Source organism: Microbacterium sp. KHB019, assembly GCF_037285405.1.
Taxonomy (GTDB): domain Bacteria; phylum Actinomycetota; class Actinomycetes; order Actinomycetales; family Microbacteriaceae; genus Microbacterium.
Genome location: NZ_JBBDHF010000002.1, coordinates 513,857 through 626,101, shown reverse-complemented (window position 1 = coordinate 626,101; position 112,245 = coordinate 513,857). Strand labels below are relative to the sequence as shown.

Annotated in this window: 107 protein-coding genes (2 of these 107 only partly in view); 47 read left to right on the top strand and 60 right to left on the bottom strand. The window is 66.9% G+C overall.

What is annotated here, in order from left to right:
* The 6 genes from KHB019_RS09370 to KHB019_RS09345 all read right to left on the bottom strand — a co-directional run.
* Window positions 1-595 carry the 5' portion of a VWA domain-containing protein gene (locus KHB019_RS09370; RefSeq protein WP_337458773.1) on the bottom strand. It extends 392 nt beyond the left edge of the window, so 595 of the gene's 987 nt are visible here — the first part of the coding sequence; it begins with the start codon at window positions 593-595; its stop codon lies off the left edge, out of view.
* A gap of 11 nt (window positions 596-606) precedes the next feature.
* Complete coding sequence (locus tag KHB019_RS09365; protein ID WP_337458772.1) at window positions 607-1,095, bottom strand: hypothetical protein; 489 nt, start codon at window positions 1,093-1,095, stop codon at window positions 607-609.
* Window positions 1,082-1,969 (bottom strand): DUF58 domain-containing protein, encoded by an 888-nt coding sequence (locus tag KHB019_RS09360; RefSeq protein ID WP_230103968.1) that lies wholly within the window; start codon window positions 1,967-1,969, stop codon window positions 1,082-1,084. Before KHB019_RS09360 ends, KHB019_RS09365 begins: the two co-directional genes overlap by 14 nt.
* Window positions 1,970-1,971: 2 nt before the next feature.
* On the bottom strand, window positions 1,972-3,069 hold the full coding sequence (locus KHB019_RS09355; RefSeq protein WP_414684052.1) for an AAA family ATPase: 1,098 nt from the start codon (window positions 3,067-3,069) through the stop codon (window positions 1,972-1,974).
* Window positions 3,070-3,130: 61 nt separating this feature from the next.
* Window positions 3,131-3,817 (bottom strand): Pr6Pr family membrane protein, encoded by a 687-nt coding sequence (locus tag KHB019_RS09350; protein ID WP_337458771.1) that lies wholly within the window; start codon window positions 3,815-3,817, stop codon window positions 3,131-3,133.
* Between the two features lie 16 nt (window positions 3,818-3,833).
* Window positions 3,834-4,565 (bottom strand): GntR family transcriptional regulator, encoded by a 732-nt coding sequence (locus KHB019_RS09345; protein ID WP_230104256.1) that lies wholly within the window; start codon window positions 4,563-4,565, stop codon window positions 3,834-3,836.
* 158 nt (window positions 4,566-4,723) lie between these two features.
* On the opposite strand from KHB019_RS09345, the gene KHB019_RS09340 reads away from it, so the two are divergent.
* Genes KHB019_RS09340 through KHB019_RS09310 form a run of 7 tightly spaced genes read left to right on the top strand, consistent with a single transcriptional unit; the run spans window position 4,724 to window position 13,411 of the window.
* Complete coding sequence (locus tag KHB019_RS09340; protein WP_230104255.1) at window positions 4,724-6,073, top strand: ABC transporter substrate-binding protein; 1,350 nt, start codon at window positions 4,724-4,726, stop codon at window positions 6,071-6,073.
* 3 nt (window positions 6,074-6,076) lie between these two features.
* On the top strand, window positions 6,077-7,045 hold the full coding sequence (locus tag KHB019_RS09335; protein WP_230104254.1) for a carbohydrate ABC transporter permease: 969 nt from the start codon (window positions 6,077-6,079) through the stop codon (window positions 7,043-7,045).
* A 2-nt stretch (window positions 7,046-7,047) separates the two neighbouring features.
* Window positions 7,048-7,854, top strand: coding sequence for a carbohydrate ABC transporter permease (locus KHB019_RS09330; protein WP_230104253.1), 807 nt, complete (start codon window positions 7,048-7,050; stop codon window positions 7,852-7,854).
* 35 nt (window positions 7,855-7,889) lie between these two features.
* Complete coding sequence (locus KHB019_RS09325; protein ID WP_230104252.1) at window positions 7,890-8,678, top strand: 6-phosphogluconolactonase; 789 nt, start codon at window positions 7,890-7,892, stop codon at window positions 8,676-8,678.
* On the top strand, window positions 8,624-9,616 hold the full coding sequence (locus KHB019_RS09320; RefSeq protein WP_325471981.1) for an N-acetylglucosamine kinase: 993 nt from the start codon (window positions 8,624-8,626) through the stop codon (window positions 9,614-9,616). Before KHB019_RS09325 ends, KHB019_RS09320 begins: the two co-directional genes overlap by 55 nt.
* Window positions 9,613-10,962 (top strand): family 4 glycosyl hydrolase, encoded by a 1,350-nt coding sequence (locus KHB019_RS09315; RefSeq protein ID WP_230104250.1) that lies wholly within the window; start codon window positions 9,613-9,615, stop codon window positions 10,960-10,962. Before KHB019_RS09320 ends, KHB019_RS09315 begins: the two co-directional genes overlap by 4 nt.
* Window positions 10,963-10,996: 34 nt before the next feature.
* Entirely contained in the window at window positions 10,997-13,411 is a 2,415-nt protein-coding gene (locus KHB019_RS09310; protein WP_337458770.1) for a beta-glucosidase family protein, read from the top strand.
* Here the strand turns inward: KHB019_RS09310 and KHB019_RS09305 are convergent.
* Window positions 13,389-14,354, bottom strand: a complete 966-nt coding sequence (locus KHB019_RS09305; RefSeq protein WP_337458769.1) for a DMT family transporter — start codon at window positions 14,352-14,354, stop codon at window positions 13,389-13,391. The genes KHB019_RS09310 and KHB019_RS09305 overlap by 23 nt on opposite strands.
* A gap of 189 nt (window positions 14,355-14,543) precedes the next feature.
* On the opposite strand from KHB019_RS09305, the gene KHB019_RS09300 reads away from it, so the two are divergent.
* Window positions 14,544-15,827: an adenylosuccinate synthase gene (locus tag KHB019_RS09300; RefSeq protein ID WP_230104247.1), complete on the top strand. Its 1,284-nt coding sequence runs from the start codon at window positions 14,544-14,546 to the stop codon at window positions 15,825-15,827.
* 104 nt (window positions 15,828-15,931) lie between these two features.
* Window positions 15,932-17,173, top strand: a complete 1,242-nt coding sequence (locus KHB019_RS09295) for a lactonase family protein (RefSeq protein WP_337458768.1) — start codon at window positions 15,932-15,934, stop codon at window positions 17,171-17,173.
* 112 nt (window positions 17,174-17,285) lie between these two features.
* On the opposite strand, the gene soxR is transcribed toward KHB019_RS09295, so the two are convergent.
* On the bottom strand, window positions 17,286-17,759 hold the full coding sequence (soxR, locus tag KHB019_RS09290; RefSeq protein WP_230104245.1) for a redox-sensitive transcriptional activator SoxR: 474 nt from the start codon (window positions 17,757-17,759) through the stop codon (window positions 17,286-17,288).
* Window positions 17,760-17,904: 145 nt separating this feature from the next.
* Between soxR and KHB019_RS09285 the strand changes: the two genes are divergently transcribed.
* The 5 genes from KHB019_RS09285 to KHB019_RS09265 all read left to right on the top strand — a co-directional run bounded on the left by KHB019_RS09285 (window position 17,905) and on the right by KHB019_RS09265 (window position 22,668).
* Window positions 17,905-19,320, top strand: a complete 1,416-nt coding sequence (locus tag KHB019_RS09285) for a dihydrolipoyl dehydrogenase family protein (RefSeq protein WP_230104243.1) — start codon at window positions 17,905-17,907, stop codon at window positions 19,318-19,320.
* Window positions 19,321-19,468: 148 nt separating this feature from the next.
* Window positions 19,469-20,308: an ABC transporter ATP-binding protein gene (locus tag KHB019_RS09280; protein WP_337458767.1), complete on the top strand. Its 840-nt coding sequence runs from the start codon at window positions 19,469-19,471 to the stop codon at window positions 20,306-20,308.
* Window positions 20,305-20,988: an ABC transporter permease gene (locus KHB019_RS09275; RefSeq protein ID WP_337458766.1), complete on the top strand. Its 684-nt coding sequence runs from the start codon at window positions 20,305-20,307 to the stop codon at window positions 20,986-20,988. The genes KHB019_RS09280 and KHB019_RS09275 overlap by 4 nt, the downstream gene beginning before the upstream one ends.
* Window positions 20,985-21,725: an ABC transporter permease gene (locus tag KHB019_RS09270; RefSeq protein WP_230104258.1), complete on the top strand. Its 741-nt coding sequence runs from the start codon at window positions 20,985-20,987 to the stop codon at window positions 21,723-21,725. The genes KHB019_RS09275 and KHB019_RS09270 overlap by 4 nt, the downstream gene beginning before the upstream one ends.
* Window positions 21,726-21,747: 22 nt before the next feature.
* Window positions 21,748-22,668 carry an ABC transporter substrate-binding protein gene (locus KHB019_RS09265; protein ID WP_230104240.1) on the top strand — a complete coding sequence of 307 codons (921 nt, stop codon included), beginning with the start codon at window positions 21,748-21,750 and terminating at the stop codon, window positions 22,666-22,668.
* 93 nt (window positions 22,669-22,761) lie between these two features.
* Here KHB019_RS09265 and KHB019_RS09260 read toward each other — a convergent pair whose 3' ends face one another.
* Entirely contained in the window at window positions 22,762-24,033 is a 1,272-nt protein-coding gene (locus tag KHB019_RS09260) for an AI-2E family transporter (RefSeq protein ID WP_230104239.1), read from the bottom strand.
* 80 nt (window positions 24,034-24,113) lie between these two features.
* Between KHB019_RS09260 and KHB019_RS09255 the strand changes: the two genes are divergently transcribed.
* Window positions 24,114-24,413 carry a chorismate mutase gene (locus KHB019_RS09255; RefSeq protein ID WP_230104238.1) on the top strand — a complete coding sequence of 100 codons (300 nt, stop codon included), beginning with the start codon at window positions 24,114-24,116 and terminating at the stop codon, window positions 24,411-24,413.
* Between the two features lie 226 nt (window positions 24,414-24,639).
* Here KHB019_RS09255 and KHB019_RS09250 read toward each other — a convergent pair whose 3' ends face one another.
* The 5 genes from KHB019_RS09250 to KHB019_RS09230 form a co-directional block, all read right to left on the bottom strand.
* A complete protein-coding gene (locus KHB019_RS09250) occupies window positions 24,640-27,123 on the bottom strand; it encodes a CHAT domain-containing protein (protein WP_337458765.1) in 2,484 nt (827 codons plus the stop codon).
* 143 nt (window positions 27,124-27,266) lie between these two features.
* The gene (locus tag KHB019_RS09245; protein ID WP_325471100.1) at window positions 27,267-28,847 is read right to left on the bottom strand and encodes a S8 family peptidase; all 1,581 of its coding nucleotides are present in this window, start codon (window positions 28,845-28,847) and stop codon (window positions 27,267-27,269) included.
* A gap of 31 nt (window positions 28,848-28,878) precedes the next feature.
* Complete coding sequence (locus KHB019_RS09240; RefSeq protein ID WP_230104235.1) at window positions 28,879-29,337, bottom strand: hypothetical protein; 459 nt, start codon at window positions 29,335-29,337, stop codon at window positions 28,879-28,881.
* Window positions 29,330-29,938, bottom strand: coding sequence for an RNA polymerase sigma factor (locus KHB019_RS09235; RefSeq protein ID WP_230104234.1), 609 nt, complete (start codon window positions 29,936-29,938; stop codon window positions 29,330-29,332). The genes KHB019_RS09240 and KHB019_RS09235 overlap by 8 nt, the downstream gene beginning before the upstream one ends.
* Window positions 29,939-30,015: 77 nt before the next feature.
* Complete coding sequence (locus tag KHB019_RS09230) at window positions 30,016-30,609, bottom strand: short chain dehydrogenase (protein ID WP_325471099.1); 594 nt, start codon at window positions 30,607-30,609, stop codon at window positions 30,016-30,018.
* 129 nt (window positions 30,610-30,738) lie between these two features.
* Between KHB019_RS09230 and KHB019_RS09225 the strand changes: the two genes are divergently transcribed.
* Both KHB019_RS09225 and KHB019_RS09220 read left to right on the top strand, forming a co-directional pair.
* Window positions 30,739-31,683, top strand: a complete 945-nt coding sequence (locus tag KHB019_RS09225) for an ROK family protein (protein ID WP_230104232.1) — start codon at window positions 30,739-30,741, stop codon at window positions 31,681-31,683.
* Between the two features lie 54 nt (window positions 31,684-31,737).
* Window positions 31,738-31,956 carry an SCO4848 family membrane protein gene (locus KHB019_RS09220; protein ID WP_230104231.1) on the top strand — a complete coding sequence of 73 codons (219 nt, stop codon included), beginning with the start codon at window positions 31,738-31,740 and terminating at the stop codon, window positions 31,954-31,956.
* 25 nt (window positions 31,957-31,981) lie between these two features.
* Here the strand turns inward: KHB019_RS09220 and KHB019_RS09215 are convergent, their stop codons facing one another.
* Both KHB019_RS09215 and KHB019_RS09210 read right to left on the bottom strand, forming a co-directional pair.
* Window positions 31,982-32,443 carry a GyrI-like domain-containing protein gene (locus KHB019_RS09215; RefSeq protein WP_230104230.1) on the bottom strand — a complete coding sequence of 154 codons (462 nt, stop codon included), beginning with the start codon at window positions 32,441-32,443 and terminating at the stop codon, window positions 31,982-31,984.
* Between the two features lie 53 nt (window positions 32,444-32,496).
* Window positions 32,497-33,909 carry an MFS transporter gene (locus KHB019_RS09210; protein ID WP_337458764.1) on the bottom strand — a complete coding sequence of 471 codons (1,413 nt, stop codon included), beginning with the start codon at window positions 33,907-33,909 and terminating at the stop codon, window positions 32,497-32,499.
* Between the two features lie 75 nt (window positions 33,910-33,984).
* Here KHB019_RS09210 and KHB019_RS09205 point away from each other — a divergent pair, with 75 nt between their 5' ends.
* Window positions 33,985-34,575, top strand: a complete 591-nt coding sequence (locus tag KHB019_RS09205; RefSeq protein ID WP_337458763.1) for an ArsR/SmtB family transcription factor — start codon at window positions 33,985-33,987, stop codon at window positions 34,573-34,575.
* A 146-nt stretch (window positions 34,576-34,721) separates the two neighbouring features.
* On the opposite strand, the gene KHB019_RS09200 is transcribed toward KHB019_RS09205, so the two are convergent.
* The 6 genes from KHB019_RS09200 to KHB019_RS09175 all read right to left on the bottom strand — a co-directional run bounded on the left by KHB019_RS09200 (window position 34,722) and on the right by KHB019_RS09175 (window position 39,418).
* Window positions 34,722-35,408: a hypothetical protein gene (locus tag KHB019_RS09200; RefSeq protein ID WP_325471097.1), complete on the bottom strand. Its 687-nt coding sequence runs from the start codon at window positions 35,406-35,408 to the stop codon at window positions 34,722-34,724.
* On the bottom strand, window positions 35,408-36,322 hold the full coding sequence (locus KHB019_RS09195; RefSeq protein WP_230101908.1) for an ABC transporter ATP-binding protein: 915 nt from the start codon (window positions 36,320-36,322) through the stop codon (window positions 35,408-35,410). Before KHB019_RS09195 ends, KHB019_RS09200 begins: the two co-directional genes overlap by 1 nt.
* Window positions 36,319-36,726, bottom strand: a complete 408-nt coding sequence (locus tag KHB019_RS09190; protein WP_230101907.1) for a GntR family transcriptional regulator — start codon at window positions 36,724-36,726, stop codon at window positions 36,319-36,321. Before KHB019_RS09190 ends, KHB019_RS09195 begins: the two co-directional genes overlap by 4 nt.
* Before the next feature lie 193 nt (window positions 36,727-36,919).
* On the bottom strand, window positions 36,920-37,717 hold the full coding sequence (locus KHB019_RS09185) for an ABC transporter permease subunit (protein WP_337458762.1): 798 nt from the start codon (window positions 37,715-37,717) through the stop codon (window positions 36,920-36,922).
* Window positions 37,710-38,732: an ABC transporter ATP-binding protein gene (locus KHB019_RS09180; protein ID WP_337458761.1), complete on the bottom strand. Its 1,023-nt coding sequence runs from the start codon at window positions 38,730-38,732 to the stop codon at window positions 37,710-37,712. The genes KHB019_RS09185 and KHB019_RS09180 overlap by 8 nt, the downstream gene beginning before the upstream one ends.
* Window positions 38,729-39,418 carry a TetR family transcriptional regulator gene (locus KHB019_RS09175; protein WP_337458760.1) on the bottom strand — a complete coding sequence of 230 codons (690 nt, stop codon included), beginning with the start codon at window positions 39,416-39,418 and terminating at the stop codon, window positions 38,729-38,731. Before KHB019_RS09175 ends, KHB019_RS09180 begins: the two co-directional genes overlap by 4 nt.
* A gap of 61 nt (window positions 39,419-39,479) precedes the next feature.
* Here KHB019_RS09175 and KHB019_RS09170 point away from each other — a divergent pair, with 61 nt between their 5' ends.
* From KHB019_RS09170 to KHB019_RS09150, 5 genes are all read left to right on the top strand, one after another.
* Entirely contained in the window at window positions 39,480-40,691 is a 1,212-nt protein-coding gene (locus KHB019_RS09170) for a class I SAM-dependent methyltransferase (protein ID WP_337458759.1), read from the top strand.
* Window positions 40,692-40,973: 282 nt separating this feature from the next.
* The gene (locus KHB019_RS09165) at window positions 40,974-42,272 is read left to right on the top strand and encodes a quaternary amine ABC transporter ATP-binding protein (RefSeq protein ID WP_230101902.1); all 1,299 of its coding nucleotides are present in this window, start codon (window positions 40,974-40,976) and stop codon (window positions 42,270-42,272) included.
* Window positions 42,272-43,240, top strand: a complete 969-nt coding sequence (locus KHB019_RS09160; RefSeq protein ID WP_337458758.1) for an ABC transporter permease — start codon at window positions 42,272-42,274, stop codon at window positions 43,238-43,240. Before KHB019_RS09165 ends, KHB019_RS09160 begins: the two co-directional genes overlap by 1 nt.
* Before the next feature lie 48 nt (window positions 43,241-43,288).
* Window positions 43,289-44,209: a glycine betaine ABC transporter substrate-binding protein gene (locus KHB019_RS09155; protein WP_230101900.1), complete on the top strand. Its 921-nt coding sequence runs from the start codon at window positions 43,289-43,291 to the stop codon at window positions 44,207-44,209.
* A 125-nt stretch (window positions 44,210-44,334) separates the two neighbouring features.
* A complete protein-coding gene (locus KHB019_RS09150) occupies window positions 44,335-45,783 on the top strand; it encodes a lipase maturation factor family protein (RefSeq protein WP_230101899.1) in 1,449 nt (482 codons plus the stop codon).
* Between the two features lie 18 nt (window positions 45,784-45,801).
* On the opposite strand, the gene KHB019_RS09145 is transcribed toward KHB019_RS09150, so the two are convergent.
* Together KHB019_RS09145 and KHB019_RS09140 are read right to left on the bottom strand one after the other, a co-directional pair.
* Window positions 45,802-46,596 carry an SDR family NAD(P)-dependent oxidoreductase gene (locus KHB019_RS09145; RefSeq protein WP_337458757.1) on the bottom strand — a complete coding sequence of 265 codons (795 nt, stop codon included), beginning with the start codon at window positions 46,594-46,596 and terminating at the stop codon, window positions 45,802-45,804.
* Between the two features lies 1 nt (window position 46,597).
* Window positions 46,598-47,467: a hypothetical protein gene (locus KHB019_RS09140; protein ID WP_337458756.1), complete on the bottom strand. Its 870-nt coding sequence runs from the start codon at window positions 47,465-47,467 to the stop codon at window positions 46,598-46,600.
* A gap of 110 nt (window positions 47,468-47,577) precedes the next feature.
* On the opposite strand from KHB019_RS09140, the gene gnd reads away from it, so the two are divergent.
* Window positions 47,578-48,639, top strand: coding sequence for a phosphogluconate dehydrogenase (NAD(+)-dependent, decarboxylating) (gene gnd, locus KHB019_RS09135; protein ID WP_337458755.1), 1,062 nt, complete (start codon window positions 47,578-47,580; stop codon window positions 48,637-48,639).
* A 48-nt stretch (window positions 48,640-48,687) separates the two neighbouring features.
* Here the strand turns inward: gnd and KHB019_RS09130 are convergent, their stop codons facing one another.
* The gene (locus tag KHB019_RS09130) at window positions 48,688-49,524 is read right to left on the bottom strand and encodes a helix-turn-helix transcriptional regulator (RefSeq protein WP_337458754.1); all 837 of its coding nucleotides are present in this window, start codon (window positions 49,522-49,524) and stop codon (window positions 48,688-48,690) included.
* Window positions 49,525-49,624: 100 nt separating this feature from the next.
* Here KHB019_RS09130 and KHB019_RS09125 point away from each other — a divergent pair, with 100 nt between their 5' ends.
* Window positions 49,625-50,383, top strand: a complete 759-nt coding sequence (locus KHB019_RS09125; RefSeq protein ID WP_337458753.1) for an SDR family oxidoreductase — start codon at window positions 49,625-49,627, stop codon at window positions 50,381-50,383.
* Here the strand turns inward: KHB019_RS09125 and KHB019_RS09120 are convergent.
* The 5 genes from KHB019_RS09120 to KHB019_RS09100 all read right to left on the bottom strand — a co-directional run bounded on the left by KHB019_RS09120 (window position 50,380) and on the right by KHB019_RS09100 (window position 54,682).
* On the bottom strand, window positions 50,380-50,571 hold the full coding sequence (locus KHB019_RS09120) for a hypothetical protein (protein WP_337458752.1): 192 nt from the start codon (window positions 50,569-50,571) through the stop codon (window positions 50,380-50,382). The genes KHB019_RS09125 and KHB019_RS09120 overlap by 4 nt on opposite strands.
* 89 nt (window positions 50,572-50,660) lie before the next feature.
* On the bottom strand, window positions 50,661-51,014 hold the full coding sequence (locus KHB019_RS09115) for a TraR/DksA family transcriptional regulator (RefSeq protein WP_230101892.1): 354 nt from the start codon (window positions 51,012-51,014) through the stop codon (window positions 50,661-50,663).
* A gap of 10 nt (window positions 51,015-51,024) precedes the next feature.
* Window positions 51,025-51,162 carry a hypothetical protein gene (locus KHB019_RS09110; protein ID WP_230101891.1) on the bottom strand — a complete coding sequence of 46 codons (138 nt, stop codon included), beginning with the start codon at window positions 51,160-51,162 and terminating at the stop codon, window positions 51,025-51,027.
* Between the two features lie 145 nt (window positions 51,163-51,307).
* Window positions 51,308-53,641, bottom strand: a complete 2,334-nt coding sequence (gene purL, locus KHB019_RS09105; protein ID WP_337458751.1) for a phosphoribosylformylglycinamidine synthase subunit PurL — start codon at window positions 53,639-53,641, stop codon at window positions 51,308-51,310.
* 84 nt (window positions 53,642-53,725) lie between these two features.
* The gene (locus KHB019_RS09100; protein ID WP_337458750.1) at window positions 53,726-54,682 is read right to left on the bottom strand and encodes a helix-turn-helix transcriptional regulator; all 957 of its coding nucleotides are present in this window, start codon (window positions 54,680-54,682) and stop codon (window positions 53,726-53,728) included.
* Window positions 54,683-54,789: 107 nt separating this feature from the next.
* Here KHB019_RS09100 and KHB019_RS09095 point away from each other — a divergent pair, with 107 nt between their 5' ends.
* Window positions 54,790-55,248, top strand: a complete 459-nt coding sequence (locus tag KHB019_RS09095; protein WP_337458749.1) for a VOC family protein — start codon at window positions 54,790-54,792, stop codon at window positions 55,246-55,248.
* 112 nt (window positions 55,249-55,360) lie between these two features.
* On the opposite strand, the gene KHB019_RS09090 is transcribed toward KHB019_RS09095, so the two are convergent.
* Window positions 55,361-55,861 carry a DUF4188 domain-containing protein gene (locus KHB019_RS09090; RefSeq protein ID WP_337458748.1) on the bottom strand — a complete coding sequence of 167 codons (501 nt, stop codon included), beginning with the start codon at window positions 55,859-55,861 and terminating at the stop codon, window positions 55,361-55,363.
* Between the two features lie 70 nt (window positions 55,862-55,931).
* Here KHB019_RS09090 and KHB019_RS09085 point away from each other — a divergent pair, with 70 nt between their 5' ends.
* Complete coding sequence (locus tag KHB019_RS09085) at window positions 55,932-56,552, top strand: MerR family transcriptional regulator (protein ID WP_337458747.1); 621 nt, start codon at window positions 55,932-55,934, stop codon at window positions 56,550-56,552.
* 24 nt (window positions 56,553-56,576) lie between these two features.
* Here KHB019_RS09085 and KHB019_RS09080 read toward each other — a convergent pair whose 3' ends face one another.
* On the bottom strand, window positions 56,577-57,179 hold the full coding sequence (locus KHB019_RS09080; protein ID WP_337458746.1) for a biotin transporter BioY: 603 nt from the start codon (window positions 57,177-57,179) through the stop codon (window positions 56,577-56,579).
* A gap of 81 nt (window positions 57,180-57,260) precedes the next feature.
* On the opposite strand from KHB019_RS09080, the gene KHB019_RS09075 reads away from it, so the two are divergent.
* Both KHB019_RS09075 and KHB019_RS09070 read left to right on the top strand, forming a co-directional pair.
* On the top strand, window positions 57,261-57,845 hold the full coding sequence (locus KHB019_RS09075) for a TetR/AcrR family transcriptional regulator (RefSeq protein ID WP_337458745.1): 585 nt from the start codon (window positions 57,261-57,263) through the stop codon (window positions 57,843-57,845).
* A gap of 38 nt (window positions 57,846-57,883) precedes the next feature.
* The gene (locus KHB019_RS09070; protein WP_337458744.1) at window positions 57,884-58,432 is read left to right on the top strand and encodes a hypothetical protein; all 549 of its coding nucleotides are present in this window, start codon (window positions 57,884-57,886) and stop codon (window positions 58,430-58,432) included.
* A gap of 91 nt (window positions 58,433-58,523) precedes the next feature.
* Here KHB019_RS09070 and KHB019_RS09065 read toward each other — a convergent pair whose 3' ends face one another.
* The 9 genes from KHB019_RS09065 to KHB019_RS09025 form a co-directional block, all read right to left on the bottom strand.
* Entirely contained in the window at window positions 58,524-59,249 is a 726-nt protein-coding gene (locus KHB019_RS09065) for an SGNH/GDSL hydrolase family protein (protein ID WP_337458743.1), read from the bottom strand.
* Window positions 59,246-60,412: a DUF4185 domain-containing protein gene (locus KHB019_RS09060; protein WP_337458742.1), complete on the bottom strand. Its 1,167-nt coding sequence runs from the start codon at window positions 60,410-60,412 to the stop codon at window positions 59,246-59,248. Before KHB019_RS09060 ends, KHB019_RS09065 begins: the two co-directional genes overlap by 4 nt.
* A 105-nt stretch (window positions 60,413-60,517) precedes the next feature.
* On the bottom strand, window positions 60,518-62,644 hold the full coding sequence (locus KHB019_RS09055; RefSeq protein ID WP_230101880.1) for a hypothetical protein: 2,127 nt from the start codon (window positions 62,642-62,644) through the stop codon (window positions 60,518-60,520).
* A gap of 31 nt (window positions 62,645-62,675) precedes the next feature.
* Window positions 62,676-63,485, bottom strand: coding sequence for a carbohydrate ABC transporter permease (locus tag KHB019_RS09050; protein ID WP_230101879.1), 810 nt, complete (start codon window positions 63,483-63,485; stop codon window positions 62,676-62,678).
* 1 nt (window position 63,486) lies between these two features.
* Window positions 63,487-64,362 carry a carbohydrate ABC transporter permease gene (locus KHB019_RS09045; protein WP_230101878.1) on the bottom strand — a complete coding sequence of 292 codons (876 nt, stop codon included), beginning with the start codon at window positions 64,360-64,362 and terminating at the stop codon, window positions 63,487-63,489.
* Window positions 64,363-64,370: 8 nt separating this feature from the next.
* On the bottom strand, window positions 64,371-65,642 hold the full coding sequence (locus KHB019_RS09040) for an ABC transporter substrate-binding protein (protein WP_337458741.1): 1,272 nt from the start codon (window positions 65,640-65,642) through the stop codon (window positions 64,371-64,373).
* Window positions 65,643-65,684: 42 nt separating this feature from the next.
* The gene (locus tag KHB019_RS09035; protein WP_337458740.1) at window positions 65,685-67,502 is read right to left on the bottom strand and encodes a class I mannose-6-phosphate isomerase; all 1,818 of its coding nucleotides are present in this window, start codon (window positions 67,500-67,502) and stop codon (window positions 65,685-65,687) included.
* Window positions 67,499-68,455, bottom strand: coding sequence for an ROK family protein (locus KHB019_RS09030; RefSeq protein ID WP_337458739.1), 957 nt, complete (start codon window positions 68,453-68,455; stop codon window positions 67,499-67,501). The genes KHB019_RS09035 and KHB019_RS09030 overlap by 4 nt, the downstream gene beginning before the upstream one ends.
* Before the next feature lie 132 nt (window positions 68,456-68,587).
* The gene (locus tag KHB019_RS09025; RefSeq protein ID WP_325471073.1) at window positions 68,588-69,613 is read right to left on the bottom strand and encodes a LacI family DNA-binding transcriptional regulator; all 1,026 of its coding nucleotides are present in this window, start codon (window positions 69,611-69,613) and stop codon (window positions 68,588-68,590) included.
* Between the two features lie 89 nt (window positions 69,614-69,702).
* Between KHB019_RS09025 and KHB019_RS09020 the strand changes: the two genes are divergently transcribed.
* Entirely contained in the window at window positions 69,703-70,221 is a 519-nt protein-coding gene (locus KHB019_RS09020) for a nucleoside deaminase (protein ID WP_337458738.1), read from the top strand.
* 313 nt (window positions 70,222-70,534) lie between these two features.
* Here the strand turns inward: KHB019_RS09020 and KHB019_RS09015 are convergent, their stop codons facing one another.
* Together KHB019_RS09015 and KHB019_RS09010 are read right to left on the bottom strand one after the other, a co-directional pair.
* Window positions 70,535-72,307, bottom strand: coding sequence for a hypothetical protein (locus tag KHB019_RS09015; RefSeq protein ID WP_337458737.1), 1,773 nt, complete (start codon window positions 72,305-72,307; stop codon window positions 70,535-70,537).
* Window positions 72,308-72,639: 332 nt separating this feature from the next.
* On the bottom strand, window positions 72,640-74,091 hold the full coding sequence (locus KHB019_RS09010; protein WP_337458736.1) for an HNH endonuclease signature motif containing protein: 1,452 nt from the start codon (window positions 74,089-74,091) through the stop codon (window positions 72,640-72,642).
* Window positions 74,092-74,178: 87 nt separating this feature from the next.
* Here KHB019_RS09010 and KHB019_RS09005 point away from each other — a divergent pair, with 87 nt between their 5' ends.
* Both KHB019_RS09005 and KHB019_RS09000 read left to right on the top strand, forming a co-directional pair.
* Window positions 74,179-74,679, top strand: a complete 501-nt coding sequence (locus KHB019_RS09005) for a pyridoxamine 5'-phosphate oxidase family protein (RefSeq protein ID WP_337458735.1) — start codon at window positions 74,179-74,181, stop codon at window positions 74,677-74,679.
* Window positions 74,680-74,827: 148 nt separating this feature from the next.
* Window positions 74,828-75,748 carry a hypothetical protein gene (locus KHB019_RS09000; protein ID WP_337458734.1) on the top strand — a complete coding sequence of 307 codons (921 nt, stop codon included), beginning with the start codon at window positions 74,828-74,830 and terminating at the stop codon, window positions 75,746-75,748.
* Between the two features lie 10 nt (window positions 75,749-75,758).
* On the opposite strand, the gene KHB019_RS08995 is transcribed toward KHB019_RS09000, so the two are convergent.
* From KHB019_RS08995 to KHB019_RS08980, 5 genes are all read right to left on the bottom strand, one after another.
* Window positions 75,759-76,241, bottom strand: a complete 483-nt coding sequence (locus tag KHB019_RS08995; protein ID WP_230101870.1) for a pyridoxamine 5'-phosphate oxidase family protein — start codon at window positions 76,239-76,241, stop codon at window positions 75,759-75,761.
* Between the two features lie 155 nt (window positions 76,242-76,396).
* Window positions 76,397-76,783, bottom strand: a complete 387-nt coding sequence (locus tag KHB019_RS08990) for a hypothetical protein (RefSeq protein WP_337458733.1) — start codon at window positions 76,781-76,783, stop codon at window positions 76,397-76,399.
* Entirely contained in the window at window positions 76,780-76,977 is a 198-nt protein-coding gene (locus KHB019_RS15130; RefSeq protein WP_443193200.1) for a type II toxin-antitoxin system HicA family toxin, read from the bottom strand. Before KHB019_RS15130 ends, KHB019_RS08990 begins: the two co-directional genes overlap by 4 nt.
* 93 nt (window positions 76,978-77,070) lie before the next feature.
* Entirely contained in the window at window positions 77,071-78,594 is a 1,524-nt protein-coding gene (locus KHB019_RS08985) for an ATP-dependent DNA ligase (protein WP_337458732.1), read from the bottom strand.
* A gap of 72 nt (window positions 78,595-78,666) precedes the next feature.
* Window positions 78,667-79,539 carry an IclR family transcriptional regulator gene (locus KHB019_RS08980; RefSeq protein ID WP_230101868.1) on the bottom strand — a complete coding sequence of 291 codons (873 nt, stop codon included), beginning with the start codon at window positions 79,537-79,539 and terminating at the stop codon, window positions 78,667-78,669.
* A 107-nt stretch (window positions 79,540-79,646) separates the two neighbouring features.
* Between KHB019_RS08980 and fae the strand changes: the two genes are divergently transcribed.
* The 11 genes from fae (at window position 79,647) to KHB019_RS08925 (ending at window position 91,102) form a co-directional block, all read left to right on the top strand.
* A complete protein-coding gene (gene fae / locus KHB019_RS08975; RefSeq protein WP_230101867.1) occupies window positions 79,647-80,156 on the top strand; it encodes a formaldehyde-activating enzyme in 510 nt (169 codons plus the stop codon).
* Between the two features lie 19 nt (window positions 80,157-80,175).
* Window positions 80,176-81,108: an NAD(P)-dependent oxidoreductase gene (locus tag KHB019_RS08970; protein ID WP_325471065.1), complete on the top strand. Its 933-nt coding sequence runs from the start codon at window positions 80,176-80,178 to the stop codon at window positions 81,106-81,108.
* Window positions 81,105-82,595, top strand: a complete 1,491-nt coding sequence (locus KHB019_RS08965; RefSeq protein ID WP_337458731.1) for an NAD-dependent succinate-semialdehyde dehydrogenase — start codon at window positions 81,105-81,107, stop codon at window positions 82,593-82,595. Before KHB019_RS08970 ends, KHB019_RS08965 begins: the two co-directional genes overlap by 4 nt.
* A 1-nt stretch (window position 82,596) precedes the next feature.
* Window positions 82,597-83,376, top strand: coding sequence for an SDR family oxidoreductase (locus tag KHB019_RS08960; protein ID WP_337458730.1), 780 nt, complete (start codon window positions 82,597-82,599; stop codon window positions 83,374-83,376).
* 52 nt (window positions 83,377-83,428) lie between these two features.
* Window positions 83,429-84,895, top strand: a complete 1,467-nt coding sequence (locus tag KHB019_RS08955; RefSeq protein ID WP_337458729.1) for an FAD-binding oxidoreductase — start codon at window positions 83,429-83,431, stop codon at window positions 84,893-84,895.
* Window position 84,896: 1 nt separating this feature from the next.
* On the top strand, window positions 84,897-86,327 hold the full coding sequence (locus tag KHB019_RS08950) for an FGGY-family carbohydrate kinase (RefSeq protein ID WP_337458728.1): 1,431 nt from the start codon (window positions 84,897-84,899) through the stop codon (window positions 86,325-86,327).
* 104 nt (window positions 86,328-86,431) lie between these two features.
* Window positions 86,432-87,097 (top strand): ABC transporter permease, encoded by a 666-nt coding sequence (locus tag KHB019_RS08945; RefSeq protein WP_230101861.1) that lies wholly within the window; start codon window positions 86,432-86,434, stop codon window positions 87,095-87,097.
* Complete coding sequence (locus KHB019_RS08940; protein WP_290368237.1) at window positions 87,090-88,136, top strand: ABC transporter ATP-binding protein; 1,047 nt, start codon at window positions 87,090-87,092, stop codon at window positions 88,134-88,136. The genes KHB019_RS08945 and KHB019_RS08940 overlap by 8 nt, the downstream gene beginning before the upstream one ends.
* Window positions 88,133-88,924, top strand: a complete 792-nt coding sequence (locus KHB019_RS08935; RefSeq protein ID WP_337458727.1) for an ABC transporter permease — start codon at window positions 88,133-88,135, stop codon at window positions 88,922-88,924. The genes KHB019_RS08940 and KHB019_RS08935 overlap by 4 nt, the downstream gene beginning before the upstream one ends.
* A 55-nt stretch (window positions 88,925-88,979) precedes the next feature.
* Window positions 88,980-89,915, top strand: coding sequence for a glycine betaine ABC transporter substrate-binding protein (locus KHB019_RS08930; protein ID WP_337458726.1), 936 nt, complete (start codon window positions 88,980-88,982; stop codon window positions 89,913-89,915).
* A gap of 80 nt (window positions 89,916-89,995) precedes the next feature.
* Complete coding sequence (locus KHB019_RS08925; protein WP_337458725.1) at window positions 89,996-91,102, top strand: mandelate racemase/muconate lactonizing enzyme family protein; 1,107 nt, start codon at window positions 89,996-89,998, stop codon at window positions 91,100-91,102.
* A gap of 134 nt (window positions 91,103-91,236) precedes the next feature.
* On the opposite strand, the gene KHB019_RS08920 is transcribed toward KHB019_RS08925, so the two are convergent.
* Window positions 91,237-92,184: a zinc-binding dehydrogenase gene (locus KHB019_RS08920; RefSeq protein WP_337458724.1), complete on the bottom strand. Its 948-nt coding sequence runs from the start codon at window positions 92,182-92,184 to the stop codon at window positions 91,237-91,239.
* A gap of 122 nt (window positions 92,185-92,306) precedes the next feature.
* Between KHB019_RS08920 and KHB019_RS08915 the strand changes: the two genes are divergently transcribed.
* Complete coding sequence (locus KHB019_RS08915) at window positions 92,307-92,603, top strand: hypothetical protein (protein ID WP_337458723.1); 297 nt, start codon at window positions 92,307-92,309, stop codon at window positions 92,601-92,603.
* Between the two features lie 74 nt (window positions 92,604-92,677).
* Here KHB019_RS08915 and KHB019_RS08910 read toward each other — a convergent pair whose 3' ends face one another.
* Window positions 92,678-93,277 (bottom strand): hypothetical protein, encoded by a 600-nt coding sequence (locus tag KHB019_RS08910; RefSeq protein ID WP_337458722.1) that lies wholly within the window; start codon window positions 93,275-93,277, stop codon window positions 92,678-92,680.
* A gap of 844 nt (window positions 93,278-94,121) precedes the next feature.
* Between KHB019_RS08910 and KHB019_RS08905 the strand changes: the two genes are divergently transcribed.
* The gene (locus tag KHB019_RS08905) at window positions 94,122-94,787 is read left to right on the top strand and encodes a hypothetical protein (RefSeq protein WP_337458721.1); all 666 of its coding nucleotides are present in this window, start codon (window positions 94,122-94,124) and stop codon (window positions 94,785-94,787) included.
* 168 nt (window positions 94,788-94,955) lie between these two features.
* A complete protein-coding gene (locus KHB019_RS08900; RefSeq protein ID WP_337458720.1) occupies window positions 94,956-95,597 on the top strand; it encodes a hypothetical protein in 642 nt (213 codons plus the stop codon).
* A gap of 28 nt (window positions 95,598-95,625) precedes the next feature.
* Here the strand turns inward: KHB019_RS08900 and KHB019_RS08895 are convergent, their stop codons facing one another.
* The 10 genes from KHB019_RS08895 to KHB019_RS08855 all read right to left on the bottom strand — a co-directional run bounded on the left by KHB019_RS08895 (window position 95,626) and on the right by KHB019_RS08855 (window position 111,595).
* Window positions 95,626-95,778 (bottom strand): hypothetical protein, encoded by a 153-nt coding sequence (locus tag KHB019_RS08895; RefSeq protein WP_337458719.1) that lies wholly within the window; start codon window positions 95,776-95,778, stop codon window positions 95,626-95,628.
* Window positions 95,747-95,830, bottom strand: a complete 84-nt coding sequence (locus KHB019_RS15125) for a hypothetical protein (RefSeq protein ID WP_443193208.1) — start codon at window positions 95,828-95,830, stop codon at window positions 95,747-95,749. The genes KHB019_RS08895 and KHB019_RS15125 overlap by 32 nt, the downstream gene beginning before the upstream one ends.
* A 972-nt stretch (window positions 95,831-96,802) precedes the next feature.
* Window positions 96,803-97,327 carry a hypothetical protein gene (locus KHB019_RS08890; protein ID WP_337458718.1) on the bottom strand — a complete coding sequence of 175 codons (525 nt, stop codon included), beginning with the start codon at window positions 97,325-97,327 and terminating at the stop codon, window positions 96,803-96,805.
* A 106-nt stretch (window positions 97,328-97,433) separates the two neighbouring features.
* Window positions 97,434-98,636, bottom strand: coding sequence for a serine/threonine-protein kinase (locus KHB019_RS08885; protein WP_337458717.1), 1,203 nt, complete (start codon window positions 98,634-98,636; stop codon window positions 97,434-97,436).
* 59 nt (window positions 98,637-98,695) lie between these two features.
* Window positions 98,696-100,891 (bottom strand): BREX system Lon protease-like protein BrxL, encoded by a 2,196-nt coding sequence (gene brxL, locus KHB019_RS08880; protein ID WP_337458716.1) that lies wholly within the window; start codon window positions 100,889-100,891, stop codon window positions 98,696-98,698.
* An 11-nt stretch (window positions 100,892-100,902) separates the two neighbouring features.
* On the bottom strand, window positions 100,903-103,413 hold the full coding sequence (pglZ, locus tag KHB019_RS08875) for a BREX-1 system phosphatase PglZ type A (RefSeq protein WP_337458715.1): 2,511 nt from the start codon (window positions 103,411-103,413) through the stop codon (window positions 100,903-100,905).
* Window positions 103,406-106,846, bottom strand: coding sequence for a BREX-1 system adenine-specific DNA-methyltransferase PglX (gene pglX, locus KHB019_RS08870; RefSeq protein WP_337458714.1), 3,441 nt, complete (start codon window positions 106,844-106,846; stop codon window positions 103,406-103,408). The genes pglZ and pglX overlap by 8 nt, the downstream gene beginning before the upstream one ends.
* On the bottom strand, window positions 106,846-110,388 hold the full coding sequence (gene brxC, locus KHB019_RS08865) for a BREX system P-loop protein BrxC (RefSeq protein WP_337458713.1): 3,543 nt from the start codon (window positions 110,386-110,388) through the stop codon (window positions 106,846-106,848). The genes pglX and brxC overlap by 1 nt, the downstream gene beginning before the upstream one ends.
* Before the next feature lie 2 nt (window positions 110,389-110,390).
* The gene (locus KHB019_RS08860) at window positions 110,391-110,993 is read right to left on the bottom strand and encodes a DUF1788 domain-containing protein (RefSeq protein WP_337458712.1); all 603 of its coding nucleotides are present in this window, start codon (window positions 110,991-110,993) and stop codon (window positions 110,391-110,393) included.
* Entirely contained in the window at window positions 110,990-111,595 is a 606-nt protein-coding gene (locus tag KHB019_RS08855) for a DUF1819 family protein (RefSeq protein ID WP_337458711.1), read from the bottom strand. The genes KHB019_RS08860 and KHB019_RS08855 overlap by 4 nt, the downstream gene beginning before the upstream one ends.
* Window positions 111,596-111,835: 240 nt before the next feature.
* On the opposite strand from KHB019_RS08855, the gene KHB019_RS08850 reads away from it, so the two are divergent.
* Window positions 111,836-112,245, top strand: the beginning of a protein-coding gene (locus KHB019_RS08850) for a TM0106 family RecB-like putative nuclease (RefSeq protein ID WP_337458710.1). 3,064 nt of this gene lie beyond the right edge of the window; the window shows 410 of its 3,474 coding nt (coding positions 1-410); its start codon is at window positions 111,836-111,838; its stop codon lies beyond the right edge, outside the window.

Genomic DNA, 112,245 nt, shown 5'->3' with positions numbered 1-112,245 from the left:
GCATGGCGCAGGACGCGAGCCCGTCTCCGATGAGAGAGGCTCCTGGTCCGTTCAGGGTGCCGATCCAGTGCTCGGGGATCTCATCGGTGTAGTCGAAGCTCTCGCGGATGCTCTGCAGATGCGTGCGGATGAACTCGTAGTCGTCGGTGAGCGGGAAGACCTGCACCGGCGAGCTGTTGAAGATGGTCAGCCCGATCCGTTCGCCCTCGAATCCGTCCAGCAGCTCCTCGAACACGCTGAGGACCTCGACGTCGACGTCGCTCATGGACCCGGAGACATCGAGGCACAGCATGATGTCTCGGCTCGTGTTCACCGGCTGGATCGTCTGCGACGACATGGGGCGGGCGGCGACGACACCGGCGACGACGGTCGTCACCACGCCCAGAGCCAGGATGCCGGCCAGCGCGGCGGTGCGCCGATTCACCGCTCTCCGGAACGAGGGCAGCGTCCGCAGGCGCTCAGCGCGGGCGATCGGCGCGCTGTGCTCTGTGCGATGTCGGACGCCCCGGCGAAGGCCGATGGTGAGACCGGTGGCGACGGCGAGCACGACCACTCCGGCCGCGATGAGGATCACCCACCACTGGGCTAATGCCATGTCGTCACCCCCTAGTGCCACTTCTCAAGGACCGCGCGGGCGGCCTCGGCGCCGGCGTGCGGGTCGATGGCGGTACCGCGCCGGAAGATGCTCGGGTAGTAGTGACGATGGATCGCGTCGATGAGTTCGGGCTGAACGCCGAGGCGGACGAGGTCGTCGAGTGCGAGGACGGGGGCCTCGAGGCCGCTGTACTCGTTGACGAACGACCTGATCGAGCGGCTGAGCTCGAGATTCGCCTCTCGTGCGTCGATCGCGCCATCGCGGTACGCGGCCTCGATGCGATCGATCGAGGTGCTGTATTCCGTTCGGAGCATGGACAGCACATCGCTGGTGGGCGGCATGATCGGTGCGGCACCCGCGATCGTGATGCTGCGCTTCGGTCGGGTGAGGAAGACGACGAGCCAGCCGGCCAGGATCACCAGAGCGATGATGCCGATCGCGAGCAGGATCCAGCCCCAGCCATACTGCGCGGGAGGGTAGAGCTCGTCAGCGCCGGACATGTGCCCTCCGATTCAGCATGCGCAGCAGGTCGGTGACCGCGGCATCCTGGGTGTCGAGGGAGGCCCGGCTGATCTCGAGGCGATCGAGCAGGTCGTCGCGGAGGGCGGCATCCGCCTGCGTCCTGGCGATGATCTCGTCCCGAACCTCGGCGTCACCGTGCACGAAGTCGGGGATCGACCAGTGCGTGTTCACATCGGCGCGCGACGCGTGGGACCTGCTCGCGAGCACGGGGTCGGCGTCGCGGAGCGTGATCCACAGGACGTCGTGCTGGACGCGCAGTCGGCGCAGCATCCGCTCCGTCTCGTCCGTGACGGGTGCCTCGTCCGTCACGATCACGACGATGCAGCGGCGTGCGATCGTCCGTGCGACGAACGCGAGCAGAGCGTCGCGATCACTGGGGGCGGATGCCGTGTCGATGGCGTGCTCGATCGTGCGCAGTCCGTGCTCGAGTGCTCCCTCGCTGCGCCCAGGTGCGCGGCGGCGGATGCGTTCGGCGTCGCCGTGGACGATGCTGAAGTCGTCGCCGTGCCGCAGCGCCAGGACGCCGAGGGCTCCGGTGGTGAGGATCGCCAGGTCCTTCTTCGGCTTCTCGTCGTGCGCTAGGGCGGTCATCGACAGGCCGGTGTCGACGACGAACAGGATCGTGTGCATCCGGTTCGCGCGATGGCGCTTGACGAGCGGCTCGCCCATCCGGGCGGTCGCCCGCCAGTCGATGTCGCGGATCTGATCGCCGTACTCGTACTGGCGCAGGTCCTCGAAGTCGAGGCTGCGCCCGTGCAGAAGGGACGCGTAGGCGCCGTCGAGCGCATGCATCGACTTCTGCGACGAGTGGATGAAGAGCTTGCTCTTCACCTGGGTGATCAGACTGGGCATGGCTACGGTGTGGGCACGACCGAGAAGATCTGGTCGATGATCTCCTCGCTGCGGATGCCCTCGGCGTCGGCCTCGAACGTCAGCAGCACGCGGTGGCGCAGGACGAGATGGCGGAGGGCGCGGATGTCCTCGGGGATGACATGGGCCCGGCCGTTCAGCAACGCGAGCGCGCGCGACGCCTGCAGGAACGCGATGCTCGCGCGCGGGCTCGCCCCGTACTTGATGAAGCGCGCGCGGTCTTCGCCGATGTAGGGGGCGGGGTTACGGGTCACGTATGCGATCGAGACGATGTAGTTGCGGATCGCGGCATCCACATAGATCTGGGACGCCGTCTCCTGCAGGGCCTTGACGTCCTCGAGCGACACCGCGCCGGCGACGTGCCGGTCGGGGTCGAGCACGCCCGAGTCGATGCGGTTGAGGATCTCGAATTCGTCGGCCGGGCTCGGGTACTCGACGATCTCCTTGAGCAGGAACCGGTCCATCTGCGCCTCTGGGAGCTCGTAGGTTCCCTCCTGCTCGATGGGGTTCTGGGTCGCGATGACCAGGAACGGCTTGGGGAGGTGGTGCACCTCGCCGCCGATGGTGGTCTGGTGCTCCTGCATCGCCTCGAGCATCGCCGACTGGGTCTTGGCGCTCGAGCGGTTGATCTCGTCGAGCAGCACGAAGTTCGCGTGCACCGGGCCGAGGACGGTGCGGAACGACCCGGTGGCCGCGTCGTAGATCTGGTTGCCGGTGATGTCGCTCGGCAGCAGGTCCGGTGTGCATTGGATGCGCTTGAAGCTCGCCTTGACCGTGTCGGCGAGGGTGGATGCCGCTGTGGTCTTGGCGAGCCCTGGGACGGACTCGAGCAGGATGTGCCCGCCCGCGATGAGCGAGACGAGCAGGCTCGTGCGAAGGCGCTCCTGGCCGACCATCTTCGCGGAATAGGCATTGGCGATGACCTTGAGGATGCCGGTGGCGCTCTGCATCTCCGCGGCGGTCGGGCCGGAGGATGCGGGGATCGAAGGATCGGCGACGCGCGGTGCCGCTGGTGCAGCCTGGCGCGGTGGGGGCGGAGGGGCGGCTGGCGCTCCAACGGGGGCTGCGTTCGGCTCGGTCATCCTGCCAGCGTAATCGCGGCTTCCACTCCGGTGCGCGCCTGTGGATGGGCAGTGGTTCCCGTCAGCGAGAGGCGCCGCGACGTCGACCCACCCAGACCACGAAGGCCGCGATCGCGATGATCGCCACGGCGATGCCCACGATGTACGCCACCACTCCGAGGTAGCCGCCCTGGAGGTGCGGGTCGAGGAACGGGTAGGGGTACCACCACGGGTTGCCATGCGCTGGGCCGACGATGAAGTTCGCGCGGATCAGCGTGTACGCCGCCCAGACGATCGGGAAGATCACGGCCGTCAGCATCGCACCCCGGGGCAGCGCGCGACGTCGCGGCGCGAACAGCACGTCGGCGAGCATCACGAGAGGGATGACCACGTGCAGGGTCTCGTTGGTCCAGACGTCCGAGATGCCGGCAAGTGGGATGTTCCGCAGCAGCAGGTTGTAGACGATGCCCGTGACGATCATGTACGTCGACGCGCAGGCGAGCAGCGTCGCGAGCCAAGCGGGCTCCGCCTCTGCGGTGCGCCGGGTGCGCAGCATCCACAGCCCGCCGATCACAAGGGCGATCACGGCGAGGACGTTCGAGAGGATCGTGAAGTAGCTGAAGAAGTTCGCGATGACAGTCGGCAGATGGCCGCCCCACGCGGTCTCCGATGAGAGAGCGTTGCCGAGACTCAGCGTCAGCTGCCGGATGATCGCGGCCAGGCCGAGCACCGCTGCGGCAAGTCGGACGTAGGGCCACCAGGTCGTCATCGGCTCCCCCTCGGGATCACGGTTTGTGCTGCTGGCGTCGGAACAGGTCCGCTTGGAATCTATAGGCATCCCCGCGATATCGGTTGACTCCCAGCAGTACCGGCGTGCCGTCCGCGGTGTATGCCGTCTCTTCTCCGACGAGCACGGGGGATCCGACGCTGGCCCCTAGAAGCTTCGCGAGCGGTGCGTCCGCGATGGCGGCGGTGACGCTGTACGCGCTGCGGTGAATCGCGACGTCGCACTCGTCACGCAGCAGGTCGTAGAGCGAGCGATCGGTGAGATCGATGTCCATCAGCGCTCGCGCCCGCTGCTCTGGCAGGACCACGACATCGAAGCAGACCGGGTTGCCGTCGAGGCCGCGCAGGCGATCGATCTGGATGACCGGCGACGTGGGAGCGATCCGGAGATGATCGGCCTCGTCGATGGTCGCCGGACGGATCTCACGGCGCATCACCGTGGACGTCGGGCGCAGTCCACGCGCTCGAGCCATCTCCGTGAACGACTGGAGCGTGCTGGGTGGCTCTCCGACGACTCGCGGTGGCACGAACCATCCGCGCTGAGCGGAGCGACTGACACGCCCCTCGGCCTCGAGAGCGCCGAGGGCGGCGCGAAGCGTCGACCGGCTGACGCTCATGTGCGACGCCAGATCGCGTTCGCCAGGCAACCGCGTTCCCGGCGAGAACACGCCGATCGCGAGGTCCTGAGACAGCTGCTCGTATGCCTGTGCGGCGGCCGGGGTCAATACCACGACGCCAACATACCACGGAGGCCATCTGGATCAATTATGCCGCAAATTGGTATTTGACTGGTGCAACTGGTCCATCGGTGTTAGCGTTCGAGATGTCCTCGGAGCCCGACTCCGCAGACCCCCTCGAGCAATACCCGACCACCACGATGGAGTGAACGATGTTGTCGAAGAAACTTCGCGCCGCAGGGGCGCTTTCTGCCGGCTTGGCCGCAGCCCTGGCACTGTCCGCCTGTGCTCCGGGAGGCGGCGCCACACAGAGCAGTGGCCCCACTGAGGTCTCGGACGACGTAGCCGGTGCCGGGGACGTCACGCTCAAGCTCTCCGACTTCTGGAGTTCGGCCGAAGAGGAGTGGATCACCACTCTGATCGACAACTTCGAGAAGAAGTACCCGAACGTCACCATCGAGCGCACCCGCGAGGACTGGGGCCAGCTGACCAGCACGCTGAACCTGCAACTGCAGGATGCCGGCGGACCGGACATCGCTTCGGCGAACAACGGATGGTCGTCGCTAGGCACCCTGGCGAAGGGCGGGTTGGTGGTCGACCTCGACGCCTACGCCGACCTGTACGACTGGAACGACGAGGTCCCGACGACCATCGCGCGTCAGAACCAGTTCACGAGCGACTTCAAGACCATCGGCGAAGGCACCTGGTTCGCGACGCCCCTGGCCAGGGCCTCGCTCATCGGCATCTATTACAACGCCGGCCTGCTGGAGGACCTCGGGATCGAGGTGCCTACCAGCCTCGATGACCTCGAGGATGCCGCGGCCGAGATCAAGGCGGCGGGAAAGGTGCCGTTCAGCTACAGCGGTCTCGACGGCAACACAGCAGCCCTGCTGGGCCTGCAGGCGCTATACGGATCGGCCGACGACATCAATGATTTCGTCTACGGCAGCGAGGACGTGACGGCAGCGGACACCGGGTTCAACGACGCTGCGACCACGCTCAAGGAATGGGGTGACGATGGCTGGCTGATGCCGAACTTCGAGGGGCTCGACTACCAGACCACACTCGCGAACTATCTCGACGGCGACAGCGTATTCCGGTTCGATTACACGGGGTCACTCGGCCTGTCCGGCGAACAGCTCGACGACTTCGGATACATCCAGCTGCCCCAGGTCGGTGGTGATTCGACCGTCGGCGTCGGCGCTGCACCCGGTGCCATGGTCATCTCGGCCAAGTGCGAGCACCCTGACGTCGCCGCGGCGTTCCTCGACTATCTGATGTCCGAAGAGGCGAGCCAGGCGGCCGTCGACCTCGGTCTGGTCCCGATGCTCAACGATGTCGAGACCCCCGACTCGCTCAGCCAGAGCGGCGAGGCGGCGGCGACGTCCACCCTCGACTCCGATGACGGCTACGTTCCGTACTTCGACTGGGCGAGCCCCACGATGCTGGACATCCTGTCGCAGAACACTCAGCTGCTGATGGCGGGCAAGACCACGCCAGAGGACTTCACCAAGGCGGTTGACGACGACCGGAATGCGTTCCTCGCCGAGTCCGGATCCTGACCCATGGCCATCCCCGATCTCGGTGTCGCCGCCGGCCGTCCGGCCAGTGGCGACACCGCGGCCACCGAACTCATCGTCACCGGTGGGAAGCGCCGCCGCACATCACGTGCGCGTCGACGCTCCCGCCGGGTGGGGCTGCTCTTCGCTCTCCCAGGGCTGGCACTGTACGCCGGGGTCGTGCTGTGGCCGATGGTCCAGTCGATCCAGTACTCGTTCTACAAGTGGGACGGCGTATCCGCCTCCGTGTGGGTCGGATTCCAGAACTACGTCAACTTCTTCACTGATCCCGTGCTGCGCTCGACGCTGGGGAACGTGCTGGTGCTCCTGGTGTTCTTTGCCGTGCTGCCCATCGCCCTCGGGCTCTTCTCTGCCGCGTTGATCACACGCTCACGTCAGCCGGGAATGGCTGTCTATCGCTGGATCTTCTTTCTGCCGCAGGTGCTGACGAGTGTCGTCACAGCACTGCTGTTCAAGCGGATGTACGCGCCGGAAGGACCGATCAATGAAGCATTGCGCGCGGTCGGGCTCGATGCACTGGCCAAGAACTGGCTCGGCGACTTCACCTGGGCTCTGCCTGCGGTGGGCCTCATCGGTACCTGGGTCACGTTCGGGTTCTGCATGGTGCTGTTCATTTCGGGCGCATCCTCCATCTCGACGGATCTCTACGAGGCGGCACGCATGGACGGCGCGGGACCGATCCGGGAATTCGTCTCGGTCACACTCCCCGGCCTCCGCGGCCAGATCGCGGTGGCGCTCACCCTCACCATCACCGCAGCGCTCCGAGCGTTCGACCTGATCTGGATCACGACGCGCGGTGGCCCTGGTACGTCGACGCAGACACCCGCAGTCGCGTTGTACAAGGCGGCGTTCGTGAACCCTAACGTCGGCCAGGCGGCTGCCATCGGCGTCGTGATGGCCATGCTGTGCCTCGCGATCGCTCTCATCATCACTCGGATCTCGGAAAGGGAGTAATCGTGTCATCTCGTTCCGAGAAGCTCTGGAACTACGTCATCCTCACCGTCATGGCACTGATCGTGCTGTGGCCGGTCGGCACTTTCCTGGCCGCGTCGCTGAGTCCTGATCGCGCAGGGCGGCCGTCCAGCGACCTGCAATGGGGCAACTTCGTCACCGCGTGGAACGATGCCGAGTTCGCTCGCTCGATGACGGTATCGCTCATCATCACGGTGGTGGTCGTCGTCGTCGGTGTGCTGCTGGCACTGCTCGGGGGATACGCGTTCGGCGTGCTGGGCGTGGTCGGCGAACGGTTCCTGTTCCCCGTGATCCTGTTGGGCATGATGGTCTCGCTCGAGGTCATCATCGTGCCGCTCTACTACCAGTTCCGCACCATAGGCCTCACGAACAATCTCTTCGGTGTGATGCTCATCCATCTGGGCATGGGAGTCCCCTTCGGTGTGTTCTGGATGCGCGCCGCCTTCCGGGCCCTCCCGCGTGCCGTCTTCGAATCGGCGGAGCTGGATGGCGCGGGCCCGCTGCGGATGCTGTGGTCGATCGCCGTTCCGAACCTGATGCCGGCCGTCTACACCCTGATCCTGCTCAGCTTCATGTGGACGTGGAACGACTACTTCCTCTCTCTCGTGTTCCTGCACGGTGACAACCAGACGGCGACCGTGGCGCTGGGAGTTTTTCAGGGCAAGTTCGTCACGCAGATCAATCTCATGGCCGCTGGCGGTCTCATCGTCGCGGCTCCGGTCCTGATCCTCTACGTGATCTTCCAGCGCAAGTTCATCTCCGGCATGCTCGCCGGCGCCATCAAGGAATGACCAGGCGTCATCCGCTCGATACGAAGGCAGCAAAAGTGCAACTCTCTCCCCAGATCCTCGACTCCGCCGATGAGGTCGGCGAAGCCGTCGCCGACGTCATCGTCGAACGACTCAGCGCCGCCGTCGACCGACCGTTCCTTCTCGGATGCCCGAGCGGACGCACCGCGGTTCCGGTTTACTCGGCACTCGCTCGCCGTGCTGCGGCCGGCAGCGATCTGTCACAACTCGTCATCGTGATGATGGACGACTACGTGGTGCAGACCGAAACCGGCGGGTTCCGCGTCGTCGATCCGGATGCCTCGTATTCGTGCCAGCGCTTCGCGCGAGAGGACATCCTCGCGCCCATCGCGGAGGCCGCGAGGGCAGCGGGCATGATCGCGCCCTATCGGATCTGGACGGCGGATCCTGCGGATCCAACGGAGTACGACCAGCGCATCGCGGACGCCGGAGGAATCGATGTGTTCCTCCTCGCGTCTGGTGACAGCGACGGCCACGTGGCGTTCAATCAGCCGGGCACCGGGCGTGACGCGCGGACGCATCTCGTCGTCCTCGGTGAGGCGACACGACGCGACAACATGGGCACGTTCCCCGAGTTCACCCAACTCGACATGGTGCCGCAAAACGGCGTCACGGTCGGCGTCGACACCATCGCAAGCCAGTCCGCCGAGGCGATCATGATCCTCACCGGCGACAACAAGCGCGAGGCGTTCGCTCGCATCACCGCAACCACCGCCTATGACGCCGAATGGCCGGCCACGATCATCACCGAATGCCGCAACGCTCGCATCGTCGCCGACCGCAACGCGGCATCCGTGCGGGTATGAACGTCGTCGGCGTCGATATCGGCGGAACCAAGACGCGGATCGCCCTCGCCGCGCAGGACCCGGCAGGCGGGACACTGCGCGACGTCGTCGTGTCGTCAGCATCCTGGCGGGGTCCGCTCGGCGACCCCGAGGCGGACGCCGTGGGCCTCGTCGGCGTGCTCGTCGAGCAGCTCGGCGATTCGGTGAAGGAAGCTCCGATCGTCGTCGGCGCGCACGGCTGCGACAGCACGGAACAGTGCCACGACCTCGAGCGTGCACTAGGGCGAAGGCTCGCCGGCGAGATCCTCGTGCTGAACGACTCTGAGCTCATGTCTCCTGCGATGGGCCTCCCTGATGCCGTGGGCGTCGTCGTCGGAACCGGATCGATCGCGACGGCCCGCACAGTGGGTGGGGAACTCCTCACCGCCGGTGGCTGGGGATGGCTGATCGGCGACGAGGGCAGTGCGCCAGCCCTCGTTCGCGAAGCGGTTCGCGCGGTGCTCACCCACCTCGACGACGCGAGTGGCGCTGATCCGCTCGTGACGCGGCTGCTGGCGGCGTTCTCGGTTCGAGATGGTGCCGAGTTGGCGCTCGTAGCGACGCAGACGGCGTCCGCCGAGGCGTGGGGTGCGCGCGCTCCTGAGGTGTTCACGGCCGCGACGGAAGGATCCGTTCTCGCGGCCGCCGTGATCTCGCGGGCAGGCAGCGCCCTCGCTGGGTTGGTCGCACAGCTGCGCCGTCGTGGCGTCCCAGCGCGTGACGTGGTCGCCGGCGGCGCGGTGATCGAAGCTCAGTCGCTTCTGCAGGGCGCGGTTCGTGCAGCGCTCGAGCTCGTAACCCCCGAGGTGACCCTGCACATCCTTCGGCATCCGCCCGTCACCGGAGCCATCGCACTCGCACGTCGCCTCGGCGGCGGGCATCCATCGACCATCAACTCGAATCGGAGCACGGAATCATGAAAGTCACCCTGATCGGAGCAGGCAGCCGCGAGTTCGCCGGCAAGATCGTTCGAGACCTCCTTCTCAGCGAACCGATCGCGCAGAAGGATCTGCAGATCGTGCTGATGGACATCGCAGCCGAGCCGCTCGCCGAGATGGAGGCATACACGCGCCATCTCATCGAGCGCCTCCAGCACTCGGCCGACGTCTCGTCGACCACCGACCTCGACGCGTCGGTCACCGACGCGGACTTCGTCGTCACGGCGATCGAGGTCGACCGCTACCACTATTGGTCGCAGGACTTCACGGTGCCCCGCAAGCACGGCTTCAAGCAGGTCTACGGCGAGAACGGGGGACCCGGCGGGATGTTCCACGCCCTGCGTCAGTTCGGGCCGCTGCTAGAGATCGCCCGCGCGATCGAGAAGCATGCACCGAATGCGCTGTTCCTGAACTTCTCCAACCCCGAGCACAAGGTCTGTGAGGCGATCTCACGACTGACATCGGTGAAGGTCGTCGGTCTGTGCCACGGCTACTTCTATGGCGTGCGCCAGATCTCCGCGTTCCTCGACATGCCGCGTGAACGACTCGAGCTTCCAGCTGCAGGCATCAACCACTTCACGTGGTTCCAAGCGGTGCGCGACCGTGAGACAGGGGAAGACCTCTACCCGCGTCTGCGCGAGGTCGAGCGCGAGGCGAACTGGGTGTCCGACTGGCACGAGATCGGCCTGTCCCGCATCCTGTTCCGCCGGTTCGGGCTGTGGCCATCGCCGAGCGCCAATCACATCGGAGAGTACATCAGCTGGGCTGACGACTACGTCCCGGCGCAGCTGCAGTACTTCCACGACCCCGCTGACGGCTCGCCCTGGCGCCCCGGTGCCCCGACGCCGGAGTGGTACTACGAGATCCGCTTCGCTGACACGGACCGCCCGTTCCACGCGCCGCGCCCAGACACCTCGCTCGAGCACTCCTTGGAGGAGACTCCGATCGAGTCCTCGGAGGAGCTGGCGATTCCGATCATCGAGTGGGTCGCGTGCGGTGTGGAGCGCGACCTCCCAGCCGTGAACATCCCGAACCGGGGAGCGATCCCCGGGCTGCCTGACGAGATGGTCGTGGAGGTGCCGGCGAGAGTCGAGAACGGCGAACTCGTCCCCATTCAGATGGAGCCGCTCCCTGAGGGCATCCTCGCGATGATCCAGTTGCACGGATCCATCCACAAACTGCTCGTCGAGGCGTACGCCGAGCAATCGAAGCAGAAGCTGCTCCAGGCGATCCTGCTCGACCCGGTGGTCGACTCTCACAACCGCGCGGTAGCGATGCTCGACGAGTTCCTCGAGCTCCAGGCGGACGCCCTGCCGCCGCTCACCTGATCCGCACCGCCCCAGCTCACCTCGAAAGGACCTCATGGCACTCCCTCCCCTCGACGTCGACACCGCCCTCGACGTCGACACCGCGCTCGACGTCGACACCGCGCTTGACGTCGACACCGTGCTGGCCGAGCTCACACTGGAAGAGAAGGTGTCGCTGCTCTCCGGCGTCGACGACTGGTTCACGCAAGCGATCGACCGGCCGGGCCTCACGCAGGCAGTCCCGTCGATCGAGGTGGGCGATGGCCCTCACGGACTGCGCAAGGAGACCGGTGTGGACATGATGTGGGTGCCGGCGACGGGGTTCCCAACGGCATCCGCGATGGGAGCGTCATGGGACAGAGACCTCGTGCGTCGAGTCGCAGCGGCGATCGGCGAGGAGGCCAGGGCGGAGGGCGTCCAGGTCGTCCTCGGCCCCGGGGTGAACATGAAGCGCTCGCCGCTATGCGGCCGCAACTTCGAGTACTTCTCAGAGGATCCGTTCCACTCCGGCGAACTCGGAGCGGCGTACGTCACTGGGCTGCAGTCCACTGGTGTCGGTGCGTCGCTGAAGCACTACGCGGCCAACAACCAGGAGATCGAGCGGACGCGGATCTCCGTCGTCGCCGATGACCGCACCCTTCGCGAGACGTATCTGGCCGCGTTCGAGCGGGTGGTCCGTCAGGCGGACCCCTGGACGGTCATGTGCTCGTACAACCGCATCCACGGCATCCACGCATCCGAGAACCGCTGGCTTCTGACGGAAGTGCTTCGCGAGGAGTGGGGCTATCAGGGTGCCGTCGTCTCGGACTGGAACGCCGTCCACGACCGTGTTGCGGCGCTGCGTGCGGGTCTCGACCTCGAGATGCCTGGTACAGCGGGCAGGACGGACGCCGAGGTCGTCGCCGCCGTGCGTGCCGGGAATCTCGACGAGGCCGTGGTGGATGCCGCCGCGCGACGCGTACTCACCCTCGTGGCTCGCGCGTATCCCGGTGTCGACGTCGTCGATGGCCCGGTCATGCACCTCGGTCATGCCGCTGGTGACCGTCTCACGGACGAGCAGCTGAGGCTCTTGAAAGCGGATGAGCACCACGCGCTGGCGCGTGAGGCCGCTGCAGCATCCATCACGCTGCTACGCAACGACGCACGACCGGCCGGAGGCCCAGCTCTCCCGCTGGGCCAGAACGGCGGTCGCATCGCCGTGATCGGCGCTTTCGCGGAGCACGCCCGCATCCAGGGCGGCGGGTCGTCCGGCGTGGATCCGACGCGGGTCGACGTCCCCCTGGAGGAGATCCGTGCGATCGCAGGGGCGGGTCGGGTCTCATACGCCCCCGGTTACGTGCATCTCCCGAAGAACGCATATCAGGACGACAACGTAGCGACTCTGGCCGCCCACGGAATCACGCTCGTGGAGGAGCGCCCGAAGGTCGCGCGCCGGTCCGCGACCCTGGCCAAAGAACTGCAGCTGGCCGAGGCCGTTCAGCATCTCGCGAAAGCACAGCCATCCGACACTGCTCGTCGGCTGATCGATGAGGCACTGACGGCGGCGCAGGACGCGGAGACGATCATCGTCTTCGCCGGCTTGCCCCTCGCATTCGAGCAGGAGGCGAATGATCGAGCCTCGCTCGCGCTCCCTGAGGAGCAGAACGTCCTCATCGCCGAGCTCGCGGAACTGCGGGATCGAACCGGTGCCGCACTCGTGATCGTCCTGGCCAACGGGTCGCCGGTGACCATGGAGCCTTGGCACGACAGCGTGGACAGCATCGTCGAGTGCGGACTCGGCGGGCAGGGCGTCGGCGCCGCGATCGCACGAGCACTGTTCGGGCTGGCCAACCCGTCGGGGCGGATCGCCGAGACGTATCCGCTGGCGATTGAGGACACCCCTGGATTCCCGAACTGGCACGGTGAGCGGGGCGTGGTCCTGTACGGCGAGGGCGTGTTCATCGGCTACCGGTGGTATGACGCGCTGCGGCGAAGGGTCCTGTACCCGTTCGGGCACGGACTCTCGTACACATCGTTCGGATACGCCGATCTGAGCGTCGAGATCGTGGATGCCGCTGTCGGACGCGTTCGTGTCACCTGCCGAGTGACCAATGAAGGGTCCAGAGCGGGTGCCGAGATCGTGCAGCTGTACGTCGGTGATCCGGATGCCGAGGTCTCGCGTCCGGTTCGGGAGCTGCGCGGTTTCGAGAAGGTGCACCTCGAACCGGGTGAATCCGCGGAAGTCGGCTTCGACCTCGATGGGCGGGACTTCGCCTACTGGGACGTTGCGGCCGATCGCGGTGACGATCGTCTTGGACTGTGGCGGCGGGAGGCCGGTGAGTTCATCGTCGAGGTCGGCGCGTCCTCGCAGGACATCCGCCTGGAGCACACGATCTCACTGCCGGATGACGCGTCGATCCCCGGGTTGGTCCGCGACGCCGACCTGCAGGGCGTTGTCGCCTCGAGATTCACTCAAGGACACGCGGGCTGACACGGGACCCTGTCTGCACGGTCCGCCGTCGCATCCGGGTGATGAGGACCCCGAGGAGGCACAGCGCGCCGCCCACGAACATGAGAGGCGTCGGCACCTCTCCGAGGATGATCCAGGACATCAGGATGGCGATCGCCGGCACGATGTACGTCGTGGCCGACGTCTGCCCCGCCGTGCTGCGCTGCAGGACGTAGGCCCACGTGGTGAAGGCGATCGCGGTGGGGAAGATGCCGAGATAGACGACCCACAACGTGGCATCCAGAGGTGCGGTCTGCAGATCGCCGATGAGGCTTCCGAGCCACGGCAGGAGCGCCACCGTGCCGGCGACGGCGCCGAGCCAGGTCAGCGTCGTCCCGTCCACGCCCGCGCTGAGCAGGTGCTTCTGCAGCAGCGTGCAACCCGCGTACATGACCGCGGCGAGGAGCGCGAGCAGCAGACCGGTGACGTCGAAGCCCGAGCTCGTCGCCGAGTTCATGCCGATCAGCACCACGCCCAGGAACGCGACCGGCGCACCGACCATCAGCGTCTTGGGGAAGCCCTCGCGCAGAAGCAGACCGCTGAAGACGACCACCATGAGCGGGGCGAGGTTCACGACCATCGCCGCCGTCCCTGCGTCGAGTGTGCGCTCTGCGCTGTTGAGCGCGAGGTTGTAGACGCAGAACCAGCCGATGCCCCAGACGATCACGAGAGGCCAGTGCCGACGTGCTGGGAGACGGATTCCGTGGCGCAGAGCGATGACCCCGAGCGCCGCCGCGCCGATGGCCATGCGCAGCAGCGCCAGTGCGCCGGGGTCGAAATGCGGGCCGGCCCCGCGGATCCCGATGAACGCCGAAGCCCACAGGACGACCGTCACGAGCGCAGCCAAGAGGATGAGCGGCGCCCGCCCGCGTGGCTGGTCGCCCTCCAGCTGGGTCGATATCGGGCGCGGCGATACTTCTGGCATCCCCCGATCATCGCGCCGGCCACGGACATTCGTCGATCGTGTCGACTGCCAACCGTCGTCGGTTTCCCGCCATGTCGTGCGCGATGGCCCGCCGAGAGGGCAGCGAGAGGCCAGTCGGTAGGATGGAGTCGCCCGAAGAGGGCCAGCTCATCGGCCGGTGCGAACCCGGCGAAAGCAAGGGGGATACCCATGCCAGGAATCGTTATCGTCGGCGTCCAGTGGGGCGACGAGGGCAAGGGCAAGGCAACTGATCTGCTCGGAGACCGCACCGACTGGGTCGTGAAGTTCAACGGCGGCAACAACGCCGGTCACACCGTCGTTGTCGGCAACGAGAAGTACGCGCTGCACCTGCTGCCCTCCGGCATCCTGTCTCCCGGCGTCACGCCGGTGATCGGCAACGGCGTCGTCATCGACCTCGAGGTGCTCTTCGACGAGCTCGAGGCGCTCTCGGCCCGCGGCGTCGACGTCTCCAAGCTCAAGGTCAGCGCGAACGCGCACATCATCACGCAGTACCACCGCACGCTCGACAAGGTCACCGAGCGCTTCCTCGGCAAGCGCAACATCGGCACGACCGGCCGCGGCATCGGCCCGGCCTACGCCGACAAGATCAACCGCGTCGGCATCCGCGTGCAGGACCTCTTCGACGAGAACATCCTGCGCCAGAAGGTCGAGGGCGCGCTCGACCAGAAGAACCACCTGCTGGTGAAGGTCTTCAATCGCCGCTCGATCACGTGCGACGAGATCGTCGACGACCTGCTGTCCTACGCCGAGCGGCTGCGCCCCATGGTCGCCGACACCGGTCACCTGCTCGAGGAGGCGCTGAAGCGCGACGAGGTCGTCGTCTTCGAGGGCGGTCAGGCGACCATGCTCGACGTCGACCACGGCACCTACCCGTTCGTGACCTCGTCGACCGCGACAGCGGCGGGCGCGTCATCCGGATCCGGCGTGGGGCCGGGGCGCCTCGACCGCATCGTCGGCATCGTCAAGGCGTACACGACCCGTGTCGGTTCAGGCCCGTTCCCGACCGAACTGCTCGACGAGCAGGGCGAGTGGCTGCGCAAGACCGGCTTCGAGTACGGCACGACGACGGGACGCATCCGCCGCACCGGCTGGTACGACGCCCCGATCACCCGATATGCGACGCGGGTCAACGGCATCACCGACCTCGTGCTCACCAAGCTCGACATCCTCACGGGCCTCGAGCAGATCCCGGTGTGCGTGGCCTACGACGTCGACGGAGAGCGCTTCGACGACGTTCCGGTGAACCAGAGCGATTTCCACCACGCGAAGCCGATCTACGAGTACTTCCCCGGCTGGACCGAGGACATCTCGAAGGCGCGTACGTTCGACGATCTGCCGAAGAATGCGCAGGACTACGTGCTCGCGCTCGAGGGCATGAGCAACACGCGCATCTCCGTCATCGGTGTGGGTCCGGAGCGTGACGAGGTGATCGTCCGCCACGACCTGGTGTGACGTGCCCAGGCGCACTGCGGGAGGGGTCGTGAATCGTCGCCTGAACTCGGGCTCGGCGACCGGATGCGACCCCTGCCGGCGCATTCGGACGAGAGGGTGACGACATGACTCGCTTCTGGATCGGCGGCTATGGCCCCGACATGGACGGGGATGCCGCGGGGATCGGCCTGCTCGAAGGCGACGAAGGACGCGAGCCGATCAGTCTTGCGTACCGTGGTGCGGTGGCCGCCGCGGCGTCGCCGTCGTGGCTCGCCTCGCACCCCGCACTCGATATCGTCTATGCCGCGCTCGAGGGCTCGGGCACCGTGCAGGCGTTCGCCCGAACCGGGGAGCGGTCGCTCGCCCGATTCGGCGCGCCCGTCGAAGTCGGCACCGGCGTGTGCCACCTCGCCGTCGCGCCGCACGGCCGGTACCTCGTGGTGAGCTGCTACGGCGACGGCCGCGTCGTGCGCGTCGGGATCGACGCCTCCGGGCTGCTGGGCGAGACGGCGGTGGCGGATGCTGCGACCGACCCGTACGGCACGAACCCTGTCCCGGCGGCACAAGGGGCGCCAGCGGCGCAGGGCCCCGACCTCAACGACGTGCTCGCATCGCTTTCGCCCGCGGCATCCGAGCCCCCGCGCTCCGGGCTGCTGCTGTTCGATGAGGAGCTGGGGCTGACGCCGGGCGCCCCGGACCCTGTTTCACCGGCCGCTGCGATGATCGCCGCCGCTCTCGCTCCGGCATCCACCGTCGACGCGCCGGAGCGCACCTCGCACGCGCACGCCGCGGCGTTCCTGCCGGACGGACGCATCGCCACGACCGACATCGGGTTCGATCTCGTGCGTGTCTGGCGGCCGACCTCTGCCGGGCTGGTGTCCGATCACCAGATCGTGCTGCCGCACGGCGTCGGCCCTAGGCACATGGTCGTGCACCCCAGCGGGCACCTCCATGTGGTCACCGAGTACTCGTGCGAGGTCTTCACCCTCGCTGCCGGACCTGACGGCCGATGGGCCCTCGTCGCGGCGACGGCGGTCAGCCCTGCCGCTCAAGCCGGAATCGACTACCCGTCCGAGCTGTCCCGCTCGCGGAACGGCGAGACGCTGTACGCCGGCGTCCGCGGCAGCAACACGATCGCGGCGCTGCGCGTTCGCGGCGCCGGCGATGTGGTCGAGCAGCTCGCGCTCGCCGAGTCCGGCGTCGACTGGCCGCGGCACCACCTCGTGCACGACGGTGCGCTGCTCGTCGCCGGACAGCGGTCGGACGAGATCAGCATCCTCGACCTCGACGAGCGAACCGGGGCGCCCCGCGGCATCCGTCACCGCACCGCGGCCCCCGCGCCCAGCAGCATCCTCCTCGCCCGCTGAGCCCGTCCGCACCGAGGCGCGGGCTCTTCCCACCCCGCACAACTCCGGAGGGTTTCGGCAGATCGGCATGATCTCGGCCGCCCACGCACCGATCCGGGCAGTCTCTCCGGAGTTATGCGGGCGGTTCGGCCTTCGCGAGCCAGCGGATCGGACCCGATCCTTCCCTGCCGAGCACATCAGCCGGGTTCTGCAGCGCGCAGGAGTTCAGGCTGAGGCATCCGCAACCGATGCATCCGTCCAGGTCGCCGCGCAGGTGCTCGAGCTGGCGGATTCGCGCGTCCAGCTCATCGCGCCACCGCTGCGACAGGCGAGCCCAGTCGCGCTTGTTCGGCGTTCGTCCCTCTGGCAGTGAATCGAGCGCCGAGCGGATGTCCTTGAGGGGGATGCCGACGCGCTGCGACACGCGGATGAACGCCACGCGACGCAGCGCGTCGCGGCGGTACCGGCGCTGGTTGCCGTCTGTGCGCTCGGACTCGATCAGGCCGTTGCGTTCGTAGAAATGCAGAGCGGATGCCGCGACCCCGCTGCGCCTGGAGAGTTCGCCGATCGTGATGCGGCGGCTCTTGTCGCCGTCCAGCTGTGGCATGATCTCTTCTTCCTCGCGCTGGCCGGGCTGCTTGCAGCCGCTGCGGCGATCCTCGCCCCGCGGACACGTCGGGAACAATCCCCGTGACACACGGTTGCACTTCGGGAAGACTGGCCCCGCACGCTGACCGGAAGAAGGCAACGCCATGTCGACAGACGAGTACGACCTCATCGTGATCGGAGCAGGTCCCGTCGGCGAGAACGTCGCCGACCGCGCCGTTCAGGGCGGCCTGAGCGTGATCGTCATCGAGAGCGAACTGGTCGGCGGCGAATGCTCGTACTGGGCGTGCATGCCCTCGAAGGCGCTGCTGCGCTCGGGCCAGGCGCTGCGCGCCGCTCAGCACGTGCAGGGCGTCATCGGGGGCGAACTCGATCCCACCGAGGTCCTCGCCCGACGCAACTCCTTCACGAGCGACTGGTCCGACGACGGACAGGTGAAGTGGCTGCAGTCCGCAGGCATCGACCTCGCCCGTGGTCAGGGTCGCATCAGCGGGGAGCGCGAGGTCACCGTCACCGATGACGACGGCACGGAGCGCGTGCTGCGCGCTCGTCACGCGGTCGCGGTCTCCACCGGATCTGATGCCGCGATCGCGCCGATCCCCGGTCTCGCCGAAGCGGCACCCTGGACGAGCCGTGAGGCGACGAGCGCTCAGGAGGTGCCGGCATCCCTCGCCATCATCGGCGGCGGCGTCGTCGCGGTCGAGATGGCCACCGCCTACGCGTCGCTCGGCGCGAAGGTCACCGTGATCTCCCGCGGCGGCCTGCTCGCGAAGATGGAGCCGTTCGCCGGCGAGCTCGTCGAGAAGGGGCTGCGCGCCGACGGCGTCGACGTCCGCACGAACACCGGAACGGCTCGCGTCGACCGCGATGACGACGGGGTCACGATCACGCTCGACGACGGCACCGAGATCCGTGCCGCGGAGGTGCTCGCCGCCACAGGCCGCCAGCCGCGCTCGGACGACATCGGACTCGAGACCATCGGGCTCGAACCAGGCGAGTACATCCGCACCGACGACACTCTCCGCGTTCAGGGGCACGACTGGCTGTACGCGGTCGGCGACGTCAACGGCCGCGTTCTGCTCACGCATCAGGGCAAGTACCAGGCCCGTGCGGCGGGCGACGTCATCGCGGCGCGCGCGAACGGCGACGAGATCGACGACGCGACCTGGGGACGCCACGTCGCCAGTGCCGACGCTGCCGCCGTGCCGCAGGTGGTGTTCTCCGACCCCGAGGTCGCCTCCGTCGGACTCACCGCCGCGGCTGCGCAGGATGCCGGGCACACCACCCGCGTGGTCGATGCCGAACTCGGCTCCACCGCCGGCGCCAGCCTGCACGCTGACGGCTACACGGGCACCGCGCGGATGGTCGTCGACACCGATCGGGATGTCATCCTCGGGGTCACGTTCGTCGGGGCCGACGTGTCGGAGATGCTGCAGGCCGCCACGTTCGCGGTCGTCGGCGAGGTGCCCATCTCCCGCCTGTGGCACGCCGTTCCCGCCTACCCGACCATGAACGAGATCTGGTTGCGGCTGCTCGAGGCGTACGGCCGGCAGAGCGCCTGAGGCCCATCCGATCGGCGGGGTGCTCCGAACAGTCCGTGTCGGCCCCTGCGCTGTCAACCCCCGGCGAATCTGCCCCAGATGTCTGCGGCATCCCCTACGCTCGAAACCGACTCCGAGGAGGCATCATCATGAAGGCTGTGCTCGCGCTTTGATCGAGTTCCGCTCGGTATCCAAGAGATTCCCCGATGGCACGCTCGCCGTCGAGGACTTCAGCCTCGTGCTGCCGTCACGGAAGACGACGGTGTTCGTCGGGTCATCCGGATGCGGCAAGACGACGCTGCTGCGAATGATCAACCGCATGGTCGAGCCGACGAGCGGCGACGTCGAGATCGACGGCGAGAGCGTGCTCGGCAAGAACCCCGTGGCTCTGCGGCGCAGCATCGGCTACGTCATGCAGAACTCCGGCCTCATGCCGCACTTCTCGGTCATCGACAACGTCTCGACCGTGCTGCGGTTGAACGGCACTCCCAAGAAGCAGGCGCACGAGCGGGCGCGTGAGCTGCTCGACACCGTCGGGCTCGACCGGGCGCTCGCCGACCGGTACCCGAGCCAGCTCTCCGGCGGGCAGCAGCAGCGCGTGGGTGTGGCCCGAGGACTCGCGGCCGACCCGAACATCCTGCTGATGGATGAGCCGTTCGGCGCCGTCGATCCGATCGTCCGCGCCGATCTGCAGCAGGAGCTCATCCGCCTGCAGCGCGACCTCGACAAGACCGTCGTCTTCGTGACCCACGACATCGACGAGGCCTTCCTGCTCGGCGACCAGGTCGTCATCCTCGACAAGGGCGCGCGCGTCGTGCAGGTGGGCAGCCCGAGCGAGATCATCGAGAACCCCGCAGACGACTTCGTCTCGGCCTTCATCGGCGCTGAGCGCGGCCACCGCGCGCTGCGGATCAAGCAGACCCCCCGCGGTCGTGTCGTGGTCGATTCCGAGGGCCGGACGCAGGGTTCGCTCCTCGACGACACGGATGCCGCCCCGAGGACTCCATGACCTGGGTCTCCGACAACCTCGACCTTATCTTCGGTCTCGCCCTCACTCATCTGGGTCAGAGCGCGATCGCGATCGTCTGCGGGTTCGTCCTGTCGCTGCCGCTCGGCTGGGTCGCGTGGCGCTATCGCCTCGTGCGCGGCCCGATCGTCGTCCTCACCGGGCTGCTGTACACGATTCCCTCGCTGGCCCTGCTGATCCTCCTGCCCTCCGTCGTCGGATATCAGGCCCGCAGCCCCGAGAATCTCATCGTCGGTCTCACGATCTACGCCGTCGCGATCCTCGTGCGATCCGTCGCCGACGGCCTCGACTCTGTCGACCCCGACGTCCGGCAGGCCGCGACGGCCGTCGGCTACGGCGGTGCGCGCCGGTTCTGGACGGTCGATCTTCCGCTTGCCGGCCCTGTGATCCTCGCCGGGCTCCGCGTGGCGGCGGTCAGCACGATCTCCCTGGCGACGGTCGGCATCCTCGTCGGCGTCGAGAACCTCGGCTACCTGTTCACGAACGGTCTGCAGCGTCGCATCATCCCGGAGGTCTCCGCGGGCGTTCTCGCGGTCGTCGTGATCGCGCTCGTCATCGACCTGCTGCTCATGCTGGCCGGCCGCGCCATCATGCCGTGGACGCGAACCGCATCCGCGGCGACCGCATGCCGTCGCATCGTGCCGATGAGGGCCGCCGCATGAATCTGTTCGCGGATGCCTTCGCCTGGCTGTTCTCACCGGAACGGCTGGAGGGTCAGTACGCGCTCCCAGTGCTGCTCGGCCAGCACCTGTTCTACACGGTCATCTCCGTGCTGATCGCCGCGGTCATCGCGGTGCCGGCCGGCTGGGCCATCGGCCACACCGGGCGAGGCCGCGAGATCGCCGTCGCCATCTCCGGTGCAGCCCGCGCCGTGCCGTCGTTCGGCCTCATGGTGCTGCTCGTGCTGCTGATGGGGGTGCTGCGCGTGCCCGAGGCTGCGACCATCACGTTCGTGCTGCTCGCTATCCCCTCGCTCCTCGCCGGCGCGTACACCGGGCTCGAGGCGATCGACCGGCACGTCATCGACGCCGCCCGCGCCACCGGAATGACGCAGTGGCAGGTGTTCTGGAAGGTCGAGGTGCCGCTCGGGCTCCCATTGCTCGTCGGCGGTCTCCGCTCGGCGACCCTGCAGGTCATCGCCACCGTGACGATCGCCGCGTACGTGAACCTCGGCGGCCTCGGCTGGCCGATCATCCAGGGGATCCCGCTGCGCCGCTTCGACCAGGTGCTCGGCGGTGCCATCCTCGTCGCCGTGATCGCCCTCATCGCCGACCTGCTGCTCGCCCTCGCGCAGCGCATGGCCGTTCCCACCGGCATCCGGGTCGCGAAACCAGGCACACCGTCACCGCGGGCTGCTCGTCGCGCGGCATCAACCACAGCCTCCACAGCATCAGCCTGACTCCCCACCAGAGAGGAACATCATGTTCAACGCACGCAAGTCACGCCTCGCTCTCGCGACGGGAGTCGCCCTGTCAGCGGCGCTCGTCCTCGCCGGCTGCGCGAGCAGCAATCCGCTCGACGCTCCCTCCGACGATTCCTCCGGTGACGGCGCGTCCGACACGATCGTCGTCGGATCGCAGGCCTACTACTCCAACGAGATCGTCGCCGAGATCTACGCTCAGGCGTTGGAGGGCGCGGGCTTCACGGTCGACCGCCAGTTCAACATCGGGCAGCGCGACGCGTACATGCCCGATGTCGAGTCCGGGGCGATCGATCTGTTCCCCGAGTACACCGGAAACCTGCTCCAGTACTACGACGACAGCTCCGATGCGACCAGCTCGGACGACGTCTACGCGGCTCTGCAGGACGCGCTTCCCGACGGCCTCACGGCGCTCGACTACGCCGAGGCCAGCGACCAGGACACCTACACGGTGACCAAGGCGTTCGCCGACGCGAACGGCCTCACCTCGATCGCCGACCTCTCGAAGGTCGACGGAACGGTGACCCTCGGCGGTGCTCCCGAGCTCGAGCAGCGTCCGTACGGACCCGCCGGCGCGAAGAGCGTCTACGGCCTCGACCTCGCGTTCTCGGCTACGGGCGACACCACGTTCGACGCGCTGCTGGCCGACGAGATCCAGGTTGCCGACATCTACTCGGCCGACCCCCGGTTCCAGACCGAGGACATCGTCGCGCTCGAAGACCCCGAGAGCCTGATCCTCGCGTCGAACGTCGTGCCGATCGCCTCGAGCGACGTCGCCGACGAGATCGCCGATGTCATCAACGGCGTCAGCGCCGAGCTGAGCGTCGACGACCTCGTCGCGCTCGGTGTGCAGAGCACGGTCGACCAGATGTCGCCGGAGGACATCGCCGAGGAATGGCTCACCGACAAGGGCCTGATCTGACAGCACTCCGATTCAGGTCGCGATTCTTGCCGTTCTGGCCGCCGCTTACCGGCAGAGATCGCGACCTGAACCGTGCAGCCCTGACCTCCGGGTTCAGACCCGGGAGTCCTGGCGAGGGATCCAGACCTTCTTGATGATGATCAGGATGGATGCCGTGACCGGCACGGCGACGAGGGCTCCGAGCAGGCCGAGCAGGGTGCCTCCGACGAGAGCGCCGATGACCACGAGCGAGCCGGGGATCGAGATCGCCCGGTTCATCACGCGCGGGGTGAGGAAGTACGACTCCAGCTGCATGTAGATCAGGTAGATGACGGCGAACACGAGCGCGAGGATCGGATCGGCGAACAGGGCGATGCCGGTGCCGATCACCCAGAAGATCAGCGATCCGACCAGCGGGATCAGCGTGATCAGGAACGCCACCACGGCCAGCAGCAGCGGGAAGGGCAGCCCCATCACCGTGTAGAGCAGCAGCACGACGAGGGCGTTGATGAACGCCAGCGTCACCATTCCCATGACGTACCCGCCGACGGAGTCCGTGATCTGGTCGGTGATGATCTCGGTGTTGGCGCGGTCGCGAGCCGGGACCAGGCGCAGCATGGCCTGCTTGATGCCGGGCAGGGTCGCGACGAAGTAGATGACGAGCACGAGCACGATCACGACGCCTGAGATGGCGTTCGCGATGGATGCTCCGACCTGGAGGGCTCCGCCGCCGATGACCGCGATGTTGCCCGGGTCGGAGAGGAACCCCTGCACGTCGCCGACGAGATCCTCGAACTGGTCGCCGAACTGGGCTTCCAGCGTGCGGTAGATGTCGCTGCTCGTGAAGTCGCTGATGAGGCCAGGCACGCTCTTCACGAACAGCGTGATCTGCTCGACGACCACCGGGATGATGAGCCAGAGGATGAGTGCGAGCACGGCGATCAGGGCGATGAGCACGACGAGCACACTCCACCCTCGGCCGAGTCCGCGACGCTCGAGGAATCGGACGGCAGGGTCGAGGCCGAGCGCTGCGAACAGCGCGAGGGCGATGTAGATGATGACCGTCGACAGGTTCGACAGTGCCAGCCCGAGCAGGATGGCGGCCAGCCCCCCGAGCGTGACCAGGAAGCCGAAGACGAAGGGCTTATCGATCCGCGTCCAGAACGACCGCGACGACGGCTGCGGCTCGACGACGGGTTTGGGGGTGAGGGGCGGGTCCTCCGGCTCAGGACGCTTGGCCTTCTTGGCCTTCGTCGCGGTCTTCGAGGCGGCATCCGCTCGCGAGGTCGGCGCTGCGGTCGCCTCGGCGTTCTTCGCCTCAGGAGGCACCGGCGCGCCGTCCGGGGTGGGCGAATCGTCGGGTGCCGCGGGCAGGTCGGAGCTCATGCGCCAACTCTAGAGTGCGGCCGCGCGATATCGTCTTAAGCGCCGACGAACAGCCTCACCGCTGACGAACAGGGAGAGCCATGACCGACGCCGAGGACGCCCGCGCAGAACTGCTGCGCCTGCGCGGCACGATCGACAACATCGATGCCGCCCTGATCTACATGCTCGCCGAGCGATTCCGGGCGACGCAGCAGGTGGGCGTACTGAAGGCCGAGCACGCGATGCCGCCGTCCGATCCCGCCCGCGAGGAACAGCAGGTCGCGCGATTGCGAGCGCTTGCCGAGACCGCGCACCTCGACCCCGAGTTCGCCGAGAAGTGGTTCAACTTCGTCGTCGCCGAGGTCATCCGCCACCACACCGAGGCCGCTGAAGGGCGCTGAGGCGCTGCATCGCGCCGGACCGTGACACCCCGCCGGGCATGACGGAGGGCGCCGTGGATGCATCCGCGACGCCCTCCTGAGTAGTCGGTGTCTGCCGCTGCGTACCCCTACGCATCCCCATCGCGACCGCGCCTCCCTCATGCCCCGGGTCGGGGCATCGGCGTGACACCTTCCGATGATCAAGAGCGCACGGGTTCCGTTCTGATACATCCGGCACGGAAAAAGTTCAGAAGCCGGTTCCGTGGCACTGGAACGGCGTGTGCACTCCGGTCTGAACGGATGCCGCGGCCAGCGCCGCTGACGGCGATCGGCCGGCACTGAGACCGGTGTGCAGAGCGCCGAGCAGTTCGCCGGCGACATCGTCCGGGACGAGAGCGGGGGCGGCGATCACGCTGCGGGTTCCGGCGTGCAGCCAGACCCGTGTCATCCCCAGCGCCTCTTCGCCCCAGCGCACCGATGACCGGCCGAGCTCGCACGCCGACAGCACGACCGTGTCTGGAACGCGGGGGATGAGGTCGACGTCGTAGCCGAACAGGGAGCCGTCGGCGAGCTCGAAACCGGCGAACAGCGGGTTGTCGGCGGCGTGCCGACCGTGGGCCGCGATGTGCAGCACATCGACGTCCGCCGCGAGCGCGGTCACGGCATCCACGCGCGCGTCATCGCCCGTCAGCACGGTCGCCTCTCTCCAGACGGATGCCGCGGTGCGCACCTCGTCGACTCCGCGAAGCACACGAGGGCCGGCGGCGAAACCTGCCGTCCGCAGCGCGCGAGGGGCGTGGCGCTCCTGCGCCCACCGCGACATCGACGTCGCCACGGTGAACGGGCGCCCGGCCATCGTCGGCAGCATCGCCCAGGGGATGCCGGCGAGGATGCCAGGGGTGGTGAGGACGACGCGGCGGTCGCCGATGATCGCACGGATGGGCCCGAGCAGCAGGTCATCGAGGCGCTGCATCCGCTCGGCCAAGGCGCGCGCGACGATCGCGGCCATCGGTCCGCTGCGGATCGACGCCGACACGTCGAGGTCGGCACGGAGGCCGTCTGCCGCGGCTGCGATCGCGGGACGGTCGAGCGTGACGATCGTGCTGTCAGCGGCCGTGGTGGCCACGCACGACATGGCGTCGCCGGTGAACACGAACGAGAGGGCGGCAGTGCCGGCATCCTCGCCGAACTCCGGCTGGGCGCCGTCGCGGCGTTCTCGTCCGAGCTCACCCTGCAGGGCCGTCAGGGCGATGCGCGGCCGGGTGTCACCGGCGCCGGTCGCCGTCCACTGGTGCTCGCGGACGCGGTCGCGCAGCTGTCTGACACGCGGATGCGTCGCCCACTCCTGGCCCGTGAGGTCGGCACGCAGCATCCGCAGTTCGCCGAGGTCGGCGGCGTGCTCGCTGTCGTGCGGAGGGCGAACAGGGGCGACCTGCTGGCTGAGGTGTCGCGCGCGCTCCGCCCAGTCGAAGAGGACCTCCGGATCACCGCTCCGACCTGCGGCGGCCAGACCGGCGAACACGAGACTGGTTCCGTGCATCGCAAGGGATGCCTGAAGGTCGAGCGCGCCGAACGAGCGCTGCCAGTCGGAGAGTACGTCCAGGCCCTCCGCGGCGTGACGGCGGGACTCCGTGTGCCGGGAGCGCGAGCGCGCGCGAACGGCACGGACCTCGGCGGCGCGGAGGCGCAGCGGGGTCGCGGCGTCGGCAGGCAGCCGGATGGCGCGTACCGGGTCGCCGCGGCGGACGGCCGCCAGCGCATCGCTCAGGTGCACGGCCGTCGCCTCGTTCGGGAAACCGGCGCGCTTCAGATCGCCGGCAGTGGCGGCGAACTCCGCCGCCGGCGGTGTGGCACCGGCGGCCAGCTCGGCGTCCAGCCGGATCGCGTCGCTGCGTGCCGCCCAGCTCTCGGCGCCGAGAGCGCGGAATCGTCGGGCGGCGGTCTTCGCCACCCGTCGTGCCCGCTTCGGGTCGTGCCGCAGCAGCGACCGGGCGAGTTGATACTCGGCCTCGGCGCGAGCGTGCCGCATGCGAGCCGCGCCGAATGTGGTCGCGACGCTCTCGAGCAGGCGTTCGGCCTCGTCGACGAGCCCGGCGTCACGCAGCACTTCGGCGCGGTCGAGATCGCTCATCGCCGCGCCGACGGGAGAGGATGCTGCGATCACCGGACGCGACTGCGCCATGAGGTCGAGAGCCGAGACGAGGTCGCCTCGCAGGAGGGCGGTGTAGCCGAGGTTGTGCCTGGCCTCGGCGGCGGCATCCGCAGCGCCGGCGTTCTCGTAGATCTCCACGGCGCGCTCGAGGTCGGCAGTGGAAGCGTCGAAGGCGCGGCGGTGCATGTGGACGAGCGACCGATTCAAGAGGCAGTTCGCCTGCGCCGTGCCCTCCAGCCCGTCGATCGCGCGGGAGAGCATGGTCTCTGCCTCGTCGAGGCGCCCGGCTCGGGTGAAGAGCACGCCGAGCTGGCCCGCCAGGATCGCGCGTGTCTCGACGCTGACGCCGTCCTGCTCGAGAGCGTCGCGGCACAGCGCTTCGGCGCGTGCCGGCTCGCCGGTCTGGGCGAGCACGTAGGCGAGGGTGCCGGCGATGCGCGCGCGAAGGTCCGGGTCGTCGACCGCGGCGTCGCCGACCGCGGTCTCGGCGCGGGCGAGCAGGCGTCGCGCCTCGGAGTAGCGCTGCGCATTGGACGCCGCGAGCCCGCGTTCGTACAGCTCGCGCGCGGAGTTCCCCATTGGTTCAGGATGCCGTGTCCGCCGCTCGCACGGAAGTCCGCGGCGGCCCGAGGCGGGAACAGGTGCAGGGAGATCGCACGGATGCAGGACGATCGAGCGGCGTGTCTCCCGGCATCCGTGCAGAACGTCATGCATCCGTGCCGTCAGGTCAGTGGAGCGTCCGGTGGCAGCGCCGCCAGCACCTCCTCCACGGCCTTCTTGACGGCGGCGACAGGTGAACCGGCATCCGGTGGCAGCGTACCCAGCAGCGCTGCCACCTTGCCGGCCACGTACGGAGCGGCGAACGACGTGCCGCTCCACGCCACGAAACCACCGCGGTAGTCGTCCGGATCCACGGTCTGCCGCTCGAACCCGTCGAAGTCCGCGCGCGTCGCCGCCTGCGTCCCCCCAGTGAACGCAGGCGTCGTCGACACCACCATCGCCCCCGGCGCATACGTGCGCACCCAGGGCCCGACGTTCGAGAACAGGGCGAGCGACCGCTGCGACGGGTTGAGCGCGCCGACCGAGAGCAGCGGCAGGTGCCCGTCGGGCTTCAGCCCGTTGTCCGTCCCCGGCCACGCCCACAGCGATGCCGGGAACGATGGGCGATCGATCGCGTCGTTCCCCGCCGAGCAGACCACGACCGTCCCCAGCGCCCTGGCGGTCTGCAGCATCTCGTGCAGCACGAGCGAGAACTGCCCGTCCAAGGGCGTCTCGTGGTAGTACCCGAGCGAGAGGTTCAGCACGTCGATCGGATGCCCGCCGTCCTCGCCCTCGACGAAGCGGCGCTGCAGCTCCACGATGCCGGCGACGGCCTCGAGGAACGTGCTCTCGTCCACCACGCCGAGAGACCCGGCGACGCGGATCGACAGGATGTCGGCATCCGGAGCCGTCTGACGGATCAGCCCGGCGATGAACGTGCCGTGGCCGGCGACCGCGTCGATCGCGCCGTCGAGCTGGCCGTACAGGTCGGGGTAGAGCTCGGGGTCGTCGTCGCCGGTGAGGCCGATCGGGATGCCGTCCAGCTCGATCCCTCGCGTCACGATGGAGCCCGGCAGCCAGGTGTGCTCGCCGCAGCCGGTGTCGAGGACGGCCACCACGACCCGGCGCTGCTTGTCCGCGAGCTCCTCATTGCGCGTCGGCGCCGCCCCGATCCACGCGATCGGCTGGCGTCCTCCGCGACCCGGCTCGAGGTAGTCGTCGCTGCCGACAGCACCCTCACCGCGAACGGGGTTGGTGCGGGTGAACGGGTTCGTCCGCGTGAACGGGTTTGTGCGGGTGAACGGGTTCAGCCCGACCGGGTCGATGGCCAGCACGTGCTCGAGACTCGCCCTCGGCATCGGCCCACCGACGATTCGCCGCGCTCGCTGCAGCACGCGCCAGGCGTCCGGCGGCACCGGCGACTCGCCCTCGCGGGGGATGTCCGGCGTGGTCAGGACGGCGCGGCGCACCCCGGGGATCCCCGGCAGCATCCCAGCCCCGCGCCCGGCGCGGACGACGTCCTCCTTCTCGACCGTCAGCTGCCAGCCGAACGAACCGGCGGCCTGGGTCAGCGCACGCAGGTCGCGGTCGTATGCGCCGTTCTCCCCGTCCAACCGCTCGGAGATCAGCATCCGATCGGGCAGGTACGCGGTCGGGAACGCGCGGATGCCGTCCACCGGCTCCACAGTCGGATCCAGCGCCGTTCCGCGCGGGATCGACCCCTCCGCCCGGTCCTGCCAACTCCACTTCTCGGGCTGCGCCATCGCTCTCCCTCTCGGCTCGACGCTTCAGTCCTCACACCTCGAAGTGCGGTGTGAGCAGGTCTTTCTGATCGCCGCCTACGACGAGGCGTACGCGGGTCAGCCCCGGTGCCACGTCATCGAAGACGAAGCGGCCCTGATCATCGGGAGTCGCCGTCCAGGTACGCTCGCCCTGTGTGAGCTGCACCACGATCGCCCCGGCATCCACCCACCCGTCCACGCGGCGTCGGTCGCGTTCGCTGTGGCTGACGTGAAGGAGGATGCTCGCTGAGCCGTCGCTGAACTGCAGCGTGGTGGTCTCCCCGTCGCCGCGCTCGCCGCTGCGCACCGGCGTCTCGACGTTCTCGATCAAGGTGAGCACGGCGTACTCGTGCGAGATGTCGGCCATCGCGATCGCGGCGATCGCCCGGTCGGCGAGGTCGGGCGGCGGCGGGTCGGCCAGTTCGGCGGCGACGCGCAATCGGGCGAGGAGCTCTGCGTCGCTGTCAGCCATCGCTGTCTCCTTCGGGCGGGGTTCCGAGCTGTGCGCGCAGTTTCACCAGACAGCGGCGGCGGGTCGGTCCGATGCTGCCTACCGGCATGTCGAGTTCCGCCGCGAGCCGTGCGTAGTCCGGACGGTCGTCGAACGCGATGACGCGCAGCAGCCGTCGGCACCTCTCATCGAGCGTGCGCACCGCCGCCCACAGGCGCCGCGACTCGTCGGATGTCGTGGCCAGCGCCTCTGCCGACTCCTGCGCAGGAAGCAGCGGCTCGAGCAGTTCCTCGGCCGTGGCATCCGATCGCCTGCTGCTCTTGGAGACCTTCCAGGCCTCCCGCCGAGCGGTCATCGTGAGCCAGCCGGAGATGGCGCGGAAGTCGGCGATCTTCTCGTGCCCTCGTACGAGCGCGAGCCAGGTGGACTGCACAACGTCCTCTGCGAGCGTGCGCTCCAGGCCGTAGGCCCGGACGACATGCCAGAGCACCGGCGTCATCAGCCGAACGAGGTCGTCGATGGCGCGCACATCTCCGGCGCGCCAGTCGGCGAAGAGATCGGCGGCGCGTTCCCACCGCGCCGGGCCATCGCTGACGGCGCCCCCGCGGGAAGCGTCGGTCATGAAGATCATTGTGCTCACACTTGATAGGAGCACGGCAAGGGATTTCTGATACATGACCGCCGGGTTCGGCGGAAGGATCAGAGGGTGATGACGCGTCCTCGCACGAGCCCTTCGACGGCGAGCACGTACGCGCGGCCGACCTCGGCATCCGTCACCGGACGCTGACCGGCGAACAACGCGTGGTGATTCGGCGAGTTCTCCAGCACGTTCGGGGAGACGGCGTTGATGCGGATGCCCCGCGGAGCCTCGGCAGCGGCCGTGACGACAAACGACTCGAGGGCGCCGTTCGCGACCGCTGCCGCCGCTCCTGTGGCGATCGGCTCGCGCGCCAGCACGCCGCTCGTGATCGTGATGGAGCCGCCATCGCGCACGTGATCCAGGGCGACCGTGACGACCTCGATCTGCGAGAGGGCCTTCGACGTGAAGGCGGTGAGGTAGTCGTCGCGCTTCAGTTGGGTGAGGTGGGCGAACGGCACGGATCCGGATGCCACGACCACGGCATCCACTTCGCCGACTTTCTCGAACAGGTCGCGCACCGAGGTCGGGTCGGTGATGTCGACGGTCCAGTCGCCGCTGCGCGACGCGGCGAGCACGTCGTGGCCGTGCGATTCGAGTGTCGTGGTGACGACGCTGCCGATGTGCCCGGATGCTCCGATGACCAGAATGCGCATGGGGTCGATCCTATTGCGCGATTCTGTGTCGCCCTCTTCGCGCTCGCGGCCTACTGCTCAGGGCCTCGGCACAGTACGCTGATTTGTGAAGTGTATGAACAAACATCACCAGAACGGAATCCTGTACCGATGACAGAGCGGGGGATCGGACCGGGAGCACCCGTGCTCGCCTTCGACGTCGGCGGCACCGACATCAAGTCGGCGCTCTTCGATGCGGACGGGACTGCGCTCGGACTGCGTCGCACGCCCACTCCGCCGTTGGGCGCCGACCCCGCCGGCGCCGTGATCGAGGAACTCGCCCGGTTGTCGGACGAGCTGCGCGCGCAGCATCCGCACGTCGTGCCCGAGGCGGGAGGCTTCGTCGTCCCCGGGATCGTCGACGCGGATGCCGGGCTCGTCGTCTTCGCGAGCAATCTGGGTTGGCGGGATGCCCCGCTGCGCGCGCTCGCCGCCGAACGGCTGCAGCTGCCGATAGCCCTGGATCACGATGTGCGCTCTGCGAGTTGGGCCGAGCACGAGCTCGGCGGGGCTCGGGCCCATGATGACGTCGTCGTGCTCATCATCGGCACCGGGATCGCCGGGGCCGTTCTCATCGGCGGTCAGCCGTACACCGCAGGCGGGTACGCGGGTGAGATCGGACACGCTCCGATCGCGGACGTCCCGCCGCGCGGAAACGCGATGCTCTGCGCGTGCGGTGCCTACGGATGCCTCGAGACCGTCGCATCCGCCGGAGCCATCGCCCGCCGCTACGCCGCCGAGACCGGGACGGCTCCCGATGGAGCCCGTGCGGTCATCGCGCGCGCGCTGGCCGGCGATCCGGTGGCGGCGCGGATCTGGGATGACGCTCTCGACGCGCTCGCCCTCGCGCTCGCGCAGTTGGCGTCGATCCTCGCTCCGGAGGCGATCGTCATCGGCGGCGGCCTCTCTCGCGCCGGAGACGTGCTGTTCGACGAGCTGCGCACGCGACTGGCGGCGCGGCTCAGCTTCCACCGGCTGCCGCAGCTCGTGCCGGCGCAGCTGGGCGGGGACGCCGGGCTGCTCGGCGCAGCGCTCCGCGCCCGCGAGCTGACCTGACGGGCGACGGGCGGCCGCCGCGCCTACTCTGAGAGCCGCGCCTACGCTGGAGGGGTGATCGCTCTCGCCGTGCTCCTGTTCGTCAACGCCGCTTTCAACATCATCGTGTGGCCGCAGTTCTACAAGCGGGTCGCGCGGGATCCGCGGGCACGGGATGCCGCCGGAAAGGCCACGGCGTTCCTCAAGGTGCACGCGGTGCTGATCGGCGTCGCGCTGGTTCTCGCGCTGGTCTCGGTCATCGCCGGCATCGCCGCCCTCGTCGGGGCGCTGTAGGGGTTCGTCCGCCGGCCGTCCGCGCTCAGCGTCGGGTGACGGGCTGCTGCAGTTCGGTCACCCAGTCGGACTGATCGTCGGATGCCGACTGCAGATAGTGCTCGCGGCAGGTCGCGGACGCCGTGAGACCCCGGTCGGCGACCGCGGTGCTGAGCGCGTGCCAGCTCTCCGCGATGCCTGACATCGATCCGAGGTGGGTCGCGCAGACCGCGGCATCCACGGCAGGCAGCTCGACGATCTCGATGCCTTCGCGCTCCGGGCCGTCGTATGCGAATCCGGCGACGATCGAGTAACCGCCGTCCGCGAGAGCCTCGTACTCCGCTATCGGGGTGTCGAGCGCGCCGGGCTCACCGCCGATGACGTCGGCGACCGCGTCGAACGCAGGCCCGACGACGGCGCCCACTTCGGGCTGCGACGCCACGACCCTGCGGACCGCCGCCAGGCGGACTGCGGGCAGGGGCTTCTCGACGAACTGGGTCTCGGACATCGGTATCTCCTTCGGTGAGCTGCAGTCACAGTACCGCCCCGCGGCCCTGCGCGTCAGCGGATGGCGAACTGCGCGGAGTGCGCGGCCCAGCCGGACTTGGCAGGCAGTGCCCGCAGCGCGGCTGTGGAGATGGCGAGCAGCACCGAGATCGTGCAGAGCACCGCGCCGACGACCAGGGTCGCGTCGCGCCCGATCAGCGACAGGCCGATGCCGGCGACGAGCGGTGCGAGCGGAATGGCGCCCATTCCGAGCACGGCGGAGGCACTGTTCGCCCGGCCGAGCATCTCGGTGGGGGTCGCGACCATGAAGTAGCCCATCAGCGCCGCGTTGACGGAGGGGATGAAGAACACGATGCCGGCGAGCACGAGGGTGAGGGGCAGCGGCTCGTGCACGGGGATGAGTCCGAAGACCCCGACCGCCGACACGGCCAGTCCGCCGATGATCACGGTGCCGGAGCGCACGCGGGAGACGATGGTCGGTGCGAGCAGTGCGCCGAGGAGCATGGCGACTCCGGCGCCGGTGGCGAAGAACCCGATCGTCACCGGCGAGTGCCCCTGCTGCTGCAGCGCGTAGATCACCGTCGTCATCGCGACGCTGAAGCCCAGGTTGATGATCGTTGCGACGAAGAGGACACCGCGCAGGTCCGGGCGGGAGAACAGCCAGCGGAACCCCTCGGTGATCTCGCGCATCGCGTTGGGCTTCCCGACGGCGACAGCGGCGGCGAGGAGACCCGTGTCCGCGGCATCCGGTTCGCCGTTCTCGGTGGGAAAACCCGGACCATCCGGCGTGTCGGCGGCGACGCGCGGGCGACGCGCCGGGTCGTCTCCGTTTTCCGGGGTGGAAGAAGGAGCCGGAGCGGGTATGGGGGCGGATGCCGCGACCGACCGCTGCAGCATCCAGGCGGTGACGGCGGCGATCAGGTGGCACACCGCCATCGCGGCGCCGATCAGCCACGCGCCTGCGGCGAGCAGCACGCCGCCGAGTGGTCCGCCGGCGAGCTGCAGCACGGCATCCCGACCCTGGTTAGCGGCCTGCGCGCGCCCCATCGCGTCGTCGGGCACGATCTCCTTCAACGCGCTCTCGCCGGCGATGTCGAAGAGCCCGGTGCGCGCGGCGAGCAGGATCTCCATGATCAGCAGCGTCGCGAACGTGAGTGCGTCCGTGAGCGCGAGAACGGTGAAGGCCGCTGACAGCACGACGCCGACGACCGAGCCCATCACCATCATGACGATGCGGCGATGACGGTCGGCGAGCACGCCGCCGAACACCGTCGTGACCATGCGGATGCCCATGCCGACCGCGCTGATCGCGCCGCCCTGAGCGGGCTCGTTCGTGACGAACAGGGCGATGAGCGGGATCGCGAATCCGAACAGCGCGCTCGCGAGCCCTTTGGCGGTGTCGCTGACCAGCCAGGCGGCATAGCGCCCGTTGCGGATCAGGCTGTGCGGCGCGGTCGCAGTGGTCATGTCGACGATGGTAATTCCGCAAGAAGAGTTGCGCAATAGGAATTGCGCAACTTCTGTTGTGAGTAGAATCGGGCCATGGCGGACGAGACACGCAAGCCCGTGCATCCGGATGAGCGGCACGCCTCTTCGGCGATGCTGAAGGCCTATGCGCACCCGCTCCGGCGGCGGATCGCGAAGGCCGTCGCCGCACGTGGTCACGCCAGAGCCGCTGATCTCGCAGTCGATCTGGATGTTCCGGCCAACAGCGTGAGCTTCCACCTGCGCGTCCTCGCGGATGCCGGACTCATCGAAGAGGACCCGCAGCACGCCCGTGATCGACGCGATCGAGTCTGGAAGGGTGTGGACGGGGCGTGGAACATCGGCTCCCCGGAGCATCCGGTCGAAGACGAAGGACTCGGGAACGCACTGATGACCGCGCTCGTCGAGGACCATATCGCGATGGTCCGGCGCGTGCTGGCGTGGTCGGCGGATTACGTGTCCGGGCGGGATGCCGCACAGCACGGCACCTTCTCGCAGCGGAACCTGCGAGTCACCGAGGCCGAGTTCCGCGAGATCGAGCGGCGCATCAACGACGTGATCACCGAGGTCACGGACGGCCACGACCCCGATGATCCGGACTCCCGGTTCTGGAACCTCGACATCATCGGCGCCGACGACACGATCTGAGTTCGCCTCCTGTCCTTTCCTTTCGCCGAGGCCCCGTCTTCGTGCCGAGACCCCGTCGTGCTTTCGTCAGCACGACGGGGTCTCGGTAGCAAGACGGGGTCTCGGCGGCTCGGGGGCTCGGGGCTCGGGGCGATGAAGAGCGAGCCCTACGGCTTCGCCCGGCGGAACGCCAGGAACGACACCAGCGAAAGCACGGCGACGACGACCAGTCCCCACAGTGCGAGGCCGAGAGCGCCGAGGTCGCCGACGCTCTGCCAGACCTGATCCCAGATCTCGAGCCGCGTCACGAGGAACACCAGTCCGATCAGCACGAGCGCGAGCCCGATGCCCACGACGGTGACGACGACCGGTCCCCAGCTCTTGTAGATCGTCGCGCCGGTGAAGCCTACGACGAAGAAGAACAATGCGAGCGTGAAGTAGACGATGAAGGCCCCGAGCGGACCGGCCTCCCACAGCCACGGCAGGTGGAAGACGTAGCCGTTGATGCCGTAGCCGTCGGTGAGCATCTCGATGGCGCCGCCGATGAGGAAAAGCACCCCCATGAAGACGCTGCCGAGGATCGCGGTGATCATGGTGCCGACGAAGAACTCCCGTCGGGTGATGCTCATGGCCTGCGAGAACGGGAAGGTCAGGGTCATCGCCGACAGCCCGACGGCGAAGAACACCCAGAGCGGGGCCTGCCCGCCGCCGCCGTACTTCGGCTCATTGCCGGGGATCATCGCGTAGATGAGGACCGACATCAGCACCGCTGCGCAGAGGACGATCAGCGGCACCCAGATGAAGGTCTGCTTGTTGATCAGTTGCAGACGGACGACGTTGAGCGTGCGGGACATCAGCGGACCTCCTGGCTTTCGTGCGTTGGCGCCGCGCTGTCCGCGCTGGCCTTCTGCGTGAGACGGACGATGAGCTGCTGCAGCGACACCGGCGCGAGATCGAGACCGGATGCCGCGACCCCTGCCCGCTCGTCGGCTGAGAGGTGACCGAGAACGGTGATGGATGCCACCCGCCCGAGCTCCTCGCGGTGGAGGACCTCCCGGCCAGAGGCCCAGGCGTCGACCTTCGCCGCATCGCCCACGACGGTGACGGCTCGGTCGCGCATGGCATCCGTCTCCTCGTTCACGAGGATCTTGCCGTTGTCGATCACGATCACGCGTTCGATGAGGTTCGAGACTTCGTCGATCAGGTGCGACGAGAGGATGATCGTGCGCGGATGCTCCGCGTAGTCCTCGATCAGCCGGTCGTAGAAGATCTGTCTGGCGACGGCATCCAGGCCCAGGTACGGCTCGTCGAAGAACGTGAGCTCGGCGCGCGAGGCGAGGCCGATGATGACGCCGACGGCCGAGAGCTGCCCGCGGGAGAGCTTCTTGATCGTCTGCTTCATCGGCAGCTGGAAGTCGTCGATCAGGCGATCGGCGAGCGCCTGATCCCAGTTCGTGAAGAACAGGCTCGCGGCTTTGAATGCGTGGCGCGGAGTCGCGTCATCCGGATACTTCTGGCTCTCGCGGACGAAGCACATCCGGCTGAGCACCCGGGAGTTCTCGTACGGGTGCTCACCGAAGACGCGCACGTCGCCGGAGGTCGCGAAGTTCTGGGCCGTGAGGATCGACATGAGCGTGGTCTTGCCGGCGCCGTTGCGGCCGAGCAGTCCGTAGATCGCGCCGCCCTCGATGCTGAGCGTGACGTTGTCGAGCGCGTTGGTGTCTTTGTAGTGCTTGGTGAGGTTCTGCACCTCGATGACGGCGGTCATGCGGGCTTCCCTTCAGATTCTGCGGATGACGCGGTGATGGATGCCGCAGCCGTCGCGCGTTCGCGCAGCAGGGCAGTGAGGTCGTCGGTGCCGAGCCCGAGCGTGCGGGCCTCGGTGAGGAGTGGGTCGATGTAGCGGTCGGCGAAGGCGGAGCGCCGCTCGGTGAGCAGCGTCTGCCGGGCACCGGTGGCGACGAACATGCCGATTCCGCGCTGCTTGTACAGCACGCCCTTTTCGGTGAGCATCGCGACTCCCTTCGCGGCGGTGGCGGGGTTGATGCGGTAGAAGGCGGCGAGCTCGTTGGTGGAGGGCGCCTTGGACTCCTCCTCCAGCGAGCCGTCGAGGATCTGGTCCTCGATCTGCTCGGCGATCTGGATGAAGAGTGCCTTGCCTTCTTCGATCACGATGCCTCCGGATGGTCAGTTGGTTACTTACTCGACCAACTAACCACTTAACCTTGGAAGTGTCAACCCCTGCCGCTGCTCTTTGTGCACGACTTCGGATCCGCGGCGCGCCACGCCGGGCTGCGCCGCCCAGCGGCGGCGTGTCTGCGGTCACGTCCGAAGCTGTGCCCGCGCGGTGGGCAGCAGCCGGGCGTCAGCCGCGCAGGTCGCGGCCGCGCAACGCGAGGGCAGATGCCGCAGCGAGCACCAGGCCGACGCCCCAGGTGAGCGCGAGTCCGCCCAGGTCGACGCCCTCGGCGAGCGGTGACTGCCCGAACACCCACGAGTACGGTGACACGGCGTTCAGCCACTCGAGGTCGCTCGACTGCTTCGCGAGCGCGTGCAGGATGTACCCGAGCACAGCGATGCCCGCACCGATGCCCGTGGCCCAGGCTCGGCGTCCTGTCGCGGCTCCCGCGAGCAGCGCCGCTGCGGCGGTGAGGAACGCGAGCCCGGTGAGAGCCGCGCTTGCGCCGATGATCCGCACGGGTTCGAGCTCGAGCTCGGCCGGGCCGTTCATCGCCCAGATCACGAGTCCGGCGAAGGCGCCGAGCCAGAGCAGCCGCACGAGCACTGACAGCGCGGTCTCGAGTGCGTACTGGCTGCGTCCGATGCCGTGCGCGAGGTCGAGTTCGGCGCGCCCGCTCTCCTCGGCGGCGGCGAGCGACGAACCCCACATCACCGCGGCGATCGTCAGAAGCAGGAAGCCCATCAGCCCGTAGAACGTCGCCTCGGTGTAGCCGGCGCCGCTGGTGATCTGGTTGTAGCCGAGCGTGTCGACGAGCTGTTCGGGCAGCGAATCGATGAGTTGCTTCATCTGGTCGCTCGCCCCGATGCTCGGATACAGCGGCAGGTAAAGGAACAGGACTCCGGCGATGCCGATTGTCCAGCCGAGCAGGCTGCGCCACGACTCGCTCAGGCTGCGCCGGAACACCGGCAGGATGCTACCCACGATCGCCCTCCCGTCCGTCGCGGCCGCGCGATCGTCGCGGTCGTCGCGTGGGGGCCGACGTGGGCGCCGTCGCCGACGCGGGCGAAGGATTCCCGTACAGCCGCAGCACCGACTCCTCGAGATCCGGTTCCTCGACGGTCAGGTCCTGCACCTCGTACTGCGCGAGCGCCTTCACGAACGGATCGATCGCGCCCTCGATCGTCGCGGCGACCTGGACGCCGCCCGACGCATCGGCAGCGGACGAGGCATCCACACCCGCTATTCCGGGGATGCGCTCGAATGCGGCGTGCGCAGCGGCGGCATCCGCTCCCCCGATGCGCACGCGTATGCGGCGCACCGAGCCCAGGCGCAGCGAGGCGACGTCTCCGTCGGCGACGATCCGCCCGGCAGCGAGCACGGCGACCTCATCGGCGGTCTGCTGGATCTCGCTGAGCACGTGCGAGCTCAGCAGCACGGTCTGCCCGGCGTCGCGGGCCTCGCGCACCATCGCCAGGAACTCCCGCTGCATGAGCGGGTCGAGGCCGCTGGTCGGCTCGTCGAGGATCAGCAGCTCCGGCCGATGCATGAAGGCCTGGATCAGGCCGACCTTCTGCTTGTTGCCCTTCGAGAGCGTCCGCACCGGGCGATTCAGGTCGACGCCGAGTCGATCGGCGAGGTCGCGTGCCGTGTCGAGAACGGATGCCGATGACCCGGTGCGTCCGGACACCTCGGCGTAGAACGCGAGCAGCCGATGCCCGCTGGCGCGCCCCTCGAGGTGCAGTTCGCCGGGGACGTAGCCGATCCTCCGCCGCAGCGCCGGTCCACCGCGGCGCGGGTCCTCGCCGAGCACCCGAACGGTGCCGGACGAGGGCCGGATGATGTCGAGCAGGGTGCGGAGCGTCGTGGTCTTGCCGGCGCCGTTCGGGCCGATCAGGCCGAACACCGTGCCCGGTCGCACGCGCAGATCGAGCTCGTGCAGGGCGACGTTGTGCCCGTACCGCTTGTGCAGCGCGCTGACTTCGATCGTGTCGGTCATCGCTCCTCCTCGGAGTCATCGGTCTCGGAGTGGTCGGTCTCGGTCGGGCGCGGCTCGGCATCCGCGCCGACTGCCGCGCGCGTCCCCTCGAGGAACGCGTCGGTCGCATAGATGCCGTGCGTGAGCAGCTCCATGGTCGGAAGCGTCGCGCGCAGGAGCCCTGCGGGGCTGAGCTGGTCCTCGCCGAGCGCGCGGGCGATCTGGCCGCGCATCACGACGTGTCCGAGCCCGAGCAGGGTGACCAGCAAGGTCGTCATCGCCGGATCGCTCATCGGCTTGAGCAGTCCGGCGGAGCGCTGAGCCTCGAGCACGTCGCCGGTCGCTGCGAGCATGGTGTCGAAGAGATGGTTCGCGGCCGGGGAGTCGTCGGTGAGCATCCGTGCGAGGTAGTCGATGTACGGGGCGTAGCGGTCGAGGTCGTTCAGCGCCGCGCGCATGCGATCGGCGGTCGGTCCGCCCACGAGGTCGTGGTTCTCGTCGGTGAAGACGCTCACGACGTAGTCGTCGCAGACCGTCCGCAGGGCCGCCTTGTCGCCGAAGTGGTGCACGATCAAGGCCGGGCTCACGTCGGCATCCGCGGCGATCGCGCGCATGCTCACGGCGTCGAAGCCGCTGCGCGCGAACGCGGCGATCGCGGCATCCCGGATGCGGGCGCGGGCGGTGAGATCATCGGATGCTGAACGCATGTACAGCAGACTAAACACCTGTTCAGTCCTTGTCAAGGAATGCCGCTCGTACCCTGGGGAGGTGGACTTCTCATACGCAGCCCTGCGCCGCTTCCCCGACGTGGAGGCGCCGAATCTGCAGGCGTGGGATGCCACGGACGAGCTCCTCGTCGCACGCGCTCTCGTAGCGTCGATGGCGGGCGACGAGATCGCGGTGATCGGCGACGAGTACGGCGCGATCACGCTCGCGTTGGCGGACGCCGGGATGCGCGGCATCCGCGTGCATCAGGACCTTGCCACCGGGCGCCGGGCGCTCGTGCGGAATGCCGCTGCGCTCGGGTTCGGAACTGCGGGTGCGTCCGTGGAGTGCGAGCTCGGGCCGGAGCTGCTCGAGGGCGCACGGCTGGTGCTGCTGCAGCTGCCGAAGTCGCTCGCCGAGCTCGAGGAGATCGTGGATGCCGTGGCCCGATGGGCCGCGCCGGGCGTGACACTCATCGCGGGCGGGCGCGTGAAGCACATGACGCTCACGCAGAACGAGGTGCTCGGGCGGAGCTTCGAGACCGTGCAGCCGCAGCGCGCCGAGCGGAAGTCGCGGCTGATCGTGGCGACCGGGGCTCGGGACGTGCCGGCCGAGCCGCCATATCCCGTGACGTCGGCGGTCGAGGCGCCCGGGCTCGACCGGCCGCTCACGCTCGTCGCGCACGGCGGCGCGTTCGCCGGGTCGAAGCTCGACATCGGCACGCGGGTGCTGCTCGAGGTTCTTGCGTTCCCCGCACAACTCCGGAGAAACGCGGCGGATGGGCCCAAACCCGGCCGAGACGACGCCAATCCAGGAAAAACCTCCGGAGTTATGCAGGCGGCAGTCACCGAGACCGTCGTCGACCTCGGCTGCGGCACCGGCGCGCTCGCCGCGACCTACGCACTCACGCACCCCGGCGCCAGGATCATCGCGACCGACCGGTCGGCGGCGGCCGTGGCATCCGCCAGGGCGACCATGGCCGCAAACCGCATCACAGCAGTAGTGACGCACGACGACGCGGGTTCGGAAATCCCCGATCAATCAGCAGATCTGGTACTGCTCAACCCGCCGTTCCACCTCGGTGCCAGCATCCACACGGGCGCCGCCATCAGGCTCTTCGACGCGGCCGCCCGCATCCTGAAACCGGGCGGCGAACTCCTCACCGTCTACAACTCGCACCTCGCGTACAAGCAGGAGCTCAGCCGCACGATCGGTCCGACGGAGCAGCTCCACCGAACACGAAAGTTCACTGTGACGCGCAGCATTCGACGGTGAATGCAAACAGGCCCGCAGATTGTCGACATTAGACAAAGGTCCACATTGTTGTTACGTTGAAATGTAGGCCTTTTGGTCTGAGACCAGTCCGCGGCCGCGTCCTTCTTTCGATTGTGCTGTGCTGCGAAGAGGCGCGGACGTATGGTCGATGTTCTTTGCGGTGAGTCCGAAACTCTCCGTCAGTGCCGCCAGCGCAGTGTGTCGAAACGGCCAGGAGCATCACCCGGGCGCAACCGATGCAGGCTCTCATCGACACCCGAAGTCGTGAGCCGCGGGGGAAACGTGACCGAAACCGCTCTTGAAGCGCGCAATCTTTTCAAAGTCTTCGGAAGGAATCCGAAGCAGGCCGTCCAGCGCCTGAAGTCCGGCGCCTCCCGCACCGAGGTGCAGGATGCCGGGACCGCTGCCGTCATCGACGCCAGCTTCACCGTCAACAAGGGTGAGATATTCGTCATCATGGGCCTGTCCGGCTCGGGCAAGTCCACGATCATCCGCATGCTCAACGGCCTGCACGACATCACCGACGGCACCGTGACGATCGGCGGCGACACGATCACCGGCATCCCCGCGTCGCGGCTGCGCGAGATCCGTCGCGAGAACGTGTCGATGGTGTTCCAGCACTTCGCGCTGCTGCCGCACCGCACGGTGGCCGACAACGTCGCGTATCCGCTTGAGCTCAAGGGCGTGCCGAAGGCTGAGCGGCTCGCGAAGGCCGGTGACGTGCTCGACATGGTCGGTCTCACCGGCTGGGGCGACAAGCTCCCTTCGCAGCTCTCGGGTGGAATGCAGCAGCGCGTCGGCATCGCCCGCGCCCTGGCCGCAGACACCGAGATCCTGCTCATGGACGAGGCGTTCAGCGCCCTCGATCCGCTGATCCGCCGTGAGATGCAGGAGCAGCTGGTCGAACTGCAGGAGAAGCTGCAGAAGACGATCGTCTTCATCACGCACGACCTCAACGAGGCCATGTTCCTCGGCGATCGCATCGCCGTGATGCGCGACGGCCGGATCGTCCAGATCGGCACGCCGGAGGACATCCTCACCGACCCGGCCAACGACTACGTCGAGCAGTTCGTGCAGGATGTCGACCGCGCCCGCGTGCTCACGGCGTCCAACGTCATGGAGCTGCCGCGTCCGCTGGTCGCCGAGACCGCCGGCCCCCGCACCGCGCTCCGCCAGATGCGCGACGCGTACATGTCGGCCGTGTACGTCACCGGTCGCGACCGCAAGCTGCTCGGCATGGTCACCGACCGGGATGCCGTCAAGCTCGTCCGCAAGGGCGAATCATCGCTCGCGTCGGTGATCAAGCCCGCTCCGCAGACCGTGCGTGAGGACGAGGTCCTGATGAACCTGTTCGTCCCGGCCGTCGAGTCGCCGCTGCCGCTCGCCGTGATCGACGGCGATGACCGCATCGTCGGCGTCATCCCGCGCGTCACGCTGCTGGCCGCGCTCGGCCCCGGCCCGAACTCCACGGAGGAGATCACCTTGCCGATGCCGCCTGTTCCCCAGGCCGAGATCGACGCCGTGCTCGGAGAGGCGGATGCCGCGACCGCGGCGGCCGCAACCGAAGGAGAGGCACTCTGATGGACGGGTTCCGCATTCCGATCGGCGAGTGGGTCGCCGCTGCCGTCGCGTGGGTCAAGGACAACCTCGACGGCCTCCTCGACGTCATCTCCTTCGTCGTCAAGTTCCTCGTCGACGGACTGACCGAGGTGCTCCTCGGCACTCCGATCGTTGTCGTCGTCATCATCGCCGCGCTGATCGCCTGGGCTGTCCGCTCAGTCTGGATGGCCCTCGGCGCCGCCGTCTCGTTCGCGCTCATCCTCAGCATGGGCCTCTGGGTCGCCGCGATGCAGACGCTGTCGCTGGTGATCGTCGCAGCGCTCGTCGCCGTCGTCATCGCGATTCCGCTCGGCATCTGGTCGGCGCGCAACGACACCGTTCGGGCCGTGCTCAAGCCGATTCTCGACTTCATGCAGACGATGCCGGCGTTCGTATACCTGATCCCCGCGATCGTCTTCTTCAGCATCGGCGTCGTGCCCGGTCTCGTCGCGACCGTGATCTTCGCGCTGCCTCCTGGCGTGCGCATGACCGAGCTCGGCATCCGCGGCGTCGACTCGGAGACGGTCGAGGCCGGACACGCCTTCGGCGCGACGCCGGGCCAGATCCTGCGCGGCATCCAACTGCCGCTCGCGACGCCGACCATCATGGCCGGCGTCAACCAGGTCATCATGCTCTCGCTGTCGATGGCCGTCATCGCCGGCATGGCAGGAGCCGACGGACTCGGAAAGCTCGTCGTTCAGGCCATCTCGACCGTGAACATCGGCAAGGGCGTCGAGGCCGGCCTTGGTGTCGTGCTGATCGCCGTCTTCCTCGACCGCGTCACTGCGGCACTCGGAGCACCGGGCGAGTACCGCTCCTCACTTCTCGGCATGCTGGCGCGTCGCCAGACAGAGCGGCGCAACGTCGCAGCGGATGCCACGGCCGAGGCGCCAACGGCGAACGAGGTCGACAAGGCGACCGCGGCCGGCATGCGGCGCGCAGCCCCTTGACCCACTGAACCCATACGAAACGCAGCAGAACATACGAAAGGAAGCACCATGAAGAAGTTCCGGCACATCACAGCCATCGCAGCACTCGGTGTCACAGCATCCCTCGCCCTCGCCGGTTGCGCGACGGGCAACGACGCCGCAGGAGGTGGCGACAGCGCCGGTGGCGGCGACGAGAGCAAGGGCACCATCACGCTCGGGTTCATCCCCTCGTGGTCGGACGGTCTGAGCATGGCGTACCTCGTCCAGGACCAGCTCGAGAAGCTCGGCTACACCGTCGAGCTCGAGACGCTCACCGAGGCGGGCCCGCTGTACACCGGCCTCGCGCAGGGTGACGTCGACATGTTCCCGTCGGCTTGGCCCGAGGTCACGCACGCCGAGTACATGAAGACCTACGGCGACGACCTCGAGGACCTCGGCGCCTACTATGAGAACGCCAAGCTCACGATCGCGGTCCCCAGCTACATGGACATCGACTCGATCGAAGACCTCAAGGGCGCCGGCGACCGCTTCGACGGCAAGATCATCGGCATCGAGCCCGGTGCCGGGCTCACCGGTGTCACGCAGGACTCGATGATGCCGGCGTACGGCCTCGACGGCGAGTACACGCTCGAGACCTCGTCGACCTCGGCGATGCTCACCGTTCTCGGCGAGAAGATCGACAACGAGGAGGACGTCGTCGTCACGCTGTGGCGTCCGTTCTGGGCCAACAGCACGTACGACGTGAAGGACCTCGAAGACCCGAAGGGTGCGATGGGCGAGGCGGAGACGCTGAACTTCATGGCTCACAAGGGCTTCGCCGAGGAGTTCCCCGAGGCCGCTGAGCTCGTCGAGCAGATCAAGCTGAACGACGACCAGTACGGTGCGCTCGAGGACCTCGTTGTCAACGAGTTCGGCGAGGGCCAGGAGGCCGAGGCCGTCGACAAGTGGCTCGAGGACAACGGCGACCAGTTCGACTGGGTCGTGGAGTAAGTCTCACCCCACTCGCGCCGAGGCCCCTCTGCGCGTCCCGGCCCCTCTGATCCCCGTGATTCAGAGTGGGCCCGGATGCTGCGAGGGGCCTCGATGCATGTCGGCGTCGCGCGTAGCCTGGCCCTATGGACGGGTTCGCCGCGGTCGACTTCGGCTTCGCGCGCGAGGTGCTCCAACGGGGCATCGCGGCGCTGTACGTCGTCGCGTTCGTCTCGTCGCTGAATCAGTTCCGTCCGCTGCTGGGCGAGCGGGGGCTGCTCCCAGCGCCGGAGCTGCTCGACTGGGCCGGCTCGTCGAAGGCGCGAAAGCGGATGCTGCGCCCCACCCTCTTCACGCGGATCCGCTACACCGACCGGCGGCTCGCCGCGCTGTGCTGGGCCGGCATCGTCGTCGCGGCCTCGCTGGTCGTCGGCATCCCGCAGTTCGCGCCTCCCTGGGTGCCGATGATCTGCTTCCTGCTGCTGTGGTTCGGGTACATGTCGATTTCGAGCATCGGCCAGACGTTCTATGGTTTCGGCTGGGAAATGCTGCTGCTCGAGGCCGGATTCCTCGCGGCGTTCCTCGGATCCCGCAACGAACCTCCGCCGACCGTCGTGATCGTGCTGTTCTGGTGGCTGGTGTTCCGGCTGGAATTCGGCGCCGGCATGATCAAGATCCGCGGCGGCCGCGAATGGCGCGACCTCACCGCATTGACCTATCACCATGAGACTCAGCCGATGCCGGGTCCGCTCAGCCGCCAGGCGCACCTGCTGCCGCGCTGGTTCCACAAGGGCGAGGTGCTCGGCAATCACTTCGCGCAGCTGATCGTGCCGTTCTTCATGTTCGCCCCGATCCTCGGGCTGTTCGTGCCCGGCCCTGTACCCGCGATCGTCGGCGCGGTCGCCGGGGCGATCGTGATCCTCACCCAGGCATGGCTGGTCATCACCGGCAACTTCGCCTGGCTGAACTGGGCGACGATCGTCATCGCGTTCTCCGCCATCGGCCTGCCGTCCGCGCGGACGACGGCGCCCGGCATCCCCCTTTACTGGCTCATCATCACCTCGCTCGTCGGCATCCTGTACCTCGCGCTCAGCTGGCCGGCGCTGCGCAACCTGTTCGCACGTCGCCAACTGATGAATGCGAGCTTCAACCGCTGGCAGCTCGCCAACGCCTATGGTGCGTTCGGCACGGTGACGAAGGAGCGGATCGAGATCGTCGTCGAGGGAACTCTCGCAGTCGATCCGGATGCCGGGGACTGGCGCGAGTACGACTTCAAGGGGAAGCCGGGGGACGTGCGCCGCGTGCCCAGGCAGTTCGCGCCGTACCATCTGCGGCTGGACTGGCTGATGTGGTTCCTGCCGCTCGGTCGCTCTCTGGAGGACTGGTTCACGGTGTTCCTCGTGCGCCTGCTCGAGGCGGATGCTCCGACCCTCGCACTGCTGCGCCGCGACCCGTTCGGCGGTGAACGCCCCGTGTGGGTGCAGGCCGTGTCGTACCGGTATCGCTTCACGACACGGGAGGAGAAGCGCGCGACCGGAGCCGTGTGGGTGCGAGACCGGCGGCGCATCGTGATGGGCCCGGTCGGTCTTCGCTGACGGGAACGACTTGCCGGCCTACGGAACGATCGAGTCGACGTACCCGCCGTCGACGCGGACAGCGGCGCCCGTGGTCGCGGATGCCAGCGGTGAGGCGAGGTACGCGACCATGTTCGCGATCTCCTCTGGTTCGATCAGGCGCTGGATCAGCGACTGCGGACGGTGCAGGCGCATGAACTCGCGCTGCGCCTCGTCCCAGGGGAGCGATGCGTCGACGAGCTCGTAGACGAACGTCTCCACACCGCCGGTGTGCGTGGGGCCGGCGATCACCGAGTTGACGGTGACGCCGGTGCCCGCGGCATCCTTCGCGAAACCGCGCGAGACGGCCAGCAGAGCCGTCTTCGACATGCCGTAGTGGATCATCTCTGCGGGGATGACGATCGCCGAGTCGCTGGCGATGTTCAGCACGCGGCCCCAACCGCGCGTCTTCATGCCGGGCAGCGTGGCGCGGATCAGCCGCACGGCGGAGAGGACGTTGACCTCGAAGTAGCGGCGCCACTCGTCGTCGCCGATCTCCAGGGGAGGTGTGGCGCCGAAGATGCCGAGGTTGTTGACGAGCACGTCGACGTCGCCGATCGCGGTGATGACGGCATCCGTTCCGGCCTCATCGGTGACGTCCCCAGGGGCGGCGACGAGGTCGCGGTCCTGTGCCTCCTCGCGCAGGGACGCGATGGTGGATGCCACGCTCTCGGCGCTTCGTCCGTTGATGGCGACGCGGGCGCCGGCGTCCGCCAGCGTCGCGGCGATGGCGCGACCGATGCCCTGCGTGGATCCCGTGACGAGAGCTGTTCTGCCTGTCAGGTCGATCTTCACGTCAGCTCTGCTCCTCAGGATGGCGGATCGGGTTGCGCTGGATCGGGCTGCGCTGGATCGGGCTGCCGGTTGCCTGGCTGTTGCGAACGGGCAGAGGGTCCGGCGCGTGCTCGGCAACGGGCTCGGCAGAGGCCGCGGCGGCCGTCGAGGGCCCCGTGATCTCCCGCGCGACCTGTTTCTCGAGCACCTCGACCGCCTGCTCGCTCAACACGATGAGTCCGTCGAGCTCTTCGCGCACGCGCTTGTATGCGATGTTGCGCTCGGCCTGTGTCGCCGACTCGTCGACGGCGACCTTCAGGAGCTTCTCGGCCCGGTCGAGCTTCTTGCGCTCGGCCTCGGAGAACGTGGAGTTCCGCAGCCGGCGGGCATCCTTCTCGGCGATCTCGAACGCGACGGCTGCGTTGCCGACGGCATCCAGATACTCGCTGACCTGCTGCTCGCTGACCTTGGCGCCCGGCGACGAGGGTCGCAGGTTGTCCGCAGTCTTCTTCGCGCGCAGGAACGCGGCGGTCAGCGGCTGCCGGCCGTCGCTCATGGCGGGGAAGGCGATGAGCTTCGCGACGTCGAGTTCGTAGTCGAGCCACCGCGCGGTGATCTCGTCATGCTCGGCGAACAGGCGCTCCAGCAGCTCCTTCGACGAGAGCTGAGAGTCGGATGCCACATCCTTCGCCCTGGCGCGCGCAGGCAGTGCCTGCCCGCGGGCGGCGAGCTGGGCGGCTTTGATCTCGCCCTTGACCCGCAGCGTCTCGAGCCGACGCTCGTGCCGGCGCTTCGCGCCGCGCTCCCACGCCTTGGCAGCACCGCCGGCCATCCCCATGATCGGGAAGATGAGCCACCAGAAGTTGCCCGCCCACTGCCAGAACTCTTGCATGATGCGTTCAGCCTAATGCGGGCCCGCTCTTCGCGGGTGGCGTCAGTTCGGATGCCGTGCCAGGATGACGACGGATCGGCTCGCGACGAGCCCGAACGGGAGGAGCAGACATGCAACTGGCCATGATCGGACTCGGCAGGATGGGCGCGAACATCGTCCGACGATTGATGCGCGACGGTCACGACTGCGTCGTCTACGACGTGAATCAGGATGCTGTCGCCGCACTCGTCGCGGAGGGCGCCACCGGCGCCGACAGCATGGCCGACCTGGCCGCGAAGCTGCAGCCCACCCGCGTGGTGTGGATGATGGTGCCGGCATCCCTGACCGGAAAGGTCGCCGAAGAGGCTGCCGCGGTGCTCGAACCGGGCGACATCCTCATCGACGGCGGCAACTCGAACTACCGCGACGACGTGCGCCGGGCGAAGGCGCTGCGCGAGAAGGGCATCGAATACGTCGACATCGGCACCAGTGGTGGCGTGTTCGGCCTCGAGCGCGGGTACTGCCTCATGGTCGGTGGCACCGACCGCGCCTACGCGCACATCGAGCCCATCCTCAAGACGATCGCCCCAGGGGTCGGCGAGATCGAGCGCACCCCTGGCCGCACCGGTGACCTCGCGCCGGAGGAGCAGGGGTACCTGCACTGCGGGCCGTCGGGGTCGGGCCACTTCGTCAAGATGGTCCACAACGGCATCGAGTACGGCATCATGGCCGCGCTCGCCGAGGGCCTGAACCTGCTCAAGAACGCGGATGCCGGCGTCCGAGAAGCCGAACACTCGGCCGAGGTCGCTCCCCTGGAGGAGCCGGAGTTCTACCAGTTCCCGATCGAGACCGACAAGGTCGCCGAGCTCTGGCGCCGCGGATCGGTGATCTCGTCGTGGCTGCTCGACCTGACCGCAGCCGCGCTGGGCGAGAACCCCACGCTCGACGGTCTCGCCGGCCGCGTCTCGGACTCCGGCGAGGGCCGCTGGACGGTCAAGGCCGCGGTCGACGTCGGCGTGCCGGTTCCTGTGCTCGCGGCATCCCTGTTCGAGCGGTTCGCATCGCGCGACGAGGACCAGTTCGCCAACCAGGTCCTTTCGGCGATGCGGCTGCAGTTCGGCGGCCACAAGGAGCTTCCCGCCGGTGACGTGCTCGAGGCGGGTGGGCGCAAGTCCGATTCGAGGGACGCGTAGTCGCTCCCTGAGCCTGGCGTCGATCCGTGGGGCTCAGGGATCGGTGGCTCAGAACCGCTGCGCCCCGAGCACCCCGAGCAGGCGGATCCTCTCCTCGTCGTCGCTGCGCGGCGCAGCGGTGAGCACGAGCAGCGCCTGCCCGCGGTCCTCCGTGAAGAGCACCTGGCAGTCGACCTCGATCGGTCCCACTTCGGGGTGGATCAGCGTCTTGTGGTCGGCGAACCGTTGCGCGACCTCCTGCCGCTCCCACAGCTCGCGGAACTCCTCGCTCTGCCGTGACAGCTCCGCCACCAGCGCTCCGGCCTGCGATCGCTGCCCCATCGCGCCGTACGCGACGCGCAGACCCGCGACCTGCGCACGGCTGTTGCGAGCGTGATCGTCCTCCGGGTAGTGCGTTCTGGCCCGCTCCGGTTGCACGAACCAGCGGTACGGCTCGTACCGCTCGAACCCCGACAGACCGACGTTGTCACCGAGCAGCGCTGCGGCCAGCGCGTTCTGCACCAGCGTCTCGCCCAGGCTCGAGATGATCAGCGCCGGGGTGTCCTCCAGCCGGTCGAACACCCGCTGCAGCGCCGGCGCCACGTGATCGGACGGAGCGATCCGGTCGGGTACCGTGTGCCCGGCGACCCGGTAGAGATAGTCCCGCTCGTCGGATGACAGCCGCAGCGCTCGGGCGAGGGATGCGAGGATCTGGGTGCTCGGCTGTGGCCCTCGCTGCTGCTCGAGACGGGTGTAGTAATCGGTCGACATCAGAGCGAGCTGCGCGACCTCTTCGCGGCGCAGGCCCGGCGCTCGCCGCCGCACGCCCGACGGCAGCCCGACGTCGCCGGGCCGCAGCTGCTCCCGGTGCCGGCGCAGGAACTCGGCGAGGGCTTCACGATCCATGCATCCATCATGCGCGCCTCGCATCGCGGCATCCAGGGATCGCCGGTCCCCCGACAAGCGCTCTCTGCCGCGCCTCCCGAGATCGGCCGATGCTCGGATCATGCGAATCAACGGAAACACCATCTTCATCCCCGGCGCGACCAGCGGAATCGGCTTCGCCCTCGCGCTGCGTCTGCATGAGGCCGGCAACCAGGTGATCGTCGGCGGTCGCCGTACCGAACTGCTCGAGGAGATCGCGGCGCAGCATCCAGAGATCGACACGATCAGGATCGACACGGCGGATGCCGCATCCATCGCCGCTGCCGCGAAGGAGGTCACCGCGCGCCACCCCGACCTCAACGTGCTCGTGCCGATGGCCGGCATCATGCGGGCGGAGGACTGGACCTCACCCGGCTTCCTCGAGACCGCCGAGGCGACGGTCACCACGAACGTGCTCGGCCCGATCCGGCTGATCGCGGCGTTGACCGAGCAGCTGCTCGCTCAGCCCGACGCCACGATCATGACGGTCTCGTCGGGCCTCGCGTTCGCACCGCTGCGGTTCACGCCGACGTACAACGCGACGAAGGCCGCTATCCATCAGCTCAGCGAGACGCTGCGTCTGCAGTTCGCCGACACGAGCGTTCGCATCGTCGAACTCGTGCCGCCGTCGGTGCAGACCGACCTCATGCCGGGCCACGCGGAGGACCCGCATGCGATGCCGCTCGGCGACTACATCGACGAGACGATGGCGATCCTCGAGAATCAGCCCGAGGTGACCGAGGTGCAGGTCGAGCGCGTGAAGTTCCTGCGCTACGGAGAGGCCCGCGGCGACCAGGCGCAGGTCATCGCGGCGCTGAACGGATTGGCGCGGACGGCTTAGGAGTCGGCATCCGTCTCGTCGGAGTCGATCTCCTCCTCGATGCCGGCGTCCTCGGCGTCGTCCTGCACCTGCGCCGGCGGCAGGTCGGCGAGGAACGCGCGGTCGTCGTTCGGGTCGCCGGTTCCCTTGTCGAGGCCGGCGCTGGTGGGATCGTCGGCGCTGGTGGGATCAGTGCGGGGGTCGCTCATGGGATGCTCCAATCGGTCGGTCGCACCAGCGTGCACCTGCCGAGCGGGACGCACCAGAGGGTTGACAACGTGGAGCTCGAAATCGATCGTCAGCGTCCGAGCTTCTCGGCGCACGGCACGCAGAGCTCGGCGAACGGGCGGACGCGGAGTCGTGCGGCCGGGATGCTGCGACCGCAGTTCGCGCAGATGCCGTAGGTGCCGGCATCCATGCGGGCGAGCGCGGCGTCGACCTGCGCGAGCTCGTCGCGCGCGCCGTCGTGCAGCCCGCTGAGGCGCGACCACTCGGCGGACAGCGGCACGCCCTCCGGATCGTGCTCGTCGTCGTCGCTCTGGCTGCTGCGGTCGCGGGTGAGCTGCGCGAGCGTCGCCTCGAGTGCCGCGGCGCGGTCGCTCGCCTGGCGTCGCAGCGCCTCGAGCAGGGTGCGCAGCTCGGGATCCGTCATGGCCCCAGCGTCAGCCGAACAGCAGGCTGAGCACGGTCGAGCCGCCGCCGACGAGGATCAGCGCGCCGATCGTGATCCACGCGATCAAGCGGATGCGGCGATTGCGGCGCTCGCCGAGATCGCCGTAGTCCTCGCTGGGCTCGGTCATCGGCTGCTCCTCACGTGGGAGGTATCGGTTCGCGCTGCTCTTCCCTGGTTCGCGCTGCTCATTCCTGTTTGCGCTGCAGAAACATCGACCGCGTGAACAGATTTCGACAGCGTCACGCGAGGGGCGGGCGCGAGAGCGAACGGCTTCACGAGTCCACCGGCTCCGCGACGGTCGGGCCGAAGGCCGCCGGCAGAGTCGCCTGCGAGGTCTCGCGCAGCTCGGCGGCGCTCACCGTGAAGAGTCCGGTGACCTCGAGGTCGGCCACGGTGTCGGTGACGCCGATGCGCAGCACCGGGTAGTTCCTGCCCTCGCAGAGTCCCTGGAACTTCACGTCGTCCTCGCGCGGCACGGTCACGATGACGCGGCCGGTCGACTCCGAGAAGAGAGCGGATGCGGCATCCACCCCGTCGCGGTCCATGAGCTCGGTCAGCCACACGCGGGCGCCGACGCCGAAGCGCATGACGCCCTCGGCGAGTGCCTGGGCCAGGCCGCCCTCCGACACGTCGTGTGCCGAGGAGATCAGCCACTCGTCGCGCGCGGCGCCGATGAGGCCGGCGAGCGTCTTCTCGCTGGCGAGGTCGACCTTGGGCGGAAGGCCGCCGAGGTGGTCGTGCACGACGTCGGCCCACGCCGAGCCGGACAGCTCGGTGGAGGTGGTGCCGAGGAGGTAGATGTTCTGCCCCTCGTCCTGCCAGCCCGACGGGATGCGGCGCGAGACGTCATCGATGATGCCGAGGACGCCGACCAGCGGAGTCGGGTGGATCGGGGTGTCACCGGTCTGGTTGTAGAACGAGACGTTGCCGCCCGTGACCGGGGTGCCGAGCTCGTAGCATCCATCGGCGAGGCCGTCGACGGTCTGCCCGAACTGCCACATGACCTCGGGGTTCTCCGGCGATCCGAAGTTCAGGCAGTCGGTGATCGCGGTGGGCTCGGCGCCGGTGACGGCGACGTTGCGGTACGCCTCGGCGAGCGCCAGCTGCGCGCCCGCGTACGGGTCGAGCTGGCAGTAGCGGCCGTTGGCGTCGGTCGAGATCGCGAAGCCGAGACCGGACTCCTCGTCGACGCGGATCATGCCGGCGTCGTCGGGGAAGGCGAGGGCCGTGTTGCCGAGCACGTAGTAGTCGTACTGGTTGGTGATCCAGCGGGTGTCGGCCAGGTTCGGCGAGCCGACCAGTCGCAGGAACTGCTCACGCAGCACGTCGCCGTCGTCCGTTCGGGGCAGCAGTTCAGCGGCATCCGCCTGCAGCGCGTCGATCCACGTCGGGTAGGCGACAGGACGGTCGTAGACCGGACCGTCGACCGCGACCGTCGACGGGTCGACGTCGACGATGCGCTCGCCCTGCCAGTCGATGACGAGGCGGCCGTCGCCGGTGACCTCGCCGAGTACGGAGGTCTCGACGTCCCACTTGTTCACGACCTCCATGAACGCCTCGAGCTTCTCCGGCGCGACGATCGCCATCATGCGCTCCTGCGACTCCGACATGAGGATCTCCTCAGCGGTCAGGGTGGGGTCGCGCAACAGGACGTTGTCGAGCGAGACGTGCATACCGGAGTTGCCGTTGGCGGCGAGTTCGCTGGTCGCGCACGAGATGCCGGCGGCGCCGAGGTCCTGGATGGCCTCCACGAGTTCGCCGCGGTAGAGCTCGAGGCAGCACTCGATGAGCACCTTCTCGGCGAACGGGTCGCCGACCTGCACGGCGGGGCGCTTGGTGGGACCGCCGTCGTCGAAGGAGTCCGATGCCAGGATGCTGGCGCCGCCGATTCCGTCGCCGCCGGTACGTGCGCCGAACAGGACGACCTTGTTGCCGACGCCCTCCGCGTTGGCGAGCTTGAGGTCCTCATGACGAAGGACGCCGACCGCGAGGGCGTTCACGAGGGGGTTGGCCTGGTAGACGGAGTCGAAGACCGTCTCGCCGCCGATGTTCGGCAGGCCGAGGCAGTTGCCGTAGAAGCTGATGCCGGCGGTGACGCCGTGTACGACGCGGGCCGTGTCGGGGTGGTCGATCGCGCCGAAGCGGAGAGCATCCATCACGGCCACGGGGCGCGCGCCCATCGAGATGATGTCGCGGACGATGCCGCCGACGCCGGTCGCAGCGCCCTGGAACGGCTCGATGAAGCTCGGGTGGTTGTGGGATTCTGCCTTGAAGGTGACGGCCCAGCCCTCGCCGACGTCGACGACGCCCGCGTTCTGGCCCATGCCGACCATGAGGCGTTCCTTCATCTCGTCGGAGACCTTCTGCCCGAAGCGGCGCAGGTAGTTCTTCGACGACTTGTACGAGCAGTGCTCCGACCACATGACGGAGTACATCGCCAGCTCGCCGCTGGTGGGACGGCGGCCCAGGATCTCGCGGATGCGGGCGTACTCGTCGTCCTTGAGCCCGAGGGCGCCGTACGGCTGCTCCTTCTCGGGCGTCGCCTCGGCGTTCGAGACGGAGTCGGGGACGTGCTGACGAGCGGATGCTTCGGGGGCGGTGGTCACGCGCGCTCCAAGGTTTTGCGGAAGGAGAGGTGGCAGGCGGGGCGGTCCCAGTCTACCGGCGCGGTCGACGCGCCGTTCCGCCGGTCAGGATCGTCGATGCGCCGCGGCGGTGAGTCGTTCAGCGAGCACCTCCGCGGCGTCGCGCAGCTGCTCGGGCCCGAGGATCGTGAAGGAGGCGTCGAACCGAGCGAGCGACGCCAGCACCCCGGTCCACGACCAGGAACCGACCGTGATGCGGCACGAGTTCGCGTCGACCTCCTCGAGCGTCCCGTCGCCGATCCACGGCGCGACGGCGCGGGCGGGGAGGGTGATGAGCACCTCTCCGACGCACGGCCAGCGGTCCTCGGCATCCGAGCCCTTCGCCCGCGCTGCGAGGTAGGTCTCGGCATCCGCCGCCGGTAGCGGGCGCGGCGTGAACGACGGGCCGGTCGGGATGCGCGGCGACATCCTGTCGAGGCGGAACGTGCGCCAGTCATCTGCCTCGAGATCCCATGCGAGCAGGTACCAGCGACTCTCGCGTGCCACGACCGTATGCGGTTCGGTGCGTCGCGGCGGGCGGTCGTGGTCGGTTCCGTAGTCGAACCGCAGCACGCGGCGGGCGTGCACGGCCGCGCTGACGGCCTCGAGCACGGCGGGGTCGAGTGCGGCGCCTGCGTCCTGCGGGCCGGTGAAGCGGATGCCGTCGACCCGATGCCGCAGGCGCGAGGGCATCACCTGTCGCACGGTGGCGAGGGCACGCACCGCGGCCTCGTCGATGTCGACGCCGGTGGCGGATGCCGTCTGCAGAGCGATCGCGATCGCCACAGCCTGATCGTCGTCGAACAGCAGCGGCGGCAGCTCGGAGCCCGCGGCGAGGCGGTAACCGCCGTCCGGTCCCTTGATCGCACCGATCCGATAGCCGAGTTCGCGCAGCCGATCGACATCGCGGCGCACGGTGCGCCGGCTCACGTCGAGGCGTTCGGCCAGGACGCGGCCCGGCCAATCGCGCTGCGTCTGCAGCAGCGAGAGCAGGGCGAGCATGCGCGCGGAGCTTCCGGTCATGGCATCCATTCTGCGCCGAGTAGAGGACGAGAACTGACCTCTACTGCTGTGATCGTGGGTCTCGGCGACCGCTCGGTCGTCGGCAGGTTCCACAACAGGAGAGAATCATGACCCTCACGACCACCACTCACCTCAACTTCCGCGGCGTCGCTCGGCATGCGCTCGAGTTCTACCAGTCGGTGTTCGGCGGCGAGCTCACGGTCGCCACCTACGGCGACTTCGGGATGCCGGCCGGCGTGCCCGGCGCCGACAAGGTCGTCTTCGGCAAGCTCACCGGCGAATACGGCATCCGTCTGATGGCCTACGACATCCCTGGTCAGGACGACGAGGACGCGTCCGCGACGGCGGGGTCGACGCGACGCGAGAACGGCGTCACGACCACCGATCGCACGTTCTTCCAGTCACTCGACGGCGGCTCGATCGAAGAGATCACGAGGTACTGGGAGCGCCTCGTCGAGGGGGCCGTGATCATCGAGCCCCTGGCGGCGTCCGCGTGGTCGGCTGGATTCGGGATGCTCACGGATCGTTTCGGCGTGACATGGGTGCTGGGTGTGACGGCCGAGTAGGTGACAGCGGAGTAGGTGGTGTCGGGGTGTCGCCTCGTGCCGTCTGAACGGGAGTTCAGCGTCGCGAAGCGACACCTCTCGACTGAGCGTCGAGCGTCGAGTGCGCCGGATGCTACCGTCGCTCCGCTTCGGCGACCGTCCTGCCCTCGTCGAACCGTGCCTTCGCCCGGTCCTGGCGTCTGCCGACTTCGACCAGCTCCGTCGCCTTCGGCAGTCCCATCTCACGCGTGGAGACGTAGATGCTCTCGGCGCGCTCGACGAGGAATGTCTCGTGCCAGACTCCGACGGTCCCTGGGGACTTGCGGGCGGCCTGGTTGAAGGCGGTCCATGCCGGGCGGTGCTCCTGCGATGGAGCTGAGGCGTATGCGTACAGCTTGTCGACCGACGACCAGTACTGCACGACGTACGGACCTCCTCGGCCGAAGAGGAGCTCGTAGCCCAGGAAGCCCGAACCGTCGTCCTGCGACAGCTCGCGCAGCATCCGGGGCATTGCGAAGAATGCGGGCAGCCAGACGTCCGGCCGCCACCAGCGGTTGATCTGCATCCCGATGTGGAAGACGACAAGCTCGCCCTCGTAGTGATGGGTCATGCGGCCCATGATGACCTTCGACATGATGTCCTCCGTTTTGGATAGCGTCACTATCCATAATGGATAGTGCTACTATCGATGTCAAGAGGTGACGATGAAGATCTCAGAGCTTTCCGCCACGACCGGCGTCCCGGTGCCGACGATCAAGTACTACCTGCGCGAACAGCTTCTGCCCGAGGGGGAGCGCAGCGCGCCGACGCAGGCCTCGTACGGCGAGCGGCACGTCAAGCGACTGGGCGTGATCCGCGCGCTCGTCGCTGCCGGGGTGAGCATCGCCGAGGTGCGCCGCGTCCTCGAGACGCTGGACAGTCCGCCGGCGAGCGCGCATCTTCTGCTCGGGTCCGCACACGCGGCGATCACGCCGCGGGTCGATGACTCGCTCGACCTTGCGGCCGCGGAGGATCTCGTCGCCGGGCTCGGCTGGACGCCTGGCCTGTGCGATGAGGCGCTGCTGCAGGCCGTCGCCCGAGCGCTCGACGGTCTGAAGGCAGCCGGTTTCGAGATGCCCGCCGAGGTCCGGTCGGCGTACCTGGACGGCATCCGCAAGATCGCTGATGCCGAGGTCGCCGGCGTCCCGACGTCTTCGCCCGAGGCGGCGGTGCAGTACGTGGTCCTGGGCTCTGCGCTGGTCGAGCCGCTGCTTCTCGCGCTGCGGCGCGTGGCGCAGCAGGTCGCGTCGGCTGAGCGGTTCGGGGATGGTTCGACGCTTCGGTGAGGTGGCGCGACCCGGGCGGTGGCGTCAGCGCCGTGCGCGGTCGACGACCCGCCAGGTCGCGGGCAGCAGAGCCGCCATCGCGACGATCTTGACCGCGTCGCCGATGAGGAACGGAACGACGCCCAGCGTCAGTGCGGCGAACAGGTCGACGCCGAGGAACGCGGCCAGCCACGGCACGCCGAATGCGTAGATCGTGAGCGAGCCGAGGGTGGCAAGGCCCAGCGTCGTCCAGACGTTCCGGTCGGAGCGACGGCGGGCCAGGATGCCGACGAGCAGAGCTGCCGCGACGTAGCCGAGGATGTAGCCGAACGAGGCGAAGGCCCAGCCCGCGGAGCCGTTTGCGAAAAGTGGCACCCCGATGATGCCGAGTGCGAGGTAGAGGCCGGCGCTCGCGCCGCCGCGCAGCGGTCCGAGCGCGGCTCCTGTGAGCAGCACGGCGAAGGTGGCCAGCGAGATCGGCACCGGGGTGAACCACAACGGGATGGCGATGTAGCCCGCGACCGTGATGAAAGCCGTGCCGGCGAGCGTCAACAGCACGTCGCGGGCGAGCGCGCTCCGGCGGGAGTCGGTGCGGATGAGGTCAGCGAGCACGGGCACGCGACCGATGCGGGCTGCGGGTGCGGACATGGGTTCCTCCTGGACGACGTAGTTGAGAACAGCGTTCACCTGAACACCGTTCTATTGAACACTGTTCGGTACAGTAGCACTATGAATGCCGCGCCAGCATCCGCCCGCAACGACAAGAGCGCCGTCCTCGCTGCCGCCATGCGCGTGCTCGCTGAGAACGGTCTTCCGGGGCTCTCGATGCGTCGCATCGCCGATGAGCTCGACGTGCAGGTGAGCGCGCTGTACTGGCACTTCCCGAACAAGCAGGCGCTGCTGGCCGCCGTCAGCGCGCGGATCGTCGGCGACGGGTCGCCGAATCCTGAGATGGATGCCGTCGCGCGAACCCTGCGCGACCGCCTGCTCGCGCATCAGGACGGTGCCGAGATCGTCTCCAGCTCGTTCGCGCTCGGCCTGCTCGACCTTCCCGCACGAGCCGATCTGGTCAGTGCGGCCCGTGATCTCGGGCTCGACGACACGGCTGCGGAGGTGGCCGCCGACACGGTCGTGCACTACGTGATCGGGTACACGTTCCACGAGCAGCAGCAGGTGCACGCGGCCGTCGTCGGGGCGGCGGATGCTTCGGTCGACCTGTCGCCGTCCGACGTCGGCGATCGCGAAGACGACTTCGAGGCCGGGCTAGCCATGGTCCTCGCGGGGGTGCGAGCGACGGCATCCGCTCGCCGCTGACGACGGCGGGCGAGCGTCCGGCGCACTAGCCTCGAGAGGTGTTCGCGATCGCTCTCAAGTACGCCCTCATCGCCCTCGTGTTGGTGATGGTCGTCGGCGGGATCTGGTGGGCGGCCAAGCATCCCAACCGTTCGAAGCACCATCCGCGGCGGCTTCGGATGCCGATCTTCATCCCGATCGTCGGCTGGCTGCTGCTGGTCGTCGGGTTTCTGATGGTGCTGGTCGCGTTCAGCGCAGACGGAGATGCCGACGGCGACGCCGACCTGCTGCCGATGCGCATCGCAGCGGTCGCAATGTTCGCCGGCGGGCTGCTCTTCCTGCTCATGTACCGCAACTGGTACGTCGAACCCGATGTGGACGAGGTGCGCTTCCGCACGATCTCCGGACGCGAGCGCGTCATCGTCTACGCCGACATCACCGACCATCGGACGTACGAGGCAGGCGGCCAGCCGCGACTCGAGGTGCGCTCGGCGTCGGGTGTGAAGCTGGCGATCAATCCTCGGATCTACGCGGTCGAGCCGCTGTTCGACGCGATCACCTTCCGGCAGCGCGCCGGCCGCTGGCCGCTGCGCGGCGAGGCGCGGTAGTCGGCCGAGCGCGCCAGCCTGTATGACTTTTGTAGGTTCTGAGCGCTCAGAACCGACGAAAGTGATACCGCACGCGGCAAGACCGGGAGCGTCAGGCCGGCGGCCACTGCGGATGCCGCGCCACCTCCACCCGCGCGGTGAGATCAGCCACCACGCGGGAGCCGTCGGTGACGAGCCCGAGAGTGCGCGCCAATTCCAGCGCCATCAGCGCGTGACCCGCCGCATTCGGGTGGAACGCGTCGTCGAGCAGACCCCATGGCATCCCCTCGTTGCCAGGACCCGTGCCGGTCGAGAACTCGGCGAACGCCGCGAACTGGTCCACCAGGAGGACCTCCTCCGCCACAGCCACCTCGCGCATCGCCTCGGCGAACTCGGCGAGTCGGGCCCGATCCGGCGCATGCGCCAGGTCGGCGAACGGCGGCGTCTGCAGCACCGGAATCGCCCCCAGCCCCCGCACGCTGGACACGAAAACGGTGAGGTCGGCGGCGAACTCCGCAGGCGACACGACCGGATCGACCCACACCGTGGAGCAGTCGTTCGTGCCGATCATGAGGGTGACGACATCGGGGTTCCAGGTCGCGACGCGACGGTCGAAGTCGTCCAGGACGAGCGGAATGCGCCAGCCCGAGATCGCGGTGTTGATGACGGCATCCTGCACACGCCCGAGATCACCACGGATCAGCTCGTGCAGATGATCGACGTAGTTCCGTGCTCCGCGCGTGTGGAGCAGCCCGCGGGTGATGGAATCGCCGGTCATCACCCACGTCGCCGGTCGCCCGGAGGCCAGCAGGTCGTGCAGCCTGGAAGCGTCGTTCATCCGCCTACTTTCAGCTCGACATCGATGAACCGCGGACGGTAGATCGACGCGTCGTCGTATACGTCGCCGACATTGTCGAACGTGTTGACGTTGTACGTCACGAGGAGCCGGTTGCCCTTGCGCATGTCGGGATGCTCATGCGCGTTGTAGGTGAAGACGTCGGCGTCTCCGTACGAGCCGAGCGCCCCGGTCTCTGGCGTGCGGTACAGCTCGACCGGCTCCGAGAACGGGCCGATGGGCGAGCACGAGGTGCGCGCCACGATGCGGGTGCTGAAGAGTTCGGAGGTGTCCTGCGTGATCATGAGGTACCCGTCGCGGTACTTCGCGACGCTGAACTCGTTCGCGACGTACGGTGTGACGGGCACGGCATCCGCCTCCTCCGCCGACCAGCCGGTGCCGTCCCAGAACGTCCAGTCACCGGCCAGCCCTGAGCCGTCCGTCGTCCGGGCGACGTGCGCCGAACGGACGCCCTCGATGTCGGTGATGCCGTAGATGTAGGTGGTGCGGCCCTCCTGCAGCGTCCAGGAACCCCAGTTGATGCCCGTGGCCGACGGCAGGTCGGCGATCGACTCGAGCTGCAGCGTGTCGCCGTCGAGCGTGGCGAGCCTGTTCGCGCTCCATCCCCAGTCCCACTGACCGGTACCGGTACGGGTGAACTGCAGCAGCGGCACCTGCACCGTGTTGTGCTTGCCCGTCGCCGGGTCGCCGATCCAGTACCAGCGACCGTCGTCCTCCGGCGGCACGATCGCCTCCGGAGCATCCGCCGTTCCGCCCGTCACCGTCTGCATGCCCTTCCGGGTCTCGACGACGATCGAGTTGTTCACGAAGGCGGAGTCGGTGGGCCGCGAGCCGTCGGGGTTGACGGTGCCGAGGAACGTGTCGGAGAAGAACCAGCCGGTCTTGCCGCCCTTCAGTGGCAGCGAGTACGTGCTGTCGGCACCCGTCCACGCCCCACCGGTCTCGGCGTAGGTTCGGAACTTGTCCGTCAGCGGCTGGTCGACGGATGCCGTCGCCGTCAGCGTCTTGCCGGTCAGCGAGCACTGGCCGTGCCCGTGCCCGTGGCCTGCCGGTGCGATGGTCGCGCTCGCGGGTGCCGCGATCAGCGCGCCGGCCAGCATGGATGCCGCGGCGACGGCGCCAGCGATCGTTCTGATGTTCCTCATGACCACTCCCTTGTGTTCTGAATTGTGTTCCGAATCGTGTTCTTATCCCTCTGAGCTCGTGCTGAATGAGTTCGGTCGGTTATGAGCTTCCAGAACCGACGAAAGTCATCCCGCCTGGGGCAGAACCTGTCCGTCAGCGCGCACGTCGTACGTTGCGTCTCCGACGCGGAGGCCGCGGAGCACCGCCGACGAGTCGAGCGCGGCCACGCATCCGGCGGCGGAGACCCTGCCGTCCAGCGCGATCGACACCCCGAACAGCGACTCGATGACGAGCTCGATCCACGCGCCGGACGACGAGCACGCCCAGTCGGTGATGTACGGCAGCTGCGGCGGGGCCTTGCGCGCTCCGCCGTTCAGGCCGGGCACGGCCTCCTCCACGAAGTGCGCCTGCCCCATCGGGCCCTGGTTCGCGGTCTGCGCGAGGCCGGAGATCCAGTCGGTGAGCACTCCTGGCGCTCCGAGCGCGGCGAGGGCTCGCCCGGCATCCGCCGGCCAGGCCGGATACGCGCCGTTCCACTGGTGATCGGGCCGCACGCTGTAGCTGGCATCCGGATCCCAGGGCGAGAGAGCGCGCATCCAGTTGTCGGTCTGCAGCTCGCGCTGGAAGAACTCGACCATCTCGGCACGGATGCCGGGCGTCAGGTCGGCGGCGATCGTCGTGCCGACGACGCTGAAGTCGTAGCAGTGCCGCACCGGCAGCATCGTGCCGTCGGGCTGGCCGGCGGCGAAGATCCCCTGCCCGGGCAGGTAGCGGGAGATGACGGACGGCAGCAGGTCGTCGGCCGCGGCGCGGAGGGTGGATACCGCGGCATCCTGCTCGTGCCCTTCCGAAGCGTGAAACTCGACGAGCGACGCAGCCGTGCGCATGTTCCAGACGTTCGCGGCGTTGAGGCTCGCGACCTCGTGCGTGTACGAGCTCACGCACTCGAGCAGGTTGTCGATCTCGCCGTAGTCGGCGAGATCCGTGTCGTGGCGCAGCGCCTTCCACGCCGTCGCCCACTCCTGCACCGACTCCGCGACGGTCGCATCTCCGACTCGTTCCGACAGGAAGCCGACATCGCCGGTCAGTCGTACGTAGTCGTTGACGAGCCGGATCATGGCGTAGTCGTTGACCGAGTACCAGCGCCCGACCGGGCCGCCCGTGATCGACGAAGTGCCGAAGTGCGAGTGGATGTCGAGCGAGATCCAGTGCAGGATCTGATTCCGCATCTCGGCCGGGTCGAGCAGCGCGTGGCTGACGGAGCTCAGGCTGTAGTCCCAGATGAACGTCGTCGTGCCCCAGTAATTGGGCATGAGCGTGTCGTACGAGCGGCCGAGTACGTTACCGTCCCAGTCGCGGCGGAACCAGATGAGGCCGAGGGCGGCCCACCAATAGATCCGCCGCAGGGGTTCGGATGCCGTGTCCAGCACTGGCAGCGCACCCGAGAACTCGCCGTCGTCCGGCGTGAAGGCCGCCGCGAGCTGCCGGTTCCAGAACTCCTCGGCCGACGCGACAGCACCAGGCACGTCCGCTGCGACCTTCGCGTACGTCCGGCGCGCGGCATCCGCCGAGGTGCCGATCGCGTGCACGTAGCCGGTCCGAGCAGACCCGCCCGCCGGCACGTCCAGCACCACCGTGAGATCGCCGCCGCGGCCGTTGCCGCCGATGCCGATCTCGAACTCCGCAGGCAGCGCCGCCACCCCGCTCAGCGCTGCCTCCCCCTCGGCCAGTCCCTGCACGCTCCACGCCGCGGCATCCGCCGACGAGAACTCGATCGTGCTGCCCTTGACCGTCGCGGCATCCGTTCCGGAGGGCGATTCGGCATCGAGCCACGCGTCCGACGACCGGGTGACGCGTGCGGCGGCCGACAGGCCGATGGTCACCGTGCGCGCCGATTCCGACGAGACCACGATGTCGATCGCGACGGCCATCGACCCCGGCACGCACGCCGTCGTCGTCTCGATCGTCAGGGCGCCGAGCTCAGCTCGACGGACGACGCGGTCCGGGCGCCACTCGTGCGTGACCGGCACGCCGTACGACGCGAACAGACGCCCGTCGACGAACAGCACGGCGGTCTGCGTCAGCCCCTGTGAGACGGGCGGGAACTGCACCGCGGAGAGCGCGGTGAGGTCATGGTCGACACGGACGGTTCCGAGCATGTTCGTGAGCCCGGCCGGCGCGATCATGTCGTCGTACTGGTGGGTGATCGGGTCGGCGGCGAGATCGTCGACCGTGGGGATCAGCGGATTCATGGTGCCTTTCACACGTTTACGAAAGAGTGCGTCAGTACTGGCCGAGGGCCAGTCCCTTGTTGAAGAACTTCTGCGTGCAGAGGAACAGAACGACCGTCGGCAGTGAGACGATGACGGCCGCCGCGAGCACGGTCGACATCTGTGCGCCGCCGTACGTGCTCTGCATGCCGGACAGGGTCGTGACGATCGGGCGGATGTCGTCCGACTGGCTGAGCGTGAGGCCCAGCAGCAGGTCGTTCCAGACGAACGTGGCCTGCAGGATGAAGATCGCCACGAGCGCGCTGGATGCCATCGGCAGGTACATGCGCGTGAAGATCTGCCAGGTGGTGGCGCCATCGAGAACAGCCGCCTCGAACGTCGAGTGAGCGACTCCGGTGAAGAAGTTGCGCATCACGAACGCTGAGAACGGTATCGAGATGACCGTGTAGATGATGACCATGCCGACCCGGGTGTCGAACATTCCGGTGCGGGAATATGCGTCGAACAGGGGCAGCAGGATCATCTGCAACGGGAACACCGATCCGCCGAAGATCACGACGAACCACGTGAATCCGTGCTTGAGCCGCAGGGCGACGATCGCGAAGCCGGCGGCGGCTCCGACGAGCACCGCGATCGCCGGCGAGACGATCGAGTAGATCAGCGTGCTGACGATCGAACTGCCGAGCCCCGACAGCTCGAAGGCGGCGGCGAAGTTCTGGAAGAGGTGGAAGTCGGTGGGGATCCACGACTCCTTCGAGGTGAAGGTGAGCGGGTCCTTGGCCGCGTTGACGACGAGCAGGTAAGCGGGCATCAGCCAGATGAGGCCGAGGATCATGAGGATGCCGTAGCGGAGGGTCTTCATGTCAGAACTCCTTCTTCGGCGACAGTTGCTGGCGCAAGTACGTCACCGAGGCGACGAGCGTGATGACGGTCAGGAACACGGCGATCGCGGAGCCCAGGCCGTAGTCGCTGTTCACGAAGGTCTCCTTGTACATCGTCAGCGCCAGGGTCTCCGAGACGGTTCCCGGTCCGCCCTTGGTCATGCCCCAGACGATGTCGAAGGTCTTCAGGCTCGCGACGATCGAGAGTCCGACGACCACGGCGGTGAGCGGACGGAGCATCGGCCAGAGGATGCTGGTGAACAGGCGGATGCCGTTGGCTCCGTCGATGCGGGCGGCCTCGAGCGGCTCCTTCGGGATCGCCTGCAGCCCGATCGTGAACAGCAGCGCGTTCACGCCGACGCCCTGCCATGCGGCGGCGATGATCATGACGACGGTGTTGAGCGGAGCATCCAGGAGCCAGCGCGGCGGATCCAGGATGCCGAACACGGCGAGCGCCTGATCGAGCGCGCCGCCGGAGGACAGGATGAACGACCACACCACGCCGACGCCGATGCCCGACAGGGCGTAGGGGATGAGGAAGGGCAGGCGCAGCCAGAGTCCGCCGCCGAGGTTCCAGGTGAGCAGCGCCACCGCGAGCCCGATGCCGACCGGGATGATGAGCGTCCCGACCACCCACAGCACGGTGTTCAGGGCGGAGGTCAGGAAGTCGCCGTCGGTGAACATCTCGACGTAGTTGTCGAGGCCGATCCAGTCGGGGCTGCCGAGCCCGTTGTAGTCAGTGAAGCTGAGGTAGACCGTCCACAGCAGCGGCAGGTAGAGCAGGACCGCGATGAGCAGCACGCCCGGGGCGATGAAGCCCCGGGCGGACCACTGGTACGGCGTCTTCTGGTGCGCCATCCGACCCGTTACTCCTGCTCTGCCCAGTACTTGTCAGCCGTGGCCTGGATCTTCTCCAGGAACGGCATCGGGTCGCCGGGGTTGGCGTTGAAGGCGCCGAACTGCTCGATCGCGGTGGTCACGATCTCGGTCGGCATCGCCTCGAAGAAGCGGTCGTACAGCTGGTAGTCGTCACCGGCGATCTCGGTGCCGAGCTCTGCGAGAGCGGGATCGGCGACCTCGGCCTTGGGGTTGAAGGCGACGTCACCGTGCGCGGCGTTCCAGGCGGTCTGCGCGCCGTCCGACATCCACCACTCGGAGTACGCGAGGCCGAGGTCCTTCTGCGAGGAGCTCTCGGCCACGCAGATCGGGCCGGATTCGACGGCGACCGGCGTCTTCTCGAGATCTCCGTTGACCGCCGGGATCGCGAACATGCCGTAGTCGTCCGTGCTCATTCCGGCGCCGGCGAGGTTGCCGGCGAAGAACGTGCCGAAGTTGATCATGGCGAAATCGCCCTGCTTGAGCGCGACGGCCGGGTCGGTCGTGCTTCCCGGATCGCTGAACCAGCCGTCCTTCTGCTCGTCGAGCCACAGGTTCATGACGTCGACGATCTCGGGGTCGGTGTACTTGACGTCGCCCGTGGTGAGTCCCTCGTACAGATCGGGATCGGTCGAGGCGACGAGGTGCTGGAACCACTGGAACGTGAAGAGCGTGCTCGTCTGGTAGTACGGCGTGACGCCGGCGTCCTTGAGGGTCTCGGCTGCGGTGTTCAGCTCGTCCCAGGTGGTGGGCACCTCGATGCCGTTGTCGGCGAACGCGGCCTTGTTGTAGAACATGATCCAGTAGGCGATGTTCATCGGCACGCAGTACTGCTTGCCGTCGAAGGTGTAGCCGGCTGCGAGGTCTTCGCTCACCCACCCCTCGTCGATCGCCTTCTTCCAGATGTCGGTGGTCTCGGCGATCAGGCCTTCGTCGACGAGCTCCTTCAGCGACTGGCCGGTGTGCCAGGTGAAGAGCCCTGGGGACTTGCTGGTGCGGAACGACTGCTTGATGAACGCGTCGTACTGGTTGGCGTCCGAGTAGCCGGTCGTCTTCAGGTCGATGTCGACATCGGCCGAGCTCGTCTCGTTGAGGGATTCGAAGTCGGGCTTCCACGCGGCCTTGTCCGTGTAGAAGTTGAGCGTGCCGGTGGTCTCTCCACCGTCTCCGGACCCGCCGGTCCCGCCGGAGCAGCCGGCCAGGGCTGCTCCGGCCACGACCAGGCCGGTGATGGTGATGGCGATCTTGCGTCGCGAGATCATGGGAACTCCTTTGTTCTGGATTGCTGGTGTCGGTGTTTCGGGTCAGTTGTCGGTCGTGCGGGATCCTCGGACGTACGCCTTCACGGTGGCGAGGCGGTCGCTGCGCGTCCGCTCGGTGCGCTCGATCCGGTAGGCCCCGACGGACGCCGGGATGATGAACGTCTCGGCATAGTGCACGATGAAGGGCTCGAAGGTCTCGGACGGGCTGACCACGCGCGCTTCATCGCCCTCGACGAGGTTGATGACGTTGACGGTTCCGTCGGTGTCATGGTCTGCGCCCTGGGTGAACCAGTGTCTGCGGGTCTCGATGAACTCGAGCGCGTGCAGGCCGGTGCGCTCCTCGATCGTGTCGCCGGTGCGGCTGATCTCTTCGACCTGGTCGATGAGGTTCTCGTTCACCCAGTCGGTGTCGCGGTCCCACTGAATGTTGCGGGCGCCGTGATCGAGGTGGACGGGCCGCGGGATGCCGTCGAGCCCGACGCGGCCCCAGTCCCAGAGCTTGAACGTGAAGATGAACGGCGTGGCCGAGATCTCGAGCACCATCGAGTTCGCGCCGGAGCAGTGGATCGTGCCCGAGGGGATCGCGAAGTGGTCGTGCTTGCGGGCCGGGTAGGAGTTGATGTACTTCTCGGCGGGGAAGGGCGTCTCGCCCTGCTGCGCGGTGGCGAGGTCTGCGAGCATCGCATCCTGGTCGATGCCGTTCTTGGTGCCGAGGTAGACGACAGCGTCGTCACCGGCATCCAGCAGGTAATAGCTCTCGTCCTGCGTGTAGGCCATGCCGAACGTGTTCTGGATGTAGTCCGTCAGCGGGTGCACCTGCAGGCTGAGGTTGCCGCCGTCCATGGTGTCGAGGAAGTCGAAGCGGATCGGGAACTCCGCACCGAAGCGTGCGAACGTCTTGGCGCCGAGCAGGTCGACCGGCTGGGCGAAGACGAGGTCGAGGGAGGGGATCTCGATGACGCCGCCTTCGTCCGCACCCGCGTCGCTCTCGAGCAGCAGCGAGTTCTCCTCCGGAACGCAGTCGAAGCACCAGGCGTAGTTGTCCTTGGACGGGTCGAGGCCGATGAGCGACTTCATCCACTGGCCGCCCCACACGCCGGGGTCGAAGAACGGCACGACGCGGAAGGGGCGAGTGGCGGCATCCTGCAGCGCGATGCGGAACGCGTCGCCGGTGATCATGCCGGCCTCGGGGGAGTCGGCGTGCGGCTCGGCCGGGGCGATGGCGTTGCCGTCGACGACGAAGTCGAGGGTGTCGAAGAGGGAGCGCTTGTGGCGGTCGGCGACGCGCCATTCGACGAAGAAGCCGCGCTTGTACTTGCGGAGGATGTCTTCGTCGGCGTTGTCGGCGCGCCAGTTGGTGGCTCCTGCGCGCAGGCGCAGCTGGATCTCCCAGCGGGCCATGTCGACGAGCACCGTGGTGCTTCGCTCGACGCGGTCCGCCAGGAGTCCAGCACCCCAGCCGACCACGATCGTGCGGTCGGTGACGCGGCCGGCTAGCTTGTCGAGCCTGCCGGCGTCGTAGAAGTCAGTGAGGGTGAAGTGGCTCATGACGCCGAAGACGCGGTCGTCGGTGAGGTTCGGGGCGATCAGCTGCTCGATCTCCACAACAGGGCGGGCGGCGTCCTCGACGTCGACGATGGTCCAGTCGGGGAGGGCGTCGCGCAGCTGCGCGGTGAGCGCCGGGATGTTCACGCCGGGGTAGGTGTCCACCAGCAGGGTCGTCGCGTTCTGGGCGGCGGTCTGCCAGGCGGCGGAACCGCGGAGGATGCGCTCGCCACTGGGCAAGGGAACCGTGGGCTGGGTGTCGTAGCGGCCGCGCTCGGTGTGTCCTTCGTGCATGTCGCTGATCGGCGTGCTCAATTCATCTCCTGGTGTCGCGGGGTGCGCGCAAGGGCGCTCAGCCCTCGCACGACGGAGTATTCGGGTTCTGGGGGCACGACGAAGCGCGGTGGGGTCATCGACGGCCAGAGGTGTTCGCGCACGTAGGTCTCGATCGGGGCGCTGACGGCGTCGCCGGCGCGGAGGATGCCGCCGGAGAGGATGACGACGCGCGGGTCGTACATGTGGCAGAGCGTGACCACGGTCGCGCCCCAGACCTGCAGGAATTCATCTCGGATCTCGGCGTGATCGTCGGACGTGAACAGTTCCTTGACCGTTGACGGTCCATCGCCCTGCGGGTCGTTGAGCGAAGGAGGCGCACCCGCCGCAGACGAAGCGCGTCGAGCGAGCGGAGCGAGTCGAAACGTACCCTCCTCCCGCAGTGCCCAGCTCGACGCCAGCGCCTCTCCGCAGCCGACGTTCCCGCACGGGCACACCGGTCCGTGGAGGTCGACGGTGGCGTGGCCGCCGAGGATGCCGGCGTGGCCGGTGACTCCGCGCAGCGGGACGCCGTCGATCATCGCGGCGGTGCCGATGCCGGTGCCGAGGGTGACGAGGACGGCGTCGCGCTCGCCGGATCCTGATCCGGTCGAGGTCTCGCCGATGAGCGCGGCGCGCGCGTCGTTCTCGACGACGGCGGGGAGCCCGAGGTGTTCTCGCACCCATTGCTTCAGGTCGAAGTCGTTCAGGAACTCGTACTTGTCGTTGGCGCGCAGCATGCGGCCGGATGCCGGGTCGACGACCCCGGGGACGGCGATGCCGGCCGAGGTCGGGGTGCCGCCCGCCCGCTCGATCAGCGCGTGGGAAGCGGTGACGGCGGCGTCGAGGTCGGCGGTGCTGCCGGTGACGGGGATGCGGTCGGATGCCAGGATGCTGGCGCCCTCGATGACGGCGAGCTTGATCTCGGTGCCACCGAAGTCGATGCACAGCTCCATAACCGCACTCCCGTCTGATTGATTGGTAACGTTACCAACGAGGGCAAGGGGTGTCAACACCTTTCTGGCTCGTCGTGTGCTGGGGTCGTTGAGCGAGGCTCAGCCGAGTCGAAACCGCCCGCCGCACCGCTCCTAGCGCAGGTGCATCCGCAGCTGCACCGGCAGCTCGACTTCCCGTGCCGCTCCGCCGTCGCCCTCGGCATCCAATCGATCCAAGAGGAGTCGCGCGGCGGTGCGTCCCAGCTCTCGCGGATCGTGGTCGATGACGCTGATCGGCACGGGTGAGAGCTCGGCGAGCTCGAAGTCGTCGAAGCTCATGATCTCGGGATACTCCGACGCGGGCTTCAGCCCAGACCCGAGCTGGCGGCTGATCTCCTTGAGCGCGCCGATGGCGTTCCGGTTGTTGGCGCAGAAGAGTGCGGTGGGCGGGTTCTTCATCCGCAGCATGGCGCGGGTTGCTTCGCGGGCCTGGTCGACGGTCTGCTGCCCGGCGGCGACGAGCCTCGGGTCGATCGGGATGCCGCGCTCCTCGAGCGCACGGATGAATCCCGCGTGTCGGCGCTGACCGGTGAAGATCGAGAGGGTGTTGCCGAGGTAGCCGATTCGCGTGTGGCCGGCATCGATGAGCGCCGTGGTTCCGCGGTGCGCGCCGTCGTCGTCGGCGAGGACGACGCTGTCGGCATCCAGTCCGTCGATGCGGCGCGACGCCTGCACGACCGGGACGCCCTGTGTCTGGGATGCCGCGAGATGGTCGGGCTCGGTGCTCGCCGGTACGACGATGAGCCCCTCGACGCGGCGGCCGAGGAAGTCGCTGACGAGCGCGTTCTCGCGGGCGGCATCCTCCGACGTGTTGCCGAGCAGGATGCGCCGGCCGGTGAGTGCGGCCTCCTCCTCGACGCCGAGCGCGAAGGTGCTGTAGTACGGGTTCGCGATGTTGGTGATGGCGACGCCGATCAGTCCGCTGGAATGGCCGGGGCGGATGCTGCGAGCGTTCTCGTTGCGGTGATAACCGAGCTCTGCGACGGCGGCGAGGACGCGCTCCTGCACGTCGGGTTTGACGTTGAGACCACCGGAGAGCGTGCGGGAGACGGTCATCGGGCTCACGCCGGCGTGCTGCGCGACCTCTTTGATGGTCGGGCGATGTGCCCGTGCGCTCATTGCCCGCCTCCAGCTTCGTCAAGGGAACGTTATCAGGGCAGCGCTGGGGCCTGAGTGCCCTGTGAGGCGCGAGGGTTACCCTGTCGCCCATGAACACGGATGCTTCGACGATCAACGATGACGGCGACTCGGCAGGAAGTTCCGCTGATGAGGACTTTCTTCGGCAGGCGGTGAATCTCGCCGTGAAGAACGTGGCGGATGACGGGGGACCGTTCGGCGCGGTGGTCGTGCGCGACGGGGAGGTGATCGGCACCGGTCAGAACCGCGTGTCGAGCGATCACGACCCGAGTGCGCACGCGGAGATCATGGCGCTGCGCGCGGCAGGGCAGCGCATCGGCGACTTCTCGATGCAGGGTGCGACGCTGTACTCGTCGTGCGAGCCGTGCCCGATGTGCATGGCCGCTGCTCTGTGGGCTCGTGTCGATCGCGTCGTGTACGCCGCCGATCGCCATGACGCCGCTCGGGGTGGGTTCGACGATCTGGCCTTCTACCGGATGTTCGAGTCCGACCGCTCTGAGTGGACGGTGCCGGTGGAGGCGATGCGGGTCAGTGATGCGGATGCGCCGTTCGAGCGCTGGTTGAGTACGGCGTCGCGCACCGAGTACTGAGGTGCCGGAGCCCCGCGTCCGGCCGGGGGTCGCAATACGTCGCCAAGGCGCGCGTTTAGCGACCACCCGCGACCCCTCCCGTATGGGTAGGCGCCTGAAACCCGGCGCGGGGTCGCAATGTGTCGCCTGCGCGGGCCTTAAGCGACCACTCGCGACCCCTCCTGCAGGGATGCGACCCCCGGGGCCGGCGCAGGGGACGCAAGTGTCGCTTGGGCGTGCGTGAAGCGACGAAACGCGACCCCCTCTCGAGGGGTCGGTGCTGCCGCGCGGGCTCGCGTAGGGCGGCCACTCCGGCATCAGCCCTATGGCTGCCCTACGGCTTCGTGTCGTCGTGGTGCACGATGCGGCTGAGCTCGATGGCTCCGCCGGGCAGCTCCCAGTAGTGCAGGCGCCGCGCGCCAGGAGTGTTCTGCTCGATCGCTGAACGCCAGCACTTCGATCCGTCGGCGCGCACTATGTACGAGTCGTCGCCGCCCTCGCCCGAGCGCAGTCGGTGCAGCTCGCGCGCCGGAATCTCGCGGTCGCGGCCGGTGACGGCATCGACGCACGCGCGCACGGCCTTGGCCAGCTGGTTCTCATCGAGCGCCTCGAGCGACGCGATGAAGTCCGCCCCGAAGGTGTACTCCCGCAGCGGCCAGCGTTCACGTTCGCCTGGTGCGGTGCGGTTACCCCACGTGCGTTCGATCTCGATCCGGATGCCCTCGGGCGTGGCATCCACATGTGCCCGTTCGGCGGCACGACGGGCATCACGCAGCGCACGCCCGGCCTCGCGGCGGTCTTGCGCTGCGTCGGCCAGTTTCGCCTCCAGCGACGCGCGCTCTGCACGCTCGTCGGAGAGCATCCTCTGCAGCTGCTGGTTCTCGGTGCGGAGCTTCGCCAGCTCCGGAGCATCGGATACCGCACCGGATCCGCGCGCGACGAGATTGGTGAGAGCGAGCAGATCACGCCGCACGGCGGCCACTTCGCTCGACAGGGCACCCAGGTCGTGGCGGATCGCGGCGTCGACGGATGCCGGGACCGGCGCAGGCGCCGCGGGCGTCAGGTGACCCGCGGTGGACACGTCGACCCCGGCCCCGCCGAGTGCGTGTGAGGCGCCACCGGTTTCAGCAGTCCCGGCCGCGGCGGCGTCGGAAGCTCCGCTCCCGGAGGTGGTTGCACCCTCGGACGCACCCACTGGCGCGCTGGTTTCGCGTCGCCGTCCCTCGCTCAGCCACGCCGGACCTCCGGTGACGAGCGCGAGTGAGGGAACGAGCGGTGCGTCAGGATCGGCATCCGCGTAGCTGAGTCCGATGCCGGCGGGGGTGCGGCGCACCCGGACGCGGACGACATCGCCGACGTGCAGCAGGTCGGTGATGGGTCCTTCGTCGACGTCGACGTCGCGCCGGCGGAGGACGAACGCCTCTCGCGGGTGCAGCTGCACGGTCGCGCGCAGATCGGTCACCTTCACGACCAGCGCGAGCGTATGTGAGCCGTCGGCGAAGGTCGACAGGTCCGCGTTGAGCGGTTCCGGGTGCAGCTCGTTGCCTTCGAGGATGCCGCCGACCGGGCCGCCTTCCACGAGCGCGCCGATCAGGGGGATGGTGGGCGGCAGAAGGTCGTCGGTCGCCGTGACGGTCGCGCCGTCGTCGAGACGGATGATGGCGCGGGTACCGTCGGCGACGAAACCCTGGACTGTGCCGCTGGCGTGACGAACCTGGGTCGGGCGGGCCGATTCGACCGTGCGTCCGTGCGTCTGGGAGAACACGTCGTCGATGAGGTCGTCGGTGTCGGCGTGGCCCGGGAAGCGGAGATGCGAGCGCGTCCAGTCGGGCGCCGAGCCGAAGTCCGGCGGGTAGGAGCGGGCGGCTCCGCCGAAGGCGTGCGTCTTAGGCGGCATGAGGTTCTCGAGGTCGCGGCTGGCGGTGCCGGTCTCGATCGTGACGATGTCGGCGACGCCGTCGAGTTCAGCGCGGAGCCTGGTCAGGTCGAAGGCGAAGAGGCCGTCGGCATCCGTCGAGACGAGGACGAGCGGTTGCTCACGCGAGCCGAGGATCCGTGCGGCGAGCGCCTCGACCTCGGCGGCGGTGCGGACGTCGGCGAGACTCATGGGTGCGAGTGTAGGCGAGGTGTTCGAGGAGATGGCCGGGGCGCGGCGGGCTGGCCGATCACGCTTATCGGGCTAGCGTCGCGTCAGGCCCATGTCCGCACGGCGTCGGGTCCTTGCCTGCGCGGCGAGTCCGGCCCGGATCCGCGCATCGCTCGAGCCCTGTCAGATCCGTGGCCGCCTGTGCCCTGGCGCCACCCGTGCCGGGGTGAGAGCCGCGCGCCGCCCGCTGGGGGCATGAGTCGCGTGCTCGCGTGGCCGCCGAGCCCCACCCGAGTGGCCGCCAAGCCACGCCCGTGCACTGCACGAACATCGCCAACACTTCCAGCCCCGGCTCACCCAGCCGGGCGGAATCTTCGCGACGGTGGATCGATCGCTGCCCATGCGTATGTGAGCGGAAGGCTTTTCTGCAGCAGGATCGACTCCGCGCCGAACCTGTCGCCCGGCGGATGGAGGACGAAATCGTCCTTCCCGTTGCGCGTGATGCGCCATCCGTGGTGGTGCAGGTTCATATGGTGGAACCGGCACAGCAGAATCCCGCGATCGATGTCCGTCCGGCCGCAGTCGGCGCTCCACTCGTCGATGTGGTGCGCCTCGCAATAGGAAGCGGTACGGTCGCACCCTCGCCACATGCACCCGCCGTCGCGCACGGCCAGCCCGATGCGCTGTCGGGACGTGAAGAGTCGCTGTTCTCGCCCGACGTCGAGCGGGTTACCGCCGCCGTCGACGGTGACCGGAACGTATCCGCTGTCGCAGACGTGCTGGTCGGCGACGGCTCCGGGCAGAGTCGTCAGTCCGTCTTCGGCGTGGGCCATCGGCTCGTCGACGACCCGCACGAGCCGCACGCCGGCCTGCCGGGTGCCGAACACGGTTTCAGCGTCGGCCAGCGTGCCGGTCCGCACGACGTCGAAGAGCAGGTCGTACGTGAGCTGATCGTTGGTCCGCTCGTCCGCTGTGAGATCGGCCGCACGCTCGCGTTCTGCCGAGTCGACGAACCGCGGTCCACCGCGCCGCGGCCGCATGGCGTTGTCGCGCAGGGTCTGCGCTTGCAGCCAGCCCTCGTCGTCGAAGAGGATCGACCCCCGTCGGTTGCCGTCAGCATCCATCCAGAGCCGAAAGCTGCGGCGCTCGTACCGCTCCAGGAACCGGCGCTTCGCGCCCTCGGGATCGAGCCGATCGCGCACTGAGCGCGCGGTCTGCCGCAGCTCATCCAGCGACACCTTCGCCGCTTCTGCGATCAGATGCTCCGCCGCCAGCGCCCAGGTCTCTGCCGCAGAATCAGCAGACGCAGCAGGATCATCCTCCACAACTACGGGCTCGCCAAGACCCTGACGGATCGCGTCGCTCTGCATCGCAGTGATGGTCTGCGCCGACAGTGCCACGCTCAGCGCAGCATCCCACGCCGGCACCAAAGGGGCAGCGGAACCTTTAGCGACCGGCTCAGGCACGCTCAGCAGGGACTCACCCACGCGCACCTTGCGCGCAGCATCCGCCTTGCCGGCACCCGTGAGCTCCTGCACGAGGGACAACGCCGTGCGATGCCCGCGCGATTGCGCGAGGCCTGACTGCCCGGCATCCCGCGTCGAACGCGTCGCGATCACGCCGACGGCCGCCACCTGCGCGAGTTCGGCGCAGCGCATCAGCGCGGCCGCCGCCTCGGCGACCAACACAGCATCCGCGTCGCTCAGCAGAGCCGCCCGAGCCGCGACATCCTGCGACTCGACGTCCGCCCCGAGCACCGCGACCAGCGCTGTCGCGCGGTCGGTGATCTCGGCTGCGAAGGTCATGATTCCAGTATCGTGAGGGTCCCCGACATTCGTATGAAGTTACGAACAGGGTGCCGCACGCACCGGATGCCGAGTACCGTGTGCGCCATGGACGACGACCTCTTCGACCACGCGCGCGGCATCGTCGACAGCATCCGGTATGTCACGCTGGCGACCGTCGATGCCGAGGGCAACCCCTGGAGCACGCCGGTCTACTTCGCGGCGGATGACGGTCTGGAAGCGTTCTACTGGATGTCGGCGCAGACATCGCAGCACTCGCAGAACATCGAGGCGCACCCTGCGGTGAGCCTCGCGGTCTTCGACTCGACGGTGCCGCCCTACTTCGGGCGCTGCGTGTACGCGAGCGGTCTCGCCGAGACGCTGACCGGCGACGAGCTGCGGCTGGCGCTCGACGTCTATCCGGGGCCGCAGGAGCGCGGCGGATCAGCGGTCGCCGAAGAAGACGTAACGGGCGCCTCAGCATGGCGGCTGTACCGCGTGCGGGCCTCGGCGCTCTGGGTACTGTGTCCGCGGGAGCCGCGCCAGCCGTGCGAACGGCACGGTCGCGCCGACGATCATCGAACCCGATTGCGCGGCGTGGAGCGGTAGTCGACGCCGCCGCATGCCGGGCTGGATCAGTTTCGCCGGTTATGCGCGCTCAGAACCGACGCAAGTGATCCAGCATGCGGGGTGCCGCGGCGTGGCACGCGAGCGCGGCGTGCACCGGCATCCGCCCGTCATCTGGCACGCTGGCCGAATGGAATCCGAGACTCCACCCGTCCGCGGACGATTCTGGCCGTCCCTGCTGATCGGGGCTGGGGCCGCCGCCGTGATGCTGTTCCCATCGTGGGTGGGCGGTGGCATCCTGCCGCTGCAGAACCTGTGGCACGAGCAGACCCTGCCCGACGACATGCCGTTCTCACTGCTGCCGCTCAGTCAGTACTACGCGATCAACATCTTCGTCATGCTCCTACTCGGCGGAGTCGTCGCCGGTCTCGTCGTACGCGTCGCGGGTCAGCGGAGGACACCGGCCGCCGCGCTCGGAGTGCTGTTCGTGCACCTGATCGTCACGCTCCAGGCGTTCGCAGTTCTCGGCGCCGGCCTCGGCCTGTGGGACGGCACGGCCGGCGGCCGCGAGGTGCTGTACTTCGGCGGGATGCTGGGCGGAGTCGTCGCAGGCATCCTGCTCGCACAGCTCGGGCTGTGGCTGACCTCGCGGCGCTCGGTGGGTCCGGTCGCGCTGGGGATCGTGCTGGCGGCGGTGCCGTTCGCGAACTGGATCGGCACTGCGATCACGGCGTTCACGACGTACATGGGGTATCCGCAGTTCATCGCGGACGTGCTGCGCTGGCTCCCCGCGGTCATCGTCGGCGTGACGCTCGCGTGGTGCGGCGTGCGTCCGATCGGCCGGCTGGGCGTCTGGGTCGTCGGGCTGCTGTCGGTCTGGATCGTGCCGGCGCTGTTCACGGCGATCATGTACGCGCTCGGGTCGCGGGTGTTCGACGGCGACCTCGGAATGATGGCCGAGGCCGGCACGCAGGTGTTCCCGCAGGCCGTCGCCGTGCTGTGGCAACCGGCCGTGGTCGCGCTCGTGATCGGCGTGATCGGTGTCGTCGTACGGATGCTGGTGACACGGACGCCCGGGAGGACGTCCGTGTCACCGCAACGGGAGGTCTGAACAGTCGAACTCAGAGGTCGACTTTGCCGCTTTCCCCGCCCTCATAGCGTTCGCCGGTGACCTTCGACTTGACGAAGCTGAACGCTGTCGCGATCTTTCCACCGGGGCTGTCCCAGTACTCGGCCGAGTCTGCGCTGAACTTCAGGACGCCGACGTCGAGGTCGTCTGGCCCCTCCGGGAACCAGGCATCGACCATCGGGTTCCACAGTTCTGCGATCTTGTCGCGGTCTTCGACGAGCCGTGCCGTGCCGGAGAGCGAGACCCATGCGTCGTTCGAACTCAGTGCAACGTTGGCGCGGGAGTCCGCGGCGAGGTCGTGAACGGGCGATGAGGTCTTCGAGACGAGGAACCACAGATCGCCGTCGAACTCAGCCTCCTGAACGGTCAGCGGGTGGGCGACGAGCGTGCCGTCGTGGTTCGTGACGAACATCGCGAAGCGGAACTTCTTGACGAGCTCTGCGACCTTGGTTCGGTCATCGGTGGTGTCGCTCATGGCGGTGGCCTTTCTGTCCGGGTGCTGGTGCGTACGACAGTGCATCCGACAGGCGCAGAGCAGAAGGGGGTTGACCCCTCGGCGAGGTCGCGTCAAAAACGCCGCGCCCGCCTCACGCCCGCAGCAGGGCTCGCAGCGTCCGGACGGCGCCGCTGTCACCGTGAGGAGAGCAGTTGGTGCGCTCTCTGATGCGAGACATGGAGGATGGCACCGATGTCGCGCACCGGAACGTCGGCCGCGGCGAGAACGTGGGCAAGTTCGCGCGCGTGATGCGATGCGGACCTCTCCAGTTCCGCGGCTCGAGTGCGCTCTTCGGTGATGGTTTCAACACGTTCTGTGACATCGACCACCGTGCCGATGGGATCGAACGACAGGTGCACGGTCACGTTGTCGATCGAAAGATCCTGAGACGCGGCAATGTACTCGCGCGCCATTTCGGTGGCCTCACTGAGCCGCCGCGCTTGGGTGAGCCCGTTGAACGCAGGGATGCTCACCATCCACCACTTGCCTTCGCGAGTGACGGTCGCTTCGTACGCGGTCATCGATTGTCCTCGTCCATTGCCTTCAACAGATTGCGATACACGCCCGGACTGATGGTCTTGTGCCCGTCAGGAAGCGTGAAGGCTGTTCCGTTCGGCCCTTCCCATGTCGTGTGGCTCCCGACAGTTCGCAACGGACGCCATCCGCTGCGTTTGAGCACTCGGATGACCCTGCGGGTCGGTTGTTCTGAGACCACAGTCTACCTCACTAGACTGAAATGGTCGAGGTTATCGAAGTCATGGCCAGGACGCTACGCGTAGGGTGTGACAACGCAGTCAAGCACGGGACCTCACTCCCGCAGCAACCCCCGCAGCGTCTGGATCGTGTCCGCTTCGGCCGCCGTCTTGTCCGGCCGATAGCCCTTGACGCGGGCGAAGCGCAGGGCGATGCCGCCCGGATAGCGGGGCGAGCGCTGCACGCCGTCGATCGCGATCTCGACGACGAGCTCGGGGCGCAGGAACAACGCGTGCGCGGACCGCGACGTCTCGTACGACGGGAAGGTCGAGGTCTGCCAGTCCAGCAGCGCGTCGGTGAGTCCTTTGAAGGTCTTGCCGACCATGACGAAACCGCCTGCTTCGCCGAACTCGCCGTCAGGGTCGAGCGCGCCGAGGTGCAGGTTCGAGAGCTTGCCGCGCCTCCGCCCCGATCCCCACTCGGCGGCGAGCACCACGAGGTCGTACGTGAGCACGGGTTTCACCTTCACCCACGACTTGCCGCGGCGCCCGGCGGAGTACGGCGAACCGATGGCCTTGACGAGCACGCCCTCGTGGCCGGCGGCGAGTGCTTCGCGGGAGAGGTCTTCCGCTGCGGACGGGTCGGCGGTGACGATACCCGGCATCCGCCATTCGCCCGCGACGCGGTCGAGCTCCTCAAGGCGAGTGGACAGGGGCTCATCGAGCAGATCGCGACCGTCGACGTGCAGCGCGTCGAAGAACCACGGGCGCAGGGCGATGGTGCGCGCGACGTCGGCGCCGAAGCGCGACATCGTCTCTTGGAACGGACGCGGCCCGCCGTCCTCGTCGAGCGCGAGCGTCTCGCCGTCGAGGATGAGGTCGTGGGCGGGCAGGGCTCGCACGATGTCGACGATCTCGGGCACGCGGTGGGTGATGTCGGCGAGGCTGCGGGTGTAGACGCCGACCTCGTCGCCGTGCCGGTGCACCTGGATGCGGGCGCCGTCGAGCTTGTATTCGACGGATGCTTCGCCGGTGAGATCGAGCGCGGCCGTCGGTGTCGCAGCGGTGGCCGCGAGCATGGGGAGGACGGGCCGGCCCACCTCGAGTCCGACGTTCTCGAGGTCTTCCGCAGTACCGGTGAGGGCGAGCAGTGCGGTCTCACCGAGGTCGCCCGCTAGCATCGCGGCCCTTCTCACGGTGGCGACAGGCCTGTCGGATGCCTTCGCGATCGCGTCGAGCAGCACACCGCCGAGGGCGCCGGTGCGGAGCTCGCCGAGCATGGCGCGGGCGAGGAAGTCCCACTCATCCGCTGTGGCTGCGCTTGCGAGTGCCGAGAGGGCGCCCGTGCGCCGGGCGGCCGAGCCGGAGCCGGATGCGTGAGCGAGCTCGTCCAGCGCCCGGTCGACATCGCTGATCGTGAGCGTCGTCTCGGTCGAGTGTGTGATCTCCAGTGCCGCAATGCCGCGCCATCCGACCCCGAGCCGCCCCTGCCGAGGGGATGCGAGCAGCAACCCGACGATCACCGGGAGCTCGTCGGGCGCAGCATCCCGAAGCAATCGAGCCAGCGCATCGATCTTCGCCAGGCGCGACGAGGTGGCCGCGACCTCGCGGGTGGTGTCGACGAGCTCGGAGAGCCTCATGAAGCGATCATTGCACCGGGGTCGGACGTTCGGTGGATGCAGACGCCTCCGAGTGATGCCCGAGCCGACGACTCAGGCCGGCTTCTCTGCGACCGCTGCATCGGGGTCGAACCCCAGCTGTGCAGACAACTCGACCGCTGCGGCACTGACGTAGCGCGCGAGGCTTTCCAATCGATCACTGATGCGGATCTTGGGAGCACTGATGTTCAGGGCCGCGATGATGCGGCCGCTGTAGTCGCGGACGGGTGCCGATGCGCCGACGACGCCGAGTTCGAGCTCCTCGTCGAGCAGTGCGTAGCCGCGAGTGCCGATGCGGGCGAGCTCCGCGCGCAGCGACGGAAGGTCGTAGACCAACGCTTTGTCCTCGGGCGGTGCCGGGAGCACGGCGAACCCGACGGAGTGCGACGGCACCGGGCCGACGATGACCTGATCGCGCCCGTGCACGTCGTACCAGCGCACCAGCGACTCATCGTCCCAGTCGCTCAGCAGGACTCGTCCGGATGGTGTGCGCCACGCGGCTGTCGTCACCCCTTCCCATCCGGTGGTGCGGAACTCGTGCGGGCTCATCTCGCTCGAGATCGTGAGCACGTTCCCGCCGCGCAGAACGCACAGGTGCGTTGTCTCGCGCGCCTGCTGGGCCATGCGTCGCAGGATCGGACGCGACTTCGCCGCGAGCCGGCTCTCGAGCGTCAGGGCTGCCATCGAGTACAGCCGCGATCCGAGTCGGTAGGCGAGGGTGCTCTCGTCGCGCTCTGCGAGTCCGGCCTCCGACAGGGTCGCGAGCGACCGTGACACGACAGCTTTGTCGCGTCCGGTGAGTTGTGCGACGCGTACGACGCCGAGCCCACCCGGCGCGGCTTCCGGGCTGCCGAGCGCCTCGAGGATCTCGATGTCGCGGGCCAGGCCTGACGTGTTCCGTCGTGGAAGCTTCTCTGCGTTCTCCATGCGCCCACCCTACACAGTTGCCATGTGCGCATCTGCAAGTGGCGTATCGGCATCTGTTGTTCCTATCGTGGTGACACACAGACTCAATGCAGAGAGAGGGGACTCCGATGACCGATCCACGCATCGGCGAGAGCTTCGTGGGAGAAGGCGTCAACGCCGCCCACATCAACACCGTCGCCGGGCCGCGCTCCGGCCCAGCCGGCATCGCCTGGGCCACAGCACTCGGCACGCCGAGCGCGGGCCATGTCCCGTTCGTCGCCGTCCTGCAGCCCTCGCTCCCCGTGAAGCCGCTCACGCTGTTCATCACGAAGGCTGCTCCCGAGTCCGACGAGCACGGCCTGTTGATCTGGGGTCCGGCGCAGGCAGGCGTCGCCGCGGGAGTCGCCGACGCCGTCGCCGACGGCGTCATCAGCCCCGAAGAGGCGGACTCCGACGTGATCATCGCGGCAGTCTGGGTGAACCCCGGCGCCGACGACGCTGACGCCGTGTACCGCAACAACCGAGAGGCCACCCGCACCGCCCTGCGCAACGGCGTCGAGCAGCTGCCCGCGCTGGACGACGTGCTGGCCGCCCGCAACGAACCGCGCAACCCCTTCTACACGGCCCCCACTGACTGATCGACGAGAACGGATCCTGATGACTGACTCCCTCCCCACCGTCGGCTTCGTCGGCCTGGGCAACATGGGCAGCGGGATGACCCGCAACCTCCAGGCGGCCGGTTTCCCGCTCGTCGTCACCGACCTGCGCCGAGAAGCCGCAGCCGAGCTCGTCGCCGGTGGCGCCCGTTGGGCGGACTCCGCGGCCGCGGTCGCGGCGAACAGCGACCTGGTGATCACGATGCTCCCCACGCCACGGCACGTCGGTGACGCACTGCACGGTGCCGACGGCATCCTCGCCGGAATCGCCGATGGCGGCACGTGGATCGACATGTCCACATCGGTGCCCGAAGTCGCAGACGCGGTGCGCACGGATTACGCCGACCGTGGACTGCGCATCCTCGACGCGCCGGTCAGCGGCATGTCCGTCGGCGCTTCGAACGGCACGCTGCAGATCTTCATCGGCGGCGACGCGGCAGATGTCGATCGGCTGCTTCCCGTGTTCCACGCCATGGGCGACGCCGATCGGGTACTGCACGTCGGCGGACACGGTGCGGGCTACGCGGTGAAGCTCATGATCAACCAGCTCTGGTTCAATCACCTCATCGCGACTGCTGAGGTACTGTCTGTCGGTGTCAAGGCCGGCGTCGATCTCGAAGTGCTGCGGCGTTCGCTGATCGCCAGCCCGGCGAACAGCAACTTCCTCGAGAACGACGTGCTATCGATCCTCGACGGTGGAGACTACGACGAAGGCTTCGCTCTGGTGCTGGCCTGCAAGGACCTCGGCCTCTCGGTGGATCTCGCTCGATCGGTCGGCATCCCCGTCGAGCTCTCCGCGCTCGTCGAACAGCAGTTCCGTCGTGCGAAGGCGCTGTTCGGAGACCGCGCCGGCGAGATGACACCCTTCAAGCTGTACGAAGACCTCGTCGGCGCCCCACTGCGTCGCACGCCGACTGAGGAGTTCGCACGATGACCGTGACCGCTTCCGACGAGACCGCCCTGCTCGAGCGGGTGCCCGTCGACCTGTACGTCGACGGCGAATGGCGTCCCGCCTCGAGCGGCCTGCGCTTCGACGTGCACGATCCGTCGACGGGTGAGGTGCTCGCGCAGGTCGCCAACGCGACGGTCGAAGACGGGGATGCCGCGCTCGCCGCCGCGCACGCTGCCCAGAAGGCGTGGGGCCGCACCGCCCCGCGCGAGCGTGCCGAGATACTCCGCCGTGCGTTCGAGCTCGTGACCGAGCGCGCCGAGGACTTCGCCCTCGCGATGACGCTCGAGATGGGCAAGCCGCTCGCCGAAGCGCGCGCGGAGGTCGCCTACGGCGCTGAGTTCCTGCGCTGGTTCAGCGAAGAGGCTCCGCGCATCTCCGGTCGGTACGCCACAGCTCCGGACGGACGCAATCGTCTCGTCGTGGTGCAGCGGCCCGTTGGGCCCTGCCTGTTCATCACCCCGTGGAACTTCCCGTTGGCGATGGCCACCCGCAAGATCGCGCCGGCGATCGCCGCCGGGTGCACGATGGTGCTCAAGCCTGCGGCACTGACGCCGCTGACCGCTCTGCTGCTGACGCAGGCCCTGGAGGAGGCCGGCCTTCCGAAGGGCGTGCTCAACATCATTCCCACCAGCCGGGCCGGCGCCGTCACGGGGCCGCTGATCAAGGATCAGCGCCTGCGCAAGCTGTCGTTCACCGGATCGACCGAAGTCGGCCGACGCCTCATCGCCGACTCGGCCGAGCAGGTGCTGCGCGTCTCGATGGAGCTCGGCGGCAACGCGCCGTTTCTCGTGTTCGAAGACGCCGACATCGACGCGGCGGTCGAGGGCGCCGTTGCGGCGAAGATGCGCAACGGCGGCGAGGCCTGCGTCGCCGCGAATCGTTTCATCGTGCACGAGTCGGTCGCGGACGAGTTCACCGAGAAGTTCACCGCCCGCATCGCCGCGTTCGTGCCGGCGCGGGGCACCGAGCCGGACTCGACCATGGGTCCGCTCGTCGACGCGGCCACACGCGACAAGGTCGCGGAGCTCGTGAAGGATGCCGTCGCGGGCGGCGCTCGCGTCGCCGTCGGCGGAAACGCGATCCCTGGCCCCGGCTACTTCTACGAGCCGACCGTGCTCGTCGAAGTGCCGGATGACGCAGCGATCCTCGGCGAGGAGATCTTCGGCCCCGTCGCACCGATCATCACCTTCTCCACCGAGGAGCAGGCGATCCGTCTGGCCAACGCCACGGAGTTCGGTCTGGTGTGCTTCGCTTACACCCGTGACCTCGATCGCGGACTGCGTCTGGCCGAAGAGCTCGAGACGGGCATGTTCGGACTCAACGCCGGCGTGGTGTCGAACCCCGCCGCACCGTTCGGCGGCGTGAAGCAGTCCGGCGTCGGCCGCGAGGGCGGATTCGAGGGCATCCACGAGTATCTCGAGACCACCTATGTCGGCATCGCCGACCCGTTCGCATCACGGAAGGCGTGAAATGGAGATCACGGACTTCAGCACGGCGCTGTTCTCTCTCGAGGGCAAGCGCGCCATGGTCACCGGCGGCAACGGCGGTCTCGGCAGGGCGTTCTCGCTCGCGCTGGCGAAGGCAGGAGCCGATGTGTTCGTGCCGTCGCTCGCCGACGACGACGGCACCACCCGTCGACTGGTCGAGGAGACGGGCCGCCGTTACGAGTTCGCGCAGGTCGACGTCACGGAGCGCGGTGCGCCGCAGCGCATGGTCGATCAGTGCGGGCAGGCGCTCGGCGGCCTCGACATCCTCGTGAACTCCGCCGGCATCAACCTGCTCAGCGACGATGTACGCGAGTTCGGACGGGACAAGTGGGAACCGATGATCCAGGTCAACCTCACCGCGACGTTCGAGTTCGCCGAGGCCGCGGCCCGCACCTTCATGGAGCAGGGCTCCGGCAAGATCGTCAACATCGCATCCCTCTTCTCGTTCCTGGGCGGGCGGCAGTCGCCGGCATACGCGGCGAGCAAGGCCGGCGTCGTCGGGTTCACGAAGGCCTACGCCGACGAACTCGGGCCCTTCGGCATCCAGGTCAATGCCATCGCGCCCGGGTACTTCGCCACTCCGCTGACGACGAGCACCCGTGCCGACGAGGTGGCGAACGCACGCATCATCGATCATGTGCCCGCCGGTCGATGGGGCGATCCGGCCGACCTCATGGGCGCCGTCGTCTTCCTATCCAGCCCCGCGTCCAACTACGTCAACGGCCACACCCTCGTCGTCGACGGCGGCTACCTCGTCCGCTGAGGCTGTGCTGAAACCCGCTCCGAATCCGCCACACCCGACACCCCAGGAGAACATGATGGTCGCGTCCCGTTCCTCGCTCACCACTGCGCAGATCGTCGAGCACGTCACCCGGCTGCTCGGCCCTGACCAGATCGACATCGATGAGACTGCACTGCGCGAGGCGAGTGTCGACAGGTTCAAGAAGTACACCGCCGTGCACGGCATCTTCGACGGGCCGTTCCCGTCGGTGATCGTCTACCCGGAGTCCACCGAGCAGGTCGCCGAGGTCCTTCGATTCGCGAACGAAAATCTGATCGCCGTCATCCCCCGTACCGGGCGCACGGCGACCGAGGGTGGCCTGGAGGTGGTCGTCGACGACACGATCGTGCTCGACGGCTCACGGATGGACCGGACGCTCGACGTCAACACGACCGACATGATGGTGACGGTGCAGGGCGGCGCCCCGCTGCAGCGTGTGGAGGACGAGCTGCGGGCGATCGGATACACGACGGGACATTCGCCCCAGTCCAAGCCGCTTGCACAGTACGGCGGGCTCGTCGCGACGCGCTCGATCGGACAGTTCTCGACTCTCTACGGAGGGATCGAGGACATGGTCGTCGGGCTCGAAGCAGTCCTCGCCGACGGCACGGTGACGCGCATCAAGAACGTGCCCAGACGCGCGGCCGGCCCCGACATCAGACACCTGATCATCGGCAACGAGGGCGCGATGAGCTTCGTCACCGAGGTGACGGTGAAGATCTGGCCGTACCAGCCAGAGAACCTGCGGTTCTTCGGATTCCTCACCGACGAGTTCGGCACCGGTGTCGAGGCGCTCCGCGAGCTCGTCACGCAGGGGTACCGACCGTCGGTGGCACGCGTCTACTCTCCCGAGGATGCTCGCCAGCACTTCGCACACTTCCACGACGGGAAGAACGTCGTCGTTCTCGTCGCGGAGGGCCCCAAGCGTCTCGCGGATGCGACAGCGGAGGCGATCGAGGAGGTGTTCGAGGGCAAGCAGCATGAGCGCGTCGACGATGCGCTCATCGAGCAGTGGTTCCACAACCTCAACTGGGGTCAGGACAAGATCGACCGCGAGAGGGCGACGATGCTCACCGAGTCACACCTCGGATACACCACCGAGGTGTCCGTCGACTGGTCGCGCGTGGTGGATCTGTATGAAGCGGTCATGCGGCGGGTGCGCGAGGAGTTTCCCCGTGCGCAGGACCTCACGATGCTCGGCGCCCACTCGTCGCACAGCTACCAGACCGGCACCAACCTCTACTTCGTGTACGACTACAACATCACCGTCGAGCCCCGGCAGGAGATCACCGAGTACCACCAGCCGCTGAATGCGATCGTGGTCGAAGAGGCGCTGCGCCACGGCGGCTCGATGGTGCATCACCACGGCATCGGCAAGTACCGCACGTCGTGGACCGAGCAGGAGCACGGGTCGGCGACCGAACTGCTGCGCCGGCTGAAGTCCGCGCTCGACCCGAAGGGGATCATGAATCCCGGGACGATCTTCGCGCTGGAGGACTGACGTGGCGTACGTCGTCGCGATCGACAACGGTTCGCAATCGACGAAAGTCTTGATCGCGGATGCCGCGGGGCGCGTGCATGCCTCCGCGAGAGTCGGACTGCGGGCATACGAGTCGCCCACACCGGGTCGCAGCGTGCACCCCGGGGACGACGTGTGGGAGTCGATCGCGGCGGCCTGCCGCACGGCGATGTCGCGCTTCGACGGTGACGTCGGTGAGATCGTCGGCATCGGACTGTGCACGATTCGTTTCTGCCGTGCACTGCTGCGGGCCGACGGCACGCTCGCGGAGCCGTTGCTGAGCTGGATGGACGAGCGCGTCGGCCGTCCGCACGAGCCGTCGCCGGACGTCGCCAGGATCACCACGTCTTCGGGGTACATCACGCACCGCCTCACCGGCCGGTTCACGGATGCCGCGGCCAATCACCAGGGCATGTGGCCGATCGACCACGCCACGTGGCGATGGAGCACGGATGCCGCCGACTACGCCCGCACGGGGATGTCGCCGGAGATGCTGTCCGATCTCGTCGACCCCGGTGAAACGCTCGGGACCGTGACGGCAGCCGCTGCGGAGGTCACAGGTCTGCCACCGGGCATACCGGTGTTCGCCACGGCCAACGACAAGGCGGTCGAGGCGCTCGGCGCCGGGCTCGGATCGCAGGACGAGGTGCTGCTCTCTCTGGGCACGTACGTCGCAGCCATGACGATCGCCGAGTCGCCGGAGGGCGGCTCTGCGCACTGGGTGAACTTCGGCTCGCGTCCCGGTCAGCATCTGGCCGAGTCCGTCGGCATCCGCCGAGGGATGTGGACCGTGAGCTGGCTGCGTTCGCTAGTGCATGAGCCGACCGATGCCGGAGACGATCTGTACCTGCTCGACAGGCGACTCGGTGAGGCCGCCGAAGCGGTGCCGCCCGGCTGCGACGGTGTCGCCGCGGTGCTGGACTGGCTGGCGCCGGACGACGCGCCGCATCGACGTGGGGCGTTCGTCGGGTTCTCGGGTTCGCAAGGCCGGGGTCATCTGCAGCGGGCCGTACTCGAGGCCATCGCGTTCACGATGGCCGACCATATCGATGCAATGGCCGCGGAGCTCGGGCGCACGTTCCGCAGTGTGCTCGTGACCGGCGGTGGTGCGCAGTCACCGCTTCTGGTGGGCATGATCGCAGATGTTCTCCGCCTTCCGGTGCAGCGGGCGAACGTTGACGACGCGGCCGGCATCGGCGCCGCGGTCTGTGCGGCAGTGGGCAGCGGACTGCATCCGGATTGGGCCGCCGCCGTCCAGGCCATGGTCGGTCGCTCGGAACAACAGCATCCGTCCCCCGTATCCGGCACGTATGAACGTCTTCGCCCGTGGCATCGCGGAATCCGCGCACGCATGGATGCCGTCGACGCGTGGTCCGCCGCGCAGCTCGCGATCGATCCCGAAGAGGTGCGTTGACATATGCACAACCTTGGTTGCACGCTCGCGAACTCCAGTCCTAGATTCAAACCAACGGCCACGGTGGCCGCCGATCTGCTCGACGAAGAGAAGGTGAGGTGCTCATGAACGGCTTCGATCTGCAGGGGCTCTTCACTTTCTGGAGCCGCCGCTGGGACGACATCCTCGAGCTGGCTCTTCAGCACATCGCCGTCGTGGCACTGAGCGTGCTGCTCGCCACCGTGATCGGCGTGCTGATCGGCATCGCGGTGTGGAATCGTCCGGTGCCGCGCTCGCTGACCATCGCCGCCGCCGGTGTCGCGCTGACCATCCCGTCGCTCGCGCTGCTGGCTCTGATCACCCCGGTGTTCGGGCTCGGCTGGACGCCGACGGTCATCTCACTGATCTTCTATTCACTGTTGCCGATCGTCCGGAACACGGCCGTCGGACTGCGCGAAGTGTCTCCGGCGATCATGGAATCGGCCAAGGGCATGGGCATGTCGCCCGCGAAGATCCTGTTCACCATCCAGCTGCCGATCGCTTGGCCGATCATCCTCACCGGCGTTCGGGTCGCGGCCCAGCTGACCATCGGCATCGCCGCGATCGCCGCCTACGTCGCCGGTCCGGGCCTGGGTCAGCTCATCTTCCAGGGGCTGTCGTCGCTGGGTTCCAAGAACGCGTTGAACTTCGCTCTCAGCGGCACGCTCGGCGTCGTCATCCTCGCGCTGCTCGTCGACGGCGCTTTCGTCCTCATCACCCGCCTGACCACCTCGAGGGGGCTCCGTGTCTGATTCCACCGCCACTCGCGCCACAACCGACGCAGCATCCGCAGACTCCGCCCAGAGCGGGGTTGCGATCACGCTCGACAAGGTGACCAAGGTGTACCCGGGGCAGGAGACGCCGGCCGTCGACGATTTCTCGATGAGCGTCCGCCCTGGTGAGCTCGTCATGTTCGTCGGCCCGTCGGGCTGCGGCAAGACGACGACGATGAAGATGATCAACCGCATCATCGAGCCGTCGTCGGGGTCGATCGCCATCGACGGGCGCGACGTGCTGTCTCTCAACCCGAACGAACTGCGTCGGCACATCGGATACGTGATCCAGCAGATCGGCCTGTTCCCGCACATGACCATCGCCGAGAACATCGCGGTCGTTCCGCGGCTTCTCGGCTGGAGCAAGCAGAAGATCGCCGATCGCGTCGACGAACTGCTGCAGACCGTGCAATTGGATCCCGGCACTTTCGCCGCCCGTTACCCGAAGCAGCTCTCCGGCGGCCAGCAGCAGCGCGTCGGTGTTGCGCGTGCGCTCGCAGCCGATCCGCCGGTCATGCTCATGGACGAACCGTTCGGGGCGACCGACCCGATCACCCGCGAGAAGCTGCAGGCGGAGTTCTTGCGCCTGCAGGAGTCGATCGGCAAGACGATCATCTTCGTCACGCACGACTTCGATGAGGCGATCCGCCTCGGCGACCGGATCGCCGTGCTCTCGGATCGCAGCCAGATCGAGCAGTTCGACACTCCGGCGAACATCCTCTCCGGTCCGGCGAACGACTACGTCCGTTCGTTCATCGGTCAGGGTGCGGCTCTCAAGCGACTTGCCTTGATCCCGGTCACGGATGCCAAGCTCAAGGCCGCATCCGGTGCGTCCGGGGTGCCGTCGGTCCCCGTCGAGGCGAGCCTGCGTGATGCGCTCGACGCGCTCGTTCTGGCGGGTGTGCCGGCCATCGACGTCGTCGACGGCGACGGCAGAGCAGTGGGTGCGGTCTCGGTCGAGGCGATCTCCGAGGTGCTCGGTGCCGAGCTCCCCGGTGTTCCTCCGGCGGGTGCATGATGGCCACTGTCACCACCGATACGCAGCTCATGGCGACGCGCACGCTCGTGCCGCCCGCCAGGCGACGTATCTTCACGCTCAAGCGTTTCATCACCCCGATCGTCGTCGTGGTGATCCTCGCGCTGCTCCTGTGGTGGGTATCGAGTCTCGAGCTCGACTCCATCGAGCAGCGGACGCTCAACTGGAACTACATCACGCTCCGCATCGGGGAGCACCTGAGCCTCACGGTCGTGGCATCCGCTCTCGTCGCCGTGCTGGCGATCCCGCTGGGCATCGCAACGGCCAAGTCGCCGTCGAAGGTGTTCCGCAGCATCGTGCTGGCGCTCGCGAACATCGGCCAGGCGACTCCGGCGGTCGGTGTCGTGATCCTGCTCGCCATCGTGTGGCAGACGGGTTACACGACAGCCCTGGTGGCGCTCGTGATCTACGCGTTCCTGCCCGTACTCCGCAACACCATGATCGGCATCGACCAGGTCGACGCGAATGTGCGCGAGTCGGCACGCGGTATGGGCATGACACCCATGCAGGTGCTGACGCGCATCGAGCTGCCCCTGGCGGTTCCGGTGATCCTCGCGGGGCTCCGCACGGCACTTGTGTTCTGCGTCGGCGTCGCGACGATCGCGACCTTCATCAACGCCGGGGGCCTCGGCGACATGATCGTGAACGGCCTCAAGCTCCAGCGCTACCCCGTACTCGTCGTCGGCGCGGTGCTCGTCGCTTGCATCGCGCTGCTCATCGATTGGGTGGCCGGTTTCGTCGAAGACATCGTCACCCCGCGCGGCCTCTGACAGGCCGCGCATCCATTCCCGAAACACCCACTCGTACGCATCAAAGGAGACCATTATGAAGCGGGTAAGACTTCTTCCCATCGCCGCGATCGCGGCGGCTAGCGCCCTCGCGCTCGCCGGCTGTTCGACCGGCGGCACGGCGACCGGCAGCCAGGGCGACGAGCTCGAGGGTCTGACCGGCCAGATCGGTGCCAAGGACTTCTCGGAGCAGTTCGTCCTGGCGCACATCACCACCGAGCTCCTCAAGGCGCACGGCGCCGATGTCGAGGCGAACACCAAGCTCGTCGGCTCGGCGAACGTGCGACAGGCGCTCGAGAACGACGAGTTCCTCGGCTACTGGGAGTACACGGGCACGTCGTGGATCACCTACAACGGCAATACCGCGCCGGTGCAGGGTGCTGAGGAGCAGTTCGAGGCGACCAAGGAGGCGGATGCCGCGAAGGACATCGCCTGGCTCGACCCCGCACCGCTGAACAACACGTACGCGTTCGCGATCCGCGAGGACAAGGCGGAGGAGCTCGGGGTCGAGAAGCTGTCGGACATCGCCGACCTGCCCGCCGACGAGCAGACGTTCTGCATCGAGAGCGAGTTCTCGACGCGCGACGATGGCTGGCCGGGTCTGAAGGAGGCGTACGGCATCGACGTTCCGGACGCGAATGTCGCGCTGCTGGACACCGGTGTCATCTACACGGCGACGGAGAAGGGCGACGACTGCAACTTCGGCGAGGTGTTCCAGACCGACGGTCGCATCCCGGCGCTCGGGCTGACCGTGCTCGAGGACGACGAGGAGTTCTTCCCGGTGTACCAGGGCGCGTTCACGTTGAAGCAGGAGACGCTCGACGAGTACCCGGCGATCGCCGACATCATCGCCGAGATCTCGCCGATGCTGACCACCGAGGTCATGCAGGAGCTCAACTCGCTGGTCGACGTGGACGGCGAGGACCCGCAGGATGTCGCGATCGACTGGCTGACCGAAGAAGGTCTGATCTGATCCACGAGGAGGGCCGCCGAGAGGTGGCCCTCCTCGTTTGTCACATCATGGTGAGTTCTGAGAGCTTCTGAGGGCATGAGATGAAGATCGAGAAGATCGAACTGATCCGGTTGAACCTGCCTCTGGATCCGCCGTTCCTTGCGGCGTGGGATCCGAACCCGCGGGTCGACTTTCCGGCGACGCTGGTCGTCGTCCGCACGGATGACGGAATCGTCGGGTACGGCTCGGGCGACACCATGGACGGGTTCGAGGCGTATCGCGACCTGTTCATTGGCACCGACCCGCTGCAGATCCTCAGCCAGGTGCGAAGGATCGAGACCATCAACTTCCACGGTGGACGGTATTGGCCGCTGGAAGCAGCGTTGTGGGACATCATCGGGCAGGTGGCGGGTCTGCCGGTGAGCCTGTTCTTCGGTGGCGCTCGCGATCGTCTGCCCGCCTACGCGTCAAGCGGTGAGTTGAAGTCGCCGCAGGCGCGGGCCGACTCTGCAGTCGCAGCGAAGGAGGCCGGATTCCGGGCGATGAAGATCCGCATCGCTCGTGACCGGATCGCGGATGGCGTCGCGGCCGTACGGGCGGCTCGGGATGCGGTCGGCGACGGGTTCGATCTCATGGTCGACCTGAATCAGATGTGGCGGATGTCGGGTGACATCGACGCTGCGCTGCCGCTTGCGCGCGTGCAACGCCTGGCCGCCGAGCTGAACGAGCTCGGCGTTCTGTGGCTCGAGGAGCCACTGCCGCAGGTGGACGTGATCGGTGCGCGCCGCGTGCGTGCGCACACCGGGGTGCAGGTATCGGGTGGCGAGATGGTGCGCAGTCTGCCCGAGATCATGGCCCTGATCGAGGCGGACGCTTTCGACATCTACCAGCCCGACGTCGCGCTCGCCGTCGGCATGTACCGCGCGCGCCAGGTGGCGGAATCGGCCAACCTGCGGCATCGCCTGTTCACACCGCATACCTGGTCGAATGGGCTGGGTCTGCTGGCGAACCTTCACGTCGCGGCGGGCGTGGATGCCGGGCCGTACCTCGAGTTCCCGTACGACCCACCCGGATGGACGCCGGAGCGGCGCGACTTCTTCATGGAACCGTTGATGATCGACGCGGCCGGCGATCTGGTGGTTCCGGATGCTCCGGGCTTGGGCGTGCGGATCGACGAGGACGCTGTGGCGCGGTACCGGGTGCGGTGACGGCTGTTCCGCTGGGCTTAGTGACAACGGCGCGACGATCACCGTCCGCGCGTGGATGCTCGATGTGGAGGTGGCGTACGCGGGGTGACAGGCGCTGTACTCCCGAGGCCACGCCGGCCCCGGGAGCCGGAGGGTCAGTCGGCGACCTTCGCGACCAGGCGCCCTGTTGCGGTGCCGTCTGTGAGCTGCTGGATGCCGGAGGGGATCTCTTCGAAGTCGATCTCCGTGATCGCGGGCTTCAGCTCGCCGGATGCCATGTAGCGCATGGTCTCTTCGATGTCGTCCTTGCTGCCGCCCATCGAGCCGTGCAGCTGCTTGCGGCCGAGGATGAGCGAGTAGGTGTCGATGGTCGACTCGAGCTTCCCCATGCCGACCTGCACGACGCGTCCGCCGCCCGAGGACTTCACGGTCTTGAGTGCGTCGGCGGTGGTGACGCCGAATCCGGCGTAGTCGATGATGACGTCGAGCTCGACGTCGGCGAACTCGGTGATCGACTTCGCGACCTCGACCGCACCGGCTTCGCGGGCGCGATCCCAGATCGACTCGTTGACCTCGGCGACGTAGACCTCTGCGCCGCGCAGGTGGGCGACGCGGGCGCCGATCTGGCCGAGACCGCCGAAGCCGATCACGCCGACCTTCATGCCCGCCTCGACGCCTGCGGTCGAGAGCGCGCCGACCGAGGTCATGCCCGCGTCGGTGGCCGCCGCGGCCTGCGCGAAGGAGACGTCGTCGGGGATGGCGATGAGTCCGTCGGTGCTGACCTCGGCGCGATCCTGCCAGGCGCCGTTGACCATGTATCCCATGAGCTCAGCCAGCGGCCAGACGGCGACGCGGTCGCCGACCTTCCAGCCGGTGACGCCTTCGCCGACCTCGCTGATGACGCCTGCGGTCTCGTGGCCGGGGACGACGGGCGGCTCCTTCATGGTGGCCAGCCACTTCTCGTCCTCGAGGATGCCGACGTCGGAGTGGCACAGGCCGGCTGCCTTCACATCGATCACGACCTTGCCGGGTCCGGCGGTCGGTTCGTCGATGTCGACACGCTCAAACGGCTTATGGGTGCCGACGAACTGCCATGCGCGCATGGGAATACTCCTTAGCTCTGCGGTTTCGGGAGCCGGGGGTCTCGCGCTCCCTCGTCCTTCCAGGCTAGGTTCGCCGCCCACCGCATGGGAGGGCTTTCGCTAGCGGCAGAAGATGCGCGTGAATGGAATATTTCGGCGTCAGCGAGGCATCAGCGCATGCAAAGCGCTCGCGGCCAGGAGCGGCGGCGCGAGAAAGGATCTTGGCGGTGCGGCTCGCCTCGAAACGTGCGTTGCGCAGGTGGTCGGTCTTCTGTCCGTTCACGAGCAGTCTGTGTGATGCCGCCGGGATCGCCGACCAGTTCGTCGCGATGGCGAGTTACGCAGGGTTGTTGGGTCGGCAGTTAAGTGATGAGCGAGTGGATGGGACGGTGGAGGTGCTGCTTCGGGGGATCGTCGACTGGCGCTTGCTGGATCGCTGAGCCATTCGCAGACAGGACACCGTCATCGCCACGCAACGCGGCCTTCGTGCAGTTCCTGTGCGCTCCAGACCGAGTCAGCCGCTGAACTCGAACTCGAGGTCGATCGTCGGGTCGATCGCGGTGACGATGCTCGTATAGAAGGCGCGGGCTTGATCCTGAAGGAGCTCCGTGTTCTTCGACACATACGCGGCCTGTAGGTCGTCGCCGAACACTGTGTTGACCATGTCGAGCGGATCGATCTCCGGGGTGGTCCAGCTCAACACGTCGTTGTTCTCGGCTGCCACTTCAACCTTCTGGTGGTTGAGGCCGATCACGACGAACGCCGGGATGGTGATCAGGAATGATCCGTCCGGGCGTTGCATGATATCCACTTCCTTCGCGTCGAGGCCGAGCTTGGCGTCGAAGCTATACCGGAGGAAGGAGGCGCGCGAGTTGGGAATGCTGAGGAAGAGAATCTGGCTGGCTTCGGTTTTGCGCTCGTCAATGCCCTCGATACTGAGCGTGACCAGCGCGACTTCCTGTACGCGTGTGACTGCGTTCACCACCTGCGTGTTGGTGTCGGTCGTCTCGCCGACCCAGCCTGAGATCGCCAGCTTGAAGATCACAAGAACGGATGCCGCCAGCATCGCGCCGGCGATGATCAGCGCCGGCCAGATGAGCAGGTTCTTCTTCATGATTGATCGATTCTTTCGATGGGTCAGCCGCCGGAAGCGGACACTGCAGCTCAGCATCGCGTACTTTCGCGATCAAGAACGATTCCGACACGACGGCAAAAGGAGACCGCTGTTCCTTGGCGCACGCCATCGCTCAACATGTCATCGACACCAAGGCGTCTTGCCCCGCGGAGACGCTGGTAGCCAAGGGCTCGGAGGAGTGCTGCCGTGAAGTCCTCAACCTCTCGGTGGCTCAGCCGCTTGTGGAGTGCCTCCAGAACGAAGTCGCGCGTGTGACGCTCAATACGAGACGCTCGCGGTTCGTCATCGGTGTCGTCAGTTGTGTCGGGTTTTATGGTCTTCTTCTCGACCGCGTCGGAGACCTGCTCGACCGAGCTGCTTGCGCTGCTGTGCGTCGCGGAATTCGTCGATGTGATTCCGGATACTGGACACCGCGAGAACGGGGCCGGTTTCGTAGAGCGCGGACTGGGTGAAGACGGTCCCGGCAGACCCAATTTCTTCCATTCGACCTTGCGGCGGTGTCGATGGACCGTCGCGGCGGCCTCGAAGTAGTAGGCGCTGGTGCCGATGTTTGATGGTGGAGTTCGGTTTGAACGGCGCCACAATTACATCACCGATCTGCATCTCATCTCGAAAACGCACGAGAACGCCGGCCTGTCCAGCGATCGAACGTGGTTTGGCGTCCGGGTTGAGTTCTCTGAGCCTGGACTTGATCCCCTCTCGCCCACCGCCGATGACGCGGCGGTCAGCCCGCGGACCGCAGTAGGCTGGCCACACCTGGCCGCCCGCAGGAGTTCGACTCCGGGTTCAGCGCAGTTCGCCAGGAGAATTAGGGAGCTTCCGGATGCCGTTGCCTCTGGTCATACCGATCATCGCCGTCGCCGCGGCCGCTTTGGCGGGCACAGCGATCTTCGCCGCGATTCCGAAGATCTGGAAGATCCTCGATAAGAACACAGTGGCGATTCTGGGGGCTCCACAGACGGGCAAGACTGCGCTCATCAGGCTTCTCCGTGATGTGGATGCCCCCGACGACGGATTGCCGAGTGCGGTATCCGGCGAAGATCGTGGTCGCTTTCGGCTGGAGGTCAAGGATAAGGCGGTCGACTTCGCGGTTCCGCGAGACCTGCCTGGGAGCGATGGCCTGAACGTGGCCGAATGGAAGGATGCCTTCGACGATGCCGATCACGTCTGGTACCTCTTCCGCGCCGACCTCGTCGCGCAGGACGATGCGGCGACAGTCCAGCTGCTGCGGACGCACTTCGCGCTGCTCAGGAAGTGGCTCAGCGCGAAGCCGGGAAGCGGGCCGAAGATCCTGCTCGTCGGAACCTGGGCAGACGAGCACTCGGACTACGCCCGCCACGCTTCGCGGGTCGCTGAGAAGGTCATGAAAGCTGGCGTGATCAAGATCGGATCGGTCCAACTCGGAGGTTCTCCGGTTGTGGTCGGCAGCCTCGCCACGTCCAGGGACGCCGATAGGCTGCTCAAAGGGATTAAGAGTCGGCTGCAGTAGCCGCTCCCCATACGAGAGAGTGTGGGAATAGTGACGGATATGTCGCGCAATAAAGCGCCTCGATCGGTGATGGTTGCCGACAACAGCCTCTACTTGGACATCGCCAGTGACCCTAACTCCGTCGCGCTGCTTGCTGATCCCGATGCGGTGGTCGTCCCATACTCTGTGATGGCCGTGGGCAACGAGGTTCAGGTCGATGCGGTTCGCGAGGTTCTCAGGGCGGCCGGTCAACTCATTCCCGGAAGCCTGTTGATCAAGAATCCTTACGAGGCCGAGGTCTTCGAGTTCTCCGAGTATGCCCTCGAGTCGTTCGCGAGTGCGAAGTATCACCACCTCGCCACCGTGGCGAAGCTTCTCGGCGCGACGGACGTGAGGTTCGAGGACGCGAAGATCGAACGTCAGACCACGTCGACGAACGGCGGGGTGAAGGCGCTCATCCCCGGATTCGGCGGAGCGGACGCCGACGTGTCCAAAGAGGTGGCTCGCAAACTCGACGCTCGCCTCGAGGGGCACTTCACGTTCGGTGGCGACGAGCCCGACCCGCGAGCCGCGCTGGATTTCCTACGCCTCCACAATCTCGCGAACGAGCAGCAGATGAGATCACTCGTCGAGATGCGGACGGGCTCCAACCCGGTTCAGGGGTACCGGATGACGCTCAGTGGCACTCGGGAGTCTGACGCCAACCTTCGCGCGGCGCTGTCCATCGCCGAGTCGATCTCGGGCAAGAAGGGGGTCAGTGTCGGCGCCACCTTCACCCGTGAGGTGAAGTCGATTCGGAGCATCGAGATCACGACCAGCATCAAGTTCTGATGCCGCTGGGCACTTCGGAGCCTGCTTGTCAGTCCCCGATCAGGAGCGCAGTCGGCGCACCCTCCCATGTCACGGCCAGCTCGTAGCGGGCACGGCTGGCGGCCACATGCAGCAGCGAGCGGAAGCGCTTGTCGAGGTCTGGCTTCTCGTCATCCGGCACCGCTTTTGTACGCCCAGGCATGCGGGAAGGAACCGTCCGAGACGTCGAAGAGCACGACACACGAGAACTCCATGCCCTTCGCGGCGTGCACCGTCATCGCCACAGGCTGCCCGCCCGTGATCCGCGGCGAAGTCTCAACAGCGCGACCGGTAGGTCACGCTGTCCTAGTGTCTGTTGCGCTTTCTTCGCCGACGTGTTCGACCTTTGCCGGCCTGTTTGACGCCGCGAGGATTGTGATGGCCTTTGGCTACGTATCCGCGCGCGGCTTTCGGATCCGCGCGCGCCTCGATAGCGTCGAATTGTGTGCCGCGTGAGACGCCGTATCTCTTCAGCACTGGGGCTACCCGTGGATGAGCTGGCGCGAGGCTCTTCAGCAATCGGGTACTGCAGCCGGGAGACGACGACCAACAGCAGTCGAGGCAGCCTCGCAATGAGCGCCATGGATCAGATCACTCGGCCCATGCTCAAAGTGCTCCGCAATCGCTCGTGAGATGACGTCGGCTATCAGTTTCCGGCGCTCGAACTTGCCGAGGTTCATTCGTTGGACACGAGCCTCGGGTGTGAATACGACGAGCCGTGTCCGGTGGTGAGCGGCAATGTCTGCAGCCGGTTGTAGCCTGATCAACTTTCCCGAATTCGGGAGACCGGCTTTCGTAACGTTGATAAATCCTGAGGAGGACGCATGATTAAGAGCAGCTACCACGAGAGTGAACTCGAGCACGTGGCCGCAGTGATGCTCGGTGGACCGGTCGAGGGTAGGCGATACCGGATGCCCGTCATGCCGGGTGGAGGAGTTCCGACGGCGTTCAGCACGCCGTTGCAACAACCACACGAGACGAGCCCGAGCGCTGTCTATCTTCGCGCGGGGGACGCAGGCGTCGGCGGCTATTACGTGTACTTCTTCGACGGGATGGTCGATTCGAACGGTGTGCGGACCTTGCGCGCAGCCGTCGACGATCACGGGTGCTCCAGTCACGGAACGCGATAATCCGGCAACCTCTGCGCGCATAGCGCGTGAACCATGGCCGCAGCGCACCGCAGGACATTACCAGCCGGCGCTGTCGCTGGCGTTCGCCCCGGGGATGGAGTCGCCCGCTACTGCTGCGAGAGCTCCGCGAACCTTGTTAGCGCGCATGACTAACCATGGTTGAGCCTCTTTCTCGTGAGCGCCCGTCCGATCCGTCGTGAAGAGCGGTCGATGGTCGAACCCGATTCCGCTCAGCATGAGATCGCCGAAACGCCAGAACTCCCAGGGGAGTCCGATGTCGCTGTACTCCTTGCTCTCGATCGGTCCAAAGAAGAACAGAAGCGCGACGCAATGAGCCGCTGTCGCCTCAAGGCCGGGGTATGGCGCGGCAAGGGCGTTAGCAAGATCTCGTGCGCCCAGGATCGGTGAGTGACCAATCGGCGTGTGATACGCAGTCAGAGTAAGCATCGTGGTGCGGGCGACTGTTACCGCTTCGACGCGCGCCGAATCAGGCAGGGACTGCATTTGCATCGCGGCGAGACGAGCCTCGGCGACCCAGCGCCAGTTGGTCCCACTAAGTGGGCGATCGTCGTGAGGAGTCATGGTTTTCGCTATTCGAGGGAGTATGGGGCAGAAGGCGAGGCGGTCTAGGTATGCGACGGATAGTTGATCGTGAGCGCCAGCGCGGCTAGCGACGCTGCCGTCCTGTTTATTTCAACGGAGTGCCGCGGACAACCTGATTCAGTGGATAGGAACGTAGATTCTCGGCACCACGCGTCGACTCATGCTTGACGAGGATGTTGCCTGGGCGCTTCGCATCGATACCGACAACTACCCCGGTCCAATCGAGGCCGAGGCGATCGACAACGACGATTCTCGCACCGACGTTCACGTTTGCGCCTCCCACTGACTGTGCGGCGGGCGTGAGCTGGCCGGCGTCCGCGGCGCGAGCTGGCCGCTCCGCAGGCTGCGGTGGCTTCGGCTGCGCAGGGCGAGCCGCTCCCGCAGCCTGCTTCCCAGAGCCTTTTGAGTTCCCGGCAGGGAGCAGATCGCGAACCCGTTCGAGGGCTACGGCGGCGGTTGGACGCTTGTGCGGGTCGAAAGCGAGCATCGGAGCGATCAACTCCCGGAGAACGGGAGTTAGCGAGCTGAGCCGAGCGTCGTGCCGCATCGCTCGACGCACGGTCTCGTCCTCACCGAACGGATCTGTACCCCAGATGTCCGGCAAGCGAAGACCGCCGGCGATCGCAAGGGTCACCCCGAGCTTGAAGACATCGGCTGCGGGTGCGAAATCCCGCTCCTCAATAACTTCGTCGAGCTGTTCCGGGGCAAAGAAGCCAGGCGTTCCGCCAAGGCGCCCCTCTTGATTCGCTTTAGTGACGAGACCAAAGTCAATGAGCCGGGCGCGCCCCGGCTCGAGCATGACGTTGTCTGGCTTGAGATCGAGGTGGACCAGCCCGACACTATGAATGGCGGCGAGCGCCGAGAGAATGTCATGCGCTAGATCGAGGAGCTGATTTTGATCCATGGGACCAACGGTGCCCACTTGTTCGGCAAGACTCCGCCCGCTGATCAGCTCAGTCGCGAACCAGGGGACATCCCAGCCGGCCAGGGTCTGCTGTGCCGCGGCCTCGAAGACACCCGGGATGTACGGGCTGTCAATCTGACTGAGAACCTTCGCCTCAACGAGAAATGCCTTGGCTTCGTTCGCCAGCCACGTCTCGAACCGAGCGGCGGGGATCGGAACCTGATCCGGGGCGGGGGGCAACATCAGCTTGATGACGCCACGGTTGAGCTGTCCGCCAGCTACGGCAACCCGCGTGAGTGAATGATCCTCTCGCCTCCAGATGGCTCGCCACGTCGTGCCCTGTCCACCTCGTCCGAGTGGCTCCGTGAGGTCCCAGTTCCCCACCTGTCGAGCTTGGATGACTTCCTGGAGTGCAGCCTGGGCAGGATGCAGACCTGCCACGGCTAATCGCCCTCGATCGGGGTGCGGGCGTAGGTGAACGTCGTGTCGGACTTGATGCGCCGGAACTCCTGCCGAGCCTCCGCGATTGCATTCGTCGGGGGCTCCCAGATGTCGAGACCCTTGCCGAGCAGGATCCGCCACCCGTGATCGGTGGCGATCGAACGATCATGGATGCCATCGACGAGCCGAATGTCGAGGTCGACTCCGAAGCTCTGCGATGCCTCGCGCAACGCGACCAGGCGCTCGAGTTGGTCCCTCATGATGTGAGGCTCGGCTTGAGTGGTGACGAGTTCGATGTCGATCTCATCGGCGGGTTCCTTTGCAAGCGCAAGCAGGCCGAGCAGATCGCCGACATTTCGCACCTGGTGTCCCTTCCTGATGTACGGATCGACAATTGTGATCTTGGTCGCGCCGGCGAGGTACGGCAGGAGCACGTTCTCATAGGACACGCCTGTCTGTCCGGCCTTGAAGTCCCGAATGCCCTCGAAGAGAGGCGTCGAAGCATCGGGCATGACGGGCACATCGCTACCTTCGGGCATGATCGGCAACCGCGGAGCGAGAGTCACGACGGTGTGACCAGCCGAAGGCGACTTGGGCGGGACGTAGGTGGGCAAGCTGTCGCCCGCGTCCCCGGCGCCCGTGTCCCAATCACGGTGGTAGAGCCGCGGATACTGGTTCTCCTCCACCGTTACGACGTCGTGCCACTCGCCGAGCGAGTCCCGATAGCCGAAGCGCGCTGGGTTGTCGCGCATGGTGGCGTCGATCCGAAGGATCTGATCCTTGACTCTCTTGCGACCCTCGATGGCGTAGACGAGCAACTCCTCCATCTCCTCCGGCGTCGCGACGCCAGTCGGGTGGATGAGCTTCATCAGACCTGAGAAGGTCTTGTGGATGCCGTCTCGATCGCGCGTGGAGATGTCTGAGCCGAGGCTGAAGTGCGACTGGTACTTATCGGAGAAGTCCTCGTTGCGCTTCGAGTGCAAGATCTCGGCGAGGTAGTCGACGACGAAGCCATAGCCGTCGGAGAACATCTCAGAGCGGATCGGCGAGACTTCCCATCCCGGGATGTAGTGATGAATACGGTCAAGCCACGCCGCGTCTCGGTACGAGTCGGGAAGCTCGTCAAACAGGTCAGAGTGCTGGAGCATATACGGCACGGTGTGTGACGTGTTGCCGATGAAGACCATGGATGCCTCAGCCCCGAGTGGCTGGTTGCCACGGTTGAACTGCTTGTTGGCCATGTAGTTCTTCATGATGTTGACGAGGTTCTGATCAGTTCGACGGTTCGCCGCGAACTCGTCAAAGGCGACAACATCCCAATACCCGACAAGGCCGAGTTTGCCGTTCGCGTTGTTGACGAAGAGCTTGGCGACTGTGACTTCGCCGCCGGAAATGAGCGCACCGTTCGGCGAGAGCTCGCTGAACGTGTGTGACTTTCCGGTGCCCTTCGGGCCAAGTTCGACGAGGTTGAAGTTGCGCTCGACGAACGGGATGAGCCGTGTCAGTGCGATGAGCTTGCCCCTGCGGCTGAACTGTTCCGGATTGAGGCCGATCGACTGCATCAGCACGTCGATCCATTCATCCGTCGTGAATGATGCGCGCGCTGTGTAGTACTGATCGAAGTCCACGCCGGCGATCTGAATCGGCTTGAGGTTCGCGAGCACCCACGGTTCCGTCGGGCCGTCGCTGGGCTGATACTCGATGTCGCAGATGCACCAGACGCCGCCTACAAGGAGCTTCTGGTTATTAGTCACGGTGTTGGGGTCGATCGGCACCCCTTTGATATCGAGGTTCTCGAAGGATGCTTCATAGAAGTCCTGCTTAGTGTTGAGGTCGACCGTTACCCGGTCGATGATCCGGTGTCTACCCTTCTCACGGATCATCGACTGCACGAGCACCTTCTCGTTCCGATTGACGTAGTGCTCGGCGAGGATGCTGCGCACCATGTCGATGCCGTCCTGGATCGTATCCTCATCGTCGGAGGCTGCGTACTGACCAAGGAGGTACTCGAGAACGTAGCCGGGCACCACGGCATTGCCGCGAACGGCCTTCACGAGGTCTTTGCGGACGACGGAGCCGGCGAAGAGCTCGTTCACCTTCCGGTCGAGGTCAGACTCCTCGTCTGCGAAGGCAGGTACGTACACCTCCTCCGCCCCCGCCACGCCGAGGTCACTGAGTGCGTCGTCGATGTTCGTCATGCGTTCTTCCCCTAGAAGTCTGGCGTAGCCGTGATTCGATTCGTGAAGAGGTGCCGATAAGGCACCTGCCACGAGTTGCTGTTCGCACTCGGCTGCTCGAGCCGAAGCTCAACCTGCGCCCCTACGGGCACACCCGCGTCGGGTCGGACCTGAAGCCTGATCTCCTGCAGCCGATCGCGCTCATCTCCTGTCGCAGCGAACACGACGGCCACCTGGTCGGAGATCAAGTCGTCACCGTGGTAGAACGCAGCGCGGAGCTCCCGCGCCTGGGCCCGCTCGCTAATGGGCTCAGATTGGAGCAGGGTAATCCGTACGATCCCGTTCGTCAGCACATCGCTCTTCGGCTTGATCTGCACGTCAACCGGCTTGACCTGGCTCTTGCCCTTGCGAGTGACAGTGATCACGGGAACCACGATCTCCTGCAGGGTTGCGCCGCCGTGAACGAAGCGATCCGCCGCACCCTGCAGCTTCTGTGTGAGGCGATAGATCGACTTCGGGACGTGCACCTGCCAGTGGCCGACAAGTCCGAGCTGCGCCGAAGCGAAGGTGTTGAAGGATGCCGTTTGCTTGAAGTCCTCGCCGAGAAGGAAACGTCGGTCTCGGTACTTAATCTCGCCGTGCGGTTCTTCGTTCAGCTTGCTGCCATCACCGATCTTCGACTCCTGGAAGAGGAATCCATGGTCGCTCGTAACGAGCACGTTGGCGTCGGCAGAGGTCAGGTTTCCGATTAGCTTCGCGAGCTCTGTGATGGCATCTCTCGCAGCTTCCGGAGTACCCGACTCGGCGCCGAGCTTGTGGCTGCGCTTGTCGATGGTGTCGTGATAGACGTACACGATCTTGTGCTGCTGCAGGTAGGGTCGCAGCTCGTCCTTGATCTTCTTGCCGAGAACTTCCTCGGCGCTGATCGCCGTTCCGCCGGCTGCCTCAAGGATCTTTTTCCGGTTGACGATCCCGCCGGCCGGCTTCCCGTCCATCAGAATGTCACTTCCCTTCCCAGCGAAACCGATCGTGGCGTGTGGGAGCAACGACGCCATCCCGAGTTGCGTGTAGCTCGGCAGCACACCGAGCATGGCGTCGAGCTTGGCGTCGTAGGCGACCTTCGTGTCGCTGCGCAGGACGGAAGCCAGTTCGTCTGCGACCTCATATCGGAGCGCGTCCGAAACGACCACGACGACGCGGCGCCCCTGCGAGACGATCGGCTCTACGAACCACCTGTAGAACGAGGCCTGCGATGGGTAGGTGACACACTTCCATATCTCGATTGCATCGATCTGCTTCTGCCACTCGGTCGCAAGTGGGAAGACGTACTTGTTCGTGTAGAAAAGCTCGATTTGCTCGACGAGCGGGGCAAGTTGATCGGCGTGGTCTGTGGTGTGGGTGGCGAGCAGGAACTGCCGGTAACGCTGATCAATACGGAACCAGCGGTCCTTGTACTTCGCGAGCCCGTCGTCGAAGTCGGCGATGGCGACACTCAGTGTGCTGATGTCGTGTAGCAACTCGGCAGCGGACCGGATCGCTGTATAGAGGGCACGAACCGACGGGTCAAGCGTGTACCAGAAGGTCGTCTGACGCTCCTTCTCCGCTTCCTGCACGTCACGGACGGTCAAAGTCTGGTCGCTGACGCCGACGGCGAGGTCTCCGATGATCTTCCAGTCGATCGCCTCGAAGGCGTCGAAGCCGAGCAGGTCGCGGTAGTCACGTGGCGCGATGTGTGCCTCGATGCCGAGGTCGCCCTCGACACGCCTCGCGAGCGCTGCCATCGCCTCACGGCTTCGAACATCGTTTCGCCACGCGCTATAGTCGTGTCGCACGCCGACCTTCACCGCGTCGAAGTCAGTCCTCGAATGCTGGAAGACCCACTCGACGAAGTCGCCGACGGAAGGGTTCGACGACTCGTAGCCGTAAATGCCCTTCGCGCCTGCCCAGTAGAAGTCCGTCAGGCCATACGAGACCAACGCGTCGTAACCGCTCGTCGATCCGGTCGCGTTCTCGATGAGAAGAGCGCGAGTGAGCTCACCGAAGGAGTGCGCCCTGATGCTGAGCGCCACGGCACTCATCTTCGCGAGGAGTTTCGTGCGATCGTCGGCCGGGTCGAGCAGTACCTTGAGCTTGCCCTTGCGATCGGCGCTGTTGAAAAACTTCGGATGCTGAGCGACGACAGGTTGAAGAGACAGCGAGAGGCCGAGATCCTGCGCGTCCATCGAGGCTCTGTCGGCCGTGAAGACGCCGTAGGCGAGCTCAAGATCCCACAGCCAGTTCGCGGTCCCGTCAACTACGGCACCTTTGCGGTAGACGATGAAGGCCTGGTCCGGTTGCTCCTTGAGCAGACGATACTTCACCGCATACTCGTCACCTTCGACTCGGATGACCTCGACTCCATTCAGTTCCGCCTCGAGCTGGTCGAGGTCGGTCTCGTACTCGCCCTCCCGGTCATGCCAGAAAGCGATGTGACGATCGCCAGCCTTCGGTCCGTTGGCGAAGCGCTCTGCGAGGCCCTTCTTCAGCACGCCGAGATCATTCACCGCCCCCACCCTTCTTCAGACCGATGTCCTTCAGAGCGGAGCCAAGCTTCTGGTAGTTCACGAGCACGCCGTCGTCGAGGTCGAGGGCGATCTGCTGTCCTGCCAGCGGGAAGAGCACGTCATGCTCGTAATCGCGAAGCTCGACGAGAACCTTTCGGATGCGGTCGGCCTCCTTCAGTGCGGCCGCGACCTCACGAGGCGACGCGCCGCCCATGCCTGCAGCGACGCGACCCTGGTGCTCAAGGTTCGCTTCCAGCTTGCCGATGAACTCGCGGAGGTAGCCGGTGAGAACCGTCGAGGCAGTCGATGGTGTGTAGCGGTGAAGGTAGATGAGAGCACTGAATGATCCCTTCGGGCTGCGGAACAGCCAGTAAATCGGGCGCTTCTTGTACCGTTTGACGTGATCGCTGTAGAAAGATTTCACGAAGTAGTCACGAATGTCCTTCACTCCGAGCGACTCGGTGACGAACTGGAGGTTCTCCTCGAAGTGGTCCTCGCCGAAAGCAGCGCGCAGAAACTGGCGGAACCGGGCGACGATATCGTCCTCAAACCAGTCACCATCGACTATCGGGATGACGTTGTCCTTATCCGGCATGAATGACGGCGACGGCACAAGCGCGAGGTAATCCTCGAGCGTGCTGCCCTGGTTCGCGAGGATTAGTCCCGGCTCCTCGAGGCTGAAACGCCCGAACATGCATCCGACGGCGTAAGAGGCGAACTCAACGACCAGGCCAGCAACTCCGCTCTCGATATCCGCTTCGGCAACGCGAGCCTGCACGGCATCTTGTGTCTCATATGCAGTCGCAAAGTGCTGGTCCAGCTGGCACTCGATAGCGAAAAGCTCCCTTGTAGCGCGAGCGCGCGCATCCGATTCGGCCTGAACCAGGTCCGCAAGACGCGCCCCCGTCATTCGCAGCGGTGCAGCAAACTCCCATGAGGTCTCGGACCTGTTCCACCGGCGGCGTGCAAGCCGCAGCGCCTCGGATGCGAGCGACTCTGCAGTCTGGGGTGCGGAGTCGACGGGCAAGGGCAACGCACCAAGCGATCCCGGAGGAAGGTTGAATGTCGGGTTGATCGCATTGAGGATGTAGGTCGCCGATGTGGAGTTCAGCAGCCCGAGCAAGTAGAGCGGCCTACTGGTGTGGCATAAACCAGCGGAGGCGTCGAACAGATAGCCATCGTCGACATAGCGAAAAGACGAGGTTCCTGAAGTCACGACATTCCAGACCAGTCCCGCCTTGAAAATCTGGTCAAGGTTGAAGTTGTGGGCTCGAATCCTGCCGGACTCATGTTTTGTTGTCTGAAGCAGGTGGCCGTCGTGTTCCCAGTTGACCACTGAAGAGACATTCCCGAACCACCGAGTTGCCGATCCGCTCGTCGCGTAGGGGAACCAACGACGCCCAGACCGGGAGGCCTCCGTCCTGCTCAGGCCACGACCGATCCGTTGCTCCGACACTTCCCACCACTGCCGAATCCAGCGACCGTTGTCACCTGTCGCCATGCCTACTCGGGGATTGGCGACGTCTCGCAGGAGGGTTCCGTGCCCGAAGACGTCCTTGACAGATTCCGGTAACCAATAGGCAATCGGCATACCAGGAAGTGCGGTGAAATCGGCCCCAGTTGCGAGATAGCGCGCCGCTCCCGCCCGCAACATCGCTGCTTTAGCAGCCTCGTTCTCGCCGGACACAAGTCGCACGTATACGCCAGGCGAACCGCTCGCCTTCCGAAGTTCGAGGACGAACGCCGTCGTTGCGACAACGTCTCCGCCGATCGAGTCAAAGCCGTTAGTGCCCAAGTGGGCCATTGTTGCAACATGCGTCTGGGCAAGGAGGCGCGCGCGCAGCTTTTCGAACGATGCGATGAACATCCAAGACTGCATGGTGACCACCCCTGCATACGCGCCTGGAACTCCGAGGCGAGTGATGCGAAGGATGAAAGCGGCGAAGAGGTCGGACTTGCCCTCTGCGTAGTTGGAGTTCACGAACGTCTGGAGCGGAGAGCTCATGTTTCCGCTACCCATATAGGGCGGGTTCGCAACCACGACTAGGTACCGTCGGGCCAAGTACGCCGCCTGCTCAATCACGACGTAGGCCTTCTCGAGCGCCTTACCGTGGAGCAGATCGCCGTCTGCCTGGGTTCCTTCGATTGCTGCCCTCAGCGGTGCGATGAGCTGCCTCTTTGGCTGGATCAGCGAACCGAATGTGTCGGCGTACTCAAAGGCGTTCCAAAACTCGTCAGCATCGCCACGCGCGATGTCGTCTTCGCTGGTGAGCGACCACAGGTAGTCGAGCTCGTGCGGGTCGAGGTGCACGTTCTCGAGGACGCGTACGTTCGCCTGGACCGGGTTCTTCAGGAAGAGCTTTCGCTTGGCGGCGGCCTTCATCGTGAGAGCGAACGCGGCGAGTGCGCCGGCACGGGGGTCGATCTCGGTGCCATACAGGTTGTGCTGGAGGATCAGGCTGGGAATCTCGGCCGGATCGTAGCCCTTCTCCATGTACATCGCATAGAGCAGGTCGAACGCGTAGGTGAGCATGTGGCCTGACCCGACTGCCGGGTCGATGATCTTCAGCTCCTCCGGCTTAGTGATCCGCAGGAAACCCGGCTCCTCGTCCACAGGCTCGATGTAGTAATCCATCTGTTCGGCGAGGCGGGATGTCGGGTTGTTCAGCAGCCAAAGTCGGCCGAGGGAGTTCTCGACGAGGTATCGGACGATCCAATGCGGAGTGAACAGCTGCGTCGCGGCGGGGATCTCTGCGGCACCGGCCTTCTTGTTCTTTTTGAACCCGTCGAAGACCTCGCCCTTCCGGTCCGAGATGTAGAACTGGTAGAGCCAGCCGATCACCTCCACCTCTCTGCAGACATCTTCGGTGAGCGTCTTCACGGCCCTATCTCGGACGGAATCCGCGGCGAGCAACGCGGTCGGAATGAGCAGCTCCGTGTAGTCACCCTCCCGCTCGAACATGAACGGCATCGCCCTGTGCCAGCTGCGACAGTAGGCCTCGAGCAGAAGCCCGTACGCCTCGCCCTGAGGATCCTGGCTCGGGCGGGTGCCGTTGAGGAGAGCGGTGATCGTGTCCTGCGTCTTCTGCGGAACGACTGCGCCGTCGATGGTGCCGGCCTTCGCCTCGGCGAGCACCTCGGGTTGACCCGTCGTTCGTCCCACCTCGGGTGAGACGACACCGCTGGGGGTGTAACCGTTCGCATCCATGAAGCGGAGCGCGATGATGCGGTTGAACCAGGTGTAGGCGACGCGGTCGATGACCTGGTCGCGGCCGTCACGGGCGATCACGTCTTCGAGCGCGCGGACCGCGGGTGCCGACTCGACTCGGGCGAGCGAGTTCTCAGCGAGCACAACCGTGACGCGCGCACCAACCTCCTTGATGAGATCGGAGCGCGCCCTTGTGGCAAATGACTTGAGCGGGGGAGTTTCCATCAGCGCGTGATTCTCTTGCCTTCTGAGATCGCGGCCTGGAGCGCTGCACGGAGCGCCTCGACGTAGTCGTCGACATCGGCGGCGGTCGTCAGCACGAGCTTCGCGCTCGAGATCGTGATCGACGTCAACGCGACGACAGGCTTCGGCTTCGGCGTCGGTATCGGCTCAACGGAGATCCCACCGTCACCTCCCTGCGGCTTACCGGGGAATGTGACCGGTCGAGCAGCGGCGAGGTCCGCCACGAGGGACGGGAACGTCGAAGCGGCGAAGTCCGATGCGATGACCTTGAGCTTTGGGACGCTCGTCTCCGCCCAGGTTTGCTGGATGGCGCGGTCGACGCGCTCCAGAGCCCGCGCCTGGGCGGGCTCCGGAGCTTCGCTGTATTCCTCGGCCTGCTGAAGCTGGATGCGTCGCAGCTCGATCGAGTCGGCCGCCTTGACCTGCTCGTCCTTGACGATCGCGTCGATCTGCTGGCGTAGCCGATCCGCCTCGTTCTGGAGGTCGACCATGCGGTTGCCGCGAAACACCGCGGGATCGTCGAGGAGCGTCTGGACCGGCGTCGACGCGCCCTTCGAGAGGTAGGCGAGGTTGTCGCTTGCGTCGCGGAGGAACGTTCGGACTCCGTCGTAGATGCCCTTTCGGTTGTCCATGAGGAAGGCGCGGATCGGGTCGAGCACCGACGCCTTCGCTTCCAGCAGTTCGTCAGCCTTGTCGAACTCCGTCAAGTACCACTCGTCGGTCTTGCCGACGACGTCCTCCAGCAGCGCGATGGGTGGTTCGAGCTGTGCAATGAACGCGTAGTCGTAGGCGTTGCGCGACTCCTTGAGTCGATCGAGCTGGTCCTTGAGTTTGTCGGCACCGAAGTGGGCGAGCTCAAGCGCATCCTTCGGCACGAGGCCCTCGTCGAAGAAGTCGGTCACGAACTTGCGGAAGGCTGTGACTTTCTTGTCGTCAAAGCTCTTCTGCACCCCGATCTTGAGGTTCGCGAGCTGCTGGGTGTTCTTCAGCAGGGGCGGAACCTCGGTGCGCTTGAGCAGGTTGCCGTTGTGCTCGATGGTGATGCGGGAGCCGCCGAAGAGGTAGGCGACGACGACCAGCGTGGAAGTCTGGTCCCAGCCGTATGGCTTCCCGGTGAACTTGTCGACGAGCGACTTCGCAGTGATCTGCTGGCCGATGTTCACCTGCTGCTGGATGCCGAGGTTGTAGACCTCGTTCGCGGCTTCTGTCAGCGCCGTATCGACGCTCACCAGTCCGTCCGCCGGTGCCTGGACGAACTTCTGGAAGTCGGCTTCCGCGTAGACCTTGCCGCCGAGCAGTGCGAGTTGCGGGTACGCCTTCGTCACAAGGACGCCAAGTCCGTCGAAGACGCGGGTATCAGCGACCTCGCCGCTGGACTCGACGTCGACGGTATAGACGATGAGCGTCGCCCTGCCGATGGTACGGCGGAGGCGCTCGAGCAGCTCCTTCTTCCGCTCCAGGTTCTGCTGGGCCTTCGCGCCGAGGATGCGCTGCTGGACCGCGGAGAGGGAGCCGTTCTGCTTTTGCTTGACGTACCTTTCCGTCTTGAGCAGGAGCCGCAGGTCGCCGAACACGGCGGCGTCCGCATCGAGCGCGACACGCAGCTCGTCGAGCCCGGTGCTGTGCGCGCGTATCGTCTGGAGGTCGTGCGGGTAGCCGGGGGTGAAGAAGTGGACGGTCAGCGCATGCTGAGGGCCGTAACCGACATCGTCGATCTTGTAGCCGAAGCTGTAGTCGAGGAAGTGCCCCTTCGGCGTTTTGTACCGGTATTTCGCGGTCTTGATCACGTCCTGCTGGAGCATCTCGAAGAGCCGCTTGCCGACCTCGGAACCGTCGAGATCGACGGCCTTGATCTCGTTCTCGATCTCCTGCTCTTCGTTGGTCAGGTACTCGTAGAGGTCGCCGTTGCGCTGAATGTATGTCTGCGACTCCAACAGTGCCAGTGCATCTTCGACGCGTTTGGTGAGCTCTTGCGGGTTCAGCCCGAAGCGGTCGTAGACGAGGACTGCGAGGTTGCGCGCGGTGGCACGGAAGCCGTCGACGTACTTCACGAGGAAGAGCGCTTTGAGCACCCGTACGGCGAGGGTCGTGAGGTCCGATCCTTGGTCGGGGAGATTCTTCTCGGCGACGTCGATGGAGCGTTTCGCCGCCGCTTGCACAGTATCGCGGATGCCGGAGAAGAGGTTGTCGAAGGCGGCAATTTGGCCGACCTCGGTGCGGTCGAGCTCCTTGGCAACCTGCTGGACAACGCCGAGCATTGAGCGCTCGCCAACCGATGCGTGCCGACCGGTGAACGCGTTGTGTTCCGAGAGGCCGACCAGGGCAGCGGCGAAGAGAGGGAACTGGTAGTTCACGAGGGGATAGGTCGAGATGAACCGCGCCTCGTCGGGGTAGTTCGGGTAGGTGCGTCCACCGACGAAATCGAAGACGGTCTTGAAACTCCCTGACTCCTTCTCGTACACCTCCTTCAGCATGGCCGTACCGGACGCGTTCTTTTCGAGCAGGCGCTTGCGGATGACCTCCTCGACATCCGCACTGGACAGACTCACGCGCGTCTTGAACCGTGCCTGGATCTTCGAGAAGTCATACTCCTGACTCTTCGTGCGGTCTCCGATAACTTTGTCCATCGCTTCTTGGCTGGTGACGAACACCCACGCTCTTCCCTGGGCCTTCGTGTTCAGTGCTTCCGCGATGGTCTCGAGACTGAGCATGAGCTTGCCGTCATCCCCGATGTACTGCCCTACCTCGTCAACGAAGAAGTTCAGTCGTGTGCCCGGCGCCTGAATGTCGAGCCACGCAACTACCTCACTCGCGAAGCTGTCGATGTCGACTCGGTAAGAATCGCGATACTTCTCGAGGATGTTTTCAGGGGCGCCAGCCGTGGCTCCTGAGGTCTCTGCGTACGCTGCGGCGACGTTCGGCTCTTCGAGTACGTCGAGCTCGCGGCCCTCGGTCCACGGGATACCTGCGATGCGCTCGTAGGTCTCCTTGAACGCGGCGAATACACCCTTTGTGTCGAGGTCGCGTTCGAAGCGAGCGACATGCGGTTGCATGCCGTAATAGCCACGGCTGTTGTTAAAGACCTTGATGAAGACTCTGAGGATCGCGTCGGTTTTGTCGCCGCCCTGGGCGTCGGCGACCTGGTCGATGTTGAAGAGCAGGCTGCGGGCCGGGATGCCCTCAGCCTTTTTCAGCGATGCCTTAAGGAAGCCGTCGGTCGTCTTCGACTTGAAGCTTTCTGAGACCTCGGCGCGGGGGAACTCCTGCCCGTCGACGTCGCCGAGCAGATGCGCGAGCATCTTGAGGAGGTGCGACTTTCCCGAGCCGAAGAAGCCCGAGATCCAGACACCGTTCGCGTTGGTGTAATTGGTGTACTCCTCGAGGAGGTTCGACAAAGCCTTCTCCGCCTCGTTGGTGAGGACGTACTCCTCGACTTCGGTCCCGAGGTGGGTAGTATCGTCGGCCTTGATCACCCCATCGATTGGACGCGTGACGTCCTTTTCGAAGATGTCATGGAGTTTCACGGTCAGGCCTCCCGATCCCGGATATCGAACGCCCGGTAGTAGTTGTCGTCTTTGAGTCGCCCGAAGAGCACGAGCGAAGAACCGGCGGTGCCGGACTGCTTGTAGTCGCCGGGGAAGAACACGAGCATCGGCTTGCTCGTCGCGACGGTCTGCAGGTTGTTCAGCACGTTGTGCGAGCGGATGTACGGGAATACCTCGCCGATGCCGGTGAGAAAGAGGATGTCGTACGAGGCGCTATCGAGCCGCTCCTTGATCGCCGGGATCAGCTTCGAACCTGGATCGAGCATGTTTTGCAGCGGCTTGATGAGAGCATCCTTCCCCTGCTCCGCCTCGAGTTTCAGGAGCCGCTCCCAGACGCCTCGCGCCTGGAGCAACTCAATCGCGAGGTCGTAGAGGTTGACCTCCAGAACGGTAACGCCATGGTCGTTCTTCAGCCTGTTCTTGAGGCGCTTCTTCGCGGCCGCGACCGCAAGGGAGTCTTCGGGGTCATAGGGGTAGATGAAGAACGGCACTTCGTTGCCGAGTCCCTCCATCTCCCGAAATCGTCTGCTGCTGAGCACCGATACAAGGTGCTTCTCTTGCTCGAGAACCTCTTGGCTCGTCATACTGCCTGCCTTGTCGGGAAGAACCGAACGTCACTTGGGGTCTGCTTCACGAGTTCGTCAAGCACCCGTGTCGAAAGGACTGCGGGAATGATTCTGCCGCCGTCATCGGTGAGACCCGCGTCGCGCATCAACAGGAAGGATGTCGAGCGAAGCTTCTGCATGGTCTTCGGCGTGACCTCACTGAGCTCGCCATGCCACAGCGCCTTTCCGCGAATGAACGAGTCGAAGTGCTCTGGCAGCACATCCGCAGCCAACTGGAGGAAGCGCTCACGAAGCACTTCTTCTGCGAACTCGGCGATGAGTGCGTATCGGCGACAGGTCGCCACCCACATGAGGTGCGCACGTTCCTCTGCCACAGCGATCGAAAGGAGCTCTACTTCCGAGTCCGTGAGCTGTTGAAGACGCTGGACCAGCTCGCCACTCATCCGAGTTGCGCTGCGGGATGCCCGGCTCTGGAGCAGGTTATTCGCATCAATTGCGGCGCGCACATCCCGCCAGTCACGAACGCGACCATACATGTCGGCTGCAGGGGAGGCGTTCTGCAAGAACAGGCGGCCGGTCGTGAACGACAGCCTGTATCGCTGAGACTTGTCCCGTGTCACGCTCACAGCCTTCCCCTCCTTGGATCAGAAAGTCGGTCAGTCTACGGGTGACTTACGACATTTGTGATCTCTCGTCAGGAACAGAACCGCTTCCTGACGTCCCCGCCCCAGCCGATCGTATCGGACGCCGCGACAGGAACAGGCGTAACGCGCGTCCTCTGTCTTCGCCGCTTCCTGTCCGGCGCAACACTCTGAGCCGATAGCATCCGATCATGACCGCCCCGGTGCAGAGGAGAGTCCGTGTTCCTTCTTGATGACATGCTCGTGACGAGCGCCAGCGATCTCACACTCGCCTCGAAGTGCGAGTTCGCGTTCTTGCGGAAGCTCGATGTTCTGCGCGGTCGGTCCGAAAGAGTTGAGGCGGAGCCGGATGCCCTTCTCGAGCGGACGTCGCGTCTCGGAGATGCTCATGAAGAGCGAGTGCTGGAGCGGTACCGCGAGCTTTTCGGTGACGGTGTGGCGTCGTTTGACCGGCCTGATCCGCTCACGAGGAATGCGTTGCGACTCGCCGCTGAGGCGACGCTGCGGGCCTTGGAACAGGGAGCGGATGTCGTCTTCCAAGCGACGATGTTCGATGAGGACGTTGAGGGCGGCACCGCATTCGTCGGCTTCGCTGACTTCATCACTCGCCAGCCTGACGAACGGTATCG

What these genes read in the sequence shown, in the direction of transcription:
- KHB019_RS09060 (WP_337458742.1), bottom strand. Translation starts at nt 60,412, where the DNA reads ATGAGGAACATCAGAACGATCGCTGGCGCCGTCGCCGCGGCATCCATG.
- KHB019_RS09015 (WP_337458737.1), bottom strand. Translation starts at nt 72,307, where the DNA reads ATGAGTCTCGCCGACGTCCGCACCGCCGCCGAGGTCGAGGCGCTCGCC.
- KHB019_RS09160 (WP_337458758.1), top strand. Translation starts at nt 42,272, where the DNA reads ATGGACGGGTTCCGCATTCCGATCGGCGAGTGGGTCGCCGCTGCCGTC.
- KHB019_RS08970 (WP_325471065.1), top strand. Translation starts at nt 80,176, where the DNA reads ATGACTGACTCCCTCCCCACCGTCGGCTTCGTCGGCCTGGGCAACATG.
- KHB019_RS09130 (WP_337458754.1), bottom strand. Translation starts at nt 49,524, where the DNA reads ATGGATCGTGAAGCCCTCGCCGAGTTCCTGCGCCGGCACCGGGAGCAG.
- KHB019_RS09255 (WP_230104238.1), top strand. Translation starts at nt 24,114, where the DNA reads ATGACCGACGCCGAGGACGCCCGCGCAGAACTGCTGCGCCTGCGCGGC.
- KHB019_RS09300 (WP_230104247.1), top strand. Translation starts at nt 14,544, where the DNA reads ATGCCAGGAATCGTTATCGTCGGCGTCCAGTGGGGCGACGAGGGCAAG.
- KHB019_RS09305 (WP_337458769.1), bottom strand. Translation starts at nt 14,354, where the DNA reads ATGCCAGAAGTATCGCCGCGCCCGATATCGACCCAGCTGGAGGGCGAC.
- KHB019_RS09140 (WP_337458756.1), bottom strand. Translation starts at nt 47,467, where the DNA reads ATGCAAGAGTTCTGGCAGTGGGCGGGCAACTTCTGGTGGCTCATCTTC.
- KHB019_RS08960 (WP_337458730.1), top strand. Translation starts at nt 82,597, where the DNA reads ATGGAGATCACGGACTTCAGCACGGCGCTGTTCTCTCTCGAGGGCAAG.
- KHB019_RS08930 (WP_337458726.1), top strand. Translation starts at nt 88,980, where the DNA reads ATGAAGCGGGTAAGACTTCTTCCCATCGCCGCGATCGCGGCGGCTAGC.
- KHB019_RS09040 (WP_337458741.1), bottom strand. Translation starts at nt 65,642, where the DNA reads ATGATCTCGCGACGCAAGATCGCCATCACCATCACCGGCCTGGTCGTG.
- KHB019_RS09350 (WP_337458771.1), bottom strand. Translation starts at nt 3,817, where the DNA reads ATGACGACCTGGTGGCCCTACGTCCGACTTGCCGCAGCGGTGCTCGGC.
- KHB019_RS08965 (WP_337458731.1), top strand. Translation starts at nt 81,105, where the DNA reads ATGACCGTGACCGCTTCCGACGAGACCGCCCTGCTCGAGCGGGTGCCC.
- KHB019_RS08915 (WP_337458723.1), top strand. Translation starts at nt 92,307, where the DNA reads ATGGAATATTTCGGCGTCAGCGAGGCATCAGCGCATGCAAAGCGCTCG.
- KHB019_RS08955 (WP_337458729.1), top strand. Translation starts at nt 83,429, where the DNA reads ATGATGGTCGCGTCCCGTTCCTCGCTCACCACTGCGCAGATCGTCGAG.
- KHB019_RS09270 (WP_230104258.1), top strand. Translation starts at nt 20,985, where the DNA reads ATGAATCTGTTCGCGGATGCCTTCGCCTGGCTGTTCTCACCGGAACGG.
- KHB019_RS09320 (WP_325471981.1), top strand. Translation starts at nt 8,624, where the DNA reads ATGCCGCAACGCTCGCATCGTCGCCGACCGCAACGCGGCATCCGTGCG.
- KHB019_RS08985 (WP_337458732.1), bottom strand. Translation starts at nt 78,594, where the DNA reads ATGAGGCTCTCCGAGCTCGTCGACACCACCCGCGAGGTCGCGGCCACC.
- KHB019_RS09085 (WP_337458747.1), top strand. Translation starts at nt 55,932, where the DNA reads ATGAAGATCTCAGAGCTTTCCGCCACGACCGGCGTCCCGGTGCCGACG.
- KHB019_RS09110 (WP_230101891.1), bottom strand. Translation starts at nt 51,162, where the DNA reads ATGACCGAGCCCAGCGAGGACTACGGCGATCTCGGCGAGCGCCGCAAT.
- KHB019_RS09310 (WP_337458770.1), top strand. Translation starts at nt 10,997, where the DNA reads ATGGCACTCCCTCCCCTCGACGTCGACACCGCCCTCGACGTCGACACC.
- KHB019_RS08905 (WP_337458721.1), top strand. Translation starts at nt 94,122, where the DNA reads ATGCCGTTGCCTCTGGTCATACCGATCATCGCCGTCGCCGCGGCCGCT.
- KHB019_RS09005 (WP_337458735.1), top strand. Translation starts at nt 74,179, where the DNA reads ATGGACGACGACCTCTTCGACCACGCGCGCGGCATCGTCGACAGCATC.
- KHB019_RS09315 (WP_230104250.1), top strand. Translation starts at nt 9,613, where the DNA reads ATGAAAGTCACCCTGATCGGAGCAGGCAGCCGCGAGTTCGCCGGCAAG.
- KHB019_RS09200 (WP_325471097.1), bottom strand. Translation starts at nt 35,408, where the DNA reads ATGTCCCGCACGCTCAACGTCGTCCGTCTGCAACTGATCAACAAGCAG.
- KHB019_RS09235 (WP_230104234.1), bottom strand. Translation starts at nt 29,938, where the DNA reads ATGACCGACGCTTCCCGCGGGGGCGCCGTCAGCGATGGCCCGGCGCGG.
- KHB019_RS09080 (WP_337458746.1), bottom strand. Translation starts at nt 57,179, where the DNA reads ATGTCCGCACCCGCAGCCCGCATCGGTCGCGTGCCCGTGCTCGCTGAC.
- KHB019_RS08935 (WP_337458727.1), top strand. Translation starts at nt 88,133, where the DNA reads ATGATGGCCACTGTCACCACCGATACGCAGCTCATGGCGACGCGCACG.
- fae (WP_230101867.1), top strand. Translation starts at nt 79,647, where the DNA reads ATGACCGATCCACGCATCGGCGAGAGCTTCGTGGGAGAAGGCGTCAAC.
- KHB019_RS08900 (WP_337458720.1), top strand. Translation starts at nt 94,956, where the DNA reads ATGGCCGTGGGCAACGAGGTTCAGGTCGATGCGGTTCGCGAGGTTCTC.
- KHB019_RS09195 (WP_230101908.1), bottom strand. Translation starts at nt 36,322, where the DNA reads ATGACCGCCGTCATCGAGGTGCAGAACCTCACCAAGCACTACAAAGAC.
- KHB019_RS09055 (WP_230101880.1), bottom strand. Translation starts at nt 62,644, where the DNA reads ATGAATCCGCTGATCCCCACGGTCGACGATCTCGCCGCCGACCCGATC.
- KHB019_RS09260 (WP_230104239.1), bottom strand. Translation starts at nt 24,033, where the DNA reads ATGAGCTCCGACCTGCCCGCGGCACCCGACGATTCGCCCACCCCGGAC.
- KHB019_RS09295 (WP_337458768.1), top strand. Translation starts at nt 15,932, where the DNA reads ATGACTCGCTTCTGGATCGGCGGCTATGGCCCCGACATGGACGGGGAT.
- brxL (WP_337458716.1), bottom strand. Translation starts at nt 100,891, where the DNA reads ATGACGAACATCGACGACGCACTCAGTGACCTCGGCGTGGCGGGGGCG.
- KHB019_RS09250 (WP_337458765.1), bottom strand. Translation starts at nt 27,123, where the DNA reads ATGGGGAACTCCGCGCGCGAGCTGTACGAACGCGGGCTCGCGGCGTCC.
- gnd (WP_337458755.1), top strand. Translation starts at nt 47,578, where the DNA reads ATGCAACTGGCCATGATCGGACTCGGCAGGATGGGCGCGAACATCGTC.
- KHB019_RS09125 (WP_337458753.1), top strand. Translation starts at nt 49,625, where the DNA reads ATGCGAATCAACGGAAACACCATCTTCATCCCCGGCGCGACCAGCGGA.
- KHB019_RS09075 (WP_337458745.1), top strand. Translation starts at nt 57,261, where the DNA reads ATGAATGCCGCGCCAGCATCCGCCCGCAACGACAAGAGCGCCGTCCTC.
- KHB019_RS09340 (WP_230104255.1), top strand. Translation starts at nt 4,724, where the DNA reads ATGTTGTCGAAGAAACTTCGCGCCGCAGGGGCGCTTTCTGCCGGCTTG.
- KHB019_RS09025 (WP_325471073.1), bottom strand. Translation starts at nt 69,613, where the DNA reads ATGAGCGCACGGGCACATCGCCCGACCATCAAAGAGGTCGCGCAGCAC.
- KHB019_RS09275 (WP_337458766.1), top strand. Translation starts at nt 20,305, where the DNA reads ATGACCTGGGTCTCCGACAACCTCGACCTTATCTTCGGTCTCGCCCTC.
- KHB019_RS08890 (WP_337458718.1), bottom strand. Translation starts at nt 97,327, where the DNA reads ATGACTCCTCACGACGATCGCCCACTTAGTGGGACCAACTGGCGCTGG.
- KHB019_RS09245 (WP_325471100.1), bottom strand. Translation starts at nt 28,847, where the DNA reads ATGGCGCAGCCCGAGAAGTGGAGTTGGCAGGACCGGGCGGAGGGGTCG.
- KHB019_RS09230 (WP_325471099.1), bottom strand. Translation starts at nt 30,609, where the DNA reads ATGCGCATTCTGGTCATCGGAGCATCCGGGCACATCGGCAGCGTCGTC.
- KHB019_RS08895 (WP_337458719.1), bottom strand. Translation starts at nt 95,778, where the DNA reads ATGCCTGGGCGTACAAAAGCGGTGCCGGATGACGAGAAGCCAGACCTC.
- KHB019_RS09030 (WP_337458739.1), bottom strand. Translation starts at nt 68,455, where the DNA reads ATGGAGCTGTGCATCGACTTCGGTGGCACCGAGATCAAGCTCGCCGTC.
- KHB019_RS09100 (WP_337458750.1), bottom strand. Translation starts at nt 54,682, where the DNA reads ATGACCGGAAGCTCCGCGCGCATGCTCGCCCTGCTCTCGCTGCTGCAG.
- KHB019_RS15125 (WP_443193208.1), bottom strand. Translation starts at nt 95,830, where the DNA reads ATGGAGTTCTCGTGTGTCGTGCTCTTCGACGTCTCGGACGGTTCCTTC.
- KHB019_RS09045 (WP_230101878.1), bottom strand. Translation starts at nt 64,362, where the DNA reads ATGGCGCACCAGAAGACGCCGTACCAGTGGTCCGCCCGGGGCTTCATC.
- KHB019_RS09365 (WP_337458772.1), bottom strand. Translation starts at nt 1,095, where the DNA reads ATGTCCGGCGCTGACGAGCTCTACCCTCCCGCGCAGTATGGCTGGGGC.
- KHB019_RS09090 (WP_337458748.1), bottom strand. Translation starts at nt 55,861, where the DNA reads ATGTCGAAGGTCATCATGGGCCGCATGACCCATCACTACGAGGGCGAG.
- KHB019_RS09065 (WP_337458743.1), bottom strand. Translation starts at nt 59,249, where the DNA reads ATGAACGACGCTTCCAGGCTGCACGACCTGCTGGCCTCCGGGCGACCG.
- KHB019_RS09115 (WP_230101892.1), bottom strand. Translation starts at nt 51,014, where the DNA reads ATGACGGATCCCGAGCTGCGCACCCTGCTCGAGGCGCTGCGACGCCAG.
- KHB019_RS08945 (WP_230101861.1), top strand. Translation starts at nt 86,432, where the DNA reads ATGAACGGCTTCGATCTGCAGGGGCTCTTCACTTTCTGGAGCCGCCGC.
- KHB019_RS09050 (WP_230101879.1), bottom strand. Translation starts at nt 63,485, where the DNA reads ATGAAGACCCTCCGCTACGGCATCCTCATGATCCTCGGCCTCATCTGG.
- pglX (WP_337458714.1), bottom strand. Translation starts at nt 106,846, where the DNA reads ATGGAAACTCCCCCGCTCAAGTCATTTGCCACAAGGGCGCGCTCCGAT.
- KHB019_RS09355 (WP_414684052.1), bottom strand. Translation starts at nt 3,069, where the DNA reads ATGACCGAGCCGAACGCAGCCCCCGTTGGAGCGCCAGCCGCCCCTCCG.
- KHB019_RS09180 (WP_337458761.1), bottom strand. Translation starts at nt 38,732, where the DNA reads ATGACCGACACGATCGAAGTCAGCGCGCTGCACAAGCGGTACGGGCAC.
- KHB019_RS09225 (WP_230104232.1), top strand. Translation starts at nt 30,739, where the DNA reads ATGACAGAGCGGGGGATCGGACCGGGAGCACCCGTGCTCGCCTTCGAC.
- KHB019_RS09240 (WP_230104235.1), bottom strand. Translation starts at nt 29,337, where the DNA reads ATGGCTGACAGCGACGCAGAGCTCCTCGCCCGATTGCGCGTCGCCGCC.
- KHB019_RS08990 (WP_337458733.1), bottom strand. Translation starts at nt 76,783, where the DNA reads ATGACCGCGTACGAAGCGACCGTCACTCGCGAAGGCAAGTGGTGGATG.
- soxR (WP_230104245.1), bottom strand. Translation starts at nt 17,759, where the DNA reads ATGCCACAGCTGGACGGCGACAAGAGCCGCCGCATCACGATCGGCGAA.
- KHB019_RS09150 (WP_230101899.1), top strand. Translation starts at nt 44,335, where the DNA reads ATGGACGGGTTCGCCGCGGTCGACTTCGGCTTCGCGCGCGAGGTGCTC.
- KHB019_RS09155 (WP_230101900.1), top strand. Translation starts at nt 43,289, where the DNA reads ATGAAGAAGTTCCGGCACATCACAGCCATCGCAGCACTCGGTGTCACA.
- KHB019_RS09020 (WP_337458738.1), top strand. Translation starts at nt 69,703, where the DNA reads ATGAACACGGATGCTTCGACGATCAACGATGACGGCGACTCGGCAGGA.
- KHB019_RS09265 (WP_230104240.1), top strand. Translation starts at nt 21,748, where the DNA reads ATGTTCAACGCACGCAAGTCACGCCTCGCTCTCGCGACGGGAGTCGCC.
- KHB019_RS09285 (WP_230104243.1), top strand. Translation starts at nt 17,905, where the DNA reads ATGTCGACAGACGAGTACGACCTCATCGTGATCGGAGCAGGTCCCGTC.
- KHB019_RS08995 (WP_230101870.1), bottom strand. Translation starts at nt 76,241, where the DNA reads ATGAGCGACACCACCGATGACCGAACCAAGGTCGCAGAGCTCGTCAAG.
- KHB019_RS09095 (WP_337458749.1), top strand. Translation starts at nt 54,790, where the DNA reads ATGACCCTCACGACCACCACTCACCTCAACTTCCGCGGCGTCGCTCGG.
- KHB019_RS08925 (WP_337458725.1), top strand. Translation starts at nt 89,996, where the DNA reads ATGAAGATCGAGAAGATCGAACTGATCCGGTTGAACCTGCCTCTGGAT.
- KHB019_RS08910 (WP_337458722.1), bottom strand. Translation starts at nt 93,277, where the DNA reads ATGAAGAAGAACCTGCTCATCTGGCCGGCGCTGATCATCGCCGGCGCG.
- KHB019_RS09215 (WP_230104230.1), bottom strand. Translation starts at nt 32,443, where the DNA reads ATGTCCGAGACCCAGTTCGTCGAGAAGCCCCTGCCCGCAGTCCGCCTG.
- KHB019_RS09335 (WP_230104254.1), top strand. Translation starts at nt 6,077, where the DNA reads ATGGCCATCCCCGATCTCGGTGTCGCCGCCGGCCGTCCGGCCAGTGGC.
- KHB019_RS09120 (WP_337458752.1), bottom strand. Translation starts at nt 50,571, where the DNA reads ATGAGCGACCCCCGCACTGATCCCACCAGCGCCGACGATCCCACCAGC.
- KHB019_RS09010 (WP_337458736.1), bottom strand. Translation starts at nt 74,091, where the DNA reads ATGACCTTCGCAGCCGAGATCACCGACCGCGCGACAGCGCTGGTCGCG.
- KHB019_RS09000 (WP_337458734.1), top strand. Translation starts at nt 74,828, where the DNA reads ATGGAATCCGAGACTCCACCCGTCCGCGGACGATTCTGGCCGTCCCTG.
- KHB019_RS09175 (WP_337458760.1), bottom strand. Translation starts at nt 39,418, where the DNA reads ATGCGTTCAGCATCCGATGATCTCACCGCCCGCGCCCGCATCCGGGAT.
- KHB019_RS09205 (WP_337458763.1), top strand. Translation starts at nt 33,985, where the DNA reads ATGGCGGACGAGACACGCAAGCCCGTGCATCCGGATGAGCGGCACGCC.
- KHB019_RS08920 (WP_337458724.1), bottom strand. Translation starts at nt 92,184, where the DNA reads ATGCGCGCATGGCAGTTCGTCGGCACCCATAAGCCGTTTGAGCGTGTC.
- KHB019_RS08860 (WP_337458712.1), bottom strand. Translation starts at nt 110,993, where the DNA reads ATGACGAGCCAAGAGGTTCTCGAGCAAGAGAAGCACCTTGTATCGGTG.
- KHB019_RS09210 (WP_337458764.1), bottom strand. Translation starts at nt 33,909, where the DNA reads ATGACCACTGCGACCGCGCCGCACAGCCTGATCCGCAACGGGCGCTAT.
- KHB019_RS09360 (WP_230103968.1), bottom strand. Translation starts at nt 1,969, where the DNA reads ATGCCCAGTCTGATCACCCAGGTGAAGAGCAAGCTCTTCATCCACTCG.
- KHB019_RS08980 (WP_230101868.1), bottom strand. Translation starts at nt 79,539, where the DNA reads ATGGAGAACGCAGAGAAGCTTCCACGACGGAACACGTCAGGCCTGGCC.